The following is a 114,595-nucleotide window of genomic DNA, read 5'->3' on the forward strand; positions in this document are numbered from 1 at the left end:
ATCTTCCGGTCTGGGCAGAGGGCAATGTCTATCTGGCCGGTGCAAAAGCCTGGGAGAAGGAAAAGAATGCCCTCCTTCTTCCGGATGATCATATCGAATGGAGTTTCTCGACGGATCCTTCCAGGCAAGAGGATCGGGATGCCGGGGATGAGACAAGAGTAGTGGGACAGACAATGGATCAGGAAGATCCTGTCTTTTTGGATCCCGTGGATCAGGCTCTTAAGAATTTTCGAATGCAGATCCCGCAGGACTTAAAGGATAAGATCCTGGAATGGTCTAAGGATCAGAATCTCTCCTTGGTCGATACAGAGATGCTTGGTATGGCATTTGAACCGGAAGAGAAATTTGAAGCGCCGGATGGCAGTCCGATCACTTTGGACCAGGATCTCAGGAAGGAAGTCAGGACAGCCCCGATCCTTCCCGGCCCTTTTGCCGATTTTTATGAATCATAGAATCATAGGATCATAGAGAAGAAGGTCTTTCTAACCGCTGATAAAGCGGCATCAAAAGATAAAACTTTCAATTCGATAAAACTTTCAATAAAAAACCGCCTCCCCGTCAGAACGTTGATGGGGAAGCGGTTTTTTAGCTTCGGTCTATATTTTCCGGCTTTTCAAATTTTCTTTTTTCTTATTTTAGCCTTCCACCGGCATCGTGGATGTCCTGAGCCAGCGGAGTTCTTCGCCTTCGAGATAAGGAGAGATCGTCTCCCAAACCCTCTTGTGATAGTCATTCAGCTTGTCAATATCGGACTGGTCCATCTGGGACGGATCAATGGCCTTTAAGTCGATCGGGGCATAGGTCAGAGGCTCGAAACGTAAGAAACGTCCGTATTCATTGGTCTCATCTTCGACGCACTCCAGAATGGTTTCGATCCGGATGCCATAAGCATTCTCGATATAGATGCCAGGCTCGTCCGATGTGATCATGCCGGGTTCGAAAACGGTCGATGCATTTCTCCAGCGGATGCTCTGAGGTCCCTCATGTACATTCAAAATATAGCCTACGCCGTGACCGGTTCCATGATTGAAGTTCTGCCTCTTCTCCCAGAAAGGTGCTCTTGCATAGGTATCCAATGCTATGCCATTCGCTCCATAAGGGAACTTTGCGTAAAGCAGGCGGAGATTGGAAACTGTAACGGTGGTATAATCCCTTATCATTTCCGGTGTCAATTTACCAAGGACAATGGTTCTTGTGACATCGGTCGTACCATTCTGATAGGTTCCGCCGGAATCCACAAGGAGGAAGCCCTCCGGTTTCAGTTCTGCGCAGCTCTCCTTGGTTGGAGCATAGTGGGCCATGGCTGCATTGGCATTGTAAGCGGAAATGGTATCGAAGGAAAGCTCGATATATCCCGGGATCTCGGAACGGAGCTTGTCCAGATGTTCTGCGGCGGAAACTTCCGTGATCTTCTCTTTCCCGATGGTCTTCTGTACCCAATACATGAATTTGCAGAGGGCAACGGAGTCATCGATATAGCATTTTCTGGAATTTTTCAGTTCCACCTCGTTTTTCACTGCCTTCATTGCAGTCGTCGGATTGGCACCGTAGACTAGATTTTCCTTTCCGGCTGCATGGGTACAGGTCTCTTTCAAAGCGAAGGAAGAGGCGTTGGGATCCAGGAAGACTTTGCCATCGAACTTCCACTTGGACAGTTCTTCGAAGAAGTTCTCATAAGGATGCAGGGCAATCTCATGCCGGATGGCATAGGCCCGGAAGTCTTCGGTAATTTCAGAGTCTTGAAGGAAGAGATCGATCGTATCCTGGCCCAGAATCAGATAGGACAGGGCAACCGGATTACAGTGGACATCGTCACCCCGGATATTCAGGAGCCACATGATATCATCAAGCTTTGCCAGGACCCATGCCCGGCAGTCTCTGGCCTTGAGGAAAGTGCGGACCCTGTTTACCTTGTCCTCCATGTCTTCTCCGACAGTCTCGGTCGGTAAAATGTAGACCGAATGCGAAGGCAGAGCAGGCCGGTCGGTCCAGATCTGGTCGACCGGTGCAAAGGATCCATTCAGCCTGGCCTGACAGGCTTCCGCCAGTTTCTTATAATTTTCTCCTTCTGTCACGGTAACAGAGCGGCCGTCGAAAGCCAGAGTCTGTCCCTTGGAAAGATGGTCCGTTAAAAATTCTTCGATGGTAGGGACATCCGGTTCCCCCATCTTCATAAGATGCCATTCGGTCCCCTCCAGCTCGCCGGCTGCAGAAATGAAGAAGCGGCCGTCGGTCCAGAGCCAGGCACCCTCTTTGGAAACAAGAAGATGCACATTATCACTGGTGCATCCGCTCAGATATTCGGTTACTTTAAAGAAATCACTGACATATTCCGATGCATGATAATCCGAAGATGTAGCAAGGAAGTAGTCAATTCCTTCCTTTGCCATTGTCTGTCGAAGGGCAGTCAGCCGATCCTTGATACAAGATTTGTTCTCAGATGACATTACAGTACCTCTTTTCTTTTATTGCATATTGCCTTTTGAGCCATTCGTGGAATGTTTCCTTTTAGCTCTCTTAGCAGTATAGCACAAGATCGCAGGTTCCCGGAAACGCTTCTTGTTTTTCATTTTCCTTAGATCCGGATGGCTTCAGAAGATCCCAAGCTCCCGGAAACTCTTCTCATAATCCGGTCCCTGGCAGAGGCCCTTTTCCGTGATGATGCCCGTGATCAGTTCATGGTCTGTGACATCAAAGGCCGGATTGAAAGAGGTATCCACGGCAGAGGGAACCATAGGGGTCTCATACCACATGGACTTGATCTCTTCGGGATCCCGCATTTCGATCGGGATCTGGTCTCCGTCTTTGGTATTTTGATCGATCGTGGAAGAGGGGGCGCAGACATAGAAGGGAACGCCGTAGTGCTTAGCGAGAATGGCAAGTCCACTGGTTCCGATCTTATTGGCTGCATCGCCGTTTCGGGCGACCCGGTCACAGCCGACAAAAATGATCTTGACCCGGCCGGTCTTTAAGAGGAGAGAGGCCATATTGTCGCACTGGACGGAAGTCGTGATCCCGGCATTGACCAGTTCAAAGGAGGTCAGACGGGCTCCCTGGAGGAGAGGGCGGGTCTCGTCACAGTAGACATGCATATCCTTTCCTTCCCAGCCATGCTCGAGAGCCAGATACATGGGAGCGGTGGCAGTGCCGTATTTGGCAGTTGCCAGAGTACCGGCATTGCAATGGGTCATGATGCCGAGCTCCTGACCGGGAACTTTTAAGTCCTTCAGGAGGCCAAAGCCGATCTCACCGATATTCCGGCTGATGGCGACATCTTCGTCCCGGATGGCCTGGGCTTCCTCTAAGAGAGCCCTCTTTATGGCAATGACGGACTCTTCTCTCATGGAAAGGACTTTTTCTTCCATCCGGTTCAAGGCCCAGAAGAGGTTGACTGCGGTCGGGCGGGAGCTTGCCAGATAGTCCTTGGTCTCTTTGAATTCCTGATAGAAATGGTTGAAGCTATCCTCCGACATGGTTCTTGCAAGGACAGCGATCCCGTAAGCAGCAGCCACACCAATGGCAGGTGCACCACGGACCCGAAGCTTCTTTATGGCTTCCCAGAGATCCTCCTTGTTTTTGATCTGAATTCTCTTAATGGTGGTGGGGAGAAGGGTCTGATCGATGATATCCACTGACTCCTTGTCCGGTCCCCATTTTACAGTAATTACTTTTTCAAAAAAATCATCGAGACTTTTATTCATGTTTTATCCTTACCTTTCACAGAGTCTTTTCTGCCTTCTCCCTGGCGCGAAGGACGGCATCAACGAAGGCAGAACCATTGGCAAAGTTCTCTGCCGAAAGGATCATTTCCTTTCCTGCCAGAATGTTGATCCGCTCTGCCAGAAGCCTTGCCTTCTCATCTTTGATCGATGTCACATCAACGACATTGGCCATACCGACGGTCCGTCGATGGAGTTCGGTACCGGCATAACCTGCCGTATCCCTTAAGATTCCGGCCAGATAATATTCCTTGAAGCCCGGGACTTTCGCCATGGGCTCAGTGACCGCCTGATCATAGGCTTCATTGAATTTTGAAATAAACTGGTCCGTCAGCTCCTCGATGGAGTCCAGACACCAGTCTGAGAAGGCACTGTCACCGGAAGAAAGCCCGTTGTCATAGGCAAAGATCATGTTGGCAATGATATTTCCGACATCGTAGCCGATCGGTGCAAAGGTGCCGAATTCGCAGTCGAAGACTTTCATGGCATCCTCTTTTATGAAGATGGAACCGGTATGGAGGTCGCCGTGCAGGAGAGCCTGGGCATTGGTCATGAAGTTGAATTTGAGTTTGGCTGCCGCCAAATGTAAACCATGGTCTTCATAGAGCTCTTTTTCAACGAAGGTCCGGTTGGGCTCGAAGATATGATTTCTTTCGGCGCCGAGATAGGGTTCCATCAGAACGAGCTTTTCGGTGATGTCACAGAGATCCGGCGTGATAAATTTTCTTGTCAGCTCTTTCTTTTCCCTGTGGTCCATGACAAGGTCCGAAGTATAGAGCAGGGTATTGACCATAAAGGTTGAGATCTGATCTGCGAAAAGAGGAAAAGTCTTATGCTCCAGCATGGCATCCCGCATGACTTGGAAATCGCTGCAGTCTTCCATTCCTGAGGCATGCATGATGGTATCATAGAAATAGATATGGGGCACCATGCCGGGCGCCAGTTTCTCTTCGATTTGAAGGATCTCCGATTCCTGGCGGTTCCGGTCGACCGATGCCGTCATATCCTTGGAGATCCGGGTCTCAAGGCCTGCCTGCTTAATGTAAAGAGAATGCCCCTTTTGATCCTCTACCCGACAGACATGGTTGATATTTCCATGCTCAGCGGGGATCCGGGCGGTCATCGTTTTCGAATCCCAGTCGATCATATTCCCTGTCTTCTCCAGTGTGTAGGCGATGACTGCTTTTTCCGTCCCCTTCGGATCATTCTCATTGATCATTAGAAAATAGTTTGTAAAATCCATCTTGTCCCCCCTCATAAAATCAGCCTCTGGATATCTCCAGAAGTTTGTCATGCAGCTCCTTTTCGATGCCGGAAAGTTCCTGCTCTGCGGCCTGGCGTTTGGCCTTGCCGTCTTTTTGGATGGTCATGATCTCATCCATGGCACTGATCAAGGTCTCATTGGTGTGCTGTAAGGTCTCGATATCGACAATGCCGCGCTCATTTTCCTTGGCCGTCTCAACCGTTACCTGATGCAGTTTATCCGCATTCTTCTTTAAGAGATCGTTTGTCATATCATTGACTTCCCGTTCTGCCCGGGCAGCCTGTGAAGCGTGTTCCATGCCGATGGCGATGACCATCTGATTCTTCCAGAGCGGAATGGTATTGACGATGGTCGACTGGATCTTCTCAGCCATCTGCAGGTCGGAATTCTGGATGAGACGGATCTGCGGTGCCGTCTGCATGGCGATGGTGCGGGTCAGTTCGAGATCATAGAGTTTCTTATCGAAACGCTCGCACTGGGCAGCCAGATCCTTAGCCTTCTGGGCATCTTCAGGCAGGCCGGACTCTTCTGCCTTGGCCTGCAGTTTCGGCAGATCCTCTGCACGGACGATCTCAAGCTTCTTTTTCCCGGCCAGGATGTACATGGTCAGTTCCTTATAGTAATTCAGGTTAAGATCATACATCTTATCCAGGACGGCGGAGTCTTTTAAGAGTTTTTGCTCATGGCCTTCCAACTGTTCCTTGACTGTATCTACATTGCTCTCGACCTTACTGTAACGGGCTTTCAGCTCGTCCAGAGAGTTTTTCTTCTTTTTAAACCAGGCAACGATGCCCTTTTCCTTGTCATCGACATCGAAGTTCTTAAGCTCTGTTACCAGGCCGGCCAACAGATCTCCGACTTCGCCCATGTCCTTGGTCCGGACATCATCGATCGCTTTCTGGGAGAAGTCCGCCAGATTCTTCTGGGTGCTGATGCCGTAGGACATGACGGCAGCCGAATCGGTCAGATTGATCTTCTCGACAAAGGCATCGACCTGGGCCTGTTCTGCGTCGGACAGCTCAGCCTCCTTTTCGAAAGCCTGCGGAACTTCCGGCTTCGGCTGGGCCGGAAGATTATCTTCCTTCTTTTCTTCGCCGAAAGCTAAGGTCGGGTGAAAAGTTTCCTCTTTTAACGTGTCATTCATAACATTCCTCCTCAATCTTTTGTTTACTTCCGCTTCATTTCCGAATCCATCATGCCGTCCTGTTCCATCATATGTTTCATGACACTGATGTCAGAAGAGATATCGATCATGTCCTGCTCGGTCAGTTTGGCCAGGAAACGCTCGAAACCATCGCAGACAGTGTCGATTGCCTGTTCGATTTCAGCCATGGACTGCTTCTTCTGGTCGGATTCCACCGGGCTTCGATAGAAATCCAGGTAAGCATCCAGAAGCTTCTCCGTTGTCGGCAGATAGTAATTCATGATCCGCCGGAGATCCTTGGCCTTGCCGGGATCCTTTTTAATAGAGGCAAATATAGACCGGGTGATATTTTCCAGACGATAAAGCTTATCGGACATCGCTTCGGTATCGGGGATCTCGTCGTTGACAGTACGGATCTTCTTTAAATACTGGTCGCCGTCAAAGAGGATCTTTTCGACATCAGACTGAGGCTTGGCTGTTTGTCCCATGCCTGCAGTAGTGTCTGAAAAGGCTGTCTCGCCGGAGGCCTCTTTTCGTTTTGCTTCCGCCTGCATGGCATTCTGATAGAGCATTCTGGCATGGTCCGTAAGAAGCATGGTGGTGTAGTGGATGTCAAAGGATGCCTGGGGAAGCATGTTGAATTTCTTCATGTCGATCAGATTCTGCAGGGTTTCCTGGGGATTCTCGTTGACCTTTTGGGCCAGGTCCTGAATCCGGAAATATTCCCGGCTGCCCAGGATATTTCCATAACGGAAGTAACTGTCGACCAGATTGTCATAGCGCTTTCCTTCTTCCCTCAGCCTATGGAAGCGGCTGAAGATGTAGAGGTTGAAAACGAGAAAGCAGATGGAAACCAGACTTGCCGCAATACGGTTACCCAGAATAAAGCCGATCAGCGAAAGTCCGAAGCAAAAGGAGAAAAATCCGAAAAAAACTTCCCCGAGGATACCGGCGATCCTCCTTCGGCTTCCGAAATTGTAGCTGACTGGACGAACGGTAAAATAGGAGAAGGTCCCTTTGGGTGTCTGCCCGTAGGTGAAACCATCCGGTGCCGTATAGGAGGAAGGATTTGCATTGGAATTTCCATCTGAATGATAGGTATGGGAATCATCCCATGATTTCCGGGAGAATTTTCCGGATAATCCCCTTTCTCCGCCATAGATTGCTTTATTGATCTGATCGGACAGGGATTCCGCCAGGCCGGAATAATTTCCTTCCTGAACGGCCCGGTTCACCGCATCCAGCATATCCTGACCGGCAGAAAAGAGATAGCCGCCGATATCCTGCCCGCTGTTATTGTGGTAATGCCTATCGTTAGAAGCCATAATTTTCTTCTCCCTATCCCGTAACAAAATTTAAAAAAATTATATCATATTTCGAGGTCTATATTTCTGAAAAAATGAATAGGCAATAATTAGAAAGTGGGGTATAATGATGGAAACTTTCACAAGTAGACGTGCGAAAGTAACAGTTTCGATCGAAATGATGATATAGTGGTGTATGGCTTATCGTTCGTAGAATTTGGAGGGAAATATGGGTACAGAAAGAATTTCAGGCACAACGGGACTGCTTTGCGTGATCGGATCTCCGGTTGGCCATTCCTTGTCACCGGTTATGTATAATTACGCTTTTGACCGCTTGGGACTGGATTATGTCTATGTCGCCTTCGACATCAAGGAAGACCAGGTCCCGGATGCCCTGCAGGCCATGCGGACCTTCCATATGCGTGGCATGAATGTTACTATGCCGGATAAGATTGCCGCAGCCAGAGGCTGCGACGAACTTTCGAAGGCAGCAGAGATCATTGGCGCTGCCAATACCATTGTCAATGAAAATGGAAAACTGATCGGCCATATGACAGACGGCATCGGATTTAATAACAATCTTCGTGATCACGGGGTAGAAGTGAAGGGGAAGAAGATCACCATTGTCGGCGGTGGCGGAGCTGCAACGGCGATTGAGGTTCAGTCTGCTTTGGATGGGGCAAAGGCGATTTCCATCTTCAATATTAAGGATAAATTCTTCCCGCGGATCGAAGAGACCGCAAGGAAGATTATGGATGCAGTGCCCGATTGCCAAGTGAAAGTTATGGATCTGGCAGATGAGCTTGCTTTCAAAAAGGAAATTCTGGAAAGCGATATTCTGATCAATGCAACGATTCTTGGCATGAAACCTATGGATGACAAGTCTGTTGTAAGGGACATGTCCGTATTCCACGAAGGCCTTGTGGTTGCAGATACGGTATATAATCCTCTGGAAACCAAGCTGTTACGGGATGCCAAGGCACATGGCTGTAAAGTGGTCAATGGCAGAGGCATGCTGCTCTGGCAGGGCGAGGCAGCCTTCCGCCTCTACACCGGTCAGGAAATGCCGGTAGAGGAACTGAAACAACTCTATTTCAAGGAAGAGTAGATGATCTGATCACAGGAAAAAAACACCTTCCCTTGCCGGGAAAGGGATTGCCCCGACAGACACAAAAAACACCTTTCCTTGCCGGGAAAGGAATTGCCCCGGCAGAGAAGGTGCTTTTGTTATGCAAGAGATTTCCCGGCAGATTTATGATCGGCTGGGCAGGTGCCGGCAGGCCGAATCATTATGGCGCTGAAACTGCCGGAAGAAAGGTTTGACCGAAAGAAAGGTTTTATCAGAAGAAAAAGAGGGAAACTATGAATACTGTTCAGGTAAGAAATGTTGTCATTGGCGAAGGTCTTCCTAAGATCATTGTTCCAATCGTCGGAAAGACAAAGGAGGATATCATAAAGGCTGCAGAGTCTTTCTCCGAATATCGTTACGACATTGTTGAGTGGCGTGTGGACTGGTTTGACGGTGTTTTCAATTTTGCTGAAGTGGAAGATACCGCCAAGTCCCTTCGCGATACGCTGGGGGATGACAAGCCGATCCTTTTCACCTTCCGGACCTCAAAAGAGGGTGGTGAGAAGGCAATCGAGCCGGAGGCCTATGTTGAGCTGAATAAAAGAATTGCAATGACCGGCCTTGTAGATCTCGTGGATGTGGAAGCCTTTACCGGAGATTCCTATGTCCTGGATATCATCGAAACCGCTCATAAATGTGGTGTCAAAGTTGTTGCTTCCAATCACGACTTCGATAAGACACCGGCAAAGGAAGATCTGATCTATCGTCTGCGGAAAATGCAGGATCTGGGCGCAGATATCCCGAAGATCGCTGTGATGCCGAAGAATAAGAAGGATGTTCTGACTCTTTTGGAAGCAACGGAAGCGATGGCAAATGATTATGCCGATCGTCCCATCATCACCATGTCCATGGCAGGTACCGGTCTGATCTCCCGCCTCTCGGGTGAGGTCTTCGGATCTGCGGCTACATTCGGTGCAGTCGGCGCTGTCTCTGCTCCGGGACAGATGAATGTAAAGGATCTGGATATCATCCTGAATCTGATTCATAATGCCAGCTGATAAAACAATGTGCCTGACCGGTTGGATGGAGCGAGTTGGCTGCATTCAACCGGTCTTTTTCCGTGATAGTGCACAAAACAATACCTGGATTTATCAGCATGATTCACAAGATTTAAAAAATGCATTGACAATCAAAGTCTCAGATGTTATACCAAAATCATGCAAGCGGTTGCACTGTTTAAAACCGCTAATGCAAATTCAAAATATATGGAAATCGGATATTATTGAAAAATGTTAGCAGGAGCTGCTAACATTAATATTTTAAAAAATATGCAAACGGTTGCATGAAAGGGAAGTATGGGAGCAACAATAAAGGATGTCGCAAAATTGGCTGGAGTTTCTCCATCAACAGTTTCAAGAGTTCTGAATAATAAAAGAGTAATCTCTCCGGAAACAAGTGAACGTATTCACCAGGCAATGAAGGAATTGAATTATGTACCAAATGATTTGGCCAGAAGCTTTGCTAAGGCCAGTTCACATGTTATTGGGCTGGCGGTAGATACAACAAAACCAGAGGCATATTCAAACCGATTCTTCAACAAGACCGTATTTGCTTTAGAAACAGTAGCTCAACAAAAAGACTTCAGTCTGATGATAGTATCGGCAACGAAGCCGAAAAAAAAGAGCGAATCTATCCTGCGGTTGATTAATGGAAAAAAACTGGATGGAATTGTACTACCAGCAGATTTGGCTAGTAAGCCTTTATTGGCAGATTTAGAAAAACTGGAATTCCCTGTTGTTATTGTTGGCAAGAATGATGAAATGGATACATCCAGCTGGGTTGATATTAATAACATCCAGGCAGGACGGATTGCTGCCGAACACTTGCTTTCAAAAGAGTATGAGAACTTCCTGTTTTTGATGCGCTCAATAGATCCTCTGTTTGAAAAAGAGAGAGTGAAGGGTTTTGTTCAGACATTGGAAGAACAAGCTGTTAGTGAGGACAGATATCAAGTTGTTCAGAATATTGTAGATCAACAATCAGTTGAAAAGGCGATACTTGATCATTTTAACGAGGGAAATGGCAGTCTTTCAGTGCTTTGCAGTAATGATAGAATCGCGGTATCTGCTATTGAAACAGCCAGAAAACATGGGATCAAGATACCTGAACAACTTGGAATCCTTTGTTTTGACAACACAGATGTTACAGAATTGATGAATCCTTCGATTAGTTGTATCAATGTAGATACTTACGCACAGGGACTTCAGGCGGCAGAAATTCTGATTCAGCAAATCAATCAAAAGGATCATAACAGTCGTCAGGTCTTGATTTCGACCGATGTGATTGAGAGGGATTCTACTGCAAAAGGGAAGGAAATACAATGAACAAGGCGTCTATTGAATTTCGACCGATCAGGGATTTTGTCTATCCAAATTCCAGAACTGATTTGACGATTCTTATTAATGCAGGAACGAGGGATGTTAAGCATATTTTCCTCGAATACTGGACGAGAAATGACCTGGATAGAGCACATATGCAAAAAAAAGAAATGGATCGGGTCTATTCGGATGGATTGCATGACCAGTTTCGAACTCGTATCCACTTGGATCCCATAGCAGCATATGTCAGATACCGATTTGAAATTCATTTTTCGGATGAGACAGTAACGTGGCTGTCTTCCAATGGTTTTGAGAGCGAAGACAACCCACCCGATCAATCATTTTATGAGTTCTTGTGGCCTAATCCATCCGATTGTTTGGATATATCTGATAATAATCAATCGATGATTTTTTACCAAATCTTTCCGGACAGGTTCCGAAAGTCGGATGCTTCTCTTCGAAAACCGGAAAAACTTGATACATGGGGAAACCTGCCAACACGTCTGAATTATATGGGAGGGGATCTGCCAGGTATTATTGAAAAACTTTCGTATGTAAAAGAGCTTGGCGTTAATTGTATCTATATTAATCCTATTTTTGAAGGGGTATCGAACCATAAATACGACACTACAGACTATTACAAGATTGACCCGGCTTTTGGCAGGAATGCGGACTTAAAGTTACTTGTTAACAAGGCGCATGAGTTGGGAATTCGCGTCATATTGGATGGAGTGTTTAATCATAGTGGAACGCAGTGGAAACCATTTCAGAATGTATTGAAATTTGGAAATCATTCAAAGTACAAAGATTGGTTTTTTATCCATAGATACCCGGTTACTATCGATGAACAGTCGTATGACTGTGTCGGTCATTACAAATGGATGCCTAAAATAAATCTGGCGAATCCTGAGACTCAAGATTATTTCATTGATGTTGGTAAGTATTGGATCAAGGAGTATTCAATAGATGGATGGCGGCTGGATGTAGCTGATGAGATACCGACTCAGTTTTGGGAACGCTTTTCATTTGAAATAAAAAAGGAGTTTCCTGATGCTTTCCTATTAGGTGAGACCTGGGGAGATGCACACCAGTTGATTTGTGGAAACCGATTAGACAGTGCAATGAATTATGTGTTCAGAGACGCAGTGGTTGACTGGCTTGCAAAGGGAAAGATTTCTGCGGAAGAATTTAACAATCGTATCAATCATATGATGATGCTGTATCCGTTTGAAAAAATGTCCCAAATGTATAATTTACTGGATAGTCACGATACACCAAGGTTCCTGTTTGAGTGCGGAGGAGACGTCAGAAAACTGAAACTGGCAGTTGCATTGCAAATGTTATTTGTCGGATGTCCGGCGGTTTACTATGGTGACGAAATCGGAATGACAGGTGATAATGATCCCTTATGCCGAGGATGTATGGTTTGGAATCATGATGAACAGAATCAGGATCTTTTGTCATGGTATCAGAAATTTATAGAAGTTCGGAAATCCTATATAGAGTTGGAGCGGGGTGATTATAGAACGCTATTTGCGGATAAAGATTCCATCGGCTTTTACAGGATTTATAAGGACAGAAGTATTTTAGTGGTAATTAATGGAGGTGAAGAAAAGAAAAAATTACCAGTTGATTTAGACAAATGGGAACAGGTCTTATTGGAAAATGCAGATCAATCATCAGGCGAAATGCCAGAGAACAATATTGAACTGCAAGCTTATTCCATCGGTGTATGGAGAATGAAGGAAGGGGTGCAGTATGAATTTTAAAAGAGTATTTGGTGTTGCATTATCAGCAACGATGCTGGTTACCATGCTAGGAGGCTGTGGGTCAGCAGCCGGGAAGAAAGCTGGAAAATCCAGTCAGAGCACCATTACATTCTGGCACAATTATAGTGCCGAATCTAAGGAAAGCAAGGTGTTAAAGGAAAAACTGATTCCGGAATTTGAAAAGGAACATCCTGAGTATAAGGTAAAGGCAGTTTCCTATAGTTGGGAGGACCTTCATAATAAGATCTTGATTGGAGCGAATTCAAAAAAACTTCCGGATGTGGCACGACTTGATATTGCATGGGTTCCTGAGTTTCAGAAGATGAATATTCTGGTGCCGTTGAATAAAGAAATGTCAGACTTCCAGGAAGTAAGTGATTCTCTTCTGTCGAACTCTATGAACACTGCAAAAATCGGGGACGATTACTACGCAATTGGTCTCAATACGAATTCAAAGATTCTGTTTTATAACAAAGAAGTCTTTGACAAAGCTGGTTTAGAGGAACCAAAGACTCTGGATGAGATGTATGAGGATGCAGCAAAATTGTCAGGAAAAGATTCGAACGGACAACAGGTTTGGGGATTGGATGAGCCTGCTTTGGCCGGTTGGAATACGCTTCCTTATATTTGGAGTTATGGTGGAAAAATCACAGATGAAAATTATACAAAAGCATCTGGTTATCTGAATAGTGCGGAAACCGTTCAGGCTGTGCAAAAACTGGCTGATCTCTATAAAAATAAGAGCTTTACGGGATTCAATAGTGGTGATATTCCAATGACCGATGGCTTTGGCACAGGAAGATATGCAATGATTGTGGAAGGCCCCTGGAAAATTGCAGAAATGAAGGGAGCATATCCGGACTTTAAATATGGTACATGTGCATTGCCTGCAGGAAATGGTGGATCGGTATCGGTCCTTGGCGGTGAAGACATTGGAATGTTCCAAAATGGTAATAAAAAGGGCGCTTGGGAATTTATGAAGTTTATGACCAGTAAGGATGCCGAGGTAGCTATGGCAGAATGTGGTCAGATTCCTGCGAATAAGGAAGCGCTTGATACAGATACTGTAAAAAATTCTGATTTTGCACCATTCTTACAAGCTATTGAAACAGCAGGGGTTCGACCGGCTGTTGCTAAATGGACCGAAATTGATAACCAGATGACTACGGCAATGACCTCTATTATAAAGGACGGAGCTGATGCACAGAAGACGTTGGATGAATTGGCGCCCAAGGTCGATAAGCTTTTACAGGAATAAAAAATTAGTTATTAGCAATGGGAGAGATAACATTCCATATCTCTCCCATCATAGGGGATCAGCATGCGTATTAATGTAAAACACAGCAAAAAACAGGTCGCGGCTCTTTTGATACCGGGATTAATCGTTTTCTTACTGTTCACAATCTATCCCATAGTAAAGCTGTTTTTTATGAGCTTTTTTCAATGGGGATTTGATGCGGTAGGCAGCCATCCATTTTGCGGATTAAAAAACTATCATGCTGTGCTACAGGATCATACTTTTATCATTTCACTTGAGAACACATTGATATATACCGTTTTTACAGTTCCCGGCCAAATGATACTTGGCCTTTTGGTTGCAGTTTTAGTGAATTCCATCTCCAAGTTTAGTGTTGTCTTTCGAGTTCTTTTCTATACTCCGGTGATTACCTCATGGGTGATCGTTTCCCTGGTATTTCGTTATATTTTCAATACAGAAGGATTGTTAAACTATTTCCTTTTTAATATTGTTCATATTACCAGCCATAATATTGCATGGCTTGATAGTAGGGCAGGTGCAATGGCGGTAATGATCATTCTTGGTATCTGGAAGGGTATCGGATGGAATATGGTTATTTTTCTTGCAGCACTGCAGAGTATATCGAAAGAACAGTATGAATCTGCTGAAATGGATGGAGCAGGTCCCTTGGCAAAATTCGTTTATATTACTCTACCTGAAATTCGATCAACCATAATGTTTGCTTTGATCGTACTGACGATTGGAGGATTTAATACTTTTACACCTGTAAAAATGATTACGGGTGGCAAACCAATGCATCAAACGGAAATGGTTTTGACCTGGATGTATTACAAAGCGTTTGGAACGGGTGAATACGGTTATGCGTCAGCATTATCATTTATCATCGCTATGATATTGGTATTGTTAGCAATCATTCAATTTAAGGCTATGAAAGGGAAAAACCAAGGATAGGTGATGGGCATGACAAAGAGACAAATTAGAACAATAATAATTTACATTCTTTTGATTATTGGAGCAATTCTCTCAGTGATGCCAATGATCTACATGATTGGTATAGCCCTAAAACCCAATGGTGCACTGTACGAATTCCCGCCTCATTTTTTTCCAAAGCTTCGACAATTGACTTTGGAGAATTTTCAGAATGTGTTAAGTGAACCGAAATTTGTTCGAAATTTCTGGAACAGTGTTATTGTTGCAATTCTTACTGTGGTTATTGCCGCATTTATTGCTTCTGCACTTGCATTTTGTCTGGCAAGATTTTCCTTTCGCGGTAGGAAAATTCTGATTGGACTTGTTATTGGAACAATGATCATCCCGGGAACTACCATGATCATTACGCAATTCCAACTTGCAAATTATCTTCATCTTACCAATTCGGACTTGGGACTTGTCCCGTTTTATGTTGCCTGGGTCATGCCGTTTTCGACTTTTATGATCATGAACTATATTGAAAATATTCCGATTGATTATGACGAGGCCGTTTACGTTGAGGGGGGAAATGTTTTCACCGTATTTTTCAAGGTCATCGTACCATTAGCAAAACCTGCAATTGCATCGGTAAGCATCTTTAATTTCCTCACAGCGTGGGATGAATTCCAGTGGGCATTAACGGTAATCGATACGGATGAAAAGAGAACAATGCCCATAGCAATTGCCGGATTCTTTGGAGAGCATCAATTCACAGAGTGGGGAAGTGTATTTGCCCTATCAATCATTAGCCTCATTCCCGTGTTCGCAATATTTATCACTCTTCAAAAATACTTTGTGTCCGGACTTCAGGCTGGAGGCTTGAAGGGATAGTTTTCATCATAATCCCCTCTGATTGAAGGGACAGTTTTTATCATAATACCCTCTTAATGACAGATGGCTTGGATCGATATGGTCTAAGCCATCTGTCTTTATTCATTGACTTTTACACATAAAAGCAATAAAGCATTGCGGTTAATAAAGCTATCATTTATAATAAATAGCAACTTACTTATCGATAAGCTGAAAGAACAATTGAAAGTGGCAGGAAGGGATGCTTTCTGATTGTGGTAAGGACCAGGGAAAGGTTGTAATGATGGAAGAAGAAAAGAACCAGGAAAATCAGGAGAGTCAAAAGAATCAACTGGAAGAGACACGAGATAAGGTCCGTGATGTGGATACTCGTTTGATCAATGCTCTGGCAGATCGGATGAAATTGATCCAGGACATCATTGCTTATAAAAAGAAAACAGGAATCCCGATTCTGCAGCCGGAACAGGAAGCCAAGCAGACAAGGGAGCTTCAGGAGCAGTTAAGGGATAATCCATTTGAGGAAGAAATACTGGATGTCTTTAAGTACATTATGAAAAACTCCCGTCGGGTTCAGGCAAAAGCACTTTTTGATTATAATGTCTTTCTCATCGGCTTTATGGGTGCCGGTAAATCCACTATTGCGAAGGAATTGGAAAGAAAGCTGGAAATGCAGCGGATCGAGATGGACGAGCTGATCGAGAAGAAACAGGGAATGACAATTTCCGAGATCTTTTCAGAGTATGGAGAAATCTATTTCCGAAACCTGGAATCCAATTGCCTGATCGAACTCCAGAAGATCAAACAGGCAATTGTCTCCTGTGGCGGAGGCATTGTCCTTCGACCGGATAATGCAGACCACATGAAGAAGAATGGCAGAATTGTTCTATTAACGGCAGAGCCGATGACCATTCTGGACCGGGTCAAGGATTCTACTTCCAGGCCCATTCTCAATAATCATATGAATGTCGATTATATTAAAGATCTGATGGATCAGAGGCGGGAGAAATATCTGGCTGTAGCGGATGTTGTTGTGGCTACCGATCATAAGTCGACGGATGAGATCTGTGACGAGATCATTGCCAAGCTGATTGCCTTTGACCGGGAGCAGGAGGAAAAAAAGGAAGTCAGTCCGGCTTGAAAAAAGAAATTATTTTCTGTATCGCCAGATCCATATGCTTAGGGTTGGAGAAGGGGTGATCAGCTCCCTCTACTTCGATGAGTTCAATGACATTGTCTTCTGAGAATTTCCTGGTGACCTCGATTGGAACCATCTCATCCTTTGTTCCATGGATCATCAGGATAGAGTCGGCATTGTCCAGATAATCCTGCTTACTTACATCATCGGTCTGCATTTCTTCCAGAAACTCATTGCTGATCTTCATCTTCCGGTCAAAGCCCTGAAGGATTTCTTTCCCCTTATGGAGTTTGTTCCAGTCATCTTCGGTAAGATTCTTGGTCAGGGCATCATACATCTTGATGGCAGGGCAGCGGAGACCGATGCGATGGAAGGGATTGCCTTTTTTTGCCAGATAATCAAGAGTAATGAAGGCGCCAAAACTGGAGGAGTAATTGTAGATCTCCTCTGCAGCCATATCTTTTTTCACATATTGGATGACCAGATCTAGATATTCCAGGCATTCTGACAGGAGCAGTTTCTTCCTTGCATCCTGCCCGTGGCAAGGCCAGTCGAAGGTTACGACAGCGAAGGTCTTATATTTCCCGATCAGACGCTCTGCGAAAGTGCTGATCGCATGATTCTCTTTATTGCCACCAAAGCCGTAGGTTGCGATTACGATCTGCCTGGCTTGGTGGAGGTCTTTGCCAAAATAGGCTCTGCAGCGGATGCTATAGCCGTTTTCGTTGATATCAAAATTTTTATTCTGCATGGGAGATCCTTTCTGCCCGTTTCAAGTTTTCTCTTACTCACATTTTTCGATTATATCAAAAGTCGAGGAGGAAGGCGCAGGATTTTTGCATCGAAAGCCGGGCAATGAACGGTTCGAGACGTTCTCATGGACAGATGCCTGAGGCTTGATTCTGAGACTGGATGTTGAGGCTAGATGTTGAGACTTGCATCTGAGCTTTCATTCTGAGTCGAGATGTTGGGCCTTGTTTCGGTGCTTTAATTCTGAGTCTGGATGTTGAGCCTTGCATCAGTGCTTTATTGCGAGATTCGATATATGCATTTTTTTGATTTGATGCGTGTTTTTGGCTCAGAAAGAGCCGACTTTATGGCAAAAAATTCGATATATGAAATCTTTAGGATTTCATGCTATAAAAATGCCTGGAAAACACGCATGATTTTCAAAAGATTTTGTATATCGAATAATCAGGCCCAGGACAAGCAAGAAAGTTCCAGGAAACACGCATGATTTTCAAAAGATTTTGTATATCGAATAATCAGGTCAAGGACAAGCCAGAATCCTTTCCCAAGCGCATGCAAATATCATAATCGGATTCAGTTCTTGAAATTACGATAGTGGCAGGATCCTCGTTAGGGGAATTTATCGTAACACAAGTCTTTTTGCAAAATAACGATAGTTGCTGAACCATTCAATGGGGCATTTATCATATCACAAATCATCTTTCAGAAATACGATAGGGAAAACAAGAATGCCCTATCGTATTTTTGAAACTTAGTTCCTATTACGATAAATTGATCCCTTCAGAGCCCTTGCACTATCTTAATTTTGAAAAATGACTCCTATTACGATTATTGACTTTGCCGGAAATCATTTTGCAATTTCCAAGGATTTCCTCGAAAAAGATCTGGGCGAGTCAGCGGCATAGAATGTTATAATAGATTTGCTTAAGAATACCCAAAGCCACCAGGACTTCGAAAGTCACCAGGAATTCAAAAGCCACTAGTAATTCAAAAGCCAATATCATGTCAAAAGGGGGTTCAATCAACATGAAGGAATTATTGTACGGAGCTGCTTATTATCCTGAGTATGAACCGGAATACCGGACAGATCAGGATCTTTCTATGATGAAGGCGGCCGGGATGAATGTGATCCGCATTGCAGAAAGTACCTGGTCGACCTGGGAGCCGAGAGAGGGCATTTATGATTTTTCAATCCTGGAAAATACCTTGGAAGAAGCCGATAAGCACGAAATGCAGGTCATTGTCGGAACACCGACTTATGCGGTTCCGGCTTGGCTTGTAAAGAAGGACCCGGATGTCCTTGCAACAACGATTGAGGGGCGAGGACTCTATGGACGTCGGCAGATCATGGATATCATGAATCCGACTTATCGCAAGGCAGCAGAGGATCTGATCCGCCACATGATGCCGGTGGTCGAGAAATATGACTGTGTGATCGGTTTTCAATTGGATAATGAGACAAAGCATTATGGGACAGCCGGCGCCAATGTACAGAAACTTTTCGTGGAACATCTGAAGGAAAAATTCGGCACGGTCGAGGCCATGAATCAGGCTTTTGGCCTGGCTTACTGGAGCAATTCCATCGGCAGCTGGGACGATATGCCGGATGTCCGGGGAACCATCAATGGTTCTCTCGCCTGTGAGTTTGAGCGTTTTCAGAGAAAACTGGCTTCTGATTTTCTCCTCTGGCAGAGAGCAATTATTGACGAGTACAGGAAACCACATCAATTTGTGACCCACAATCTGGACTTCGAATGGAAACAGGATGCCAAAGCCCCCGGCGGTCATTCCTGGGGCGTACAGCCGGGGATCAACCATCTGGAAGCTTCGGAGGCACTGACCATCGCAGGCGTTGATATTTATCATCCCACTCAGGATGATCTGACCGGTATGGAGATCGCTTTTGGAGGCGACAGCACGAGGTCACTGAAAAATGCGCCCTATATTTGTCTGGAGACCGAGGCACAGGCTTTCCGCTATTGGACGCCATTCCCCGGTCAACTCAAGCTTCAGGCCATGTCCCATCTGGCCAGCGGGGCCAAAGGAGTCGAGTACTGGCATTGGCACAGCATTCATAACAGTTTTGAGACCTATTGGAAGGGCGTCCTCTCCCACGACATGCAGGAGAACCGGATCTATCGGGAATGCGCAGAGATCGGTTCGGCTATGAAACGGCTTTCGCCATATCTTACAGGCGTCCACAAGGAAAATCAGGTTGCTCTCCTGGTCGACAATGACAGCCTGACAGCTCTGAAATATTTCCCGATCGGGGATGCGCCGGATCAGCCCGGGGCCGAGACCCTTTCCTACAATGATCTTGTCATGGCTTATTATCAGGCCCTCTATGAGCAGAACATTGAATGTGATGTCCTGGATGTCCACGCCCTGCCGGGAAATATAGACCATTACCGGGTTCTTGTGACCCCGGCCCTCTACTGTGCCAGCGACGAGACCATCCGGCTCTTGAGAAACTTTGTCGATCAGGGAGGCTGCCTGGTTTCTTCCTTTAAGTCCTTCTTTACAGATGAGAATGTGAAGGTTCGGGCTGATTTCCAGCCTTATGGTATGACCGATGTCTTCGGCTTATATTATCAGGAATTCACCCGGCCCGGCAGTACACGTCTGAAGGGACTTCCGGTCACCATCTGGCAGGAACTTCTGATCCCTGAGGACAGTGACAGAGTCAAAGCAGTCTATTACGATCATCCTTATTGGGGAAAGTACGCCGGCATCGTTCGAAAGCACTTTGGCAAGGGATATGGTTATTACATCGGCTGCAACTGTGATCAGGATATCCTGGAAGAGACTCTCTTAAATGCCTGTGAGAAGGCCGGCGTAGACCTGATCCCGGATATCGATGCCCGCCATGAGGAGGAAGAGACCCTGGATTTCCCTCTGATCCTTCGCACTGTGCAAAACGACCGGGGCCAGAAGATCCATTTCCTCATGAACTACAGCCAGAGAACCTTCAAAGTGAGATGCCCCTATATAAAAGCCAGGAACCTTTTGGATGATAGAACCTATGAGAAGAATGCACCGATTGACCTTTGTGACTGGGATGTGATGGTTCTTCTGGAGGAATAGCAAGGGGGTGACCCTTTGATCACCAGCTGGTGGAGGAAGAGCAGAGAAATTTGACACTTTGACTATCAGCTGGTGGAGGAATAGCAAGGGGGTGACCCTTTGATCATCAGCTGGCAGAGCCTGCTTTTTTCCTGTATTCCCGTCCGGTGATGAGGAAATATAGACCAATGACCATGCTTCCGGTCAGGATCCAGGAAATGGGATAGATGACAGCAACCTGGCTGAAACTGGTGAATTTTCCGAATCTGGCATGGATATAAATGATCCTTAAGATACAGCTTCCGAATAAGGTCAGAAGGGCAGGGGTCAGCGAGTGGCCGATGCCCCGGAGGCTGGAGCCTGTGATCTCATAGGTGGCGGTCAGAGGCTCTAAAACCGTGATGAATGTCATGCGGATCACAGCAAAACGGATGACTTTCGGATCGCTTGAGAAAATATGGAGGAGCGGATAGCGGAAGAGGAAGAAAGTCGTTGCCACGAGAGCACAGGAAATGACGGCAGTTGCCATGGCAATTCTAGTTGTCTTCCGGCAGCGGTCATATCTCCCTTTTGCATAATTCTGGCTGATGAAGGTCATGGCAGCCTGGGAGAATCCGTTCACCATGAAATAACTGATATATTCAAAATTTAATGCGGCCGCATTGCCTGCAACACAGGCGGAACCGAAACTGTTGATTGCCGCCTGGATGACAACGTTGGAAATTGAGAAGATCATGCCCTGAAGGCCTGCGGGACCGCCGATCCAGAGGATCCGTTTTAGATAGGCCGGCCGGAGAGTCAAATGGTGCAGGTCAAGATGAAGCATGCCTTCCTCCCGGGTCAGAGCATGAACAATCAGAAAGGCGCTGAGACCGTTGCTGATGGTCGTTGCAATGGCAACCCCATCGGCGTTCCGGTGCAGGACGATGACGAAAAAGAGGTTTAAGAAGACATTCAGAATTCCGGAACAGGTCAGATAGAAGAGAGGCCGACGGGTATCTCCGATGGAACGGAGAATGGAGCTTCCAAAATCGTAGATCATGAGAAAGGGCATACCGAGAAAATAGATGCGAAGATAGGTGACAGCCATTTGGATAATGTCGGAAGGGGTTCCAAGAAGCTGTAAGACCGGCTTTGCAATCAACTGCCCCAGACAGAGCACGATAAGACCGGAAATCAATGCGACGGAAAAAGAAGTATGCAGTGCCTTATTGACTTCGTCCCGGGCTTCCTTTCCGATAAAATGCGCGAGCATGACATTGGAGCCGATGGAGAGGCCGCTAAAGAAGGTGACCAGGACATTGATGACCGGTGCGTTGGCTCCTACGGCTGCCATAGCCTGACTGGAAGCAAAATTCCCTACGACCGCTGTATCCGAAGCATTGAATAACTGCTGCAGAATGCTGGATAGACAGATGGGAATGGCAATCAGGCAGAGCTTTTTTACAATACCGCCATGCAGCATGTCGATTTCGCGTTTTCCGGGTTTGTTTCTGCCTTCTTTTAAGGGCTTGTTTACGATTTCTTTCATTGTTTTGCTTTCGTTTTCTTTCATATTTATTTCATTTTTTCCGGCTGGACTCTCTTTCAATGACATCAAAGGCCAGCTGGATCTCCCGAATGACCTTGGGACCGCCAGCATTGATTTCATCCAAGAGGAGTTCCGAGGCTCTCTCGCCTGCCTCTTCATAATAGAAATGAACGGTTGTAAGAGATGGTGTAATGGCCCTGGAAATCGAGCTGTCACCGAAACCCGTGACCTGGACCTGGTCCGGAATGGAAATGCCCTGTTCGTGGAGGTATCGGACTGCGCCGGAAGCAATCGTATCGGTCGCACAGAGAAGGGTATCGATCGAAGGGTCCTTCTTTAACAGATGTTCTGCTGCAAGATATCCGGCATCCATCCGGAAGGCAGATTCCTCGATATGGTCAGGATCTACAGACAGGCCATGTTCCTTCAAGCCGTCAAGAAGGCCGGCTTTACGATTATGACCGACGGCGATGTCCCGTTCGGTAACGGTGATCAGGCCGGGATTCTTTGCGGTCTTTCCGATCAAACGGCCGAGAGACAGGGCAGCATGATAATCATCGGAATAGATGCAGGTGTATCCATCCAATCTCTGTGTGAGAACGATCACAGGTGTTGAGATCTCCTGCAGGACCTTTTTATGCTCCTCAGTAAAGATGGTACCGAAGAGGATCATGCCGTCCACCCGGTTCTGGCTCAGGGTTTTTAAGTAGCGGATCTCCTCTAATTCCTGATTTTCGGTCACAGCCAGGAGCATCTGGTAGTCGTTTTTCTTTAAAGACCTGGAGATACCGGATACCATACGGCTGATGGAATCGGAGTTGATCTTCGGGATGATGACACCGATCAGCCTGGTCCGGTTGGCCCGAAGAAGCTTGGCAGAGGCAGAAGGTGTGTAACCGGTCTCATCAATCACATGGCGGATCCGCTCTTTTTTCTCTTCACTTACATATCCGTCATTTAAATACCGGGAGACAGTAGCCCTGGAAACGCCGGCCATTTTGGCGATTTCATTAATTGTCATAGTCAATTCCTCCAAAAATGAAGACTCATTTTCGTGAGTTTTGTTCTATTTACGAAAGAAGTCTCAGATAATATAATTGCATTATAAAACATGAGAACGATTTCACAAAAGCCCTAGATGAAAGTTCTCACAGCAACCAGTAATAAGGAGGGATATATGGATTACAGAAAAGCGGCTGAGGAAGCCTTGCGGGATATCGGCGGCAAGGAAAATATCGTATCCGCAGCACATTGCGCAACGAGACTTCGGCTTGTCATTGCCGACAATTCCAAAGTCAACAAGAAGAAACTTGAAAACGATGAGGGGGTAAAGGGTGTTTTCGAGGCATCCGGCCAGCTCCAGATCATTTACGGAACAGGAATCGTAAATCAGGTCTTCGACGAATTCATAGCGCTTTCGGGCGTAGAAGCCGGTACCAAGGATGATGTCAAGGCAGCAGCTGCCGAGAAGCAGAACTGGTTCTTACGTGCGATCAAGACCTTGGGCGATATTTTCATCCCGATCATTCCGGCCATCGTCGCATCCGGACTCTTAAACGGTCTCCTGGGCGGCCTGTCCAGTGCCATTCCGTCTCTCTCGAATTCGGATACCTTCCAGCTGATCAATCTCTTTGCAGGTGCAGCACTTTCCATGCTGCCGATTCTGATTGCGATTTCAGCTGCGAAGAAATTCGGCGGAAATGTATACCTCGCCGCAGTTATCGGCTTCGTTATGATCCATCCCAGTCTCATCAATGCCTGGTCGGTTGCCGGCATGGATCCTTCCAAGATCGGCCACTTGGGTGTCTGGTTCGGCCTCTATAAGATTGACCAGGTCGGCTATCAGGGCCATGTCATTCCGGTCATCATTTCCATCCTTCTTATGAGTAAACTGGAAAAGTGGCTTCATAAGCATGTACCGGCGATGCTGGATCTCTTTGTTACCCCTCTGGTCACTGTCCTTGTTACCGGTTATCTGACTATGACCATCATCGGACCGGTCTTCGCCGTTGTAGAGGGCTGGGTCGTAAACGGAGCCCAGGCTCTGATCCGTCTTCCTTTCGGTGTCGGCGGAATTCTGATCGGCGGTCTCTATGCCATCACGGTTGTTGCCGGTCTCCATCATATGTATAACATGATCGAGGCTCAGATGGTTTCTCTGAATCCTCCGATGAATACCTGGATGCCGATCGCGACCGCAGCAAATGTAGCCCAAGGTGCTGCAGCCCTGGCTGTCGCTGTTAAGACCAAGGATAAGAAGATAAAGTCCATGGCAGCCCCCGCTTCCATGTCCGCTTTCCTTGGAATCACAGAGCCGGCGATTTTCGGTGTTAACGTTCGTTTCATGAAGCCTTTCATTGCAGGTCTGATCGGTGGTGCAGCCGGTGGATTCGTTGCTGCCATCACAGGAACCTATGCAACGGCTTATGGTATTACCGGTCTCTTTGGCTTTTTGATCACAACGAAGACGATCGTGACTTACGCTCTGACCATGCTGGTTGCCTTTGTTGTAGCCTTTGCTGTTTCCTTTGTCATCTATCAGGATGAGAAGGAAGAAGAGCCGGAAGTGGAAGAAGAGGAAAAGGAAGTTAAGGCCCTGATTGATGACAAGGAAGTTCTTGCTCCTCTTGCCGGAAAGGTCGTGCCTCTTCGTGAAGTTCCGGATGAAACCTTTGCCAGTGGTGTTCTTGGCAAGGGATGTGCAATTGAACCCATTGAGGGTAAGGTTTATGCACCGGTTGATGGTGTGATCTCTGTCGCATATGAAACAAAGCATGCCATCGGTATTACCGGTGATAACGGCGCAGAATTACTGATCCATGTCGGTTTAAATACGGTCGAACTGAACGGTGAGCATTTCACAAGCCATATCACGGAAGGTCAAAGGGTGAAGAAGGGAGATCTTCTTCTGGAATTTGATCTGGAGGCCATCCGTCAGAACTATAAGACGGTCACACCGATCCTGATTTCCAATCCGGATGATTTCTCAGAAATCCTGGTGGAAGATGTCGCAGATGTGAAAGCCGGCGATAAGCTTTTAGCCGTAATCCGATAAGGAGCCGTCAGGAGAACTGCCTGATGGGATAAGCTCCTGGCCGTGATCCGATAAGATGTCGTCAGGAGAACTGTCTGATGGGATAAGCTCCTGGTCGTAATCCGATAAGGAGTCGTCAGGAGAGCCATATGAAGTAAATCGACAAAGATAAAGATAAAGAAAAATGGCAGCAGCATTTGCTGCCATTTTTTAACACGAGAGGAGATTAGAATGGATAAAGGAAAAGGTTACCGTCCGCATTTTCACATCCAGCCTCCGAAAGGTTGGCTGAACGATCCCAATGGTTCTGTCTGTTATCAGGGGCTCTATCATATCTTTTTCCAATATGCGCCGGACAGTCCGCTGGGAAGCGGCAGAAAATGCTGGGGCCATTATACATCCGAGGATCTGGTTCATTTTACTTTTGAAGGCATTTCCCTTTATCCGGATCATCCCATGGACAAGGACGGGGTCTATTCCGGAACTGCCTGGATCGGTGAGGACGGTCTGGAATTGTATTATACGGGAAATGTAAAGCATCCCGGAAATTATGATTATATTAATGAGGGCCGTGGCCATAACGTACTCCGCGTAAAAACGAAAGATGGATTTTCCCTCTCCGAAAAAGAGCTTCTTTTGGAAAATAAGGACTATCCCTCAGATCTGTCCTGCCATGTCAGAGATCCGAAGATCTTCTTTGAAAATGGACGATACCACATGCTTTTAGGTGCCAGAAGCAGGGATTCCCATGGCGGTCTTCTTCTTATGAAATCTGAGGACCGGGATCATTGGGAGATCGAGCGGGAATTTTTCCCGGATGATTTCGGCTTTATGCTGGAGTGCCCGGATTATTTTGAAATAGATGGTCAGAGAGTGGTAGCTTTCTGCCCTCAGGGAGTGGAAAGCCGGGACTGGCATTTTCAGAATATCTACAATTCGGGCTATATTTTCCTGTCGGAAGACTTATCTGCAGGAAGGGATGAGAAGCTTTTGGGGGAGGAAGCGAAGGGAGAGAAGATCCTTTTTCATGACGACGGTAATGAAAATCTTCGGAGGGAGATCCGGAAAGAGTATTTCCGGGAATGGGATCTTGGTTTTGATTTCTATGCCCCGCAGACTTTCGCCACACCCGATGGCCGGCGGATCCTGATCGGCTGGGCCGGTGTGCCGGATGTGCCTTATGGGAATCATCCCTCCATCGAGGAGGGCTGGCAGCATACGATGACTCTGCCGAGGGAACTCAGCCTTCGAAACGGAAGATTGTATTCACAGCCGGTGAGGGAACTCGCTCGGGCCCGCGGAAGGAAACTTTCCTGGGATAAGGATCACAAGTTTTTGGATTCGACTTGCCTGGATATTATGATCTCTGCCAAGATGGATGCGAAGCTTTCGAGGAAGGAAATGATTTCTGACAAGATGGATGCGAAGCCTCCGAGGGAGGAAATTCTTTCTGGTGATGACCGGGGAAGGAGCGTGGGAGTATCTTCCGAATCTTCTGATAGAATGGAAAATGCAGGCCCTGCTCTCCATCTTAAGATCAACGATGATTTCTGCTTTGAAGTAGATGGCGAGACCGGTATGGCAAGTCTTCGCTTTCTGAATGACACCGGCGATGGCAGAGATGTGAGAAAGGGCCGTCTTACGGCTTCGAATGGCTTCGAGAATCTTCGCCTTGTCATGGATCGCTGCATGATCGAGCTTTATTTAAATGACGGAGAACTTGTCTTCACCAGTCGTTTCTATCCGAAAGACTTGGAGGGAGTTTCCCTTTCTTTGGAAGAAGATTATGATGTAGAATGTTATGAGATCGAGGATACGATCCATATTTCGGAGTGAGGAGGAATCAATATGAAACGTTTATATGCGATTGGCGAAGCTCTGATTGATATGACGCCGACGGAGACCGGCTGTGGAATTTCGGAAGTCAACTCTTTCAGCCCTCATGTGGGCGGTGCACCTGCCAATGTTCTGGGAGCTTATCGGAAACTGGGCGGTGAGGCCAGCCTGATCACCCAGGTCGGCGATGATCCTTTTGGCGATAAGATCGTAAATCTTCTGGAGGAGTATGGGATCGATCACTCCAAGGTGCTTCGGACAGAAGAAGCAAATACATCTTTGGCTTTTGTCGCTTTAAAAGAAGACGGCGGACGAGAGTTCAGCTTCTATCGGAAACCCGGAGCCGATATGCTCTACGATCCGGCCAATATCGGCGAAGACTGGTTCGATGACGGCTTTGGTCTACATTTCTGCTCGGTGGATCTGGGCGACTTCCCGATGCGGGAGGCGACGCGAAGGGCCATTCTGATCGCGAAGCAGAAGGGACTTCTGATCTCCTTTGATCCCAATCTCCGCTTCAACTTGTGGAAAAGTTCCGAAGATCTCCATGAAGCCGTACTTTCTTTCCTGACTTATGCGGATCTCGTGAAGATCTCGGATGAGGAACTGTCCTTTATCACCGGCAAGGAAGATGTCCCGGCTGCCATGGGCTGGCTTTTTGAAAGATATAGTGACCTGAAATTAATTGTCTATACCGAGGGAAAGAATGGCCAGCGGGCTTTTACCCGAAAGGTCAAGGCAAGGGATACATATACCGAAAGTCATGCTGTTGATACGACCGGCGCAGGCGATGCTTTTATCGGCTCTTTCCTTTATCAGTTGAGTGAGCATTGCCTTACAGCTGGGGAGCTTTCGGAGCTTTCCGAAGAGACTTTGAATGCTATGCTGCATTTTTCGGGCCGTTATGCCGGAAAGAGTGTGACAAGAGCCGGGGCTATCCCCAGTTATCCGACAGCGGAGGAGATGCAGGAGTAAAAAATGCTGCTTTGATTCGTTGGGAGGAAGATGTGAGATCCATGACAGGAGTGAAGTCTGTGAGGAGACAGTTTTGTGGAATTGAGGGGCACCGTTATCTTCGAACGGATGACAGGAAATGTTATGAGAGAGTTTTGTGAAATTGAGGGGCACCGTTATCTTCGCATGGATATCAGGAAAGAGGAAGAAGGCCTGACCATTCACTGGATTCTTCGCTCCAGTCTTAACCTGTCAGAACGGATCATTCGGCGGATCAAGAGAAGACCAATGGGCGTGCTTCTGGATGGGGATTATGCCTTCGTGACCGAACGGGTCCGGACCGGACAGATCCTTTCCATCCGATTGACCGATCCTGGAGAATATGACCGGGGCGGGGAGTCGGTCTGGATGAAACCACAGGCAGGGATGCCGCCTCTAGAGATCCTCTATGAAGACTCTGATCTGATTTTCCTGAATAAAAAGGATCATGTGGTCTGTCATCCTTCTCCGGGGCATTATGCAGATACGCTGGCTAATCAGGTGGCAGATCATTTGGGACTGGACCGGGGCAGGATCTATCCGGTTGGGAGACTGGATCGGGATACCTCTGGTATTGTTTTGTTTGCTAAGAATTCCGATGCAGCAGGGATCATGACTTTGGAGCGGACCCGGGGCGACTATCAGAAGACCTATCGAGCCTGGGCTGATGGCCTGATATCGGAGGACACCTTTACGATCGATCGGCCGCTTCGGAGGAAAGCAGGGTCCCTTATGCTCCGGGAAGTCGGAGAAGACGGGCAGACGGCAGTTACCCATTGCAAGGTCATAAAGAGGGATCCGCTTGGCAAGCGGACCCTTCTTTCCATTACGATTGACCAGGGACGGACTCATCAGATCCGGGTTCATCTGGCTTCGATTGGGCATCCGATTCTGGGGGATCCCCTTTATCATCCACAGGGGGATGTCCCTTATCATCCACATGGGGATTTCCATTATCATCCGGATGAGCTGGGAGAGGAGAAGGGACAAGAGGAATTTCGCTTGGGCCCGGGAAGTGAGAAAAAACCGGAGGATCCACGGATCATAAACCTACCCCTTCAGCTTCAGGCCTATCAGGCCTCCTGGTTGTCTCCTTATTTGATGGAAGAAATGACACTGACTCTTTCAGATCGGCAGAATCCAAGTTTTCTTACTTGAAATCCTGCTTAATTTCTTGCTTTGAATGAAGTGGAAGCAGAACATGCAGATTCTGGGAATAGTGTGGATTCTGGGAATAATGTGGATCCTGCTCCCACACCAGCTGAATATTCGATATATGAGATCTTTTTAAAATCATGCGTGTTTTATGGTTGAATGAGGCGGGTTTTGTAGCTGAATATTCGATATATGAGATCTTTTTAAAATCATGCGTACTTTTAGGATGGAAAACACGCATGATTTCAAAAAGATTTTGTATATCGAATTTTACAGTCTAAAATCGGCTATTTTCCAGTTGAAAACACGCATGATTTCAAAAAGATTCTGTATATCGAATTTTACGGCCTAGAACCAGCCTAGAATCGGCTATTTCCAGTTGGCCCTTTCCAAATGAAACCACAATTTCCAGATGAAACCCCACATGATTTTTATGCTTTGCATCTGACATTAGAAAAAAGCAAAATTAAATCGCCGATCCTTATGCCGGCTTCTTTGTCGATCAAATCGACGATCACATCGCCGATCCTTAGGCCGGCTTCTTCTTCGAGATCAAGAAGAGCATGAAAAAGATACAGGCAAATCCGACCAGATCCCAGAAACCGAAGGGAGAATGGAAAACCAAGGCGGAAACCAAAGCAGCGGTCACTGGTTCGGAAAAGCCGTAAAGGATGCCACGATTTGGTCCGATCAGGCTGACACCTTTGATATAAGAAGTGAAAGCCAGGATATTCCCTACGATGACTACAAATACAATTCCAAAGAGACCAACCATACTTGGTCGGTATTGGATCTTGAAGCCACCGGTAAGAAGGCCGATAATAATGCCGCCGGCCAGAAAGGACCAGGCCTGGAGGACGGTGACAGGATAACGTTTTGTGAGGAATGGCGCAGCCAGATTATAAACGCAGACAAAGGCTGCGCAGAGGACTCCGGTCACGATTGCAATGGGCGGAAAAGCCAGTTCCTGCAGATTACCGTGGGTGATGATCAGAAGGACCCCGACAAAAGCCAGGCCAATGCTTGCAACTTCGACAAGCATTGGCCGCTTTTTATTGATGAAACAGGTCAGGACCAGGATCATGACGGGCGATAAGTCCTGCATGATCGTGGCAAGGCCGGCAGATGAATATTGAATGGTCATGAAATAGGTAAGCTGACAGAAGGACACACCCAGAATTCCATAGATGGTCAGGAGAAGAAGTGTCCGCTTGTGCTTTACGATATCGAAAAGAAGTCTTTTCTCACGAATCAGACAATAGATAAAAAGGATGAGTCCTGCGAGAAAAAGGCGGATGGGGGTCAGCCAGCGGGCGTCCATACCCTCTCTTGTGAAAAGGAATTGGCCCATGGAGCCGGACAACCCCCAGCAGATCCCGCCAAAGGTCGTAAGAAACGCACCCTTCGATTTCTGTGACATCAGATTTTCTTGATCCTCTCCAAAGCAGCCAGGGTATTCTCATAGGAACCAAAGGCAGTCAGGCGGAAATAACCTTCTCCGCTCGGACCGAAGCCTGCACCCGGTGTGCCGACAACATGAGCCTTATCCAGGAGATAATCGAAGAAATCCCAGGAAGTCATGTTTTCCGGAGTCTTCAGCCAGATATAGGGTGCATTGATGCCACCGTAGACCTCAAAGCCTGCGTCAGCTAGGCCTGCTTTGATGGTATGGGCATTTCGCATATAATAAGCCACTTCTTCCTTGACCTGTTTCTGTCCTTCATCGGAGTAGACGGCCTCGCCGGCTCTCTGAACAATATAGGGCGCACCGTTGAATTTCGTTCCATGTCTTCTGGCCCACATATCGTGAAGGCTGGCACCATTGGATACCAGGTCTTTGGGAACTACGGTAAAGCCGAGACGAACACCGGTGAAGCCTGCATTCTTGGAGAAAGAGCGGATCTCAATGGCACAGGTTCTGGCTCCTTCACACTCATAGATGGAGTGGGGCACATCATCCTCAGTGATATAGGACTCGTATGCGGCATCGTAGATGATCAGAGCCCCCTCCCGGTTGGCATAATCCACCCAGTCCTGGAGCTGTTTCTTATTCAAGGTTGTTCCGGTCGGGTTATTGGGATTGCAGAGATAGATGATATCCATTTTCCGTTTCGGAAATTCCGGAACGAAGCCATTTTCTCTGACACAAGGCATGTAGACGACATCCGACCATTTGCCGCTGGCCTCGTCATAAGTTCCGCAACGGCCTGCCATGACATTGGAATCAATGTAGACCGGATAGACAGGATCGGTCACAGCGATAATATTATCCACGCTGAAGAGTTCCTGAATATTTCCGGAATCGGATTTAGCACCGTCAGAAATGAAGATCTCATCGGAATAAACCTCTGCTTTCAGGGGCTTGTAGACCTTCTCCACCAGGATATCCCGTAAGAAGGGATAGCCGAGATCCGGAGAATATCCGTGGAAGGTCTCGGCATGACCCATTTCATCTACCGATTTATGAAGCGCTTCAATAACCTTTGGAACCAGAGGCTGGGTGACATCGCCGATACCGAGCCGGATCAGATCGGCATCGGGATTGGCTTCCTTATAGGCAGCTACCTTTTTGGCAATGGTGCTGAAGAGATAGTTACCGGGGAGCTTCTGGTAGTTGGTATTGATTTTATACATCGTTTTCCTCCTTCAATTTTTCAGACATCAGATGGTAATTATTCGGATATCAGGTGGCAATGATTCAGATATCAGATGGCAATCATTCAGATATCAGATGGCTATCATTCGGATATCAGATGGCAATGATTCAAATATCAGATGGTAATATTACCGGAAAAGACCGTCGTAGCCGGGCCTTCCATATAGATGGTATCTTCTTTTTCATCCCAGGTATTCTGGAGATGGCCGCCCAAAAGTTCGATGTCGCAGGTTCTGTCTGCCAAGCCGTTTTTCACGGCAGCGGCCAGGATGGCACAGGAACCGGTTCCGCAGGCCAGAGTCTCGCCGGAACCTCTTTCCCAGACCCGCATACGAAGATGTGTCCGATCCAGGACATTCACGAACTCGGTATTTACGCCTTCCGGGAAGATGGGATTTTTTTCAAAATGTGGACCGATCTTTTCCAGATCCAGATCCCGGACATCTTCTTTACAGAAGATGACAAAGTGGGGATTGCCCATGGAAACCGCTGTGCCGAAATATTCTTTTCCAAGTACGGTCAGTGGCTGATTTACCATTTGCGGACCGTCAAATGTTACCGGTACCAGCTTGGACTCGAAAACAGGAGCGCCCATATTGACGCGGACTTTTTCAATTTTTCCATCCGGCCCCGGTGTCATGACAAGCGTCTTAATTCCAGCCAGAGTCTCGACTGTGATTGTCGTTTTCTTTGTCATACCATGGTCATAGACATATTTACCGACGCAGCGGATGCCATTTCCACACATCTTACCGCGGGAACCGTCAGCGTTATACATGATCATCTGGAAATCTGCAACGCTACTCCCGGCAATCAGGATCAGTCCGTCCGAACCGATGCCAAAATGGCGGTCACTGACAAAGCGGGCTGTTCCCTCCGGATCCGGGATCATATTCTTCGTGACGTCGACATAGACATAGTCATTGCCGCAGCCATGCATTTTTGTAAATTCCATAGAGGATTCCTCCTTTTTTCAGTTATAATACTTTTCTCACCGGCATACCAGCTAGATCTTGCATATAACCGGCGAAAAGCCAGGACAATCATAGCGGCTTTTTGTGATAAATCCGGCGAAAGCCCAGGCCCATCACAGCAGTTTCTTGTGATAAGCTAGCGAAAAGCCAGGATCATCTGGGCCGTCTCAACCAGGCTCCGTCCCATATCCATAGAGTTCTTCTGCAGATAGCGGAAAGCCTCCGGCTCTGACATATGGTTTCTCTCCATAATAAGGATTTTGGCCTCGTCCAGAAGCTTCTGGTCTTCGGCAGATCGGGGCTTGGGTTTCTTGTTTCTCTTTTCTTTTTTCTTTTCCTGACGATAGACATATTCCAGCCCGCCCAGCATCATATCGACGGTCTCGATGAGATCCGTGGAATGAATCGGCGCAGACAGGGCCATGACATCCTCTTCCTTACGATCTGCTATGTGCCTTGGGGAATCCAGAAGCAGCATTTCGTAGAAGGAAGACATGCGATGAAGGACATGGACATAATCGGTATCCTTCATTCGAACCGGACAGAGCAGAAGCCCGGTATTATCTTCGGACATCTCCCGGAGGGCTTCACTGCCGCCGGAGACGATCCGGACATCCTCGAAGCCATGTCGAAGGAGAAGCGTACGAATCTTTTCAGATGTCGTTTCGTTTGGAAAAGCCAATAGGATAAAACTCAATATGGCTCTCCTTCTTCCATCAGATCCGGCCTAAGTATTCCCGGATCTCCCAGTCGGTAACTTCTTTTGCATAGGAATCCCATTCCGCTTTCTTTTCGGAAATGTAGACCGATGCGTAGTTATCACCATAAAGCTGTCGGAAGAAATCGTCTTCAGAAAAGGCTTTTATAGCGTCAATCAGAGTTTCAGGCAGAGCCTGACCCTGGCAGTCCGGCTTAGGCAGAGGAAGTTTCTTTTCGATTCCTTCCAGTCCTGCTGCCAGGAGATATGCAATATTTAAATATGGATTGGTTGCTCCATCCGGCAGTTCCCATTCGATGACCGTCCGGTCATTTTCATTTTTTGATACCGTAACCAGTGCCCGGTAATCGGAAGGAGACCAGTAGATCCCTTTCGGATCATGGAAACGGGAGATGGAACGCTTATAGGAATTTACAATGGGATTGGCAATGGCACAGGCGCCACGCATATGAGCGAGCAGTCCTGCAATAAAATGCTTTCCGTCTTCGCTTAAGCCATAAGCATCGTTCGGATCCGTAAACCAGTCTTTGGTCAGGTCCTGACAGGATGCATTCAATGCCATGGCAGAACCGGGCAGATCCGCCCGGGGCTTAGGCATGAAGGTCGCATAGAAACCATGACGGACGGCAATGGTCCGGACGGTATTCCTTAAGGTCAGGATCCGGTCCGCCATCCGAATGCCGGTCGCCTTCTGGAAAGACACCGCATGTTGAGCAGGAGCATCTTCGTGATGAGAAGATTCCATTTCAAATCCCAGATTCTCCAGAGCGAAAATGATATCCCGGCGGGCATTTTCTCCGGAGTCCAGAGGCGCCATATCCAGATAATAGGCATGCTCCGTTGTCTGATTGGTCGGAAGACCGTTTTCATCGGTATCAAAGAGGAAGAATTCGCATTCCGGGTTCAATTCAATGTAGAGCCCCTTTTCTTCTGCACGCTTCAACTGCTGACGGAGGATGGTTCTGGGACTTTCCGGTAAGAGATTTCCCTCCCGATCCGTAAGGTCACATAAGAAACGGGCGACTTTGCCGTTCTGCGGTCTCCAGGGCAGAATAGCGAAGGTATCCAGATCCGGCATCAGATAGATGTTCCGATAGCCTAAGGCCTTGGCACCCCGGATATGAAAACCGTCAATGGAACAGCTGCCGTCCAATGCCTTTTTGATCTGGGCTCCGGTCACGGCAATATTCCGAAGGACACCGAAAAAGTCTGCAAACTGCAAGCGTATGAACTTGACGTCCTCTTCATCGATCATGTGTAAGATGTCTTCTTTTGTGTAATAACTCATGACAGCCTCCTGTTACTGATTTCCCTTGGGAGCTTTTTCCTTTTTCTTTTCCTGTTTTCGTTTCGATATCAGGCGTTTCAGCCCTCAAGGCCTACTGATTCTGGTAGTCCACAGCTGCCTGCACCAGACCGCGGAAGAGGGGGTGGGCCTTATTGGGTCTGGATTTAAATTCCGGATGGGCCTGGGTCCCGATATAAAAAGGATGATCCTGGATCTCAACCATCTCCACGATCCTTTCATCCGGAGAGAGGCCGACGGTCTTAAGACCCTTCTGATTCATGATGGCCCTGTAATCATTATTGAACTCATATCTGTGACGATGACGTTCGGAGATCTCTCTTGAGCCGTAGAGCTTCATGGAGAGGGAATTACTGTCCAGTATGCAGGGATATGCGCCCAGACGCATGGTTCCGCCAAGGTCTGTGACATCTTTCTGCGATGCCATAAGGTCAATGACCGGATGCAGGGTGTCAGGAGCAAATTCCGTGGAGTTTGCATCATGATATCCCAGAACATCTCTGGCAAAGGCAACGACTGCCATCTGCATGCCCAGACAGATACCGAGATAAGGAATCTTCTTTTCTCTGGCATAACTTGCAGCGATGATCATGCCTTCGGTGCCACGATTTCCGAAACCGCCCGGAACCAGAATGCCGGAAACACCCTTTAAGAGCTTGTCAGCACCTTCTTTTTCCACCTCTTCGGAATCCACCCAGCGGATCTTGACCTTGGTCTGGGTAGCAATGCCGCCATGGGCCAGGGCTTCTACGACCGAGAGATAAGCGTCATGCAGTGTGATGTATTTACCTACAATAGCGATCTCGGTTTCCTGCTTGGGATGGTGTTCTCGGTCGACCATCTCTTCCCATTCTTTTAATCCGGTCGGCTCCGGATTCGGGAGATTCAGGCATTCCAGGACAGCGCCGGCCAGGTTTTCCTTTTCCATAAGAAGAGGAACACTGTAGAGTGACGGAGCATCCAGGTTCTGAATTACATGGTCGCTTTGGACATTACAGAAGAGAGCGATCTTATCCTTCATGGACTGAGGCAGAGGATATTCGGTCCGGCAGACCAGGATGTCCGGCTGGATACCGATCTCCAGACACTTCTTAACGGACATCTGCGTCGGCTTGGTCTTCATTTCCTGGGAGACGCGGAGATAGGGGATGAGAGTGACATGGATCATGATGGCATTCTCCCGTCCGATATCGTGCTGGAACTGGCGGATGGCTTCGAGGAAAGGCTGGCTCTCGATATCACCGACAGTACCGCCGACTTCGATGATGGCGATCCGATCTTCCTTGGGGTCATCGCTGCGGTAGAAGCGGGACTTGATTTCATTTGTGATATGAGGAATGACCTGAACGGTGCCTCCGCCGTAGTCTCCGTGTCTTTCTTTATTCAGAACGGACCAGTAAATCTTGCCGGAGGTGACATTGGCATTGTGATCAAGGGATTCGTCGATGAAACGCTCATAGTGGCCCAGATCCAGGTCAGTTTCGGTTCCGTCATCCGTGACATAGACCTCGCCATGCTGGATGGGATTCATGGTACCCGGGTCTACATTGATATAGGGATCGAATTTCTGCATGGTGACACGATATCCCCGGGCCTTTAAGAGGCGTCCCAGAGAGGCTGCCGTGATGCCCTTGCCGAGGCCGGAGACAACGCCGCCTGTTACGAATACGTACTTGATCATTTTTCTTCCTTTCTTTTACAAAACATTTTCAAAAGAAAATGCCGTCAGCGAAAAGGGGTAAAAACCCCTGCTACGCTGACGACAATGCCAACTCTTGTCTTTCGATCTTAAGTTCGTCCTGTCTGTCAGCTCACGCGTTAGGACGGACAGTAGTCTTCGATTGATAAACATATAGATAAATATACACCGGAATCGCCCCTGTGTAAATTATGAAAATGAAATGAAAAAAACCATTGACAAGGCCGGGGTGATTGAACTACAATTCCCACAACAAAGCAAAGGCGCTTTGGATACGCATACCGTGTCCAAGGCGCCTTTTTTGTATTTCATTCAGAACAAAACAACAAAGTACAGGCTGCTGGGAATCGCAGCAGGAAGCTTAAGGAAGGAGCAGGTTATGGAACAGATCAATGTCCCGGAGATCTATGGAAGCATGGTCTTCAATGATAAGGTCATGAAGGAACGTCTTCCCAAGGATGTTTATAAGGCAGTAAGGAAAACGATCGATAATGGAACGACTTTGGAACTGACCGTTGCCAATACGGTTGCCGCCACCATGAAGGAATGGGCTATCGAGCGGGGCGCCACCCACTTCACCCACTGGTTCCAGCCCATGACCGGTCTTACCGCAGAGAAGCACGACAGCTTCATCAATCCTGACGATAAGGGCAATATCATTATGAATTTCTCCGGCAAGGAACTGGTCAAGGGCGAGCCGGATGCCTCCAGTTTCCCTTCCGGCGGTATTCGCGCTACTTTTGAAGCCCGCGGCTATACTGCATGGGATCCTTCTTCTCCTGCCTTTGTAAAAGACGGATCGCTCTATATTCCGACAGCCTTCTGCTCTTACACCGGCGAATCGCTGGATAAGAAGACTCCGCTGCTTCGCTCCATGGACGCTCTGAATCATGAGGCTGTGCATATGCTTCATTTTCTTGGAAAAGAAGATGTAAAGCATGTCGATACGACGATCGGCTCCGAGCAGGAATATTTCCTGATCGACAAGGATATGTACCTGTCCCGTAAGGATCTGGTTCTGACCGGACGGACTCTTTTCGGAGCACCGGCTCCCAAGGGTCAGGAGATGGAGGATCATTACTTCGGCGTTCTGAAACCGAGAGTCTCCGAATTCATGCATGACCTGGATCAGGAACTCTGGAAGCTGGGCGTCCCTGCAAAGACCAAGCATAACGAAGTTGCACCGGCTCAGCATGAGCTGGCTCCGGTCTTTGAAATGAGTAATATTGCGGTAGATCACAACCAGCTGACCATGGAGATCATGAAGAAGGTTGCAGATCGTCATAACATGGCCTGCCTCCTTCACGAGAAGCCATTCGACGGCGTCAATGGTTCCGGTAAGCATGTCAACTGGTCCATGGGTACCGATACCGGGGAAAACCTTCTGGAACCGGGCACGACACCTGCAGAGAATACACAGTTTCTGGTATTCCTGGTCGCTGTTATTGCGGCTGTAGATAAATACGCTGATCTCATGCGTGCCAGTGTTGCGACCGCAGGAAACGATCACCGTCTGGGCGCCAATGAAGCACCTCCCGCTGTTGTATCGATCTTCGTCGGCGATGAACTGGCCCAGATTCTGGATGCCATTGAAAAGGGCAAGACCCCTGAGGATGCCAAGCACACCCTGATGGACATCGGAGCCAAAGTCCTTCCGACTCTGACCAAGGACACGACCGATCGTAACCGGACTTCACCTTTTGCCTTCACCGGCAATAAGTTCGAATTCCGTATGCCGGGCTCTTCTGTTTCCGTCGCAGATCCCGCCATTATCTTAAATACTGCAGTTGCAGATTCTCTCCGCGAGATCCGCAAGTCTCTTGAGGGTACGCCCAGGGAAGAGCTGGAGACTGCTATCATGGCCCATCTGCAGGCACTTCTGAAAGAGCATCACAAGATTCTCTTCAACGGAAACGGTTATGCAGAAGACTGGGTAGAGAAGGCCGAGGCAAGAGGCCTCTATAACCTGAAGAGTGTGCCGGATGCTATGCCTGCCTTTATTGCAGAGAAAAATGTAGACCTCTTTGAGAGATTCCATATTTATAACGCATCTGAGATCCAGGCTCGTTATGAGATCAATCTGGAGAACTATGCTAAGGCCATCCACATCGAGTCTCTGACCATGCAGGATATGGTAAAGAAAGACGTAAGACCGGCCCTTGTTTCTTATAGTTCGGATCTTACAGAGGAGGCTCTGGCCAAGAAAGAGCTTTCGGAAGATATCGACACCGAGATGGAGACAGATCTCGTCAAGGAACTTTCCGAGGATGCCAAAGGGATCCGGACCGGCTTAAAGAAGCTTGCCGCTGATACCAGGACAGCAGAGGAAGAAGAGGACAGCCTGAAGAAGGCCAGGTTCTATCATGATGTGATCCTTCAGGATATGGCGGACATTCGTTCCTGCATTGATGCGGCAGAGGCTGAGATCCCTTCTGATTACTTGAATTATCCGACTTATGAAGAGATGATGTTTTCTCTGAGATGAGGAGGATCTTATGTGTTCAATTTTAGTATGGACCAATCCCAAAGCGGATCCGTCCCGTTTTAAAGAGGCGCTTTTTACAACCACTTCCAGAGGCCCGGACGACAGCCGGGTCCTCTCGAATGAGGCCGGACTTATGGGCTTTAACCGTCTGGCTATCATGGGCCTTACGGCAAGCGGCATGCAGCCCTTTACCCTGGATCAGGATATGCTGGTCTGCAATGGCGAGATCTATGGTTTCCGTCCTTTGAAGGATAAGCTGGAGGGAGAAGGTTATCGTTTTGTATCGGAATCGGATTGCGAGATCCTGCTTCCCCTTTATCGGGAACTGGGATGCGATATGTTCCGGGAACTGGATGCAGAGTTTGCTCTGGTCCTCTATGATGCATCGACCCATTCTTATGTGGCTGCCCGGGATCCGATCGGGATCCGGCCACTCTATTATGGATATGACAGCGACGGCTGTATTGTCTTTGCTTCGGAACCCAAGGAGCTGGTCGATCTTTGTCAGGGCGAGATCATGCCTTTTCCTCCGGGATCCTATTATAAGGACGGCGCCTTTGTGACCTACTATGATCCGGCAGAAGTCCGCCGGGTGTCTTACGATGATATGGAGACCATTTCCAGAAATATCCATGATCGACTGGTGTCCGGGGTGAAGAAGAGAATGGATGCGGATGCACCCCTTGGCTTCCTCCTGTCCGGAGGACTGGATTCTTCTCTGGTCTGCGGTATTTCGGCCAGACTGACCAAGAAACCCTTGGAGACCTTTGCCATCGGCATGGATATCGACGCGATCGACCTGAAGTATGCGAGAGAGGTTGCAGATTATATCGGATCCAACCATCACGAAGTCATTATCAGCCGCCAGGATGTCCTGGATGCCCTGGAGCCTGTCATTAAGGCTTTGGGGACCTATGATATCACGACGATCAGGGCTTCGATCGGTATGTATCTCTGCTGTAAGTGGATCCATGAGAATACCGATGTCCGGGTCCTTTTGACAGGCGAGATCTCGGATGAGCTCTTCGGATATAAGTATACGGATTTTGCGCCGAGTGCCGAGGAGTTTCAGAAGGAAGCCGTAAAGCGGATCCGGGAACTTCATATGTATGATGTCCTTCGGGCAGACCGCTGTATCAGTGTAAACTCCCTGGAAGCCCGGGTTCCTTTCGGCGATCTGGCTTTCGTTCGTTATGTCATGTCGATCGATCCCGAGAAGAAACGGAATCACTATCATAAGGGAAAATATCTCCTGCGTCATGCTTTTGAAGAGGATCATCTGATTCCGGAAGATATTCTCATGCGGGAGAAGGCCGCCTTTTCCGATGCGGTCGGTCATTCTCTGAAGGATGATCTTTCCGATTATGCGGAATCTTTCTATACGGATGAAGAATATGAAGCAAAGCGGATGAAGTATGATCATGCTCGTCCTTTCACCAAGGAATCCCTTCTCTATCGGGAGATTTTCGAGAAATACTATCCGGGACAGTCGGCCATGGTCAAGGATTTCTGGATGCCCAACCGGACCTGGGAAGGCTTGAAGGATGTCAATGATCCGTCTGCCAGAGTCCTTTCGAACTATGGGGACAGCGGGAAGTAAAAGAGAGAAGGCCTTAATTTTATTAGCTGCAAAGTATAATTACTTTAATTTATTTTGCATTTGATTTTGATACGTTAATTTAATAAAGTTTTGTTTGACAGATGGTCCCAGGGGATGTAAACTCTTATCCAATACAAGAGGTACAGACAAAGGCGTCTGCCGACCGGTCTCCGAGAGGAGGTCTGTCGGTAGGCGCCTTTTTTTACAGAAAGGACGAGTCATGAATCAGAATCCTTCTCTTCTCTACAATGACAGAGAACATGATGCCTGCGGTATCGGAGCTGTTGTCAATATCGACGGCCGGGTGGAACACCGGACGGTCGATGACGCACTCCATATCGTAGAACGGCTGGAACATCGTGCCGGAAAAGACGCCAGCGGCAAGGTTGGCGACGGTGTCGGAATCCTCCTCCAGATCTCCCACAAGTTCTTTTCGAAGATCATGAAGGAACGTGGCATTGACCTTGGGCATGCCAGGGATTATGGCATTGGCATGTTTTTCTTCCCTCAGGATCGGATGAAGCGTCAGATGATGCAGAGAATGTTCCAGGTCATTGCCGAGAAGAACGGTATGGAATTCCTGGGCTGGAGGGATGTACCTACGAATCCGGGCATTCTCGGCCAGGTTGCCATTGACAGCATGCCCTACATTTGCCAGGGCTTCGTCAGGAGACCGGAAGACATCGAGAGGGACATCGCTTTCGACCGGAAACTCTATGTCACCCGGCGTGAGTTCGAGCAGAGCGCGGACGGGACCTATGTCTGCTCCCTTTCTTCCCGGACCATTGTCTATAAGGGAATGTTTCTGGTCGGCCAGCTCCGCCTCTTCTATCCGGACTTAGATGACGAGGACTATGAGAGTGCGATCGCCATCGTTCACTCCCGTTTCTCGACCAATACGACGCCCAGCTGGGAGAAGGCCCATCCTTACCGCCTGATCGCCCATAACGGTGAGATCAATACCATCCGAGGAAATATAGACCGTATGCTGGCGCGGGAAGAGACCATGGAGTCGCCGGTCCTCGAAGATGAGATGGATAAGATCTGCCCGGTGGTCAACCGGAACGGATCCGATTCCGCTATGCTGGATAATACCCTGGAATTCCTCTATATGAATGGTATGGACCTGCCTCTGGCTGTGATGTCCACCATTCCGGAGCCTTGGAAGAAGAATGATTTCATGCCCCAGGAGAGGAAGGACTTTTATCATTATTATGCAACCATGATGGAGCCCTGGGACGGACCGGCAGCCATCCTCTTCTCGGATGGCGATATTGTCGGCGCTTCTCTGGACCGGAACGGCCTTCGTCCTTCCCGCTACTATGTGACGGATGACAAGCGACTGATCCTGGCGTCCGAAGTTGGTGTCCTGGATATTCCGGCTGAGCATATCGTCGAGAAGTCCCGCCTCATGCCGGGCCGGATCCTTCTCATTGATACCAAGAAGAAGCGGATGATCCCGGATGAAGAGGTCAAGGCTTATTATTCCGGCAAGAAGCCTTACGGCGAGTGGCTGGATATGAACCTTCTGCATCTTGAGAATCTGAAGATCCCCAATAAGAAAATTCCGACCTATGACCAGTCCATGCGGGACCGTCTCTATAAAGTCTTCGGCTATACCTATGAGGAAGTAAATGACGAGATTCTGACCATGGCAAAGACCGGCGTCGAGCCGACCATGTCCATGGGTCATGATGTACCTCTGGCTGTTCTCTCTGAGAAGCATCAGCCGCTCTTCAATTACTTTAAGCAGCTTTTTGCTCAGGTGACCAACCCTCCGATCGACTCTCTTCGTGAGAAGATCGTTACGGACACGACGGTCTACATTGGATCCGACGGTAATCTCCTTCAGGAGAAGGGACAGAATTGCAGAGTCTTAGAGGTCAATAACCCCATCCTGTCCGGTGTTGATATCATGAAGATCCGCTCTCTGGATCAGCCGGGCTTTAAGACCACGACGCTGCCGATCGTCTACTATAAGAATACTTCTCTGGAGAGGGCGCTGGATCAGCTCAATGTATCGGTTGACCGGGCTTTCGAGCGGGGATATAACATCATTATTCTTTCGGACCGTGCGATCGATGAGAACCATGTACCGATTCCGTCTCTTCTGGCGGTTTCTTCCGTCGAGCAGCATCTGGTTGCGACCAAGAAGAGGACCCAGGTATCTCTGATCCTGGAAAGCGGAGAGCCGAGAGATGTCCACCAGTTTGCCTGCCTCTTAGGCTTCGGAGCCCGGGCGATTTATCCTTATCTGGCTCAGGAATGCATTTCCGAACTCATTGATCTCGGCATCCTGGATAAGGATTATCATACGGCCATTGAAGACTATAATATGGCAATCTTAAAGGGCATCGTAAAGACGGCGGCCAAGATGGGAATTTCGACTCTTCAGTCCTATCAGTCGGCAAGGATCTTCGAGGCCATCGGTCTCTCGAAAGAAATTATTGACAAGTACTTTACCGGAACGGTCAGCCGGGTCGGCGGTATCGGACTCGATGACATTGCAGCTTCTGTCACCTATCGCCATAACCATGCCTTTGATCCCATGGGTCTGTCCGAGGATACGACCCTGGATTCGGTCGGCTTCCACAGACTTCGCTCCGGTGCAGGCGCAGAAGATCATATGTATCGTCCGGAAACCATTGTGACTCTTCAGCAGGCTGTCCGGAAGAGAGATTATAAGGTATTCAAGGATTACTCCAGCCTGGTGGATGATGATAAGCCGCATACGCTCAGGGGGCTTATGGCTTTCCATCCGGTTCAGAAGCCGGTTCCGATCGAAGAGGTCGAGCCCATTGAATCCATCGTCAAGCGTTTCCAGGTTGCCGCCATGTCCTATGGAGCCATTTCTCCGGAAGCCCATGAGACACTGGCTCTGGCAATGAACACATTGGGCGGCCGGTCCAATACCGGTGAGGGCGGTGAGGACTCCGCTCGTTTCGGGACCAAGACCAATTCCAGGATCAAGCAGGTCGCATCCGGACGTTTCGGTGTGACCGAGGCTTATCTGGTGTCCGGCGATGAGATCCAGATCAAGATGGCTCAGGGTGCAAAGCCCGGCGAAGGCGGGAACCTGCCCGGAAGAAAGGTCAATCTGGATGTCGCCAAGGCCAGGTTCTCAACGCCCGGCGTTTCTCTGGTATCTCCTCCGCCTCATCATGATATCTATTCCATTGAGGATCTGGCGGAATTGATCTATGACTTAAAGAATGCTAATCCCAAGGCGCGGATCTCCGTTAAGCTGGTTTCCGAAGCCGGCGTCGGAACCATCGCCTGTGGTGTTGCCAAGGCAGGCGCTCAGGTGATCCTGATCTCCGGTTATGACGGAGGCACCGGCGCGGCTCCCTATTCCTCCATCCATCATGCCGGACTTCCCTGGGAACTCGGTGTGGCAGAGGCCCAGCAGGCTCTGATGGAGAATGGCTTGAGAGATCGTGTGGTTCTGGAAACCGACTCCAAGCTTATGACCGGCCGGGATGTGGCGATTGCAGCTTTGCTTGGTGCCGAAGAATTCGGTTTCGCTACTGCTCCCCTGGTGACCCTGGGCTGCTCTATGATGCGGGTCTGCTCCAAGGATACCTGCCCTCAGGGTATTGCAACGCAGAATCCGGAACTTCGGAAGCGCTTCCAGGGAAAGCCCGAGCATGTCATTAACTATATGTGCTTTGTGGCACAGGAACTTCGGGAGATCATGGCAATGCTGGGCTTTCGGACCGTATCGGAAATGGTTGGAAGGACGGATTGCCTGAGAACCAAGGATCATCAGATCACAAAGCGGGCCGAAACGGTACAGCTTTCCGGCATTCTGGATCAGACCTACGCCGGGAAAGAAGAATCGCATTTCAATCCGGATAAGGTCTACGATTTTCATTTGGAAAAGACCGTTGATGAGAGCCAGATCCTGCCGGCCATGAAGGAAAGCCTGGAAAAGGGCGAAAAGAAGGAGATCTCGATCACGGTCAAGGGGACCGACCGGACCGTCGGAACCATTTTTGGTTCGGAAGTCACCCGCCGCTTCGGAGAGCAGGAAGTCAAAGACGATACCTTTACGATCCACTGCACCGGCGCAGGCGGCCAGTCCTTCGGCGCCTTCCTGCCACATGGCGTGACCTTGACCTTAAAGGGTGATGCCAATGACGGTGTCGGTAAGGGCCTGTCCGGTGGTAAGATCGTTATCACACCGCCGGATCATGCAGGATTTGACCCTTCGAAGAATATTATTGTCGGAAATGTAGCCCTCTATGGAGCAACCAGCGGAACCGCTTATTTCAACGGTGTTGCGGGTGAAAGGTTTTTGGTTCGAAATTCCGGTGCGACTGCGGTTGCAGAAGGATGCGGCGATCATGGCCTGGAATATATGACCGGAGGACGGGCTGTCATCCTCGGCCCGACCGGAAAGAATCTGGCAGCCGGAATGTCCGGCGGTATCGCCTATGTCCTGGATATGAATCATGATGTCTATCGAAAGCTGAATAAGGATATGGTCTTCATGACGGAGGTCACGGAGAAGTATGACGTGGCAGAACTTCGGAATATTATCAGCGACTATATCAAGGCAACCGGTTCGACCCTGGCACAGAAGATCATGGATGAGTTTGAGGAGTATCTCCCTTACTTTAAGAAGATCGTTCCGAACGATTATCATAAGATGGTTGTCTCAATCTCCCATTTTGAGGAGCAGGGCATTTCTCATGAGAATGCAGTTAAGGAAGCCTTTGCAGCCATGCAGGCGCAAGGGTGAAGACTTGATAAAAACTTCGGAAGAGAAAAAGAAAAAAGCTTAGAATACAGGAGGGCGTATGGGCAAGCCAACGGGTTTTCTGGAATACAGAAGAGAGGCAAATACAGATATTCCGCCGAAACAGCGGATCGAAAATTATGAATATTTCCACGAGGCAATCAGTGAAGAAGACAGGAGAGAGCAGGGCGCACGCTGCATGAATTGCGGCGTTCCCCTCTGCCAGTCAGCAATGAAACTTCATGGCATGGTGACCGGATGTCCGCTTCACAATCTGATTCCGGAGTGGAATGATGGGATCTATCAGGGACAGCCGGCATATGCCTACTCCCGTTTGCAGAAGACGAACAGCTTTCCGGAATTTACCGGCCGTGTCTGCCCGGCTCTCTGTGAGAAAGCCTGCACGGAAGGGGAACATGGAGATCCGGTCACTATTCGTGACAACGAGCTCTATATTATAGAAACGGCATTTGAAAAGGGCTACCTCAAACCCCGGATCCCGGAGGTTCGTTCTGATAAGAAGATCGCTGTCGTTGGTGCCGGTCCTGCGGGTCTTGCAGCAGCGGACCGCCTCAACCGGAGAGGCCACAATGTCACGGTTTTTGAGCGGGAAGACCGGGTCGGCGGCCTTCTGATGTATGGCATTCCTAATATGAAGCTTCCAAAAGATGTGATCGAGCGCCGGAGGAAGCTGATGGAAGAAGAGGGTGTGACTTTCCGGACCGGAGTCAACGTCGGATCGGACATGAAGGCAAAAGATCTCTTAAAGGAATTTGATGCGGTCATTTTGGCTTGCGGTGCCAAGAAAGCAAGAAGTCTTCCTGCGGCAGATCCGGAGAAAATCGGCGGAGTCTACTATGCAGTTGATTTTCTGACCCAGGCAACCCGGGATCTGCTGGAAGGAAAGGTGACCGGAGGCCGGGCCAATGCCGGCCAATGTAAACCAGGCAAAGATGCCGGAAAGAAGTTTGCCTATGGTAAGAATGTAATTATCGTAGGCGGCGGTGATACGGGAAATGACTGCCTTGCAACTGCCATCCGCCAGGGGGCCAAGAGTGTGCTCCAACTGGAAATGATGCCGGAGCCGCCGGTTGAAAGAACGAGCGACAATCCCTGGCCGGAGTGGCCCAAGACCTTGAAAACGGACTATGGCCAGGAAGAAGCCATTTCCCTCTTCGGCAAGGATCCGAGAGTCTATGAGACGACCGTGAAGTCCGTCGAGACCAGGAAAAATGGCGATCTGAAATCCGTTACTACAGTAAAGGTGAAGTTTGAAAACAGAAAGATGGTGGAAGTCGAGGGTACGGAGAAGACCTATCCCTGCGACCTGCTTTTAATTGCAGCTGGCTTTGTCGGCGCAGAAGATCTGGCACCCAGGGACTTCGGCATCAAGCTTACCGCCAGAAATGTTGTAGAGACGGAAGAGGGAAAGTATGCAACAAATGTCCCCGGCGTCTTTACGGCAGGTGACATGCACCGGGGCCAGTCTCTGGTCGTCTGGGGTATTGTCGAAGGCCGCCAGTGCGCCAAGGAAGTCGATGAATATCTGATGGGCTATAGCGGGCTGGCGTGAAAATCTTGCCTTGGGGGCGATTTATCGTAATACAGAGGGAATTCTAAAATTACGATAGCTGGTGTCTTGGAGATGGGGCGATTTATCGTAATACAGAGTGAATTTTAAAATTACGATAGTAATGCCCTCGGAAACTTCCTGATTTATCGTAATACAGGCTGACATCAAGAAATCCGATAGTGAATTCAAGCTTTCACTATCGGATTTTTCTATTTTGCTTTGTATTACGATAATTGCCTCGGGGCGGTCATCTCACCGTCATTTCCCGGATGAAGAGTATTAGTTTTTATATTTTTCCGATATGCACCAGGGGTTTGACAATAGACGGCACGAAAACAGTTATAGAATTGTGTTGTATTGGTGAATTGCAGATAGGTCATGATCTCTGCAATGGGGAGGTCTGTGGAAGCCAGGAGATCGGCTGCCTTCTTCATACAGATTGATATACCGAAGTTGGAAAGGTTTGTTCCGGAATATTTTTTCATGATGGTATTTAAATAATTGCCTGAGTAATGAAGTGTCTTTTCGAGTTCTGCACGTGAAATTCGGCCATTGGTTTCCTCCATGAGGCGACAGATATGGCAGTAAAGCAGATAGTCAGGTGCTGATTTTACTTGAATCTTAGACATATGAAAATGTGAATTATCCCCAATATATGCCATTAATTGCAATAAAAGACCTTCCAGGATCAATGTACTTCCAGGGAATGGATGTTGAATGATATTCATAAAATTCAGACAAAGCGGATCGAGCACTTCCATCCAATTATCATTGGTCATAGTAGGCATGAAGTCCAAGTATTCTTTTCCATTTGTTTTATGGCTATTTTCTATCATAAAGCTAAGAAGAGGATTCTTTCCGGGAAGTTCTTCCTTTGGAGAAAAACAATTCTGTTCTGCTTCCGAAAGCTGCTGTACTAAGGCTTTGGAAAGACCAATAAAAAGAATCTTGGCTGGACTGTAAAACATCTCCTTATGGGAAATGTTTCGATTCATAAGACAGCAACTGCCTTTTCGAAAAGTAAATTCAGAGTGTTCGATTTCCTGATGAACTTCTCCATCCAGTACAATCAGAAGTTCATAAAAATCATGATGATGGGGAGAGCGCCCGTTAAATGTTCGAATTTCCTGTTCACTTCGGAAGAAATGGGTGAACAGATGAGAAGGAGATGCCAGTAAAAAATTCACAAAGATATTTCCGTTTGATCCTATGAGACAAGTTTCCTGTGTAAATTGCACGGGCGAGAGAATCTCAATATAGTTTTCGCTCTCTTTGCCGGCTACATGTGTCCGGATGATCTGCTCTATCAGATAACGATTGTTTTTTTCTTCAGACATAGATATTTCCTTCACGAATATGATAAGAATTCATGACCTTGTATTTCCGTTTCTGTCATTGTTACACAATTCAAAGATTTATACAATGTACACAATTCATTACATCATATTTCCTGATTCATTGGAATTATGACGAAGCTTGTAGAAAGGGGTAATTAAAAGAGGTGGATGAAATGGAAGGAAATGAAGAAAAAAAGTATTTAAAATGGTATCAGAAGTTGGCATATGGTTCCGGAGATCTGGCATCAAATGCAAGTTATGGGCTGGTTTCCAGTTTTGTTCTCTTGTATCTATCCAATACGATGGGCATGAACACAGGAATCATCGGCACATTGATGCTAATTTCCAAGGTGTTGGATGGAATCACGGATATGATATTTGGAAATCTTATTGACCGGACCCATTCTAAACTCGGAAAGGCAAGACCTTGGATGTTATATGCACAGATTGGTGTGTCGCTTTGCCTTGTGCTCCTATTTTCTGTTCCAGCTGGCTGGGCACCTGCCGCACAGTATGCATATTTCTTCGCTTTTTACACATCATTGAATGCTATTTTTTACACAGCTAACGGTATTGCATATTCTGCTTTGTCTGCATTGATTACGCGTAATAAAAATGAAAGAGTGCAGCTTGGTTCTATTCGGTTTATGTTTGCTGTTGCTACAAATATTGTAATGGGTTTTTTGGTACCTACAGCAGTGAAGTCTTTTGGAGGTGGTGCATCAGGATGGCAGAAGGTCGCCCTGATCTGTGCAATCATTGGCCTTGTAGTGAATACTTTCAGCTGTCTGGGCGTACATGAAATACCGGAAGAGGAAAATCCTGAAGCAAGAGAAGAAACTTCGAAGAATGAAAAGCATAACTTCCTGAAATCAGCAAAGCTGTTACTGACCAACAAGTATTTTCTTGGGATTCTCGTGATCTACATTGTCAATTATTTCATGGCAAATCTGACAACAGGATCTGCAGTCTTCTTTATGAAATATATCCTTGGCAAGGAATCTTTACTTGGCCTCTTCTCTATGATGAAGATGTTCCCGGTTATTATCGCACTTGTGATCACACCGATCCTGGTATCTAAACTTGGGAGCATGCAGAAGGTTGACTTCTGGGGATATCTGATTAGTGATCTCTTCGGCATTTTATTGATTGCTGCTTCTAGTCGTAAAAATATTACACTTATGCTGATCTTTATGTTTATCAAAGGTGTCTTTGCAGGGCCTCTGACCGGAACACTCAATGCACTTATCGCAGAAATCAGTGGGTATACCTATCGTACGAAAGGCGAACACATTGAAGGAATGATGTTCTCCTGCTCCTCCGTGGGTGTTAAAGTTGGCGGTGGACTTGGAACAGCTGCAGTCGGCTGGTTGATGAATGCTGCAGGATTTGCCGGAAAAGCAACAGTTCAGACGGAATCTGCTTTGCATATGATCTTTAATCTCTATATTACCTTCCCGGTAATTCTCGGTATTGTAATTACGATTCTTCTTGCCTTCATGAGAGTAGAAAAAGCAAATCAGAAGATTGACAGGGAGAGACAGGCAAGATGAAGAAAACAGAGCTACTTACTGATTGGAAATTTGAAAAAGACGATGGAAAGTCTGCGTTCCGATCCTTTGCAGGAGGAGATCATTCAATTCCGGTTACCATTCCTTATGATGCCATGATACGGGAAAAACGCGATCCGAAATGCCCATCAGGTGCAGAAAGCGGCTTCTATCCTGGTGGAAAGTATATTTATTCCAGATATTTTACAGCCGATTATCCTCATGTCCAGATTCATTTTGATGGAGTCTATGGCAGAACGAGAGTGTATTGTAATGATCTTCTGATGGCAGAACATCGCTATGGTTATGATGGTTTTGATGTGGATGTGAGTGCTTGCCTTAGAAAGGAGAATATTCTTCGGGTTGAGGTTGACAATAGTCTGCAACCGGATAGCAGATGGTATACAGGAAGTGGTATTTACCGAAATGTTTACCTTCTAACAGGAGGGAATGTTTATATTGAAAATAGTGAAGTTAAGGTAAAAGTGCAAAGCCTTTCTTCAGAGATAGCTTTGCTTTCATTTCGTATACCTATCACCGTTCAAAGCCCAAGAGACTATTCTTGTGAAATAGATATAGTAAAAGAAGGCCAAACAGTCAGCCATTTTGTCCAGAAAATAGATTCGCCAGATTCGGGAAAGGAAGTTTTATCCATGATAGTTCCGGTAGAACATCCTGTGTTGTGGGATCCGGAACATCCATTTCTCTATACGATAAGAATTGCTCTTCCTGGATTGGACGAAGTAAGTTTTCCCTTCGGAATTCGTACAGTATCCATTGACCCGGTTCGTGGTTTTGTTTTAAATGGACATCAGATCAAACTCCGGGGAGCATGTATTCATCACGATAACGGTATCATTGGAGCGGAGACTTTTTACGAAGCTGAATTCTATCGTTGTCGACGTCTTAAAGAGGCGGGATTTAATGCTATTCGCTCGGCACACCATCCAATGAGTGAAGAAATGCTTCTCGCCTGTGACCGACTTGGGATGCTGGTTATGGATGAACTTTGCGATGTCTGGACCAGACATAAAAATCCATTTGATGTGGCAGATGTGTTTCTATCTGAATCAGATCTGTGGATCCGTCATATGGTGGAGAAGGATTATAACCATCCATGTGTTGTTTTATACAGTGTAGGAAATGAAATCGGGGAAGCCGGGACAGTGCAGGGAGAACGAATCTGCCGTCATTTATGTGAAAAGTTTCGAGAATTAGATGATACACGCTTTACCACAAATGCTCTCAATGGGCTAAATTGTGCAGGTTATCGGCTGAAAAAGATTCTTTCAGATGTTTCTGAACATTTTGAGAATAGCGATAGGAATAGTGGGCAGGAAAACAGTATTAGTGCGATGAATCAATTCATGAGCCTGATGTCTGGAGAAAAGGGAAAGTTTTTTGCTACGCATCCACTGGTGACTGAGGCATTGCAGCTTTGTGAGCAGAGTACAGATGTGGTTGGCTTGAATTATCTGTCGGATCGGTATGAACTAGAACAAAGTATCAATCCGACAAAGGCTGTACTTGGCACAGAAACTTACCCGGGACAAATCGAGAGCCTTTGGAAGACGGTAATGCGTTGTCCACATGTGATTGGTGATTTCACATGGGCGGGTTATGACTATATCGGAGAAGCTGGAGTAGGAATATATCATTATGATGGAACAGAGAACTTTAGCAGTGTATATCCGGAACGATTGGCTTACATAGGAGATATTGATTTAATTGGAAGCAGGCGGCCGATTAGTTATTATCGCGAAATTGTATATGGTTTACGAAGGGAGCCTTATATTACGGTAGGAAATATGGACCATTCGGGAGAACAGCCATCGATGACTGCCTGGATGTGGCGCGATTGTGAATCAGACTGGACGTGGCCATCCAAAGAAGGAAAATTAGCAGAAGTAGATGTTTACAGCGCCTCAAGCGAGGTAGAACTTTTGCTGAATGGAAATTCTCTGGGAAGAAAGCCTTGTGGCAAAGATAATCATTTTCTTGCTTCTTATAAGATTCCATATGAACCAGGGACGCTGACAGCAATTTCCTATGAAGAAAGCTCAGAAACCGGGCGCTTTTGTATTATTACGGCTGGAAGACCGGCGGCATTGAAAATGGAAAAAGTGACAGTGAATGAGAAGCATCTGGTGCTGATCAAGGTATCGGTTGTGGATGAAGCCGGTACGATCAACCGTCATTCTGATCTCATATTGAATGCAGTGGTCACAGGGGCAAAGATAGAGGCTTTTGGAAGTGGTGCCCCTTCTGGAGAAGAAGCATACTGTACAAGTAGTTCAACAACATTTCATGGACAGGCACTATTGGCAGTTCGCCTGAATCAGGAAAAAGCAAGTGTAAGGATTACATCGGCAGGTTTACCGGATGCTAGGATGGAGATAAATGTATGAAAAACAAAAAAATTCGAAGAAATGTGGTTTTGCTTATAGCATTATTGCTATTAATCACAAATACACCAATCTCAACGTCTGCGCAGACGGTGACTTCCGAAGCAGCTCGCGGAACGCCTGATCATGATCTTTTGAAAGAAGCTGTAGAATTTCCTCCTGATTCAGTGTAATATTGAGTTGAGCCATAGTTTTCATCCTTTCTTAAGTGTTGTGTGGTAACTTCATTTTAACTGAAAGGTGGAGCCTTGGCTCTTTTTTTATTTAGTTTTCGAATTTACACCATTATATGGGCTGTATCGAAGTTTCAAAATTACGATAGCTGGTGTCTTGGAGATGGGGCGATTTATCGTAATATTGAGGGAATTTTAAAATTACGATAGCAGTGCCCTTGGAAACTTCCTGATTTATCGTAATACAAGCTGAAATCAAGAAATCCGATAGTGAATTCAAGCTTTCACTATCGGATTTTTCTATTTTGCTTTGTATTACGATAATTGCCTCGGATCTGGTCGTTTGGACTATCGTAAATTTGGAAAGTAATTTGTATTACGTTAATTGCTTCGGGGCGGTCATCTCACCGTCATTTCCCGGATGACGTTGGTAGTTCCGCTGACGCCCAGAGGAACACCGGCCGTTACAATGACAATATCCCCGGCCTGAACCAGTCTCTCTTCCTTGGCCCGTCTGATGGCAACCTGGAAGAGCTCGTTCTCATCATCTTGCTTTTCAATCAAAACCGGTGTGACACCCCAGTTCATGTTCAGCTGACGCCAAACCTGTTCCTCGGTACAGCCTGCAATGATCGGGCTTAAAGGACGATACTTGGCAACCATTCTTGCGGTACGACCGCTCATGGTGACAGTCAGGATTGCAGCAGCACTCAGATCTCCAGCCATGAGGCAGGCAGAATGAGAAACCGCATCGGTGACGGTCTGGTGCTCACTTCTCTCATAGCGGTGCTGACGGTTGAGATAGTTGATATCCTGCTCGGTCCGCCGGGCAATCCGGTCCATAGCCCGGACAGCCTCTACCGGATAGTCGCCCATGGCGGATTCGCCGGAAAGCATGATGGCAGAAGTCCCGTCATAAACCGCATTAGCAACATCAGTAACCTCGGCTCTGGTTGGCCGCGGATGATGGATCATGGAATCCAGCATCTGGGTAGCAGTGATAACGACTTTGCCCTTCATATAAGTCTTCTTAATAATCATTTTCTGGAGGGAAGGTACCTCCTCCATAGGAATCTCAACACCCATATCGCCGCGGGCTACCATGATGCCGTCTGCCGCATCAATGATAGAGTCGATATTGTTGATTCCCTGGTTGTTCTCGATCTTAGCGATGATCTTGATATTCTGTCCGCCGTGCTCGCTCAGGACCTGTCGAATATCATTGATGTCATTTGCGGTTCTGGTGAAGGAAGCCGAAATGAAATCAAAGCCCTGTTCACAGCCGAAGACGAGATCGGACCGATCCTTGGGGGAAATATAAGGCATACTGAGGTCTACATTTGGAACATTAACGCCCTTTTTATCGGAGACATGACCGCCATTTAAAACGGTACAATTGATGTCATCGCCAACAACACTGTCAATGACAAGCTCAATCAGTCCGTCATCGATCAGGATATGGTCATCGGCCTTGACGTCGCGCGGCAGTTCCTTGTAGGAAATGGAAACAATGGAAGAAGTACCCTCGACTTCGCGGGCGGTCAGAGTGAATTTCTGACCCTCTTCCAAATCCACAGCGCCATCTTTGAAGGTCTTCAGACGAATTTCCGGTCCCTTGGTATCGAGCATGGCTGCAATCGGTGCGCCGAGACGCTCTCTGACCTTCTTCAGCCGGTTCAGACGGCCTTCCTGCTCCTCATGATCTCCATGGGAGAAGTTGAAACGGGCAATATTCATGCCGGATTTGATCAGCTCTTCCATTTTCTCCTCGGAATCGGAAGCAGGTCCCAGTGTACAGATAATCTTTGTTTTACGACGATAATTGTTTTTCATCTGATTCTCCTTTAAAGTTTACTTTCCAATCATAGTTCCATTCTGGCCGCCGAAAGCAGAGCCATTCGGATCCAGTTTTGTGATCAATACCTTACGGATCGCGGAATCTCCAATGAAGTCAATGGCGGCTTCCATCTTCGGAAGCATGGTGCCCTCTTCAAACTGACCCTCTTCGATATAGCGTTTCAGGTCGGATACGGAAATATAGTCCAAAGGCTTCTCATCGGTTTTCCCGAAATTCAGGCAGACTTTGCCGACGCCGGTGAGGATGACCAGAAGATCTGCATCCACCTCACGAGCCAGAAGTCCGGCTGCAGTATCCTTCTCGACAACAGCCGATGCGCCTTTTAACTGATTTTCCTGCTCCAGGACCGGAATTCCGCCACCGCCTGCCGCAATGACAATCTGGTCTGCATTCATTAAGGCACGGATGGCATCGATCTCTACGATGGAGATCGGCTTCGGCGTTGCAACAATTCTCTGCCAGCCGGTCTTCGTTTCCACTACATGATTGCCACGTTTGTCTTCTTCTTTGGCTTCTTCTTTGGACATGGTGCCGCCGATGACCTTGGACGGACGATAGAAGGCTTCATCATAAGGATCTACGGTCACCTGGGTAAGAACTGTCGCGACGGTCTTATAGATGCCACGGGAAATGAGCTCCGCCCGGATGGCATTCTGCAGGTCGTAACCGATATAACCCTGGCTCATAGCGGAGCAGACACTCATCGGGGTACGTGTAAAGGAAGGATCTTTCCGGTGCAGTTCTGTCATAGCAGCATGGATCATGCCGACCTGAGGTCCGTTGGAATGGGTGATCACAACTTCATAATCCTGCTGAATGTATTCTGCCACAGCCTTGGCTGTTCGTTTCGTTGCCTCTTTCTGCTCGGGAAGCGTCGTTCCCAGCGCATCATGTCCGAGAGCAATCACAATTTTCTTCTTCATTCTGCCTTTTGCCTCCTTTGTAAGATCCGTCCCAAAAAGTCCATGATTTTCTTTATTGTATCACAGGAAAGGCGGAAAGAGAAAGAAAGGGCGGGTGAAAAAAAGAATTTTTTCACCCGCCCTAAAATGGATTTCGATTGCTAAAGATCAATAGCCGAAGAAGTCGAAGAAACTGTTTCCGCGGCTGTTAGAGTTTCCAGAGCTTCCGGAGTTTCCGGAGTTTCCGGAGCTTCCGGAATTTCCGGAGCTTGTGCTGTCGGCTTTTCTTAAATAGGTAATTTCAACCTTCTCTCCGGCCTTCTTTTCAGACAGAATATTCTTTAATTCTTGTGTCGTGGAAACGGACTTATCACCGATCTTTGTGATGATATCTCCGGCTTCCATACCAGCCTTATCGGCTGCACCATCCTTTATGATCTGAGACACCAGAATGCCTGCCGGTACCTGATATTGCGAAGACTGATCACTGGTAATATCCATGCAGTAGATCTGAAGGTTCTTTTCGCTGCCCAGAGTTACCGTTGCCGTCTTTTCTGAGTAACCATAGTTCTTCGTATCGCTTTTACTTGCGCTGTCTGTGATACTTTCGCCCTTCATCAGCTTATCAATGATCGTAGAAGCAGAGCTGATCGGGATCGCATAACCCATGCCTTCTACTTCCGTATCGGAATATTTGGCGGATACGATACCAATGACTTCGCCCTTCATATTGAGCATTGCACCGCCGGAGTTACCGGGGTTAACAGCTGCATCGGTCTGAATCAGCTTGTTTTTAATGGTGTTGCCGCTCTCATCCTGCAGGCTGACTTCTCGATTCAAGGCGCTGATGACACCGGTCGTTACGGACTGGCCATACCCTAAGGCATTACCGATGACAATTGCAGACTCACCAACGGTCAGATCATCCGAAGATCCAAGGGTGGCAATCTTGATATTGTTCCGGGTAGAAGACGGGATATCACTTAATTTAACCTTGATGACAGCTAGATCCGAACTTTCCGCAGTACCCTGTACCTCACCGGAAACGGCCTGATTATCGTTGAAAGTAATGGTAAGAGACTGGGTGTTGCTGACAACATGGTTGTTGGTTGCAATGTAGAGATAATCATTGTCTTCGCTGATAATGATTCCGGATCCGGCTGATTCAACCTGTTTCTGCTGGTTCATGCCGAAGAAGCTCTGGTAATCCTGAATGGAAATATTGGTAACCTGAACGATGGAAGGCATTACATTTGAAACAATATCGGAAACATCTGTGACTGTTGTAGCAGAAGAGGTGGAGGTGGACTGGATCTTGCCCTTATTCGTCGTAAGGGTTGCTGTCGTGTCCGCCTTATCCCCTGTCGCTCTCCGGGTCAGATAGTTGGTTCCGCCGAAGGTAAAAGATGCAACGACACCGAAAACAAGACCCAGGGCAATTGCCATACCGAATTTCCGGCCGGTCGGATGCTTGACTGGCTTATTCTTCCGAGCCTGTCTTGCAGCGGCCCGGCGGGCTTTCCGATTCATCTTCCTGGCCTTTTTGTACTCGGCTTTACTCTGATATTGTCCGAAAGGCGCTCCATTATTTCCATTGTTATAGCCATAGGAATTCTCGCCGGCATTCTGGTTAGCATTTTGAGTGTTTGTGTTCTGCCAAGTCTGGTCAGAAGACTGGCTGTTTGTATTCTGCCAAGACTGGTCAGATGACTGCTGCCAGGACGATTGTTCCCCGGCCTGGTCTGCCTGATTCCAGTTATTGTTGGCATTGCCATTTCCGGTACTTCCGGCATTCATGCTGCTGTCGCCGAAACCATCACTGTAATTTGCATTGGTGCCATTGGTTCCCTGGTCTGATGTTTCGTCAAATCCGTGCTCATATAAACTCATATTGGACTTCCTTTCTGATATATCGCTATATCTTGTTTTTTATCCCCGGAACTCTGATGCTTCAGGGCTTTTCTCAACTTCTGAAAATGAGTATAGTCGACAGCTGTGATAAAAGTGTGAAGAAGTTTTAGCTTTTTTGTGAAAGCTTTTTGGTAAATGGTAAATCACTTGAAATTATAGTTAGATAATGCTAACATTCAAACAGGAAGACAAAATTCATGATCAAAATACGTAAGAGCACCGTTAAGGAGGTTTCCTATGTTAGCAAATATAATTCTCATAGCCATCATTTCTGTATGTTTTGTACTTGCATTAAGTGAGATCATCCGGGATAAAAAAATGGGCATTCCTTCCTGCGGGGGTGCCTGTGGAGGATCTTGCTCTGAGGCTTGTCGGGCAGCACATGGAGGCAGGACCGTAAACGGTCAGAAGATCAAAAGAAGTGACCTTAGAAAAATCCGGAAGCGAATCGAGGCAAGATCCATTGACAAAGCCAATGGAACCGCCTAAAATACTAATCTAAAGGCGACGATGAAGAGGAGTACTTCCGTAACGATTCTAATAAGAGAGGACACTCACCGGCTGAGAGGTGTCTGTTTACGAACGGAGGGAAGGTAGCTTCGGAGCCGGATCTCTGAGAAAACGGTCTTGGCAAGCCAAACCGGAATAGGAAATCCCGCCTCGTCCCCGTAAGGGATAAGATGAGCAGCAGAACAGGTGGTACCGCGAGTACATTGATAATATTCGCCCTGTGTCCTAAGACCCGTGCGGTCAAGGCACAGGGTTTTTTGTTACATCACAAAAGGAGTCAACACATGTCAAAGGAATTAGAGAAAACCTACGATCCCAAACAGATCGAAGATCGCCTCTATCAGAAGTGGGAAGCCAATGGCTATTTCCACGCAGAGGTAGATCCGAAGAAGAAACCCTTCACTATTATGATGCCGCCTCCCAATATCACAGGCCAGCTTCATATGGGTCATGCCTTGGATAATACCATGCAGGATATCCTGGCACGTTACAAGAGAATGGAGGGTTATAATGTCCTCTGGCAGCCGGGTACCGACCATGCTTCCATCGCGACCGAGGTCAAAGTCATCAAGGCTTTGAAGGAACAGGGCATCGATAAGCATGATCTGGGCCGGGAAGGCTTCCTGGAGAAATGCTGGGACTGGCGGAAAGAGTATGGCGGCCGGATCATTAAACAGCTGAAGAAAATGGGCTCTTCTGCAGACTGGCAGAGAGAGCGGTTCACCATGGATGAAGGCTGTTCCAAGGCGGTAAAGCAGGTCTTCATTAATATGTATAAGAAGGGATGGATCTATAAGGGCCATAGGATCGTCAACTGGTGTCCGGTCTGTAAGACTTCCATTTCTGATGCCGAGGTGGAATATAAGGAGCAGGCCAGTCATTTCTGGCATATTAAATATCCTCTGATCGAGGATGACGGAAGCGTTTCGAAGACCCGTTTCCTGGAATTTGCAACGACACGTCCGGAGACCATGCTGGGTGATACGGCACTTGCAGTGAATCCCGAGGATCCCCGTTATAAGGATCTGATCGGAAAGAAGGCCATGCTTCCCATCGTGAACCGCCCGATTCCCATTGTCGGAGATGAACATGCCGATATGGAAGAAGGAACCGGTGTTGTAAAGATCACACCGGCCCATGATCCGAACGACTTCGAAGTCGGAAAGCGTCATGATCTCCCTATCATCAATATTTTAAATGATGATGCGACCATCAATGAGAATGGCGGAAAATATCAGGGCATGGATCGTTATGAGGCCCGGAAAGCCATTGTAAAGGAACTGGACGAGATGGGCCTTCTGGTTTCCATCGAGGATCTGACGCATAATGTAGGAACTCATGACCGCTGTGGTACAACAGTCGAACCTATGGTCAAGGACCAGTGGTTTGTCAACATGTCGGAGCTTATCAAGCCGGCCATCGAAGGAGTCCGGAATGGAGACATTCAGCTTCTTCCCAAGCGGATGGAGAAGACTTACTTCAACTGGACGGACAATATCCGTGACTGGTGTATTTCCCGTCAGCTTTGGTGGGGCCACAGGATCCCGGCATATTACTGCGATGACTGCGGAGAAACGGTCGTGGCAGAGGAGATGCCCAAGGTCTGCCCCAAGTGCGGCGGCAGCCATTTCCATCAGGATCCGGATACATTGGACACCTGGTTCTCCTCTGCACTCTGGCCTTTCTCGACCCTGGGCTGGCCGGACCATACACCGGAGCTTGATTATTTCTATCCCAATGATGTCCTGGTTACCGGTTATGACATCATCTTCTTCTGGGTCATCCGGATGATCTTCTCCGGCTATGAAAACATGGGCAAGGCGCCTTTCCATACGGTCCTTTTCCATGGCCTGGTCCGCGATGATCAGGGACGGAAAATGAGTAAGTCGCTGGGTAACGGTATCGATCCTCTGGAAGTCATTGATAAATACGGCGCGGACGCCCTTCGTTTGACCTTGATCACAGGAAACGCACCCGGAAATGACATGCGCTTCTACTGGGAACGTGTTGAAAATTCCAGAAACTTCGCCAATAAGGTCTGGAACGCTTCCCGCTTTATCCTTATGAACCTGGATACGGCAGAGGGCGGCCTCCATGAGCCTGAGGATTCGGAATTCGAGACCAGCGACAAGTGGATCCTCTCCCGCGTCAATGACGTTGCCCGCGAAGTGACTGAGAACATGGATAAGTTCGAGCTCGGCATCGCCGTACAGAAGGTCTATGATTTCATCTGGGATGAGTTCTGCGACTGGTACATCGAGTTTGTAAAGCCAAGAATCTGGATGACCGAGGAGAAAGCAGCCTCCGAGGGTCTGTCAGAGGAAGAGAAGGAAAAGGCCAGATCCTCCCGCAATGCGGCCCTCTGGACCCTGTCTTCGGTACTTACGGATGCCTTGAAACTTCTGCATCCTTACATGCCATTTATCACCGAAGAGATCTTCTGTACCCTCCATCCTGAGGAAGAATCAATCATGATTTCCTCCTGGCCGAAATATAGACCAGACCGGAAGAATGGAGAGGCAGAAGAAGCCATGTCTCGTCTCATGGATCTCATCAAGGCCCTTCGAAATGTGCGTACCGAAATGAATGTTCCGCCAAGCCGTAAGGCCGAGGTCTATATTGTCTCCGAAAAGGAAGAGGCAAGATCTGTTTTCCGGGATCTGGTGCCGACCTATCAGACGATGGCAATGGCGAGTGCAATCCATGTACAGGCCGATCAGGCGGGAATCGCTGAGGATGCGGTCTCTGTTGTCATCCCGGATGCGACAGCCTTCATGCCTTTGTCGGATCTCGTCGATTTCGAGAAAGAGAAGGCAAGGCTGGAGAAGGAAGAGAAGAGACTGCAGGGCGAGCTGAAGCGGTCTCATGGTATGCTGAGTAATGAACGCTTCCTTTCCAAGGCTCCGGAAGCCAAGGTGCAGGAAGAAAAGGAAAAACTTGCGAAATACGAGAAGATGCTTTCGGATGTCGAGAAGAGACTTTCGGAATTGAAGGGGTGAGATCACATTATTCAAGAAAAGGAGAAAACGCGGATGATTGACTTCGATAAAGAGTTGACGAAATACCAGCCGAAAACGGAGGTGTCCGCTGCAGAGGATGCCATTCATAAGACAGAGCTGACAGATCTTATTGATATCCTGAAAGAACGTCGTGAACAAGGCAAAAACAAGGATCTTACGAAGAGGAATCGAAGCTGATGACAGAGACATGTTATTACTGCGGCCAGGAACTCATGGGAAACGAGAGAAACTGCCCCCGCTGCGGAGCAGATCTCGGGATCTATCGGGAGATCCTGGCAATTTCCAATCAATTATATAATGAAGGTCTGGAGAAGGCTAAGGCCCATGATTTGTCCGGCGCGATCTCGAGTCTGAAAGAATCGCTTTCTTATAATAAATATGAGACCGATGCCCGAAATCTTCTGGGCCTCTGTCTCTATGAAAGAGGCGATGTTGTCCTTGCGATCTCCGAATGGGTCATTTCGAAGAACCTCCAGAAGGAGGATAATCTGGCGGATGACTATCTGAGAGACATTCAGAGCCGTGGTGAGATCAGCCGTTTGAATTCAGGTGTTGTGAAATATAACCAGGCGCTGAAATACTGCCAGGAGGGAGCCTTGGATCTGGCCAGACTCCAGCTTCGCCGGGTCATTTCCGACAATCCGGAGATCATGGATGCGAGTCTCCTTCTGGCTCTGATCCTGATCCATAATGAAGATTATGAAGAAGCGGATGCCGTCTTAAAGGAATTAGAGAAGAGAGACAGCCGAAATCCTCGGATCCAGGCCTATCGAAATGAAATCAAAAGAGAGCTTTCGGATGGTGCAGAGAAACGAAAGAAAAAGAAGAGAAAAGAAGCCGGGATCAGAGGCGGGTCCGGCATCATGGCCTTTTTCGGCAATTTGGCGGACAGCCGCTGGTCGGCTCTTATGAATATCGCCGTCGGCTTTGTGATCGGTCTCTTAGTCTGTGCCTTCCTGATTGTCCCTTCTATCCGTCAGCAGGTGAAAAACGATGCATCGAAGACCCTGGTGACCGCTAATGAGAAGGCAACTAAGAGCAGCTCTTCGATCAGTCAGCTTCAAAAGCAGGTATCAGATCTTCAGGCAGAGCTCGAGAAATACACCGGAAAAAGCGATGTCGTAACATCTTATGAACAGCTGATCCAGGCCAATAATGCAGTGGCCTCCAATGACCTTGCGACTGCAGGCCAGCTTCTTTCCAGTGTGAACCGGGACCTCTTACAGTCCCAGGGACAGGCGGTCTATGATTCGGTCAATGCCGCAGTCAATGCAAAGACTTTGGAAGATGCTTATAATGCCGGCATCGAAGCTTATAATTCTGAGAAATATCAGGATGCCATCACACAGCTTACAACGGTAACTTCTATGGATGAGAAGTATAAGGACGGAGATGCGCTTTACCGCTTGGGTGAGGCTTATGAGAAGAATCAGAATACCCAGGAAGCAATCAATGCTTACAATCGGATCAATGAGCTCTTCCCGGATTCCAGTTTGTCCAGAAAGGCAGCCAGAAGGGCTCAGAAACTGACACCGGCAGCACAGTAAAAGGAGGATTGCCCGGAATGATCAAACATTCATTCATGGAAGAATCACAGAGCCAGGAAAAAGTACATGAACTGGTGACTTCTATTTTAAAAGACTATCAGAAGGGCCGTGATATCGATAAGATGACGGTCTACAGTCAGCCGGACCAGCGTGCGGTCCGTGAGATCTTAAAGAAATTGCTCCGCATTCTCTATCCGGGCTATTACAGGGACAATGTCTTCAAATCCTATAATCTGGACTCCAATCTGACCGTCTGGATCGAGGATGTGATCTACAATCTGAATAAACAGATCGGTATTGTTCTTCGTTACCAGAAAGAGGGAGAAAATCCGGATGCCTATGTCTGCCAGCCCCTGGTCGAGAAAGAAGCAGCCGAGATCACTATGAAATTCATGAGCCAGATCCCGAAGATCCGGGAGTATCTGGATACGGATCTGGAAGCAACCCTGGAAGGAGATCCCGCAGCCTTGAATAAGGATGAGATCGTCCTTTCTTATCCGGGTCTTCTGGCCATCACGGTCAACCGGATCGCTCATGAGCTCTTCTTACTGGATGTGCCTCTGATCCCCCGTATGATGACCGAGTACGCCCATTCCCGGACCGGAATTGATATCCATCCGGGTGCAACGATCGGCAAGTATTTCTTTATCGATCACGGCACCGGCATTGTTGTCGGCTCTACGACCACGATCGGCGAGCATGTAAAGGTATACCAGGGCGTTACCCTGGGAGCACTCTCCACGAGCGGTGGCCAGAAGCTTCGCGGCCACAAGCGGCATCCGACCATTGAAGACCATGTGACGATTTATTCCGGAGCCTCGATCCTGGGTGGTGAGACCGTGATCGGAGCCAATTCTGTAATCGGATCCAATGCCTTCATTACGAGTTCCATTCCTGCAGGTACCAGAGTCACTATCAAAAACCAGGAATTGCAGTATAAGAAGGGCCAGGGCGGCGGCCAGATCGAGAAGACCGATCTGGACCAGGATGAGACTTGGTTTTATGTGATTTGATAAGATATGATCCCTGCCTTTTGTTTGGCCTGGCCGGCCTTACGAAGGAAGGGATTTTCTACAGTAGTCAAAAGAATTCTTTGGGCATCCATCTGTCTGTTTGGTCTACATTTTGAAAAAATAAAAAATTTTTCAAAAAATATTAGCACTCACTATTGACGAGTGCTAATAAACGTGCTATAACATAGTTGTTCGAAAGGAAGAGGAAAGCTCCACAGGAAGTGCTTGGAGCGGCTGCCCGGAAAACAAGGAAGTTAATTTTAACAGACATTAGATGTTTAAGGAGGTAAGTAATTATGATGTACATGCCTAGTATTTTCGGTGAAGATCTGATGGATGATTTCTTTAATGACAACTGGTTTAGATCACCGGCTTTCACAAACAACAATGGTATGATGAGGACCGATGTAAAGCAGAAGGACGGTAATTATGAGCTCGAGATGGAGCTTCCGGGATTCAAGAAAGACGACGTTCAGCTGTCTCTTGAGAACGGATATCTGAACATCCGCGCAGCTCACAATGACAATAAGGATGAGAAGGATAAGGACGGCAAGATCGTTCGCAAGGAACGTTACACCGGTGCTGTTGAGCGTTCCTTCTACGTAGGTGACAACATCACCGAAGATGATGTTCACGCTAAGTTTGAAGACGGTATGCTTCTTATCACTCTGCCGGATCCGGAGCAGAAGAAACCGATTGAAAACAAGAAGACAATTATGATCGAAGGATAATCTTCTTTGACCTTCCGAGAGAAGCAGCCCGGGCAGGAATTCCTACCCGGGCTGTTCTTACCTAATTTTTTGAAAATCAGAACAGAATCTGACCCGGGTTCTATGATTTGAATTCTCGAAAATCGGGGTTCGAAAATCAGGATTCAAAAATCAGGATTCGTTTCCGATCCTTTCATCTGAATTTTCAAAATCGGGATTCGTCCGGATGATAATATGACCAGAATTTCCGGAACCGGAATTGGTCCGGTTCCTTTCATAGAAATGGCAATAAGCAGCATAGATTAATGTGTGATTCATATGATATGCGTAGAAACGAATTGTACAGGATGCACGCGATCGGAACAGAATTGACTGGCACAGAATTATTTGTACGATTCCTATGACCTGCATATGATTTGGAATAGAATGATTATGATGAATAAAATGAAAAAAAATAATTCCAGCCAAAAGGAGGTGGAGAGATGAATATAGACCGTTTTACAAAGAAGTCCGGTGAAGCCATTCAGGACGCTCAGAAGCTTGCCATGGATTATGGCAACCAGGAGATCAACCAGGAACACCTGCTTCTGGCACTTTTGAATCAGGAGGACGGCCTGATCCCGAAACTGATTCAAAAAATGGAAATTGACCTGACCTATTTTACCAATGATATTACATCCATGGTACAGAACCTGCCCAAGGTGCAGGGGTCCAATGTTCAGGTCTATATCAGCAATGACCTGAATGAAGCCCTGATGCACGGAGAAGATGAAGCCAAGCGAATGGGAGATGAGTATGTCTCGGTCGAGCATCTCTTCCTGTCCATGCTGGCTCATCCGAGCACTTCCATGAAGCAGAAATTCCGTGAATTCGGCATTACAAGAGAGCGCTTTCTAAAGGCTCTGCAGTCGGTTCGGGGAAATCAGAATGTCACAAGTGATAATCCGGAAGAGACCTATGATTCTCTGAAGAAATACGGCGAAGATCTGGTTGAGAAAGCCAGAGACCAGAAGCTGGATCCCATCATCGGACGGGATGAAGAGATCCGGAATGTGATCCGGATTCTATCCCGGAAAACCAAGAATAACCCGGTTCTGATCGGTGAGCCTGGTGTCGGTAAAACCGCAGTCGTTGAGGGCCTGGCCCAGAGAATTGTCTCCGGTGATGTGCCGGACAATCTGAAGGATAAGACCATTTTCTCCCTGGATATGGGTTCCCTGATTGCAGGTGCCAAGTACCGGGGCGAATTTGAGGAACGTCTGAAGGCTGTTCTGAATGAAGTCAAAAAGAGTGAGGGCCGGATCATCCTCTTCATCGATGAACTGCATCTGATTGTCGGTGCCGGCAAGACCGAAGGCTCCATGGATGCCGGAAACCTCTTGAAGCCCATGCTGGCCAGAGGCGAGCTCCATTGTATCGGTGCTACTACTTTGAATGAATACCGGGAATACATTGAGAAGGATGCTGCTTTGGAACGTCGTTTCCAGAGAGTGCTTGTGGATGAGCCATCTGTGAGTGAGACCATCACAATCCTTCGTGGTCTGCGTGAGAATTATCAGACCTATCACGGTGTCCGGATCACGGATAATGCCCTGATTGCGGCAGCCGAGCTTTCCCATCGTTATATTTCCGACCGTTTCCTTCCGGATAAGGCCATTGACTTGATTGATGAGGCTTGCGCCCAGATCAAGACCGAGCAGGAATCCAAGCCGGAAGAGATCGATGATCTGGAGCATAAGAATATCCAGCTGAAATTGGATAAGATGTCTCTGGAGAAGGAGACGGACCAGCTTTCCAAGGAGAGACTGGAGAGTGTCAAGAAAGAGCTTGCGGAAAATGAAGACCGTCTGAAAGTTCTCAATGCGCAATGGGAAAATGAGAAGAATGCCGTCAATCGTCCGGCCAAACTCCGGGATCAGATTGCAGATGTCCATAAGCAGATGGAACTTGCCGAGCGGAAGGGTGATCTGAACCGTCTGGCCGAGCTTCGTTACGGCGAACTGCCTTCTCTGGAGAAAGAACTGGAAGCCGAAGAGAAGAAGGTCCAGAACGATGATCTGAAGCTGGTTCATGACAGCGTGGATTCCGATGAGATCGCAGCCATCGTATCCCGCTGGACCGGTATCCCGGTCAGCAAGCTGAATGAGACCGAGCGGAATAAAACCCTTCATCTGGATGATGAACTCCATAAGAGAGTGGTCGGACAGGACGAAGCGGTAAAGCTTGTCACAGAATCCATCATACGTTCCCGGGCCGGTATCAAGGATCCTTCGAGACCGATTGGTTCCTTCCTCTTCCTGGGACCTACCGGTGTCGGTAAGACGGAGCTCGCCAAATCCCTGGCGGAAGCTCTCTTCGATGATGAGAATAACATGGTCCGGATCGATATGTCGGAGTATATGGAGAAGTATTCTGTCTCCCGTCTGATCGGAGCGCCTCCCGGATATGTGGGATACGATGAAGGCGGCCAGCTGACAGAGGCTGTTCGGAGAAAACCCTATTCCGTTGTCCTCTTTGATGAGGTGGAAAAGGCCCATCCGGATGTCTTCAACATCCTGCTTCAGGTCCTGGATGACGGCCGGATCACCGACTCCCAGGGTCGTACCGTGGACTTTAAGAATACCATTATTATCATGACGTCAAACCTTGGCGCCTCGGAGCTTCTCCAGGGCATAAGCGAGAACGGAGAGATCACGGAAAGCGCAAAGGATGCTGTAAGACAGGAACTTCGGAACCACTTCCGTCCGGAATTTTTGAACCGTCTGGATGAGATCATCATGTTCAAGCCTCTGACCAAGGATAATATCGGTCATATTGTAGATCTCGAGCTTCAGAAATTGAATGAACGTCTGTCGGATCGTCAGATCCGGATAGAGCTCACAGAAGAAGCAAAACAGATGGTGATCGATCGTGGCTACGATCCGGTATATGGCGCACGACCTCTGAAACGATATCTGCAGAAGCATGTTGAGACCATTGCAGCCAGAATTATTCTTGGCGATGATATCGGCATGGGCGACACCATTGAGATATATGTCGAAAATGGAGACCTGAAAGGACGCGTGGTCCTGAGCGGAAATGTAGAGGAGTAAGTGGAAAGGCCCTGCAGACTTTAAAAAGTCTGCAGGGCCTTTTTTTGCACTTTTTTTGAATACTCCTTTGGTGAGTTCTGGCTTATAATCTTGCGTGCTGAAAATGCAAACGATTATAATAGGGCAGTGAGACATCGAAGAATCGTCCGTAAATACTTCTTATGGTCATAGAAGGAGTCTCGTCAATCGCGTTTTTTTATCAGGAAAGGACTGAAAATGGTCTATGGATCTTTTTGATTATATGAGACAAAACGAAGCAGAGAAGGAGTCTCCTCTGGCTTCCCGTATGCGGCCGCAGACATTGGATGAAGTCGTGGGCCAACAGGATATCATCGGAAAAGGCAAGATGCTTTACCGGGCGATTCAGGCTGACAAGCTGACCTCCGTCATTTTCTACGGACCTCCCGGAACAGGGAAAACCACTCTGGCTCAGGTCATTGCCCATACGACAAAGGCAGCTTTTGAGGCCATCAATGCGACGACAGCCGGGAAGAAGGATATGCAGGAGGTCGTGGAAGCGGCCAAAGAGCGTTTCCGGACCCAGGGGAAGAAGACCATCCTTTTTATCGATGAGATCCATCGCTTTAACAAGTCCCAGCAGGATTATCTTTTGCCCTTTGTGGAGGATGGAACCATCACCCTGATCGGGGCGACAACGGAGAATCCCTATTTCGAAGTCAATGGAGCCCTGATCTCCAGGTCCTTGATCTTCGAACTGCACACCCTGTCCGATGAGGAAATAAAGACCTTGATCGAACGAGCCTTACATGACCGGGAGCGTGGCTTAGCAGTTTATCAGCCCGTGATCGATCCCAAGGCGGAGGATTTCCTTGCGGATACCGCAAACGGGGATGCCCGTCGAGCTTTGAATGCCCTGGAACTTGGCGTAATGACAACAGAACCATCAAAAGACGGGAAAATCCACCTGACCCTGGAAGTCATCAGTGAATGCATTCAAAAGCGAGTGGTCCGTTATGACCGGGATGGGGACAATCATTATGATACGATCTCTGCCTTCATCAAATCGATGCGGGGATCGGATCCGGATGCAGCGGTTTATTATCTTGCCCGCATGCTCTATGCAGGAGAAGATGTGAAATTTATCGCCCGTCGGATCATGATCCATGCGGCGGAAGATGTCGGCATGGCAGATCCCATGGCCCTTGTTGTGGCAGAGGCGGCAGCTTCTGCGGTGGAACGTATCGGCATGCCGGAGGCCAGGATCATTCTGGCAGAAGCTGCGGAATATATTGCTACTGCACCAAAGTCCAATTCGACGATCAATGCCATCGATCAGGCCATGTCGGCCGTAAAGAATTCTTATACCGATCCGGTGCCGGCCCACTTAAGGGATTCGCATTACAAGGGGTCGGCAAAGTTGGGTCATGGCTTGGGCTATCTCTATCCTCACGATTTCCCTGAGCATTATGTCAGCCAGCAATATCTGCCGGATTCCATGCTGGGAAGATGTTTTTATGAGCCCGGAGACCTCGGCAAGGAAAAAGAGATCCGGGACCGGCTCAAGCGCTTCCGCGAACGGGACAAGGAAGGAAAATGAGAGGCAAAGCAGGTCAGGAAAGTTAAGGAGAGGACAGGGAATGCACCACATTCAAATGGGCATTGACAAGAGCCCAAAGGACTGGAACCGCATCTGGGAGGACTTGCTGCAAAGCCGATCCTATCGGACCAAGGTCCGGATCTGCCGGACCCAGGAGGAAGTTGATCAGGCGAGGAGATCCAATCTCCCGCTTCTTGGCGTAGAAACGGATGATATACGTTTGACCGATTGCCCTGTGATCTGGCAGCCGGAGGGCCCTGATTTTTCTGATGGCAGGCTGCCTTCTTCTGAGCAAAAGCAAAATAAGAAAGAGAAAGAATCCTCTGAAGATGGGCAGTTCCTTGTTCCTCCCGATGACCTGCTCCTTTTGGCCTATTGCAGACAGTCAGGCATCCCCATGCGGATGGCGGAAAGCCCCCGGCTCATCCTCCGCGAGCTTTGTCCCGAGGATCTTTCGCCTTTGTTTCAAATGTATAGCGAGCCCGGGATGACCACTTTCATCGATCCTTTGCCTTCTTTTGAAGAAGCAGAAAAAGAACTGTCGGTCTATATTTCTCAAGTATATGGGATCTATGGCTATGGCCTCTGGGCTGTGACGGACAGACAGACCGGCGCTTTGATCGGGCGGGCCGGGATCGAAAGCAAGCCCGGACTTTCGGGAGACACCGTGGAACTGGGCTATCAGATCGCTCCGCATCTTTTTCACAGGGGCTATGGCAGGGAAGCGGTCCGCTCGGTTTTGTCTTTCGTAAGAGATCATGTCAATGAGGATCTTTTGGATCTAAAGCATGTGATCGCCAGGGTCCGGCCGGGGAATCTTGCATCGATCAAAATCCTGGAAGGAGAGGGCTTCCTTTATAGCCATACAGAGTCTTGTCAAGCTTTGGTTTTTGAACTAAACTTAATGGATACCAATCAATGAGGAATGTCAAACGTTTTGACAGTCCTATCATCCGACTCCCCAGAGCAAGAAAGGCAGGATTCCTATGGCAGATATCGATACAAAAGTCATAAAACAGGTTAAGTCCAAGTCTGCTCTGGAAAAAGCGGAGAAGGCCAAGGCCAGGCTGGAAGAAGCGGCAGTGAATAGCGAGCCGGACCAGTTGAAGAATCTGAAGATGAAGATCTCCACGGACCATAGGGGGATCATTTCTACAGAGGATTTCGAGGAACCGGAAGAGATCTATCACCGCCTGATCCACCGCGTCCGCATGTACCATCCGAACACAGATATTTCCATGATCGAGAAGGCTTATCACTTCGCTCAGAAGGCCCATGGAGCACAGAAGAGAAAGTCCGGCGAGCCCTATATTATCCATCCCTTAAGTGTCGCTTTGATCCTTTCGGATCTGGAGCTGGATAAGGAGACCATTGTTGCCGGTCTTTTGCACGATGTGGTTGAGGATACGCCGGTCACGATCGAAGATGTAACGAGAGAGTTTTCCTCTGAAGTCGCCCTTCTGGTTGATGGTGTCACAAAACTCGGTCAGCTGGACTATGACAAGGACAAGGTCGAAGTACAGGCAGAAAATCTCCGGAAGATGTTCCTTGCCATGGCAAAGGATATCCGTGTCATTCTGATCAAGCTTGCCGATCGCCTGCATAATATGCGGACCCTTCAGTATATGCGGCCGGAGAAACAGATCGAGAAATCGCGGGAGACCCAGGAGATCTACGCTCCATTGGCTCAGCGCCTCGGCATCAGTAAGATCAAGGTCGAGCTCGATGATCTGTCACTAAAATATCTGGAACCGACCGCCTATCAGGAGCTGGTGCATGAGATCGATCTGCGCTGGTCCGAGCGGGAAGGCTATATCGAGAAGCTGATCGAGGAAGTCAAGGAAGCCGTTTCTGCCGGCGGGATCAGTGCGACCATTGTCGGCCGTGCCAAGCACATCTTCAGTATCTATAAGAAGATGAAGAACCAGCATAAGACGCTGGATCAGATCTACGACCTCTTTGCGGTAAGGATCATTGTCAATGATATTCGGGACTGCTATGCGGCTCTGGGTGTGATCCATGAGAAATACACACCGATCCCGGGGCGTTTCAAGGACTATATCGCAATGCCAAAGCCCAATATGTACCAGTCACTGCATACGACAGTCATCGGACCGGACGGCCAGCCTTTCGAAGTTCAGATCCGGACCTATGAGATGCATCGAACCAGTGAATACGGTATTGCTGCCCACTGGAAATACAAGGAATCCGGCGAGGGCTCGTCCATCAACAGCGAAGAAGCCAAGTTGTCCTGGCTTCGCCAGATTCTGGAATGGCAGCAGGACATGTCCGATAACCGTGAGTTCATGAGCCTTCTGAAAAGCGATCTGAACCTCTTCTCGGATACGGTCTTCTGTTTCACGCCGTCGGGCGACGTCAAGAATCTGCCTAAGGGTTCCACCACCATCGACTTCGCTTATGCGATTCATTCGGCGGTCGGAAACCGTATGGTCGGCGCCAAAGTCAACGGGCGTCTGGTGCCCCTGGATTATGAGATCAAAAACGGTGACCGGATCGAAGTCCTGACTTCGCAGAATTCGAAGGGCCCTTCGACTGACTGGCTCAAAGTCGTCCATTCCACCCAGGCCAAGAACAAAATCAACCAGTGGTTCCGCGCCCAGGAGAAGACGGAGAATATCCAGCATGGCCGGGAACTTCTGATGAATAAGGCCCACGAAAAGAACATTGACTGGAGTAAGCTGGATATCGGTCCCTACCGGGAGGTGGTCCTCCGCCGTTTCGGTTTCCATGACTGGGATGCCCTCCTTGCCACAGTCGGCCACGGAGGCCTGACGGAAAACCGCGTTATTACACGGATGCTGCAGGAGTACGAGAAGGATCATCCTCTGGTTCAGACGGATGAGGATGTCTTACGAAATATAAACCAGACCGAAGGAGATGCATCTTCCGGCGAGGGCGCTGTGCAGAAACCGGCGCCTCCCAGAGAAAGGAAGCATTCGACCAATGGTGTCCGGATCAAGGGCATGCCGGATCTTCCGGTGCATTTCAGTAAGTGCTGTAATCCGGTGCCCGGAGATGAGATCATCGGCTATATCACCAGGGGACGTGGTATCACGATCCACCGGACGGACTGTGTCAATGTCATGAATATTCCGGAGATCGAAAAGACCAGACTCATTGACTGCGAATGGGAAGAAGCGGTTTTGGATAATAAGACCGATGAGACCTTTGATGTTACCCTTCGTGTCTACGCCAACAACAGGACCGGCCTTTTGGTGGATCTCTCCCGGATCTTTACGGAGCAGGATATCGATATTCAATATATCAATACCCGGATCTCCAAGGCCAATGTTGCAACCATTGAATTAAAGTTTGCAATCAAGACCCGGCAGGAACTTTCCCAGATGATTGCCCGGATCCGTCAGGTCGACAGCGTGATCGATATTCAGCGTGCAACGGGGTGATAGAAAGAAGCCATGCAAAAAGAAATAGAGCAAATGATCGTAGGACCGATTCAGACCAATTGTTATATCCTGTCGGATCCGAAGACCAAAGAAGCCATTGTGATCGATCCGGGCGCAGAAGCAGACCGGATTGCGCGGGAAATCCGGAAAAAAGGACTTTCTGTCATAGCCTATCTTTTGACCCATGCCCATTGGGATCACATCGACGGACTTTCGGATCTTAAAAGTGAATTTCCGGCTCCGGTCTATATTTCCGAGAAGGAAAAGGAAACCTTAGAGAACCCGGCAATCAATATGTCCCTGCCACTCGGCGGGCAGAAAAAAACCTATCAGGCGGATATCTTCTTAAAGGATGGGGAGGACGTGACCCTCAAATCCTTCTATTTCCGCTGTATCTCAACGCCCGGACATACGCCGGGCGGCGCCTGCTATTATTTTCCCCAGGAGAAGATCTTATTCTCGGGCGATTCGCTTTTCTGTGGATCGATCGGCCGGACCGACGGGGTCAAGGGCAGTATGGCGGATCTGGTCCGGGCCCTTCGTGAGAAGGTGCTGATTCTGCCGGAGCAGACCCTGGTCCTGCCGGGGCATGGGCCGGAAACGGATATCCGCCAGGAAGAAGCGTCGAATATGTACCTTATGTGATGGGTAAGTTATCACTATGATTGAACTTGTTTTTAACCATGCAGATTTTGAATATGACGTCTATGGCCTGGTTCAGGCCTTTTTTCCGCGCGAAGAATTAGAAACGGTCTACGATGTGCCGGACGATGAGGTGGATCATCTGCCTTACCAGAGCCGGAAACGAAGAATAAGAATTAAAAGAGATACGGAGAAGAAGGACCAGAATACAGGGGAAACTGCGGGGAATAAGAAAGAAACGGAAGTTTCAGAAGATCTTTCCCCTGTGACCAGACTGAAGATCACCTATCAGACAGGAAAAGTGCTTCTGGACTGGATCCCGGCAGAGGGGAAAGCTTTGCAGAAGGGCATACCATATCCTGTGGACTGGCCCTTGGATCCTGCCCATGATGCTTTGGTCCGGCCGGAAATGAAGAATCTGTTGAAACGGGCTGTCTATGACCTCCTGTCGGATCTTACGGGAAGAAGTCTTCCCTGGGGGACTCTGACCGGGATCCGGCCGACCAAGGTACCGCTTCGGATGATCGAAGAGGGGAAGTCGGATGCAGAGATCGAAAACTTCATGAAGGAAGCCTATAAGACTTCGGAGGAGAAGATCCGGATCTCGGAAGAGATCGCTCACCGGGAGCATGAGATCCTGTCATCCATTGATACAGAGCATGGGGTAAGTATATATATCGGAATTCCTTTCTGCCCGACCACCTGCCTTTATTGCAGCTTCCCTTCCTATGCCAGAGCTTCTTTCGAGGGTCAGGTGGATTCTTATCTCGCCGCACTCATAAAAGAAATTCATGCCGTGGCAAATATGATCCGGGAGAAAGGAAAAAGACTCGATACGGTCTATATTGGAGGCGGGACGCCGACCAGCCTGTCTTCTGAGGAGCTGGATCTGCTTCTGTCTGCCATTGACCGGGAACTTCCCATGCCGGTCCGGGAATTTACCGTGGAGGCCGGAAGGCCGGACTCCATTGACCGGGATAAGCTTCGCGTCATGAAGGCACATGGAGTCAGCCGGATCTCCATCAATCCCCAAACCATGCATGACAAGACCCTGAAGCTGATCGGCCGCCATCATACAAGAGCCCAGCTCGTGACGGCTTATCAGATGGCCCGGGAAGAGGGCTTTTCGGATATCAATATGGATCTGATCCTGGGCTTGCCCGGAGAGACGACAGAGGATGTGAAAGAGACACTGGATCAGGTGAAGGCGCTTGGACCGGACAATCTGACCATCCATTCCCTGGCCATCAAGGCCAAGTCCCGCTTGAATAAAGAATGGGAAGCCTATCAGAATTATGCCATGGAGAATTCGGATGCTTTGATGCAGATGGCCATGCAGAGTGCGGCGGATATGGGCCTTTTGCCCTATTATCTCTACCGGCAGAAGCATATGATCGGGAATCTGGAGAATATCGGCTTTGCCAGGCCCGGAAAGGCCGGAATCTATAACATTTTGATCATGGAAGAGAAGGAAACGATCCTTGCCCTGGGCGCCGGTACCGCTTCGAAATATGTTTCAGACAGCGGCCGAAATGTAAAGCGAACCGAAAATGTCCGGGATATCCCGACTTACATTGAACGGATCGATGAAATGATCCGGAGAAAAGAAGAGGCAATGGACCGATTCCTGGTCGGATGAGGTGACAGAAAGATTTTCGATTGTGCAGAATTTAGTACATCACCAGGATTTCATTGTAGTATAATAAATGAAATCAATTCAAACATAGATTGAATTTCATTCACCAGTACACAAACAGAGATCTCCCGATCCTTGCTTAGAACTCATCAGGACAGGCTCTGTGTTTGGATACGTGCAATTGATTAGGAGGAAAGCAATGGAAAAGAAAGAGATTGACTGGGGCAGTTTGGATTTCAATTACCGGGAGACGGATTACAGCTATGTCTCCATGTACAAAGATGGCAAATGGGATGAGGGAAAGCTCACTAAGGATCATACGGTTACCATGAATGAATGTGCCGGTGTCCTTCAGTATTCCCAGTCCTGTTTTGAAGGCCTGAAGGCCTATACGACAGAAGATGGCAAGATCGTCTGCTTCCGTCCGGACTTAAACGCACAGAGGATGCATGACAGCTGCCTTCGTCTGGAAATGCCTCCATTTCCGGTTGACCGTTTTGTAGAAGCCGTGGAAGAAGTGGTCAAGGCCAATGCAGCCTGGGTTCCTCCTTATGGATCCGGTGCTACGCTTTATATCCGCCCTTATATGTTCGGTTATAATCCGGTCATCGGTGTAAAACCTGCAGATGAGTATATGTTCCGGATTCTGGTTACTCCGGTTGGTCCATATTTCAAGGGCGGGATGAAGCCGGTGGAGGTCCGGATCCCGGATTACGACCGTGCAGCTCCTCATGGAACCGGCGGAATCAAGGCAGGATTAAATTATGCCATGTCTCTCTATCCCATCATGGAAGCGCATCGGCAAGGCTTCAATGAGAATATGTATCTCGATCCTGCAACCCGTACCAAGATTGAAGAGACCGGCGGCGCCAATATCATCTTTATCAAGGATCAGGGAAAGACTCTGGTGACACCGAAGTCCGACTCCATTCTTCCTTCCATCACCCGCCGCTCGATCTGCTATCTGGCAGAGAACTATCTGGGCATGAAGGTAGAGCAGAGAGAGATCCTTCTCACGGAAGTGGAAAGCGGCGAATTCGATGAGATGGGACTTTGCGGTACCGCAGCTGTAATCTCCCCGGTCGGCAGGATCAATGACCACGGAAAAGTCATCAACATCAAGTCCGGCATGGAGGAGATGGGACCGACTTTGATGAAGCTCTATGATACCCTGACCGGTGTACAGATGGGACGAATCCAGGCTCCGGAAGGCTGGGTTCACGAGATCAAAGTGGACTGATACAGACGAAGAACCTTTTCCCCTCGGAAGACTGCAATAACGATGCAGTTTTCCGAGGGATTTTTTATGGCGTCTGCCCACTTGCAGAAACAGCCTTTTCTGTCCTATAATAGTAAAGCTTATGTGTTTTAGAACCGATCCGGCAAAACAGTCCGGAACGATGATTTTCAAAGAGTTTCTACTGGAAGGTTTTATATGATCTGTTTCATATGAACCGGCGGAATAGATGGAGTAATTATGGCATCAACATTATCGAAGAAACCCGTCAACGGGATGAAGGAAATCCTGCCGCGGGAGATGGAGATCCGTGACTATGTGACCAATATCATCAAGGAGACCTATCGGAGTTTCGGCTTTACCCCGATTGAGACCCCCTGCATGGAGAATATCGCGAATCTTCAGAGCAATCAGGGCGGTGAGAATGAAAAGCTGATCTTCAAGGTATTGAAGCGGGGCGAGAAGCTCCATGTCGCAGAAGCACAGACGGAGGCGGATATCGTGGATTATGGCATGCGCTATGATCTGACTCTGCCCCTGTCCCGTTTCTATGCCAACAACGCCAATGATCTGCCTTCTCCTTTTAAGGCACTTCAGATTGGAAATGTATGGCGGGCAGACAGACCCCAGCGTGGCCGCTATCGTCAGTTTACCCAGTGTGATATTGACATTCTCGGCGAGCCCAGTAACCTGGCTGAGATCGAGCTGATCCTGGCAACGACGACAACGCTGGGCCGGATCGGTTTCAAAAATTTCGAGATCCGAATCAATGAGCGGAGGATCTTAAAGGCCATGGCAAGCTATGCCGGCTTTCAGGATGCAGATACCGAAGAGGTCTTCATTATCCTTGACAAGATGGATAAGATCGGCCTCGATGGTGTGACGAACGAACTGAAAGAAAAGTTTGCTGCAGAATCTGTCGATAAATATGTGGCCCTCTTCCGGGAATTGCAGGGCGTAAGCTCTGTTCGAGAGGGTTGTGCTATCCTTTCGGATAAGCTTTCCGGTTTTTTGGATCCGGCTGTTGCCACATCTCTTGAGGAAATTGAGACCGCAGTGAATGAGGCCAAGGAGGCGGAGTTTAAACTGGTCTTCGATCCGACTCTGGTCAGAGGAATGGGCTATTATACCGGAACCATTTTCGAGATTGCGATCCCGGAATTCGGCGGAAGCTGCGGTGGCGGCGGACGTTACGATCACATGGTCGGCCGTTTTGCAGGACATGATGTCCCGGCCTGCGGTTTCTCCATCGGCTTCGAGCGGATCATTCTCCTTCTCATGGAGCATGACTTCCAGATTCCCAATCGGCCGACAAAGATCGCTTATCTCGTCGAAAAGAATTATCCGGCAGAGAAGCTGGTAAGTGTCATGCTGAAGGCCAGTGAAGAGCGAAAGAAGGGGAAGACCGTCCTTGTCGTTCGCCGTATGAAGAATGCCAAGTTCCAGAAGGAGCAGCTGGCCAAGGAAGGATATGCAGACATTGAGGAATTCTTCAACCGCTGATTTCCTTTCATTGAGACAGCTTTTTATGGAACTGGTCGAAATTTAGACCGAAACATCGATTATTATTGTTAGAAAAAGACAGAAAAGGAGAAAATATGATGCAGTCGCGTACCCACACCTGTGGCGAGCTTCGGCTCTCGGATGCCGGGAAGTCCGTTCGTCTGGCAGGCTGGCTGGAAAATATGCGTGAAGTCGGCTCGAATCTGGCATTTATTGTCATCCGTGATTTCTATGGAACGACCCAGATCACTGCAGACAGCGAAGAGATGGTGAAGACCTTTAAGGAGATCAACAAGGAATCCACCATTGCCGTAGAGGGAACTGTCCGTGAGAGAAGTTCCAAGAACCCGAAGCAAAAGACCGGTGACATTGAAGTTGTGCCGACCAAGGTCGAGGTCCTCGGTAAGTGCCGTTACAAGGAGCTGCCCTTCGAGATCAACCGGTCCAGAGAGGCAGATGAGTCCATCCGTCTCAAGTATCGCTATCTGGACCTCAGAAATCCGGAATTGAAGAAGAATATCATCCTTCGTTCCCAGGTGATCAAGGCCCTTCGGGATGCCATGACGGACCATGGATTTATGGAGATCACCACCCCGATCCTTACTGCATCTTCTCCGGAAGGAGCGAGAGATTATCTGGTTCCGTCCAGAAAGCACCCGGGCAAGTTCTACGCTCTGCCCCAGGCTCCCCAGCAGTTCAAGCAGCTTCTGATGACAGCAGGCTTCGACCGCTATTTCCAGATCGCTCCCTGTTTCCGGGATGAGGATGCCCGTGGCGACCGTTCACCGGGAGAGTTCTATCAATTGGATATGGAGATGGCATTTGCAAGTCAGGAAGATGTATTTGCCGTTCTGGAAGATGTCCTTCCTCCGGTTTTTGCAAAATTCGGAACCTACGACCGTGCTTCCAGTGCTCCTTTCACCCGGATTCCCTATCTCACGGCTCTGGAGAAGTACGGCTCCGATAAGCCGGACCTCCGCATTGATCTCGAGGCAGTGGATGCAACAGATCTTCTGTCCGGTCTGGGTTTCGGTCCCTTCGATGAAGAGGGTGCTGTGATTAAAGCAGTCAAGGTCAACAATTTCCATGAGAGCCGGAAGTTCATCGACAAGCATGTCGAGGAGGTCGGGGTCCAGGCAGGCTCCAAGCCTTACTGGTTCCGTCTGGATGAAAACGGCGAGATCGTCGGTGGTATCGCCAAGTTTGTAAAAGACAAGAAGGACGAGATCGTCTCCGCACTCGGCCTCGAAAAGGATACCCTGGTTCTTCTGTCCGCAGGCAAGAAGACCCAGGCCCAGAAGACGGCCGGCGTTGTCATAAAGACCTTCGGCGCAGCCGTTCCGGGTCATATGGACAAGGAACAGTATGCCTTCTGCTGGATCGTAGACTTCCCGATGTATGAGATCGGAGAAGAGTCCGGCGAGCTGGAATTCTGCCACAATCCCTTCTCTATGCCCAAAGGCGGCTTAGAGACTCTGGAAAAGGCAGAGCGTGGCGAGATCGATCCCTTGAGCATTATGGCTGACCAGTACGATCTGGTGGTCAACGGCATTGAACTTTCCTCCGGAGCTGTCCGAAATCATGATCCGGAGATCATGGTCAAGGCTTTCGAGATGGTACGTCTCGGCGAAGAGGATGTGAAGAAGAAATTCCCGGCTATGTACAATGCTTTCTGTTACGGAGCACCGCCACATGCAGGCATCGCTCCCGGAATTGACCGTATGGTTATGCTGCTGGCTGGTGAGGATTCGATTCGTGAGATCATTCCTTTCCCCATGAATAAGAATGCCCAGGATGTCATGATGGGAGCACCAGGCTTTGTGACCGAGCAGCAGCTGAATGAGCTTCATATTCAGGTGACAGAGAAGGAAGACGGAGAAAATCCGGAAGCGTAAGTCTATTTCAGAGAAATATAGACCAATGAAATATAGACCAATGATAAGAATGCTTTTTTTTCAATTTGAAGTTTGAAGTCTGAAGTCTGAAGTCTGATTCGCTGATTCGCTGATTCGCTGATTCGAAAAACAAGAAAGACAAAGAAACGGCTATGATCCATGACAAATTCTGCAAGAGTGCAGGATTTGTCGGGATCGCGGCCGCTTTTTCTTTTTTAACTCAGTCGGAGTACAAGCTCCGACTGAGTTAAACGCTCCGCGAGGATGCGCACGGATTCGGACAGGAATTTGTCTGCTGAAGCAGACCCGAATCCGGCGCGCAAGACTCGCGAGCGAGTCTTGACAAATGGGCAAAAGTTTAGCGGCAGTTCGAAAGGGGGGTGAACTGCCGCTGAAAGGGGGTTAAAATATATAAAGGGGAAGTGACTTGGAATACTTAAAGGGGGGATGTATTTCTCAAGTCAACTATATTATAGCATGTTAAAAATATTGGACAATGTGCAATCAAACAAAATATACAAATTTTTCCGCCTAAATTAGTGCACTTTTTCTATAAGCTTTTGAAACTGTTCGAAAATTGCGTCATAAGTGTTCCGAGTCTGGCAGAGACTTGTATGAAAATTGGAAAACAAAAATTGACAAAGAGTTTCGAATATACCAAAATATGGATCGGAATTAAACTTTTGCGAAAGGCTATCTATGATATTATAAATTGGAATACATGGACTGACGGGGGGTATGTTTCCGGACCCGGATCCTTGTATATTTTTGTATAATCGTGCTGCCTGTCTGATCGATAGCCCTTAGCAGCTATGATTTTAGCTTCATTGTTGTTTTAGTTTCTTTCGTATATTTTTCGTATTGCCGCCTTGCGTTATATGATACAATTCATATAGTGTTGTGCTGGATTTGTCTGTGGATTGGGAGTGTATGGAGAATCATAATCTTTTCAATAACATTCTGGATGGCCTTTCTTCTGAAGGAAGCCACAGAAAGGATCTGAGTGAGCTCAGATCCCTTTTATTCGATCTGATTTCCAAACGAGATCATCTGATACAGAAGAATCTTCTGGTGGAAGAAACGGAAGAAGAAATAAGGGACTCTTATGCTCTGCTTTTGGACCGCATTGATCTCTTTCCTCCTTTCCTTAAGGATTCGGATGCGAAAACCAGGAAAAATGCGGCGCTGCTTCTTGCAGAGCTTCTTCAGAAAAACCAGTGCGATCAAAAGGAAACAATCAGCAGGGAACTTTTTTCTGCTTACTCCAAAGAAGAAACCTTATATGTTCGTGCAGCTTATTTAAAGGCTCTTTCGGCTTGTGATTGCAGACCTTATCTTTCCGACCTTCGCGACCGCCTGACATGGATCACAGAAGAGGACTGGAAGGAAGAAGACCGAAAGCATATTCGTGAGGAGAGGAGGGCTCTGGAGTCCATCCTTTCTTTCTATGAAGGCTCCGTGCACAGCTTTCGACAATTTCGTAAGTCTTATGAAATGCTCTTTCTGGCGGAAAAGGCCCTGCGGCCGAACCTGGTCCGGGATCTGGGCGGAAATGCACGAGAGACAGCCAGTGGTGTTCGAGTCCGTCTGTCGGATGAAAGGCTTCTGGAAAAGATTCGTTATTACAAAGAAGCCTGGTTTCTGATCCCGGTCAAGAAAAATTTTGTCCTGACAATGGACAGAATAGGGGAGATCCCGTCTTCCACTGCATTGCTTTCTCTCTTGGATGACTTACTTGTCCTCCGGGGATCTGACGATGGGGAGAAGAGAAGAGATCCATATTCTTTTCGTCTGGAGATTCGAAGCAAGGATCCGGAAGACCAGGTCGAAGGGCGGATCAAAAGGGCAGGATATGAACTTGAGGAGACTTCCCATGGCAGACTTCGGAATCTCCCCGGAAATTATGAGTTCACTCTGATCCTGATTAAGAAAAGGGATGGAAGCTTTGCCCCTTTCTTACGTTTGAATGCGACGGATCGTCCGTTTGATCAGAGATTTTCATATCGTATTCACTCGGAGGCTTCCTCTACTGCTCCGATCAAGGCAGCGGAAGCGGTGGAAATGATTCGACCATATCTTGGAGAGAGGGCACAGATCATAGATCCCTTCTGCGGTGTCGGGACCCTTTTGATTGAGCGGGACAAGGCCCTCTCTGCCAGAGAGATCTATGGCACGGATACTTTTGGCCAGGCCATCCGGGAAGGACGGGAGAATGCCGAAAAGGCAGGAGTTCGAATCAATTTTATTAACCGTGACTTCTTCGATTTCCGACATGATTACCTCTTTGATGAAGTGATCACAGAATGTCCGGATCTTTATGGGAAAACGGCAGAAGAGAAGGATAGCTTCTACCGGAGTTTTTTTGATCAATGTATCCGGATCACGACAGACCGGTCTATATTGTTCCTCTTATCCAAAGAGGAAGGACAGATTCAAAAGCAGATCCGTCTCCATCCGGAATTGAAACTGGTAAGGACCATGGAACTGAGGCGCAGACAGAATATTTACATCATAGAGAAGAGATAAGCTAGATGAGTGGGACAGCAGAGAAAATACGAAATATTTTTTACCTGAAGGGTAACCGGCTCATGGATGACATTGCCAGTGCCTGTCAGGTTTACTATCGGTGCTATGCTTACCAGAATGAAGAATTTCAGAGGGCATATTGTCAGGATGACAAGCTGCCCGAAAAAGAGCAGGAGCTGATTAAAATTTATTTTCCGGAGGATAAGATCAGGGAATTTCTGAATCGTTTCCCTGGCTCCGGCCTGGAAGATGTGCTCCGGGGACAGGCGGAATCGCCGAGATTCCTTTCCGGGCTTGCTGTAAGAGATGGGAAGGGAGAACTGATCTTTGTCGTTGTATTGCTCGGCTTTGACCGGACGGTCCATGATCCTGTTCTCGCCGGGGCCGGAGTCCGACTGACCGACGAGACAGAGATCGAGCAATGTGAGAGACTGCTCCTCTCCTCCTGGGATCTGTGTACATCGGCTATTTCGGAAACCGGGAATATCTCTCAGGAACTTTCCAATGTCAGAGAGGAGAGCGAGAAAACCAGGGCTCTCCTGGAGCAGAATACTTCCCTGAATCAGATGCTGAATCTCATGGAGAGAGAACAGGATTTCCATAAGGCGGCGGATCAGATCATTTTCCTGGCGGCGAAGACTTTGCATCTGTCAGAGGCTGCGCTTTTTCAGGCAGATGAAAACAATATCACTATCGTTTCCGAATATGCCGAAGAATCCGGCATCCGGGATGTGATCAAGAGCTCTTCTTTGTCAGAGTATCCTTTTTTCAACGGAAGAAGCTATACCATTTCTTCGGATTCCATGCTGCCGGACCGCTTTCGGGCATATTTCGAACGCTGCGGGATCAAGGCTGCGATTTTCTATCCGATTACGATCGAGAAGAAGACGGAACTCTATCTGCAGTTTGCATCGAATGAGCCCCATTTCTGGAAACAGGATGAAATTCAATATCTGAATGAAGTACGGCAGGTTTGCCAGACCATTCTGATCCGTAAGATCACGACGCATTCTCTGGCCGGTTCTTATAAGACCTTGAATGCGATTCTGGAACATACCGGCTGTGGCGTAGAGGTTATTGATCCGGCCAGAAACCATGTCCTCTATACCAATAAGGCCTTTCAGCTGGCTCTGGCAAATGAGGATGACAGGAGATTGTTGGAGGGACAGCTCTTCCGCCCTATGGAAGAGACCGGACAGAATTATACCTTCGAAGCTACAAGGAGCCGGAAGTGGTATGATGTCAGTTTGTCTGAGATCCACTGGGTCGACGGGCGAAGAGTCCGTCTGGTAACGATCTATGATGTCACCGGAATGAAGCATTATCAGGAGAGGATCGAGCATCAGATCTATACGGATAGTCTGACCGGCTTGAAGAATCGGAAGTGCTGCGAAAATGACTTTCAAAAGGAACTGGATCGGTCGGCTCTGGAGAACGGAAACGGCGGGGCCTATATTTTCGTTGATCTCGATGATTTCAAGAATATCAATGAGAGCCTGGGCCATAAGGATGGAGATCTCCTTCTGCAGAAAGCGGCAGAGGACCTGGTTCGGACGGTCGGAAGCGAGGCAAGCGTCTATCGGACCGGCGGAGACGAATTTGGCATTATGATCCCGCACAGCAGTCATAGAAGTGTGGAAGATGTCTGTGAGCAGGTTCTGCAGGAATTCAAGAAACCCTGGATTCTTCGAAACAAAAAGTATTACTGCACCTGCAGTATGGGACTTGTCCGCTATCCGAAGGACGGACAGGATCTTGCCACCTTGCTTCGCCATGCAGATGTCGCCCTGCAGAGGGCAAAACAGGAGGGAAAGGGCTGCTGCCGCCCTTATACGGAGGACGGAGCTGGCAACGGCGTCCGCAGACTGGATCTGGAAAAGGCGCTTCGAGAGGCTGTGGACAATGGCTGCAAGGAATTTGAAGTCTATTATCAGCCTCTGGTGGATATTACAAGAGAAGACCATCCCTGCAGCGGAGCAGAGGCTCTGGTTCGCTGGAGATCGAAGGAACTGGGCTTTGTTATGCCGGGAGACTTTATCTCTCTTTCCGAGTATCTGGGTCTGATCGTACCGATTGGAAAGCATGTTCTCTTTGAGGCCTGTCGGACCTGCCGCCATTGGAATGACTTCGGCCATCCGGATTACCGGGTAAATGTAAACCTCTCTATGGTGCAGATCGTCCAGAAGGACATTGTGGATACCATTGAAGAGGCTTTGAAAGAAACTGGCTTGAATCCCGGAAATCTGGTTCTTGAGGTGACGGAGGGCATAGCAATCCATGACTATAAGAATGTGATTGGAGTCTTAGACCGGATCAAAGAGCTTGGGGCAAGGGTTGCCCTGGATGATTTCGGAACAGGTTATTCTTCCTTGAACTGCCTGAGAGAGCTGCCTTTGGACGCAATCAAGATCGATAAGACTTTTATTGATCATATCGGAGAGGATACCTATTCGGATGCCTTTGTTAAGACAGTATCGAATCTTGCAAATGTAAAACAGGCTTCTGTTGTTGTCGAAGGAGTTGAGACAGAAAAGCAGACCCATGCTTTGAAGGGTATGAATGTAAGCTTCATACAGGGCTATTACTATGACAAGCCCATGCCGGTGCAGGACTTCGAAGAGAAGTATCTATGAGAAGTATCTGTGAAGCGAGGTATCGGTGGAGCAAGACACAAGATATTTGCGAAGTACGGTATCGGTGGAGCAAGATATAAGATATTTGTGAAGCAAGGTATTGGTGGAGCAAGATGCAAGATATTTGCGAAGCGAGGTATCGGTGGAGCTAAGGCGGGCAGAAATGAATTGCTTGTGCCTTTAAAAACAGTCATTGTCTTTGACAATGGCTGTTTTTTTCTCGCTTTCGTGGCCAAGGGGTGGATTTTAGATATGAAAATTCGATATATGAAATCTTTTGAAAATCATGCGTGTTTTTTAGGATTATCAGGTGGATTTTAGATATGAAAATTCGATATATAAAATCTTTTGAAAATTATGCGTGTTTTTAGGGCAATTTTATAGCATGAAATTTGAAAGATTTCATATATCGAATTTTAGGGCTGAAAAAGACCATTTTTCCGGCGCGCAATACGCATGATTTCAAAAAGAATTCATATATCGAATTATTGATCATGAAAAGGAACGCTCAGTGCATCTTTGTAGCTGCAGATAGGCAAAACGACAGAACATAGGATCAAGCATCTTAGATCACGCAAAAGAAACAGAACAAAGGAACAGAACAAAAAACAGGACAAAGGATCAGAAATATGATAAATGGTAAAGAAAAAAGCGTATCAACCGATACGCTTCACATTCATGCAGAAGATGGGACTTGAACCCACACGACATTGCTGCCACAGGCACCTGAAGCCTGCGCGTCTGCCAATTCCGCCACTTCTGCAGAGTGCGGAAGATGGGACTTGAACCCACACGACATTGCTGCCACAAGATCCTTAGTCTTGCTCGTCTGCCAATTCCGACACTTCCGCTCTTTGCACGTTTCTGTGCTTTGCTTGTCACTCACTCGCGACCATGTTATAGTAACAAATTCGGATTCCTATGTCAAATACTTTTTTGAAAAAATCGTAAATTTTATGAATCGGAAGATTTTACTTTGTCTTTCGATACATCCGGGGACAGAAGTGAATCCTCATCAATGTTTCTTTTCTCATGCAGATAATGGATGAACTTTTCAAAATAAAGTTTAACAAGGGCACCGCAAGGGACAGCCAGGATCATGCCAAGGAATCCGCCGACTTTACCTCCGATGATCAGAGAGGCAATAACAAGAAGTGGATGAATTTCTATGGCGTTGGACAGGAATTTCGGATTGATGATATTGCCGTCAATGGTCTGAATAATGAAGATCACGATCAAGGAGACAATCAATTTTTCGGCATTCCAGTTTAATAAGCTGACCAGAATGATCGAAGTATAGGCAACAAAGGGTCCGACATAGGGAATCAGGTTGCCGAGTCCGGTCAGAATGCCGATCAGGAGTGAATATGGAAGGCCAATCAGAGAAAGGGCGATGCTGACCACAGAGGCCATGAAGATAGCATCCACAAGCTGGCCACGGATATATCCGGAAAAGACATGGTCTGCATTTTGTAAGAAGGAATGAATGTGTCCCCAGGACTTTTTCGGAAGCATGGCCTTAAAGGCGCTGCCCCAGTAACGCTTCAGGCCTTCCCCGTCCAACTGGAAGTAAATCGCGAAAATGATGGCGAAAAGCAGGCTGGAGAGAGTCGATGGCAGGCTGGTCAGAAAACTGCTGGCACTTTGCGTTAGATTGCCGGCATAATGCAGAATGGTATTTTTCAAGGGTTTGAGATACTGCTCCAATGCATCGGATGAGACATTCAGATTATTCAGGAAGCTGGTCAGATTCTTATAAAGACTGTTGACGGAATCACTAATTCCTGTGATAAAGGTTGCAAAGTTACTGTCCTTGGCTGTGGAGAGGTCGCGGGTCACGGCGGAAACGATGAGAAAAAGCACCAGAGTGATTCCAAGAAGGATCAGGATGCCAGTCAGGGCAACTGCGGCCGGCCTGGACCGGGTGCCTTTTTTCTTGAAGAAAGGAATTTTCTGAAACTGTTTCTCGAAGAAGTTGTCCAGAGGATAGAGGAGATAAGCCAGGGCAAAGCCGAGGATCAGAGGTTTAAAGAGGATATTCATCCAGGACAGACTGGAGGAAATGGCACCACCGATCAGACCGAGATGGCCCAGGATTTCTAAGATGATGTAGGAAATGACGATGGTCCAGACAATATACCAGGAGATCTGGCTGTATTTCCGGTTTTTCATTTTTTGAAATAGTTTCTTCATCAAAATTCTCCTTCAATATACGACAATATAAGACAAGCGGATCGGAATCTGATCCTGCAAAAGGAATGCGCCATCTCCAGTCCCGCAAAAGAAATGCGCTGTATCCGGACCTGCAAAGGCAATGCGCCGTATCTGATCCTGCAAAAGAAATATCAGAAACGATATATGTTTTTGTGATCTACATTTTAGCAAAAAAGACTGCCTTGTGCAGGGAGATTTGCAACTTAAGAGCAGAATCCATAGACAGTTTAAGGGATGGGACTTATACTTAGATTTAACATGAAAGTATGTATTTTGTGAGAGGACTGCTGCTATGAAATACATGAAACAATTCGGTATTATCCTGATCGTGACCTGTGTGGGAGAGTTTCTGCATCATTATCTGCCGCTTCCGATCCCGGGCAGTATCTATGGATTGGTTCTGATGTTGCTTCTCCTCTGTACACATGTGCTGCATATTGAAGACGTGAAGGATACCGCAGAATTTCTGATCGAAATCATGCCGCTTATGTTTATTCCGGCTGCCGTAGGGCTTCTGAAGGCCTGGGGCGACCTGAAGCCGGTAGTGATTCCGATGCTTGTGATCACCCTGTGTTCCACCATTCTTGTTATGGCTGTGACGGGTCTGGTCACCCAGTCTATCATGCGGCTTCGGAAACGACAGACCTCCCCTACCGATACCATCATCAGCGCCGAGGTGGCCAAGGAGCGACATGAGAGAAATATGATTCCTCTGGACCGAAGGATTCGCTTGAAAATCAAGAAACAGGTGATTCGTGACAGGCGCTGGAGGAGAGACCATTTTCAGAAGAAATAGCTTTCGGAAGAAATAGCCTTCGGAAGAAATAGCTTTCGGAAGAAATAGTTTTCGTAAGAAATAGCTTTCGTAAGAGTAAAGCAAGTGGCTTTCTGTTATCGTCGCAGTTTGAAAGGTATCTATTATTATGGAAAATATCAGTGATGTAGTTGCAATATCAGCTACTTTCGGTGTCGTGATCAGTATAATCGGCTATTGGATTGGCGTTCTGATTCGCAATAAAACAGGTCTGTCAATTTGTAATCCGCTTCTCATCTCCATTATATTCGTTATGGCGGTTCTAAGTATTTTCCATATCAACTATGAAGATTACAATAAGAGTGCCAAATACCTGTCCTATCTCCTGACTCCGGCCACGGTCAGCCTGGCCATCCCCCTCTATCTCCACCTGGAGCGGCTGAAACGAAACTGGGTCGGCATTGTTGTTGGCCTTCTTGCTGGGTCTCTGACTTCCATGGGATCCGTCCTTGCTATGTCTGTTCTCTTCAAACTTTCTCATAAGCATTATGTAACATTGCTTCCAAAATCGATCACAACGGCGATCGGCATGGGCGTATCCAGTGAACTTGGCGGTGTAGTGACGATTTCTGTAGCAGTCATTATTGTGACCGGCATTTTCGGAAATGTGATCGCGGTCTCTATTTGTAAGCTCTTTCGAATCACAGACCCGGTTGCAAAGGGACTGGCCATTGGCGCAGCATCCCATGCGATCGGAACCTCCAAGGCAATGGAGATCGGTGACATCGAAGGAGCCATGGCTTCTCTCGCCATTGTTGTGAACGGCCTGATCACGGTGATCGGAGCAAGCTTCTTTGCAATGCTGTATTAGAAATCTCGCTGCTTTTTGTCATATCAATTTTCAAGAGTCCTCTCGCAAAGTTCGAAAGCTTTGCGGGAGCTTTTTTAATGTTGTGAGGAGAAAGGCAGCAGGAAAATCATAAAATCATAGAAGAAAACGCATAGAAGAAAACGCATAGAAGAAAACGCATAGAAGAAAAAACATAAGAGAAAGCCGGACCAGAGCATTTGCCACAGGATGTTGTTACAAGGAAATTTAGGCCAGCCTCTTGACAGATACCCCCATAGGGTATATTATCCAATCATAAGATACCCCACAGGGGTATGAAAGATCCAATTTACACCAATGAACAGGAGAGTGTTTCAATGGAAGTAAATAACAATAAGACGGCGACGATCCCTTCCTGCTGCCGCCACACCAATCGACCGGACGAGACCAAGAAAGCACTTCTGACCCGGCTGAAGAAGGCAGAGGGTCAGATCCGCGGAATCGAGAAGATGGTTGAAAATGACCTCTATTGTCCGGATATTCTGATCCAGGTCTCGGCAGTGACCAGCGCCTTAAACAGTTTCAATAAGGTCCTCCTGCAGGAACACATCAAGGGCTGCGTGACCAGAGATATCAAGGAAGGGAAAGAAGAAACCGTTGATGAACTCTGTAAGGTTCTGCAGAAACTGATGAAGTAATTTTCGGAGAAAGAAACTGCAGAAATGGATGAAGTGATTTTCGGAGAGAGAAACTGCAGAAATGGATGAAGTAATTTCCAGAGAAGGAAACTGCAGAAATGGATGAAATATTATTGGAGATGTAAGATTTGATACAGGAGAAATAAATGAAGCAATATATTGTAAGCGGTATGAGCTGCGCCGCCTGCCAGGCTCATGTGGAGAAGGCAGTTCAGAAATTACCGGATGTCAAGAGCGTGTCGGTATCGCTTCTGACCAACAGTATGGCTGTGGAGGGCCAGGCATCCGATGAAGAAATCATGAAGGCCGTAGAGGATGCCGGCTATGGCGCAAAGCCGAAAGAGGAAGTATTTCGGGAGAATGGCGGTGAGGCATCGAAGGCTGACAACACCGCTTCCATCTCGAAGACCATTGCGGCAGAGGAGGATGCCCTGAAGGATCGGCAGACGCCGAAACTTCTCCGGCGGCTGAAACTTTCGGTCGGATTCCTTGTCATTCTTATGTATTTCACCATGGGACATAACATGCTGGGCTGGCCGGTTTTTCCCTTCCTTGAGCATAACCACATCGGCCTGTCCATCCTCCAGATGCTGATCGCCTTGATCGTTATGTACATCAACCGGGACTTCTTCATTTCCGGTTTCCGTTCCCTGGCCCACAGAGCGCCGAATATGGATGCCTTGGTAGCTCTTGGCTCCTCCGTCTCCTTCGCATGGTCGCTCTACATTTTATTCCGTATGACATGGATGGTGACAAAAGGAGCGGCAAATATAGACCTCATGCCACTTTACCATAATCAGCTCTACTTCGAATCTGCAGCCATGATTCCGGCTCTGATCACGGTTGGAAAGACGCTGGAGTCCTATTCCAAGGGGAGGACAACGGATGCCTTGAAGAACCTGGTCAAGATGGCACCGAAGACTGCGGTCCTGGAACGTGACGGTAAGGAAGTTGAGGTCGGTATCGATGAAGTGAAATGCGGAGATATCTTCATCGTAAAGCCGGGTTCTGCTGTGCCGGTGGACGGCGTCATTGTCGAAGGGCAGAGTGCCATCGACGAATCTGCCCTGACCGGGGAGTCGATTCCGGTCGATAAAGGAGTGGATGACAGGGTCAGCGCTGCAACGATCAACCGGTCCGGCTATTTCAAAGCCAGGGCCACAAGAATCGGCAGGGATACCGCTTTTGCCCAGATCATTCAGATGGTAAGTGATGCAGCAGCAACCAAGGCCCCGATTGCCCGAGTTGCAGACCGGGTATCCTCTGTTTTCGTTCCGACTGTCATGGCCATTGCCCTGATCGTAGGAATCATCTGGCTGATCTTAGGCAAAGGCCCGGCCTTTGCCGTAGAGAAGGCCATCGCCGTTCTCGTTGTCTCCTGTCCTTGTGCTCTGGGTCTTGCAACCCCGGTCGCTATCATGGTCGGAAATGGAGTCGGAGCCAGAAACGGGATCCTCTTTAAGACCAGCGAGGCTTTGGAGAATGCCGGAACACTAAAAACCGTGGCGCTGGATAAAACCGGAACGATGACCATGGGACAGCCGCATGTGACGGACATTATTCCTGCAGAGGGGATCACTGAGACAGAACTTCTGACCATAGCTTTCGCTTTGGAGCAGAAATCCGAACATCCCCTGGCCCGGGCAGTAGTAGAAGTGGCAGAACAGCGCGATATTCCGAAATCTCCGCTTTCTGATTTCAAGGCCCTGTCCGGACATGGTCTGACAGGAGTCCTGGACGGAGAAACACTCTATGGCGGTTCCGGAAGTTTCCTTCAGAGCCTGACTCATGTTCCTGCTTCCTTACAGAAAGAGGCAGATGAACTTTCTTCCCAGGGGAAGACCCCTCTCTTCTTTGCCCGCGGGCAAGAGATCCTGGGACTTATCGCGGTAGCAGACGTTATCAAAGAAGATTCTGCAAGGGCTGTGAAGGAAATGCAGAAGATGGGCATCAAGGTCGTAATGATCACCGGTGATAATGAGAAAACCGCTCATGCGATCGGACGGGAAGCCGGCGTAGATCGTGTCATTGCAGGTGTCCTTCCGGAAGGAAAAGAAGCAGCCATTCGGGACCTCCAGAAGGAAGGCAGAGTGGCTATGGTCGGTGATGGAATCAACGATGCACCGGCTCTCATGCGCTCAGATGTCGGTATCGCGATCGGAGCCGGAACGGATGTCGCAATCGATTCTGCGGATATCGTCCTTATGAATTCCAAACTGACGGATGCCTCTGCTGCCATCCGTCTGTCCCGTGCAACCCTACGGAACATTCATGAAAACCTCTTTTGGGCTTTTGCCTATAATATTATACTGATTCCTGTTGCCGCAGGTCTCTATGCACACTGGGGAGTCAATATGAATCCCATGTGGGGTGCTGCAGCTATGGCTTTGTCCAGTTTCACCGTCTGCATGAATGCCCTTCGGATCAATCTCTTCCATGTCCATAAAGCGGATGAAAGCGGGGATGAGAAAAAAGTGGAACAAACGGAAAAGCCGGAACATAGAGAAACAGATAAGGGAAAAACAGATAAGAGAAAAACAGACAATCAAGAAATAGAAAATAGAAATACGGAAAACAAAGAAAAGGAGAATCGTACCATGACAAAGACCATTAAAGTAAACGGAATGATGTGCCATAACTGTGAGAACCATGTAAAGAAGGCCCTCGAGGCTCTGGACAATGTGTCGAGCGCAAGCGCAGATCATGAGAAGAATATCGCGGTCATCGAAACAACCGGCCCGGTTTCTGAGGATGCCGTCCGCCAGGCCATTATCGATGAGGGTTACGAATTTGGGGGAATGGAGTAAATGATTCGAAGGGCTTTTGACCTCGACAACATCTTATTATAGAATAATGGATGCCATGAAATCGAATTTTCATGGCATCATTTGCTATATAAGAAGACTGCTACAGGGGGGTTGTTGTGATTACAGTTTATCTCGTGGAGGATGAGTCCATAATCCGGCAAGGGATCGTTCGGAGCATTTCCTGGGAAGAGGAAGGCTTCCAGCTTCTGGGGAATGCCGGCGATGGAGAAATGGCTTTGCCAGAGATCCTGGAGAAGAGACCGGATATCCTGATCACGGATATCCGGATGCCTTTTATGGATGGCCTGGAATTGTCAAGGCGTGTGAAGAAAGAACTTCCTCACATAAAGATCCTGATCTTATCCGGTTTTAATGAATTTGATTATGCGAAACAGGCAATCGATCTTGGCGTTACGGAATATCTCCTGAAACCTGTGACGGCCCATCAGCTTCTGGATGCATTGCATAAAGCATCCGATGCGATAAAGGAAGAACAGGCAACCGAGGAGCTGGTACGTCATCTGTCACAACGGATGCAGGATTCCGGTTCCGGGGACAGAGTGCAGAGCGAAGGGACTAAAAGGGGAGAAAAGCAGGAAGACCGAAACGACCAAGGGAGAAGTCCGGCGTCTCTTTCCGGCGAGGAAACCAGGATCGATGTTGGTGAAGTTGATCCGAAAGCTTCCGGACAGTCGATTCTTCTGGATTTCTTTGCCAGCGGAGATGTGAATGGCATTGATTCTTTCATAGACGAATATCTGACTGCACTTGGCAGGAATAATTTGCAGTCACTCTTTTTCCGCCAGTATGTGTGTTCTGACATTTATCTGGCCGGGAATAAGTATTTGTCCAGGATTCATTTCGATAAAGAGCAGAGAGAACAGATCCTGGGGTCTTTAGAAGAGGCAGGAAGGAAGTTTGAGGAAAGTCTGGATTCCGGCAAGGCATACCTGCGGGAGTTCATAAAAAGGATCCTTCAAGGCCGTGATCAGAGCGGCGTTGGCCGTATTTCTCCGCAGATTCTGAAAGCCTGTGCCTATATCCGGGAACATTATTCGGAGGATATCAGCCTGAACCAGGCAGCGCTTGTAGCCGATATGTCAGCCGCACATTTTTCCACTGTCTTTGCAAAAGAGATGGGGCAGGGTTTTAGTGAGTATTTGACGGACCGACGAATGGAAGCAGCCAGGCAGAAATTGTCTGCAACTTCGATGAAAATTACGGATATTGCAGAAGCAGTCGGTTATAAAGACCCGCACTACTTCAGCTCTATCTTTAAAAAGTCAACGCATATGACGCCAAAGGAATACAGAAAGCAGGTCCGGGGCGAGGATGAATAAGACAAAAAGTGCAAGTATTCAAAACCAGATCCTTGTGAATATCTGGGGGATCCTCCTTCCAATGATGATCCTCCTGGCGGTGACTCTGGCCAGTCTCTTCAATTTCTATCGTCAGTATGACAGTATCGTTCAGAATATCACCATGGCAAATGGCTATAATCTGAGTTTCAAGAAAGAGATGGATGAAGTCATGTATCAGATCATTGTCGGATCCATCCATTGGACGGACAATACCGTCCGCGCGGAACTCGGCGACAGCAATCCCTACCGTCAGATCGAGAACATGAGGAATAAGTTCGAGAAGCTGAAGGACCGAAACGAGAATACGGAGATCGAGAGAGATCTGGATTCCACCCTGAGCCTGTTGAAAACACTGGAGAACAGAGTCGCAGATGTTTTGAAAAATGTAGACCAGGGCGGTCATTATGACAGCAATATCAAGATGTTTAACATGGACATCACGATCCTGACAAGCCTGATCCAGAATTCCATCCAGGAATATATTTATAAAGAGGCTTCACAGATAGAGATCCTCCGGCAACAGGTGGCAAGGCATGTTCAGCTTTTCCTTCGGATCATGCTGACCATATTGATTGCCATGGTCTTTCTCAATATCGCCCTCTCCCGTTATATATCAAAAAGAGTCATTCGACCGATCGATGAGATGTGCAAGGCAACCGAAAGCATTGCCAAAGGGAATTTCCTGACGACTCTTCGAACGGATAATGGAAATGAACTGGATGTCCTGGCTAACCGCTTCAACCATATGGGAGGAGAGATCCAACATCTGATCGCCTGTGAAGCCAGGGAGCAGAAAGAGAAGCAGTCCCTGGAACTAAAGCTTCTGACCGCTGAGATCAACCCCCACTTTCTCTATAATACATTGGATACCATTGTCTGGCTGACGGAGGCGGGTGAAAAGGAAGAAGCGGTGCAGATCCTGTCGTATCTGTCGGATTTCTTCCGCGTTTCTCTGTCAAATGGCCTGGATGTCATTCCTGTAGCAGATGAAAAGAAACATATTGAAAGTTATCTGGCTATCCAGCATATGCGTTTTCAGGACATTATGGATTATGAGATCCGGATCGATCCACAGATCGAAAACTTGAAGATTGTAAAAATGACCTTGCAGCCATTGGTTGAAAATGCCATCTATCACGGTATTCGAAATCGGAGAAGCAAGGGCTTTATCCGGGTCACCGGAAGCTCCAGGGATAACGATATGCTTTTTGTCATTCAGGATAATGGAAGGGGCATGGAAAAGGATGAACTGGATGCTTTTCGACAGAAAATTCTGACCGGGGATCCGGAAATCGGACACCACGGACATGGCGGATTCGGCGTCGCAAATGTAGCGGCACGCTTAAAACTCTATTATGGCGAGAATATGAGTTTTACGGTTCGGTCACTTCCGAATCTCGGGACGGAGGTAAGACTTCTTATCCCAAAGGAAATGGATCATCAGGGGCTCTGAGGAGCCCCTTTTTTCTTTTCCCGTGGAAGGAAAATATTATTTCATTTCCATAGGTAGAAGATATTGTAAAAATATTCTACTTTTTCAGAAAAACATTCCACTTTCAGGAAAGGATTTGACAACAGAGAGGGCTTTTTGCGAAAGCCTGGAAAAAATTCACACGAAAATCGAAAGCAATTCTGTATCTGTATTCATACACTTTTCCTATAATTATCATTGTCAAAAGGAATTCATCTAAGTCATAGAAACAGGATACCGGGAGCGGTATCCGACAAAGAAAAAGGGGGTTTTTAGATGAAGAAGAAATGTTTGAGTCTGTTACTTGCAGGTGTCATGGCAATGGGAGTTCTGGCCGGTTGCGGAAGCGCTACAAGCGGTGGAAACAATAAGAAGTCGGATTCCGGTAAGTCAGATGCCAAGAAATCCGGTGGTGAGGTTACTGTCGGATTTGCACAGGTTGGAGCAGAATCTGACTGGCGAACCGCCTGCACGAAGTCGGTCAAGGATACCTTCACTTCGAAAAACGGTTACAAGCTGATCTTCGATGATGCCCAGCAGAAGCAGGAAAATCAGATCACAGCAATTCGTAACTTCATTCAGCAGGATGTTGACTACATTGTTCTGGACCCTGTTACAGAGACCGGATGGGATACCGTATTAAAGGAAGCAAAGGATGCCGGTATTCCTGTCATTGTCGTAGACCGTATGGTTGATGTTTCTGATGACAGCCTCTATACCATGAGGATCGGTTCGGACTTCAAGGCAGAAGGTAATAAAGCCTGTGACTGGCTGAAACAGTATGCAGATGCTCAGGGAGTTGCCCAGAGTGACATCAAGATCGTAGATATTCAGGGAACCATCGGTGCTTCTGCACAGATTGGCCGTACCGAAGGCCTGAATGATGCAGTCAAGGCAAACGGATGGAAACTGGTAGCTCAGCAGACCGGTGAGTTTACTCAGGCAAAAGGTCAGGAAGTTATGGAGTCCATCTTAAAGCAGAACAGTGACTTCAATGTTGTATATTGCGAGAACGATAATGAGGCCTTTGGTGCAATTGATGCACTTGAAGCTGCCGGAAAGAAAGTCGGCACCAACTTAAAGGGCGGCGATGTCATGGTTATGTCCTTCGACTCTACCAAGGCAGGTCTGACCGATGTTAAGGACGGCAAGATCGTTCTGGACACCGAGTGCAATCCTCTGTATGGACCGAAACTGGATGAAATCATTAAGAATCTGCAGGCAGGTAAGAAGGTTGAGAAGTCTCAGTTCATCGACGAGTCCATTTTCGCTCATGACGATACCGTTAAGAGTGTTAAGGCAGCAGGCGAGAGCGGAGATGCCAAGGATTACCAGATCACGGTTGTTACTGACGATGTTGTAAGCAGCAGATCTTACTGATCGATCCGTTTCAAAAAAGATGTAATAAAGAAATATGACTTAGAGTGAAGTTGGATGGCGTGAGGATCTTCGTTGGAAGTAAACCAGCGATCCTCACGCCATTTTCATGAATAGAAAGGAGTTAACATGGATAGGGATGTGGTCCTGGAAATGCGAAATATCACCAAGACTTTCCCAGGCGTTAAGTCACTTTCCAATGTGGATTTTACCTTACGAAAAGGTGAGATCCATGCTCTGATGGGGGAGAACGGCGCAGGGAAATCCACCCTGATCAAGGTCCTGACCGGTGTCTATGACCTGGAAGAAGGAAGCATTGTGATGGATGGTCAGAATATTGTCAATCATAGTCCGGAGGAGGCTCAGAAAAACGGGATCTCAACGGTATATCAGGAAGTCAATCTCTGCCCCAATCTGACGGTGAAAGAAAACCTCTTTATCGGCAGGGAACCGAGAAAGGGCAGATTGATCGACTGGAAAGAGGTGAAGAAACGTTCTGCGGACCTTCTCAGAGAACTGGAGATTGACGCAGATCCGGATCAGATGCTGGGAGACTGCTCCCTTGCCGTTCAACAGATGATAGCGATCGCAAGAGCAGTCGATATGCAGTGTAAAGTTCTGATACTGGATGAGCCGACATCCTCCTTGGATGATGAGGAAGTGGAGAAGCTTTTCCGTCTCATGCGGATGTTAAGAGACAAGGAAGTCGGTATCATTTTCGTAACTCATTTCCTGGAACAGGTCTATGCAGTCTGCGACCGAATTACCGTTTTACGAAATGGCGAACTGGTAGGTGAATATAAGGCATCCGAACTTCCCCGTGTGCAGCTGGTTGCAAAAATGCTTGGGAAAAATCTGGATGACCTGGCAGATATTAAGAGTGGTCATGAAGGCCATGTTGATACGGAAGGACCGGCTGTCATTGAGGCGGATGACCTGGGTCACAGCGGAACCATTCATCCTTTCGATTTAACCATTCATAAAGGAGAAGTCATCGGTCTTACAGGCCTCCTCGGTTCCGGCCGGTCGGAGATGGTTCGCTGCATCTATGGTGCGGACAAGGCAGACCAGGGCAAGCTGAAAGTAGATGGCAAGGAGGTTAAGATCAATAAACCGCTGGATGCTATGCATCTTGGCATGGCTTATCTCCCGGAGGATCGGAAGAAGGATGGCATCATCGACGAGCTGTCGGTCCGGGAAAATATTATCATTGCACTTCAGGCCAAGAAGGGAATGTTCCATCTTATGAGCCGGAAGGAAATGGAAGATGCAGCAGATAAATTCATTGATCTTTTAGATATCAAGACAGCAGACCGGGAGACACCGATCAAGAGCCTGTCCGGAGGCAATCAGCAGAAGGTCATTATTGCCCGCTGGCTCCTGACCAATCCGGAATATCTGATTTTGGATGAGCCTACACGAGGCATAGATATCGGAACCAAGACGGAAATCCAGAAACTGGTTCTGGATCTGGCAGATCAGGGAAAGGCAGTCACCTTTATCTCCTCTGAGATCGAGGAAATGCTTCGTACCTGCTCCCGTATGGAAGTATTAAGAGATGGCTATAAAGTCGGTGAGCTTTCCGGAGATCAGCTGAATCAGGCTGAAATCATGAAGACCATCGCAGGCGGAGAGGAAGGTGACAACAAATGACAAAGAAATCCACTTGGAATCGCCTGGTGCATACGCCACTCTTTATGCCTGTCGTATGCTTGATTGCGGTTCTTCTAATCAATCTGATTCAAACTCCGACTTTCTTTAAGGTATCGATCAATAATGGAGTTCTATATGGATACATTATTGATATCATCAACCGAGGCTCCGAACTGGTTATTCTGGCAGTCGGAATGACTTTGGTAACAGCAGCTTCCGGTGGACAGGATATTTCTGTTGGTGCGATCATGGCAGTTGCCGCAGCCATTTGCTGTCAGCTTTTGTCCGGAGGAAAAGTTTCCACTAATACTCTGGCTATGCCGATTGTACTTGCTGCATTGATCGGAATCCTTGTTGCAGGCCTTTGTGGTGCTTTTAATGGCCTCCTGGTTGCAAAGTTCAAGATTCAGCCAATGGTTGCAACCCTGATTCTCTTTACAGCCGGCCGTGGTATCGCCCAGCTCGTTACCAAGGGACAGATCACCTATGTTCGTGTGCCCTCTTATAAGGTACTTGGCGCTTATATCGGTAAATGTCCTGTGCCGACCCCGGTTTTTGTGGCAATTCTTACCGTGATCGTCATGCAGCTGATCTTGAAGAAGACGGCTCTCGGTCTCTATATCGAGAGTGTCGGTATCAATGGTTCTGCTTCACGTCTGGTTGGTTTAAATTCCACCTTCCTTAAGTTTATTTCTTATGTCATTTGCGGACTGCTTGCCGGAATAGCCGGAATCGTTGCTTCTTCCAGGATCTATTCCGCCGATGCCAATAATATCGGTCTGAATATGGAAATGGATGCTATTCTGGCTGTTGCACTTGGCGGTAACAATCTTGGCGGTGGAAAGTTCAATATGATGGGATCCATTATTGGCGCTTATACCATACAGGCTCTGACGACATCTCTGTATGCGATGAATGTATCGGCAGACCAGCTGCCGGTTTACAAGGCAATCGTTGTTGTCGTGATCGTTGTAATTCAGAGCCCTGTCTTCCGAAAGAAGATTGCCGGACATACCAAGAGAAAGGCGGTGGCATAAATGGCTAAGAAACCGAAACTTTCAAAGACAAGCTTTCTCCTCATGATCACCATCATCATGTTTGCCGTGATGTATATTGCAGGAATGATCATCTTTAACAGCAGGGGATTTGCAAGACCTCAGATGTTTTTCAATCTCTTTATCTCCAATGCCGGACTGATCGTCATAGCCTGCGGGCTGACCATTGTTATGATCACCGGAGGCATTGATATTTCCGTCGGATCGGTGACCGCATTGGTCTGCATGAGTTCTGCGGATATCATGCAGAACAAAGGAATGAGCGCATATGCTGCCCTGATCCTGTCCCTGGTGATCGGCCTGCTTTTCGGACTGGTCCAGGGCTATCTGGTAACCTATTTGAAGATCCAGCCATTCATTATCACATTGGCCGGTATGTTCTTCGGCCGAGGCCTTACGGCTGTCATTTCAACCGATATGATCGCCATTAAGAATAAGACTTTTCTGGCCTGGGCCAATGAAAAGATGTATATTCCCATCGGTTATACCAACCGACATGGTGTAACGATCAACAGCTATATCTATCCGACCGTTGTCGTTGCCCTTGTCGTCGTGGTCCTCATTTCGATTATGCTTCGCTTTACCAAGTTCGGCCGCAACCTCTATGCGATCGGAGGCAATGAACAGAGTGCCATTATGATGGGATTAAATGTAAACCGGACCAAAATGAAGGCCTATGTCCTGGACGGATTCCTCGCCGGTCTCGGAGGTTTCCTCTTCTGCCTGAATTCCTGTGCAGGATTTGTAGAACAGGCCAAAGGTCTTGAAATGGATGCGATCTCTGCTGCGGTTATCGGCGGAACATTGCTTTCCGGTGGTGTCGGTACTGTTGTCGGTACCCTCTTTGGCGTCTTGATCAAGGGAACCATCGCATCTTTGATTACAACACAGGGAACCCTGTCCAGCTGGTGGGTTCGTATCGTACTCTCCATCATGCTTTGCTTCTTCATTGTGCTGCAGGCTCTGATCGGAGGTGTCAGCCTGAAGAAGACGGTAGAAAAGAAGATCAAGAAAGCTGCTGCGCTCAGCTGATGCTGGTTTAGACAAATAAGGGATCGTATCAATAACTGAATTATAAGTACATGTGCATTTCGTAACCCTCCTTGAAATGTACATGTACTTTTCATTACAAAAAAGTATACAAAAACAAGCAGATAGAATTGATAAATACGCACAAATAAAATAATTGTATATTGACAGATATACAACCCAGGTTTACATTATCAAGTGAAAAAATGATACAAGAGAGGAGATCGAAGCTGGAACAAGCGGTCCGTTTTGTATCACAAAAAGGGGTTCACTCTGGAAAAGAGTAGAAAGGGAAAACATGAAAAAACTGTATTTTATTCCGGGAAGCCAGGATCTCTATGGAGAAGAATGTTTAAAGCAGGTACATGCAGATTGTCAGGAAATGGTAGATTTCTTCAATGAGAAGCTGGGAGATGTCGTTCGCTTTGAACTTCTTCCGACCGTTGAGACCTCCGAGATCTGTGTAGAAGATATGAAGAAGGTTATGGTGGATGATGACTGTATCGGTGTTGTTACCTGGATGCATACATTTTCCCCTGCCAAGATGTGGATCAAGGGTTTACAGATCTTAAGAAAGCCCCTCCTGCACCTGCATACGCAGGCAAATGAGAAACTTCCTTACGACACCATCGATATGGATTTCATGAACCTGAATCAGGCCGCTCACGGAGATCGTGAGTATGGTTACATTTTGGCTCGTATGAATATCGCTCATCAGGTCGTTGCCGGATTCTACCAGCATGAGGACTTCCTGGCTAAAGTCAGACAGTTCTGTGATGTAGCAAAGGCTATTGACTGGTCCCACAATATGCGGGTCGCAACTTTTGGAAATAACATGCGTGATGTTGCAGTGACCGATGGTAACCGTCTTGAGGCTGAGATCCATTATGGCTGGGAGATCAAGTACTGGGGCATTGGAGAGATCGTAGAGAAAGCAAAGGAAGTTACCGATGCTGAAGTCGATCAGAAGATGGCTGAGTATACAGAGAAATATACCATGGCAACTGACCGGATCGACGTTGTCAGAGAGCAGGCTCGTTATGAGGTCGCTTTTGAGAAGTTCTTAAGTGAGAATCACTGCAAAGCCTTCACGGATACTTTCCAGGATCTCCATGGCATGAACCAGCTGCCCGGAATCGCAGCACAGAATATGATGGCCAAGGGCGTCGGATTCGGACCGGAGGGTGACTATAAGATTGCAGCCTTTTCCGCGATCCTTCAGAAGATGTCAGAAGGCAGAAAGGGAGCAACCGGATTCATGGAAGATTATACCTATGATCTGACCCCCGGTAAGGAAGTCGAACTTGCTTCTCATATGCTCGAGGTTCCGGCACAGCTGGCAAAATCAAAGCCCGAAATCCAGGTACATCCGCTTGGGATCGGCGGTAAGAGCGATCCGGCAAGACTGGTCTTCGATTGTGTCGAGGGTGACGGTATCCAGGTAACTCTGGTTGATATGGGAGATCATTTCCGCATTATCTGCGCTGATGTTGAACTGATCCGGGAACCTCATCCGATGCCGAATCTTCCGGTTGCACATATCATGTATCGTCATAAGCCGAATTTCGAGATCGGTACTGCAGCATGGTGCTATGCCGGCGGTGCTCATCACTCCGTCATCTCCACAGCTTTGAACCGGTCCGATATTGCAATGTTTGCAAAGCTTACGGGAACCGAGCTTATCACCATCGGCGATGATACAACAGAAGCAGACCTCCAGAAATTTTACATGAAGTGATGAAAGCAGTGTCCCCCGATATCAATAACAAATTAGACTTGAAAAGCAGGCAATCTATGTCAGAGAAGAAACCCCGTTATCTTGAGGTTGTGAATTATATCTATTCCGAGCTGGAAAAAGGAAACCTGAAAGAGGGGGACCGCTTGCCATCGGAGAAGGAACTATGTGACCGCTTCGGCTTAAGCCGCCAGACCATTCGACATGCGACCGGACTTCTGGAGGAGAGAGGGCTTATTACCCGGGTGCGGGGCAGCGGCAGTTATATCGAAGAGACGGCTTCCTCTGAGGACCGTCCTCGCTATATGAATATTGCTGTGATGATGACCTATCTGGATAATTATATCTTCCCTCCGGTGGTACGTGGAATTTCCGATGTATTAAGCCGGTCAGGCTATTCCATGCAGTTGAATTTTACGAATAAATGCGTGGAGAGAGAAGAAAACATCTTGCAGAACCTGCTTTCCAATCAGAATATTGATGCTTTGATCGCTGAGCCCTCCCAGGGCGCTTTGCCTAATCCGAACCGGGAGCTCTTTCTAGAGCTGAAGGAAAGACGGATACCGGTCCTTTTCATCAATGCCTACTACCCGGATCTCGATTTCCCATGTGTTCGGCTGGATGATGAATGGATCGCCTGTCAGGCAGTTCATCTCCTTGTCCAAAAAGGACATGAGAAAATCGCCGGGATCTTCCACTGTGAGGATTCACAGGGTACGCTTCGATATCTCGGTTATCGGCGGGGTCTTCAGGAATGTGGCATCCGGTTGAATAGCGACCGGGTCATCTGGCTGGACACGAAAGGGGTTCAGGATATCGAGGAATTAACAGCTTATATTCGAAAGCGGATCGGTGACTGCACGGCTGTCTTTACCTATAACGATGAGGTGGCCAGCCGGCTGATTGCGGGTTGTGAAAAGGCCGGTCTGCATTTACCCGAAGATTTGTCTATCATCAGTGTGGACGATGCGAAGATGGACGCCGAGAGCCGTCCGTCCGTAACGACTTTCCCTCATCCAAAGGAGGTTCTTGGCAAGACGGCAGCGGAAAATATCCTTCATATGATCGATAATCCGGCATTTGACGGAAACCGGCTCTTCCGGCCGGAGGTCATTCTGCGGGATTCGGTCCTGGACCGAACGAATGAAGAATAAAAGGATCCGTCCTGCCTAACATTCGATGCAAATTGTGACATCAAAACATGATAGAAAGAAGGAAATATGCTGGAAGAACTGAAAGAACAAGTCTGGAAAGCCAATCTCGACCTGCCAAAGCATGGCCTCGTAACTTTTACCTGGGGCAATGTGAGCGGGATCGATCGGGATCAGGGGCTTTTCGTTATTAAGCCGAGCGGGGTTCCTTATGAGGAGCTGAAGCCGGAAGATATGGTCGTTATGGACCTGGAAGGCAATAAGATCGAGGGAGATCTGAATCCTTCCTCCGACACACCGACCCATCTTGTCTTGTACAATCGTTTTAAGGAGATCGGCGGTATCGTACATACCCATTCGACATTTGCAACGTCCTGGGCGCAGGCAGGAAGAGATATCCCTTGCTACGGGACGACGCATGCAGATTATTTCTATGGCCCCATCCCCTGCGTTCGGAATCTGACCAAGGCAGAGATCGATGAAGCCTATGAGAAGAATACAGGTGTTTTGATCGCAGATCATTTCGAAAAGGAGAAGAAGGATCCGGATGCCGTTCCGGCTGTTCTTTGCAAGAATCATGGCGTTTTTGCCTGGGGAAAGAATGCCGATAAGGCGGTTTATAACGCTGTTGTTGTGGAAGAAGTGGCCAAGATGGCTGCCCTGACCGAGCTGATCCAGCCCCACGTTTCTCCGGCTCCGCAGGAACTCCAGGATAAGCATTATTTCCGGAAGCATGGTGCCAATGCCTACTATGGACAAGGAAAGGAGGACTAAGGTGAGCGCAAGAGAAGACATTCTAAATGCCCAAACGACCCTGGGAATCGAGTTCGGCTCTACCAATATCAAGGCAGTTCTGATCGACCTTCAGGGCAAGGTCCTGGCCAAGGGTTCCCATCACTGGGAAAACCATCTGACCGATGGGATCTGGACTTACCCTTATGAAGAAATCGAGGCAGGCCTCAGGGACTGCTATAAGAATCTGAGAGAAAATGTAGAGCGAAGCTATGATCTGGATCTGACAAGGGTCGGTGCCATCGGCATCAGTGCCATGATGCATGGGATCATTGCCCTGGATCAGAATGGAAAGCCTCTGTCGGCTTTTCAAACCTGGCGGAATTCCAATACCCAGGAAGCAGCGGATATCCTGACAGATCGTTTTTCCTTCAATATCCCTCTCCGTTGGACCATTGCCCATCTCTATCAATTTATGCTGGAAAAAGAGGCTTTTCTGAAGGATCTTGATTTTGCAACCACTTTGGATAGTTACATCCACTTCCGACTGACCGGGGAGAAGGTAACCGGAATCGGCGATGCTTCCGGAATTTTCCCGATCGATTCGGATGCTTTGGATTATGACCAGAGAATGGTGGATTCTTTTGATGAGCTGACAAAGGATTTCGGATATCCCTGGAAACTTCGGGATGTCCTGCCCAAGGTTTTGACAGCCGGCCAGAAGGCAGGCACTTTGACCAAAGAGGGTGCCGCCCTTCTGGATGAATCCGGAAAACTGGAAGTCGGCATTCCCCTCTGTCCTCCGGAGGGGGATGCGGGAACCGGTATGACAGCGACCAATGCGGTAGCTCCGAGAACCGGAAATGTATCTGCGGGAACTTCCACTTTCGCTATGATCGTCACGGAGAAACCTCTGTCCCGTGTCCATCGCGAGATCGATATGGTAACGACACCGGACGGAAAGCCTTGTGCCATGTCCCATGCCAATAATGGCACAAGCGATATCAATGCCTGGCATGATTTATTCAAAGAATTTGCAGAGCTCATGGGCGTGGATCTCAATGGCGTCAATCTCTATGATGTCCTTTATAAGAGATCTCTGGAAGGGGATCCGGACTGCGGAGGCCTTCTGAACTATGGTTATTATTCCGGCGAAGGGGTTACCAAACTGAATGAAGGCAGACCTCTCTATGTCCGTATGCCGAACAGTAAATTAAATCTGGCAAACTTTATGCGGGCACAGCTGTATACTTCTCTCGGCGCTGTGAAACTCGGCATGGATATCCTACAGAAGGAAGAACATGTGAAGATCGACCGGATCACCGGCCACGGCGGACTCTTTACGACACCCGGCTGCGTGCAGAAATATCTGGCGGCCGCCATTCATACTCCGGTCACTGTCATGTCGACTGCAACAGAGGGTGGTCCCTGGGGCATGGCTCTTCTGGCAGCTTATTTACTGGAAGGCGGTCAGGACAAGGAAACTTTGCCGGATTATCTGAACCGGAAGATCTTCGACAAGATGGAAGGCACAACGCTTGCTCCGGATCCTGAGACAGAAGAGGGGTATGAGATTTTCATCCGTCATTATAAGGATGGCCTGGCAGTAGAAAAATCTGCCATTACATCAGTCAACTGGTAAATATATCACTGGTAAATATTTTAAGGAAAGAGGTAGGGATATGAAGTTTTTTATTGATACTGCAAATGTAGAGGAAATTCGTGAAGCAAATGATATGGGCGTTATCGCCGGTGTTACTACAAATCCGTCTCTGATTGCCAAAGAAGGCCGTGATTATACGACTGTCTTAAAGGAGATCACAGAAATCGTTGATGGACCGATCTCCGGTGAAGTCAAGGCAACAACGGTCGATGCAGAAGGCATGATCAAAGAAGGCAGAGAGATTGCAGCTCTTCATAAGAATATGGTTGTTAAGATTCCTATGACTGCGGAAGGATTGAAAGCCATCAAGGTGTTAAGCAGCGAAGGCATCCATACCAACTGCACCCTCATCTTCACAGCAAACCAGGCCCTTCTGGCAGCTCGTGCCGGTGCGGACTATGTTTCTCCCTTCCTGGGACGTCTGGATGATATCTCGACACCGGGCATTGATCTGGTAGAAGAGATCGCTCAGATCTTCCAGAACTATCCGGACATCCATACAGAGATCATTGCCGCTTCTGTCAGAAATCCTCTGCATGTGACTCAGTGTGCACTGGCAGGCGCTGATATTGCAACCGTTCCTTATAAGGTTATCATGCAGATGCTTCATCATCCTCTGACTGATGAGGGTATTGTGAAGTTCCAGAAGGATTATCAGGCTGTTTTCGGAGACTGAGGATTGCCGATGACAAGCCGGGCAGAATAGTATAAGATAAAGATGTTAAACCGGTGAGACAGTAGGCGAGCCGGCAGGCTGGTGGATATTCAGAAAGGATACGTGTAATGACGAATCAGGAACTGAAGAAGATTGCGAATCAGGTCCGCAAAGACATCGTTTCTTCGCTTCATTCAGCGAAAAGCGGACATCCGGGCGGGTCTCTGGGCGCTGCAGATATTTTCACTTATCTGTATTTTGAAGAAATGAAGATCGATCCAAAGAATCCCAAGGACCCCAAGCGTGACCGCTTCGTTTTGAGTAAGGGACATACAGCGCCGGGGCTCTATTCGGTATTGGCAGAGCGGGGGTATTTCCCGAGAGAGGATCTCTTGACCCTTCGCCATACCGGATCTTATCTCCAGGGACATCCCAATATGAATGAGACACCGGGCGTAGATATGTCCACCGGATCTCTTGGCCAGGGTGTATCTGCAGCAGTCGGTATGGCTCTTGCCGGGAAACTACGAAAAGAGGACTACAGGGTCTATACCCTTCTCGGTGATGGTGAGATTGAGGAAGGCCAGGTTTGGGAAGCAGCTATGTTTGCTGGAAACCATGCATTGGATAACCTGGTTGTAATCGTGGATAACAACAATCTCCAGATCGACGGAACCATCGAGGAAGTCAATTCTCCTTATCCCATCGATGAGAAGTTCAAGGCCTTCAAGTTCCATGTCATTAATGTCTCGGATGGAAATGATTTTGATGAACTCCGGGCAGCTTTCAAGGAAGCCCGTGAAGTAAAGGGACAGCCGGTTGCCATTATCGCAAAGACCGTAAAGGGCAAGGGCGTTTCCTTCATGGAGAACCAGGTCGGCTGGCACGGCAAGGCACCCAATGATGAAGAATATAAGATCGCAATGGCAGATCTCTCAAAGGAGGCATAAGACATGGCAGAGCTTAAGAAAATCGCAACACGTGAAAGCTATGGCAATGCCCTGGTAGAACTCGGGAAAGAGCATGATGATCTGATCGTACTTGATGCCGATCTGGCCGGCGCAACCAAAACCGGAATTTTCAAAAAGGCATTTCCGGATCGTCATATCGACTGTGGTATTGCAGAGGCGGATATGATGGGCATCGCAGCCGGACTGTCTACAGCAGGAATGGTTCCTTTTGCAAGCTCTTTTGCCATGTTTGCAGCAGGCCGTGCTTATGAGCAGGTTCGGAATTCCATCGGATATCCTCATTTAAATGTGAAGATCGGTGCAACCCATGCCGGTATTTCTGTCGGTGAAGATGGTGCTTCTCATCAGTGCTGTGAAGATATCGCTCTGATGCGGGTGATTCCTGGAATGACGGTCATTGTTCCTTCGGATGATATTGAAGCAAAGGCTGCAGTCAAGGCTGCTTATGAGATGCAGGGCCCGGTCTATCTCCGTTTCGGACGTCTGGCAGTACCTGTCATCAATGACAGACCGGATTATCATTTTGAAATCGGAAAGGGTATTCTTCTTCGTGAGGGATCTGACCTTACCATTGTAGCAACAGGCCTTGAAGTAGGGTATGCACTGGAGGCCGCTGACCGTCTGGCAGAGGATGGCATTCATGCGGAGGTCATCAATATTCATACCATTAAGCCTTTGGATGAGGATCTGATCATTGCTTCTGCCAAGAAGACCGGAAAGGTCGTTACCGTTGAGGAACACTCGATTATCGGCGGCCTTGGCAGTGCGGTATCGGATGTCCTTTCTGAAAAACTTCCGACTCCGGTTCATAAGATCGGTGTTCGTGATACCTTCGGTGAATCCGGTCCTGCCCTGGAACTTCTGAAGAAGTACAAGCTGGATGGCGAGGGCATTTACCACGAGATCCACGACTGGTTAGGCTGAGATTGTCTGGAAAGATGTGTATTTCGGCTGAGATTGTCTGGAAAGATGTGCGGTTGGATAGATTGAGATTGTCTGGAAGGATGTGCACTTCGGCTGAGATTGTCTGGGGCTGAGTGTGCCAGGTAATATCGTAAAATAGGTAGTTTTTTAAAATTCCGATAGTGATTTCCTGATTTCACTATCGGAATTTTTGGATTCTCTTCGTATGACGATAAAAGGGACGAAAAACAGCTGATTTTGGACTCTTCACTATCGTATTTTTTAAAATTGTTTGTTGTTATGATAAATTCTGCGAAGTGCCGAATCATGGGAAACTCCGTTTTTTTCACCAGTAACTCCAAAAAGATGTCGAGTATCAAAACCACAAACCCGTAAATCCACAGACCACCCACAAATCCACAGACCCACAAACCCACAAATCCACAGACCACAAGCCCACAAAGCCACAAACCCACAAATTCACAGACCCACAAACCCACAAATCACCCACAAAGCCATAATGAAGTACAGATCGCCTTTCGCAATCATTGCACCAATCCATTGCACCTTTGTTTCAGCCATGTAATATTAATGCAACAGAAATCACATCTATGAAATACTTAATAGGAATCTTTATCAATAGTAACAGTTTTCTTTTCGGATCTAACAAGTCCTTGTGCAACATCCTGTCTTGCCCTGTGTTAGAATAATATTCATGAAAGTTTAATTGTTTGGCGTAGAGGAACGACGCTTTATTTGAGGAGTATTTCGATGAAGAAACTGGGATGGAAACGGACACTGATATTACTTGTCATCATTCTGCTTGTTATTTTATGTGGTCTTGTTGTTGTTCTTCGTCAGAGAAAAGTAGTGAACGGACATACCTTAAAGGGTGCAATCTTTTCCAATGACGATAAGATCGCAAAGGCTTATTTAAGTCAGGAATATCAGGCAAGCCATACATTTACGGATAAAGAACTGAATGACAAGTTTGTGCAGACGAGCGCAAAAGTGACCGGCAGAACGAGTGGAATCTTAGGACCGGTGAATATTGAAGTCAAGGTGACGAATCAGGTGGATAGGGATGCCCTGAAGACTTATCTGGATCAGTGGAACAATGAGCATACGGCAAGCACGAATGCAGCGATAAATTACGATGATGCTTCCGGTAAGTATGTGATCGCTAAGGAAAAACAGGGCGATACGGTAGATAGCGAGGCCCTTTTAAAGGATGCTGCATCTGGTAAGACCGGAATCAGGCTCTCCGATTATTATGTAAAGCCGGAATATACAGAAAAGGGCTTAAAGCAGGCTTGTGATAAATTGAATGAGCTTTTGGCATGGCATGTTACTTATACGGATGGCAAGAAGGCAACGATCACGAAAGACGATATTACGGTTTTGCCGGACGGAAGCTATCAGATCGCTGATCTCACCAAGCCCTTTAAGAAACTCATGGCAGAGATCAATGAAGATTACCAGACCGTTGGAAAAGGTTTCCCGGTTCTTCTGCACGATGGCAGTATGCAGACCGTGACTGGCGGCGACTGGGGTACCTATGTCGATAAGGAAGATGAGATCAAGTATCTCCAGGATGCTGTATCTTCCGGTAAGTCCGAGGACAACCGGCAGCCTCAAATGGCAGGTAAAGTCAATGATATGAGTAAATACGACTCGGATCTTATTATCGAAGTGAGCATCGCCCAGCAGCATCTCTGGGCTTATGATAAGAAGGGAAATATCAAGATCGATTATGATGTTGTTACCGGACAGAAGGGTGTCAGTGAGACGCCGACCGGTGTCTATTATTGCCTGATGAAAAAGGCAGACCACACTATGAATGGATCCACTGCGTCCGGGAAAACCTACTCCGTAGATTGCAGCCGCTTCATGTGGATCACAAATTCCGGTGTTGGCATTCACGATGCTGTCTGGAGAAAGTCATTTGGCGGCAATATCTATCTCACAGACGGTTCGGATGGCTGTGTAAATAGTCCTTTGGATAAGGTAATTCAGCTCTATGATATGGTGAAAGCAGGAAAGACCATGATCATTATTCACTGAGACTCTTTTCCGTTGAAATATAGACCATGGATCGAAAGAGACTTATGGACTTAAAGCAGACCATGGATTGAAATAGGCTCATGGACTTTCAGCAGACCATGGAATAGTATATTAAAAACCCCGGGCATGTGATAGGTACCTCTTTACCGGACAAACCAGTAAGGAGGGTACATATCACATGCCTGGGGTTTATTTACAAAAGAAAGACTTATTGAATGGCAATGATATTCTGTCCGCTGATCAAGAATGCCAGGATTACAAAGATACCCAGGGCAATCCGATACCAGCCGAAGACTTTGAAGTCATGCTTCTTGATATAGCTCATCAGAAAACGGATGATGAAAATGGAGACCAGGAAAGCAACGATGCATCCGGTCAGAAGGATGGCTGTCTGATATCCGGTCAGGACATTTCCGGCATGGAAGAATTTGACGATCTTCAGAAGACTGGCACCGGCCATGACCGGGATCGCCAGAACGAAAGTGAAGTCTGCGGCGGTCTTCCTGGAAACACCGATCATAATGCCGCCGAGGATGGTAGAACCGGAACGGGAAGTTCCCGGCAGGCAGGCTGCAACCAACTGGAAGAGGCCGATAATAAAGGCATCCTTATAGCTCAGTTCGCTGAGACGGTTTACATTTGCCCGCATATCATGCTTCTCTCTCTGATTCTCTACCAGAAGAAAGGCAATGCCGACAAGGATCAGCATGATGGATACGACCAGAGCATTGTAGAGATGATTGTCCAGCCAGTCATCCAGCAAGACACCTACGATACCGGCCGGAATGCAGGCTACGATGGTCTTCCCCCAGAGACTCAGGGTGTGGCGCTTCCACATGAGCTTTCCGGTCTTTTTCGATCTGCCCAGGGGCCAGATGGTTTTCCAGTACATGAAAATGACGGCCAGGATGGCACCGAACTGGATGACGACAAGAAACATCTGCCAGAAGGCGTTGCCCTGCTTGATCTTTATGATCTGATCCAGAAGGATCATGTGGCCGGTCGAGCTGACAGGCAGCCATTCGGTGATTCCTTCTACGATACCGTAGAGGATCGCTTTTAAAATATCCATAATTGACGATATCCTTTCTTTTATGAACTATTTTATCCTGACTTCTATTTCTTCGAATTCGGATGATAGAAAGAATCCGGAGGAATGAAATCGGAAAAAGTATACCATAAGCGGGGCGCGAGAACCACTCATAGTTGACGGAGAGTTTTTAGTGAAATTCTTGCATATTAACTGTTTCAGCAGGTCGATCTCATTATTATAATCTGCGGATTGTTGCATGCTGTTCTTTTATCTCCTGATTTGATCAGCTACTTTGAACATAATAACTTGTTCTAATAAGATGATTTTAGAATTTAATCATCTTTATTGTGTCATACCGTGAATTTGGTGTAAATTTACTTTAGTAAGATTTGAACGTTAATAACAATTTATTATTACTGGAAAATCAGTACATACATTAATGGTATTTGACGGATGGGGGATACAGTGCGTTATTTAAATTTTGACTTTACTAATTGGACAGATATTGCGGGGACCGCGTTTCATGAATAAAAAAAGCTTTCTTGTATTAATTTTTCTATCCATTAGTATACTGATCGTGCTTACTGTAAGAGGATGTTTATTTCAGGAGAATCATCAGGGCATGGGGCAACTTTATAGTGGGGATGATTATTCTCATTGGTTTCATCTAAGGGGCATTGTACTAGAAAAAACATCAAATACTCTTTTGGTAAGGCTAATGGATGAGAAAGAAAGTACCTTGTTTTTTGATAAGACCGAAGTCTCCTTGGATTGTACCAAGTGCGAGACCGAAGTAAAAAATGTTTCGAAGGGAGATATTATTCAATTCTACTTCTTTAAGCAACATGCAGGTAATGGAATAGTAAAAGTTGAAAAGGTTATTGGAGAAAAGGAAGAAGAATGACGGGAAAGTATGTGTCTCCTTACGTCATAAAACCTGTTCTGCCGGCCCCTTCATATTTACTTTTTGGGGTAAAAACTGTAACCGGAGGAATCGGCAATTTGCACTTTTTATAGAACTATCTTTCCTATTCGATATGGTCGTGGTATCATTTGAATTTAAGCAGGCACAGTTTCAAAATACAGCCTGCTGCAGGAAAAGATTACTGAGTGACTGTGATTGTGAGAGGAAAGAAAATGAAAAAGGTTGTGAAGTTCGGAGGCAGTTCCCTGGCCGATGCCAAGCAGTTTGAAAAGGCAGGCCAGATTATCAGGAGTGACGAATCCAGAGTATATGTGATTCCCAGCGCTCCCGGCAAACGTTTCAGCGGGGACACCAAAGTTACGGATATGCTGATCGAGGCCTATCGGCTGGCCGTTTCGGGCGGTGATCTCCACCAGCAGCTTCTGAATATCAAAGCCCGTTACAATGAGATCATAGAAGGGCTGCAGATGGACTTTAGCCTGGACGATGAGTTCGATGTGATCGAGAAGACTTTGAAAGAAGAACCGACGCTCGACTATGCTGCCAGTCGTGGAGAATATCTGAATGGCCGCGTCATGGCAAAATATCTGGGTTATGAATTTATTGACCCATTTGATACGATTTTCTTCAACGAAGAGGGAAATCTCAATTCCTATAAGACGGAAAAAGTCTTAGGCCAGCGCCTGGCTGAGACACCGAGGGCGGTAATTCCCGGTTTCTACGGCAAGGGAAAGGACGGAAAGATCCGGACCTTCTCCAGAGGCGGCTCCGATGTGACCGGATCCATTGTTGCCGGCGCCTGCGGTGCGGATGTCTATGAAAACTGGACGGATGTCTCCGGATTTCTGGTTGCAGATCCCAGGATCATCGATCAGCCGAAGAGCATTGACACGATCACCTATCGGGAACTTCGTGAGCTTTCTTATATGGGTGCATCCGTCCTCCATGAAGATGCCATTTTCCCGGTTCGTTCCAAGGGCATCCCGATCAATATCAGAAATACAAACCGTCCGGACGATTCCGGCACATGGATCGTGGAATCCACCGCTCGTAAGCCGGAATACATGATCACCGGAATTGCCGGAAAGAAGGGATTCTGTGCGGTTGATATTACAAAGGCTCTGATGAACTCCGAGGTCGGATTCGGCAGGAAGGTTCTCCAGGCATTTGAGGATCATGGGATCAATTTCGAGCATATGCCATCCGGTATTGATACGATGACCATTGTGGTTCATGAAGATGAGTTCCTGGACAAGGAGCAGCAGGTCGTATCCGAGATCCATCGTCTGACCCATCCGGATTCGATTGAGATTCAGCCGGATTTGGCCTTAATCGCAGTTGTTGGCCGTGGAATGAAATCCGCCTATGGTGTGTCAGGAAGGATCTTCTCTGCCCTGGCCCATGCCAGAGTCAATGTACGAATGATCGATCAGGGCTCTTCCGAACTCAATATCATTATCGGAGTGGATGAGAGGGACTTTGAGAAGGCAATCAAGGCAATCTATGATATTTTCGTAACGACGCAGCTGTGATTGGCAAGGCCAAAGATGAGATTGCCCGTAACGAGAAAGCTGTGATTGGCAAGGCCGGAGATGAGATTACTTGTAACGAGAAAGCTGTGATTGGCCAGGCCAGAGATGAGATTGCTCGTAACGAGAAAGCTGTGACAAGAGATGCGTTATTTCAGCCCGGCGTATTTCTCAACATAGATCTCATGCTCGCGGATCCGGGTGGCAAGACTTGCTGCCTTGGGTCCTAATCCGGCTTTTTCTAAGAGACCGGCCTGGCAGCCCTTGTTAAGAACCATGACCATGGCCTCGGCTTCCGAGCGGTCCTTGCCATAGCATACGGCGCCGATGATCCCTCTGTGGCTGGCTGCATTTACCATACCGTCTTTTCCATAGCATTCGGCGCCGACTCCCTGCAGAAGGACAGCGTTACTGATGACAGGAAGTGTGGAAGTCAGGGCAGAGCAGATCTCATCCTCACTAGTATTGGCGGGAAGGCAATGGACAAGCGGTCCCACCATCATCCCAAGGTCGTCGACATACACGGTCAGGTCATCGCCAAAGGAGGCATATTTTGAAATATAGGGCGCCTTTGTGAAGAGATAGCATCCATCAGAATGTTTGCCAAAATCACTTGTGTATTTCCAAAGCTTTTCATTTTCACACAGGCCGTCTGGCTGTGATTCCAGGGAAGCCCTGGCTCCTTCTCTTGTTTCCAGTCCTTTTTCATCCGGTCCATTTTCATAATGAAGGATCTCATCTGTAATTACAGATGAGATTTTTTTCATATATTCTTTCTTGCATTCTTTTTCCAATTGATGAGCAAGTCGAAGAGCATCTTCATAATCTCTGCCCAGACATACGGTTCCATGATTTCGCATGAGGACAACATGACTTTGACATCTCTTCAGGGCCTGGTCTACATTTGCCGCCAGGCTATCGGAACCGAAAATTGCATATTCGGCAGTCGGAACCACGGAGAGGGCCTGCCCTGGGAAAGACAAATCCTGGCCGAGTGTGGACAGGGCAGTGGCATAGTCCTGGTGGGTGTGGATGACAAAATCCGTATCGGGGCGGTCCTGGTAGCAGACTGCGTGGACTTTCATTTCGCTGGAGGGCTTCAGCGGACCCGCATAGGAGCAGTCATCGATCCGGACTTCGACCAGGTCTTCGGGCTGCAGGGTCTCGTAGGAACGGCCGCTTGGTGTAATAAGAAATGATGTGTCAGAGATCCGGGCACTGATATTGCCCCAGGTACGGGCAATCAGACCGGTGCGTACAAGCTCGCGGCCGGCACGGAGAATCAGTTGTTGGGCGGTTTTCTTGTTGATGGACATAGGCACTCCTTTTGTCTTGATTTTCAGAATTTTGGGATTGCTTAGAGCTGGCTTGATTGGATCAGACTTCGAATGGAATCCACAGGAGTATTATACCCCAATTTTTGATCGAAATAGGGAGGACATTTTGAGAATGATTCACTATGATGATATCGCTGATTTAAAATTGTGATCCGGATTCAGCCTGGTTATTCGATATACAAAAACTTTTGAATTTCATGCGTGTTTCCGGGAGTTTTCTTGCCTGTTTTCGGCCTGATTATTCGATATACAAAATCTTTTGAATTTCATGCGTGTTTTCTGTGTGATTTTATAGCATGATTTTCAATAGATTTTGTATATCGAATATTTGGGCTCTCAAAGGGTATGTTTTGACCTGGGGAGGCGCATGGTTTCGAAAAGATTCTGTATATCGAATATTTTCAGGTGGTCGTTGAAATCGGGCCTGCTTCAAAATCGTTTGCTGGGCTTGCGACGCTAACAGTGGACATGACGCAAAAATCAAAAAACAAAATCAAAAAACAAAAATCAAAAATCTGATATGTAATGACCTTTGTCAAGAGGCAACTTAACAAGAATCACCACAAACTTATTCTTTTGTAACCGAAGGCATCATGAAAGAGCTTTAGGGTATCAGTTCCCGGCATTGGCCAC

The 114,595-nt window shown here is 47.7% G+C and carries 80 protein-coding genes and 2 tRNA genes (1 of these 82 running past the window's edge); 59 read left to right on the forward strand and 23 right to left on the reverse strand.

Annotated features, from left to right (window positions below):
- Positions 1 to 452: the 3' portion of a right-handed parallel beta-helix repeat-containing protein gene (locus ACKX2L_RS05450; RefSeq protein WP_497552776.1), read on the forward strand. It extends 1,729 nt beyond the left edge of the window; only the last 452 of its 2,181 coding nucleotides appear in the window; its start codon lies off the left edge, out of view; the stop codon is at positions 450 to 452.
- A 183-nt stretch (positions 453 to 635) separates the two neighbouring features.
- On the opposite strand, the gene ACKX2L_RS05455 is transcribed toward ACKX2L_RS05450, so the two are convergent.
- The 5 genes from ACKX2L_RS05455 to ACKX2L_RS05475 all read right to left on the reverse strand — a co-directional run bounded on the left by ACKX2L_RS05455 (position 636) and on the right by ACKX2L_RS05475 (position 7,452).
- A complete protein-coding gene (locus tag ACKX2L_RS05455) occupies positions 636 to 2,447 on the reverse strand; it encodes an aminopeptidase P family protein (RefSeq protein ID WP_497552777.1) in 1,812 nt (603 codons plus the stop codon).
- Between the two features lie 144 nt (positions 2,448 to 2,591).
- The gene (gene mtnA, locus ACKX2L_RS05460) at positions 2,592 to 3,701 is read right to left on the reverse strand and encodes an S-methyl-5-thioribose-1-phosphate isomerase (RefSeq protein WP_497552778.1); all 1,110 of its coding nucleotides are present in this window, start codon (positions 3,699 to 3,701) and stop codon (positions 2,592 to 2,594) included.
- 16 nt (positions 3,702 to 3,717) lie between these two features.
- On the reverse strand, positions 3,718 to 4,938 hold the full coding sequence (mtnK, locus tag ACKX2L_RS05465) for an S-methyl-5-thioribose kinase (protein ID WP_497552837.1): 1,221 nt from the start codon (positions 4,936 to 4,938) through the stop codon (positions 3,718 to 3,720).
- 43 nt (positions 4,939 to 4,981) lie between these two features.
- Complete coding sequence (locus tag ACKX2L_RS05470; RefSeq protein ID WP_497552779.1) at positions 4,982 to 6,127, reverse strand: toxic anion resistance protein; 1,146 nt, start codon at positions 6,125 to 6,127, stop codon at positions 4,982 to 4,984.
- Positions 6,128 to 6,150: 23 nt separating this feature from the next.
- Positions 6,151 to 7,452, reverse strand: coding sequence for a 5-bromo-4-chloroindolyl phosphate hydrolysis family protein (locus ACKX2L_RS05475; protein ID WP_497552780.1), 1,302 nt, complete (start codon positions 7,450 to 7,452; stop codon positions 6,151 to 6,153).
- Between the two features lie 208 nt (positions 7,453 to 7,660).
- On the opposite strand from ACKX2L_RS05475, the gene aroE reads away from it, so the two are divergent.
- The 8 genes from aroE to ACKX2L_RS05515 all read left to right on the forward strand — a co-directional run bounded on the left by aroE (position 7,661) and on the right by ACKX2L_RS05515 (position 16,822).
- Complete coding sequence (gene aroE, locus ACKX2L_RS05480; protein WP_497552781.1) at positions 7,661 to 8,539, forward strand: shikimate dehydrogenase; 879 nt, start codon at positions 7,661 to 7,663, stop codon at positions 8,537 to 8,539.
- Between the two features lie 254 nt (positions 8,540 to 8,793).
- On the forward strand, positions 8,794 to 9,558 hold the full coding sequence (aroD, locus tag ACKX2L_RS05485) for a type I 3-dehydroquinate dehydratase (protein ID WP_497552782.1): 765 nt from the start codon (positions 8,794 to 8,796) through the stop codon (positions 9,556 to 9,558).
- A 297-nt stretch (positions 9,559 to 9,855) separates the two neighbouring features.
- Positions 9,856 to 10,884: a LacI family DNA-binding transcriptional regulator gene (locus ACKX2L_RS05490; protein ID WP_497552783.1), complete on the forward strand. Its 1,029-nt coding sequence runs from the start codon at positions 9,856 to 9,858 to the stop codon at positions 10,882 to 10,884.
- On the forward strand, positions 10,881 to 12,647 hold the full coding sequence (locus ACKX2L_RS05495) for a glycoside hydrolase family 13 protein (protein ID WP_497552784.1): 1,767 nt from the start codon (positions 10,881 to 10,883) through the stop codon (positions 12,645 to 12,647). Before ACKX2L_RS05490 ends, ACKX2L_RS05495 begins: the two co-directional genes overlap by 4 nt.
- A gap of 43 nt (positions 12,648 to 12,690) precedes the next feature.
- A complete protein-coding gene (locus tag ACKX2L_RS05500; RefSeq protein ID WP_497552838.1) occupies positions 12,691 to 13,905 on the forward strand; it encodes an extracellular solute-binding protein in 1,215 nt (404 codons plus the stop codon).
- Positions 13,906 to 13,968: 63 nt separating this feature from the next.
- The gene (locus ACKX2L_RS05505; RefSeq protein WP_497552785.1) at positions 13,969 to 14,856 is read left to right on the forward strand and encodes a carbohydrate ABC transporter permease; all 888 of its coding nucleotides are present in this window, start codon (positions 13,969 to 13,971) and stop codon (positions 14,854 to 14,856) included.
- A 9-nt stretch (positions 14,857 to 14,865) separates the two neighbouring features.
- Positions 14,866 to 15,705, forward strand: coding sequence for a carbohydrate ABC transporter permease (locus tag ACKX2L_RS05510; RefSeq protein WP_497552786.1), 840 nt, complete (start codon positions 14,866 to 14,868; stop codon positions 15,703 to 15,705).
- A gap of 262 nt (positions 15,706 to 15,967) precedes the next feature.
- Positions 15,968 to 16,822, forward strand: coding sequence for a shikimate kinase (locus ACKX2L_RS05515; RefSeq protein ID WP_497552839.1), 855 nt, complete (start codon positions 15,968 to 15,970; stop codon positions 16,820 to 16,822).
- Here ACKX2L_RS05515 and ACKX2L_RS05520 read toward each other — a convergent pair.
- On the reverse strand, positions 16,809 to 17,570 hold the full coding sequence (locus ACKX2L_RS05520; protein ID WP_497552787.1) for an alpha/beta hydrolase: 762 nt from the start codon (positions 17,568 to 17,570) through the stop codon (positions 16,809 to 16,811). The genes ACKX2L_RS05515 and ACKX2L_RS05520 overlap by 14 nt on opposite strands.
- Positions 17,571 to 18,595: 1,025 nt before the next feature.
- Between ACKX2L_RS05520 and ACKX2L_RS05525 the strand changes: the two genes are divergently transcribed.
- Positions 18,596 to 20,653, forward strand: a complete 2,058-nt coding sequence (locus tag ACKX2L_RS05525; protein WP_497552788.1) for a beta-galactosidase — start codon at positions 18,596 to 18,598, stop codon at positions 20,651 to 20,653.
- 106 nt (positions 20,654 to 20,759) lie between these two features.
- On the opposite strand, the gene ACKX2L_RS05530 is transcribed toward ACKX2L_RS05525, so the two are convergent.
- Positions 20,760 to 22,163 carry an MATE family efflux transporter gene (locus ACKX2L_RS05530; protein ID WP_497552789.1) on the reverse strand — a complete coding sequence of 468 codons (1,404 nt, stop codon included), beginning with the start codon at positions 22,161 to 22,163 and terminating at the stop codon, positions 20,760 to 20,762.
- 31 nt (positions 22,164 to 22,194) lie between these two features.
- Positions 22,195 to 23,199 carry a LacI family DNA-binding transcriptional regulator gene (locus ACKX2L_RS05535; protein WP_497552790.1) on the reverse strand — a complete coding sequence of 335 codons (1,005 nt, stop codon included), beginning with the start codon at positions 23,197 to 23,199 and terminating at the stop codon, positions 22,195 to 22,197.
- 141 nt (positions 23,200 to 23,340) lie between these two features.
- On the opposite strand from ACKX2L_RS05535, the gene ACKX2L_RS05540 reads away from it, so the two are divergent.
- From ACKX2L_RS05540 to ACKX2L_RS05555, 4 genes are all read left to right on the forward strand, one after another.
- The gene (locus ACKX2L_RS05540; protein WP_497552791.1) at positions 23,341 to 25,218 is read left to right on the forward strand and encodes a PTS sucrose transporter subunit IIABC; all 1,878 of its coding nucleotides are present in this window, start codon (positions 23,341 to 23,343) and stop codon (positions 25,216 to 25,218) included.
- A gap of 210 nt (positions 25,219 to 25,428) precedes the next feature.
- The gene (locus ACKX2L_RS05545) at positions 25,429 to 27,033 is read left to right on the forward strand and encodes a glycoside hydrolase family 32 protein (protein WP_497552792.1); all 1,605 of its coding nucleotides are present in this window, start codon (positions 25,429 to 25,431) and stop codon (positions 27,031 to 27,033) included.
- 12 nt (positions 27,034 to 27,045) lie between these two features.
- The gene (locus tag ACKX2L_RS05550) at positions 27,046 to 28,008 is read left to right on the forward strand and encodes a carbohydrate kinase family protein (RefSeq protein ID WP_497552793.1); all 963 of its coding nucleotides are present in this window, start codon (positions 27,046 to 27,048) and stop codon (positions 28,006 to 28,008) included.
- A gap of 75 nt (positions 28,009 to 28,083) precedes the next feature.
- On the forward strand, positions 28,084 to 29,184 hold the full coding sequence (locus ACKX2L_RS05555) for an RluA family pseudouridine synthase (RefSeq protein WP_497552794.1): 1,101 nt from the start codon (positions 28,084 to 28,086) through the stop codon (positions 29,182 to 29,184).
- 526 nt (positions 29,185 to 29,710) lie between these two features.
- Here the strand turns inward: ACKX2L_RS05555 and ACKX2L_RS05560 are convergent.
- The 6 genes from ACKX2L_RS05560 to pyrG all read right to left on the reverse strand — a co-directional run bounded on the left by ACKX2L_RS05560 (position 29,711) and on the right by pyrG (position 36,516).
- Positions 29,711 to 30,601: a DMT family transporter gene (locus ACKX2L_RS05560; RefSeq protein WP_497552795.1), complete on the reverse strand. Its 891-nt coding sequence runs from the start codon at positions 30,599 to 30,601 to the stop codon at positions 29,711 to 29,713.
- Positions 30,601 to 31,815, reverse strand: a complete 1,215-nt coding sequence (locus tag ACKX2L_RS05565) for an LL-diaminopimelate aminotransferase (protein ID WP_497552796.1) — start codon at positions 31,813 to 31,815, stop codon at positions 30,601 to 30,603. The genes ACKX2L_RS05560 and ACKX2L_RS05565 overlap by 1 nt, the downstream gene beginning before the upstream one ends.
- 137 nt (positions 31,816 to 31,952) lie before the next feature.
- Complete coding sequence (gene dapF / locus ACKX2L_RS05570) at positions 31,953 to 32,792, reverse strand: diaminopimelate epimerase (protein WP_497552797.1); 840 nt, start codon at positions 32,790 to 32,792, stop codon at positions 31,953 to 31,955.
- Between the two features lie 155 nt (positions 32,793 to 32,947).
- Positions 32,948 to 33,508 carry an ANTAR domain-containing response regulator gene (locus ACKX2L_RS05575; RefSeq protein ID WP_497552798.1) on the reverse strand — a complete coding sequence of 187 codons (561 nt, stop codon included), beginning with the start codon at positions 33,506 to 33,508 and terminating at the stop codon, positions 32,948 to 32,950.
- Positions 33,509 to 33,527: 19 nt separating this feature from the next.
- Entirely contained in the window at positions 33,528 to 34,817 is a 1,290-nt protein-coding gene (locus ACKX2L_RS05580) for a glutamine synthetase family protein (protein ID WP_497552799.1), read from the reverse strand.
- A gap of 91 nt (positions 34,818 to 34,908) precedes the next feature.
- Positions 34,909 to 36,516, reverse strand: coding sequence for a CTP synthase (gene pyrG / locus ACKX2L_RS05585; protein ID WP_497552102.1), 1,608 nt, complete (start codon positions 36,514 to 36,516; stop codon positions 34,909 to 34,911).
- A gap of 397 nt (positions 36,517 to 36,913) precedes the next feature.
- Here pyrG and ACKX2L_RS05590 point away from each other — a divergent pair, with 397 nt between their 5' ends.
- From ACKX2L_RS05590 to ACKX2L_RS05605, 4 genes are all read left to right on the forward strand, one after another.
- Positions 36,914 to 39,019 carry a glutamine synthetase III family protein gene (locus ACKX2L_RS05590; protein WP_497552840.1) on the forward strand — a complete coding sequence of 702 codons (2,106 nt, stop codon included), beginning with the start codon at positions 36,914 to 36,916 and terminating at the stop codon, positions 39,017 to 39,019.
- Positions 39,020 to 39,029: 10 nt separating this feature from the next.
- The gene (asnB, locus tag ACKX2L_RS05595) at positions 39,030 to 40,619 is read left to right on the forward strand and encodes an asparagine synthase B (RefSeq protein ID WP_497552800.1); all 1,590 of its coding nucleotides are present in this window, start codon (positions 39,030 to 39,032) and stop codon (positions 40,617 to 40,619) included.
- Positions 40,620 to 40,839: 220 nt separating this feature from the next.
- Positions 40,840 to 45,363, forward strand: coding sequence for a glutamate synthase large subunit (gene gltB, locus ACKX2L_RS05600; protein ID WP_497552801.1), 4,524 nt, complete (start codon positions 40,840 to 40,842; stop codon positions 45,361 to 45,363).
- Positions 45,364 to 45,421: 58 nt separating this feature from the next.
- Positions 45,422 to 46,933: a glutamate synthase subunit beta gene (locus ACKX2L_RS05605; protein ID WP_497552802.1), complete on the forward strand. Its 1,512-nt coding sequence runs from the start codon at positions 45,422 to 45,424 to the stop codon at positions 46,931 to 46,933.
- Between the two features lie 224 nt (positions 46,934 to 47,157).
- On the opposite strand, the gene ACKX2L_RS05610 is transcribed toward ACKX2L_RS05605, so the two are convergent.
- Positions 47,158 to 48,270 (reverse strand): helix-turn-helix domain-containing protein, encoded by a 1,113-nt coding sequence (locus ACKX2L_RS05610; RefSeq protein ID WP_497552803.1) that lies wholly within the window; start codon positions 48,268 to 48,270, stop codon positions 47,158 to 47,160.
- Between the two features lie 173 nt (positions 48,271 to 48,443).
- Between ACKX2L_RS05610 and ACKX2L_RS05615 the strand changes: the two genes are divergently transcribed.
- From ACKX2L_RS05615 to ACKX2L_RS05625, 3 genes are read left to right on the forward strand one after another with little or no spacing between them, the layout of a single operon-like run.
- Positions 48,444 to 49,823, forward strand: coding sequence for an MFS transporter (locus tag ACKX2L_RS05615; protein ID WP_497552804.1), 1,380 nt, complete (start codon positions 48,444 to 48,446; stop codon positions 49,821 to 49,823).
- Entirely contained in the window at positions 49,820 to 52,228 is a 2,409-nt protein-coding gene (locus tag ACKX2L_RS05620) for a glycoside hydrolase family 2 TIM barrel-domain containing protein (RefSeq protein ID WP_497552805.1), read from the forward strand. Before ACKX2L_RS05615 ends, ACKX2L_RS05620 begins: the two co-directional genes overlap by 4 nt.
- Positions 52,225 to 52,398, forward strand: a complete 174-nt coding sequence (locus ACKX2L_RS05625) for a hypothetical protein (RefSeq protein ID WP_497552842.1) — start codon at positions 52,225 to 52,227, stop codon at positions 52,396 to 52,398. Before ACKX2L_RS05620 ends, ACKX2L_RS05625 begins: the two co-directional genes overlap by 4 nt.
- A gap of 399 nt (positions 52,399 to 52,797) precedes the next feature.
- Here ACKX2L_RS05625 and pyk read toward each other — a convergent pair whose 3' ends face one another.
- The 3 genes from pyk to ACKX2L_RS05640 form a co-directional block, all read right to left on the reverse strand.
- Positions 52,798 to 54,231 (reverse strand): pyruvate kinase, encoded by a 1,434-nt coding sequence (pyk, locus tag ACKX2L_RS05630; RefSeq protein WP_497552806.1) that lies wholly within the window; start codon positions 54,229 to 54,231, stop codon positions 52,798 to 52,800.
- A gap of 18 nt (positions 54,232 to 54,249) precedes the next feature.
- Positions 54,250 to 55,179, reverse strand: coding sequence for a carbamate kinase (gene arcC / locus ACKX2L_RS05635; RefSeq protein WP_497552807.1), 930 nt, complete (start codon positions 55,177 to 55,179; stop codon positions 54,250 to 54,252).
- A 147-nt stretch (positions 55,180 to 55,326) separates the two neighbouring features.
- Positions 55,327 to 57,048 (reverse strand): S1C family serine protease, encoded by a 1,722-nt coding sequence (locus ACKX2L_RS05640; protein ID WP_497552808.1) that lies wholly within the window; start codon positions 57,046 to 57,048, stop codon positions 55,327 to 55,329.
- A 258-nt stretch (positions 57,049 to 57,306) separates the two neighbouring features.
- Here ACKX2L_RS05640 and ACKX2L_RS05645 point away from each other — a divergent pair, with 258 nt between their 5' ends.
- The 18 genes from ACKX2L_RS05645 to ACKX2L_RS05730 all read left to right on the forward strand — a co-directional run bounded on the left by ACKX2L_RS05645 (position 57,307) and on the right by ACKX2L_RS05730 (position 84,337).
- On the forward strand, positions 57,307 to 57,558 hold the full coding sequence (locus ACKX2L_RS05645; protein WP_497552809.1) for a FeoB-associated Cys-rich membrane protein: 252 nt from the start codon (positions 57,307 to 57,309) through the stop codon (positions 57,556 to 57,558).
- Positions 57,559 to 57,863: 305 nt separating this feature from the next.
- Positions 57,864 to 60,578, forward strand: a complete 2,715-nt coding sequence (locus ACKX2L_RS05650) for a valine--tRNA ligase (protein WP_497552810.1) — start codon at positions 57,864 to 57,866, stop codon at positions 60,576 to 60,578.
- A gap of 33 nt (positions 60,579 to 60,611) precedes the next feature.
- Positions 60,612 to 60,776, forward strand: a complete 165-nt coding sequence (locus ACKX2L_RS05655) for a hypothetical protein (RefSeq protein ID WP_497551876.1) — start codon at positions 60,612 to 60,614, stop codon at positions 60,774 to 60,776.
- On the forward strand, positions 60,776 to 62,146 hold the full coding sequence (locus tag ACKX2L_RS05660; RefSeq protein WP_497552811.1) for a tetratricopeptide repeat protein: 1,371 nt from the start codon (positions 60,776 to 60,778) through the stop codon (positions 62,144 to 62,146). The genes ACKX2L_RS05655 and ACKX2L_RS05660 overlap by 1 nt, the downstream gene beginning before the upstream one ends.
- 17 nt (positions 62,147 to 62,163) lie before the next feature.
- A complete protein-coding gene (gene epsC / locus ACKX2L_RS05665; protein ID WP_497551874.1) occupies positions 62,164 to 63,159 on the forward strand; it encodes a serine O-acetyltransferase EpsC in 996 nt (331 codons plus the stop codon).
- Positions 63,160 to 63,455: 296 nt separating this feature from the next.
- Positions 63,456 to 63,890, forward strand: a complete 435-nt coding sequence (locus ACKX2L_RS05670) for an Hsp20/alpha crystallin family protein (RefSeq protein ID WP_497552812.1) — start codon at positions 63,456 to 63,458, stop codon at positions 63,888 to 63,890.
- A 461-nt stretch (positions 63,891 to 64,351) separates the two neighbouring features.
- Positions 64,352 to 66,961 carry an ATP-dependent chaperone ClpB gene (gene clpB, locus ACKX2L_RS05675; RefSeq protein ID WP_497552813.1) on the forward strand — a complete coding sequence of 870 codons (2,610 nt, stop codon included), beginning with the start codon at positions 64,352 to 64,354 and terminating at the stop codon, positions 66,959 to 66,961.
- A 223-nt stretch (positions 66,962 to 67,184) separates the two neighbouring features.
- Entirely contained in the window at positions 67,185 to 68,519 is a 1,335-nt protein-coding gene (locus ACKX2L_RS05680; protein ID WP_497551871.1) for a replication-associated recombination protein A, read from the forward strand.
- A 40-nt stretch (positions 68,520 to 68,559) separates the two neighbouring features.
- A complete protein-coding gene (locus tag ACKX2L_RS05685; protein ID WP_497552814.1) occupies positions 68,560 to 69,441 on the forward strand; it encodes a GNAT family N-acetyltransferase in 882 nt (293 codons plus the stop codon).
- 196 nt (positions 69,442 to 69,637) lie between these two features.
- Positions 69,638 to 71,944 (forward strand): RelA/SpoT family protein, encoded by a 2,307-nt coding sequence (locus tag ACKX2L_RS05690; protein ID WP_497551882.1) that lies wholly within the window; start codon positions 69,638 to 69,640, stop codon positions 71,942 to 71,944.
- A gap of 12 nt (positions 71,945 to 71,956) precedes the next feature.
- The gene (locus ACKX2L_RS05695; protein WP_497551869.1) at positions 71,957 to 72,589 is read left to right on the forward strand and encodes an MBL fold metallo-hydrolase; all 633 of its coding nucleotides are present in this window, start codon (positions 71,957 to 71,959) and stop codon (positions 72,587 to 72,589) included.
- A gap of 16 nt (positions 72,590 to 72,605) precedes the next feature.
- Entirely contained in the window at positions 72,606 to 74,225 is a 1,620-nt protein-coding gene (gene hemZ / locus ACKX2L_RS05700; protein WP_497552815.1) for a coproporphyrinogen dehydrogenase HemZ, read from the forward strand.
- Between the two features lie 196 nt (positions 74,226 to 74,421).
- Entirely contained in the window at positions 74,422 to 75,462 is a 1,041-nt protein-coding gene (locus ACKX2L_RS05705; RefSeq protein ID WP_497551867.1) for a branched-chain amino acid aminotransferase, read from the forward strand.
- A 237-nt stretch (positions 75,463 to 75,699) separates the two neighbouring features.
- Positions 75,700 to 76,962: a histidine--tRNA ligase gene (gene hisS, locus ACKX2L_RS05710; RefSeq protein WP_497552816.1), complete on the forward strand. Its 1,263-nt coding sequence runs from the start codon at positions 75,700 to 75,702 to the stop codon at positions 76,960 to 76,962.
- Between the two features lie 95 nt (positions 76,963 to 77,057).
- Positions 77,058 to 78,857: an aspartate--tRNA ligase gene (aspS, locus tag ACKX2L_RS05715; protein WP_497552817.1), complete on the forward strand. Its 1,800-nt coding sequence runs from the start codon at positions 77,058 to 77,060 to the stop codon at positions 78,855 to 78,857.
- Positions 78,858 to 79,787: 930 nt separating this feature from the next.
- Positions 79,788 to 81,383 (forward strand): TRM11 family SAM-dependent methyltransferase, encoded by a 1,596-nt coding sequence (locus ACKX2L_RS05720; protein ID WP_497551864.1) that lies wholly within the window; start codon positions 79,788 to 79,790, stop codon positions 81,381 to 81,383.
- A 5-nt stretch (positions 81,384 to 81,388) separates the two neighbouring features.
- Positions 81,389 to 84,016 carry a sensor domain-containing phosphodiesterase gene (locus tag ACKX2L_RS05725; RefSeq protein ID WP_497552818.1) on the forward strand — a complete coding sequence of 876 codons (2,628 nt, stop codon included), beginning with the start codon at positions 81,389 to 81,391 and terminating at the stop codon, positions 84,014 to 84,016.
- Positions 84,017 to 84,025: 9 nt separating this feature from the next.
- The gene (locus tag ACKX2L_RS05730; protein ID WP_497552819.1) at positions 84,026 to 84,337 is read left to right on the forward strand and encodes a hypothetical protein; all 312 of its coding nucleotides are present in this window, start codon (positions 84,026 to 84,028) and stop codon (positions 84,335 to 84,337) included.
- A gap of 358 nt (positions 84,338 to 84,695) precedes the next feature.
- Here ACKX2L_RS05730 and ACKX2L_RS05735 read toward each other — a convergent pair.
- The 3 genes from ACKX2L_RS05735 to ACKX2L_RS05745 form a co-directional block, all read right to left on the reverse strand.
- Positions 84,696 to 84,779 (reverse strand) — tRNA-Leu (locus tag ACKX2L_RS05735).
- Positions 84,780 to 84,783: 4 nt separating this feature from the next.
- Positions 84,784 to 84,867 (reverse strand) — tRNA-Leu (locus ACKX2L_RS05740).
- A 103-nt stretch (positions 84,868 to 84,970) separates the two neighbouring features.
- The gene (locus ACKX2L_RS05745; RefSeq protein WP_497552820.1) at positions 84,971 to 86,209 is read right to left on the reverse strand and encodes an AI-2E family transporter; all 1,239 of its coding nucleotides are present in this window, start codon (positions 86,207 to 86,209) and stop codon (positions 84,971 to 84,973) included.
- 313 nt (positions 86,210 to 86,522) lie between these two features.
- Between ACKX2L_RS05745 and ACKX2L_RS05750 the strand changes: the two genes are divergently transcribed.
- From ACKX2L_RS05750 to ACKX2L_RS05835, 18 genes are all read left to right on the forward strand, one after another.
- Positions 86,523 to 87,026 carry a CidA/LrgA family protein gene (locus tag ACKX2L_RS05750; RefSeq protein WP_497551860.1) on the forward strand — a complete coding sequence of 168 codons (504 nt, stop codon included), beginning with the start codon at positions 86,523 to 86,525 and terminating at the stop codon, positions 87,024 to 87,026.
- A 136-nt stretch (positions 87,027 to 87,162) separates the two neighbouring features.
- Positions 87,163 to 87,855, forward strand: a complete 693-nt coding sequence (locus ACKX2L_RS05755) for an LrgB family protein (RefSeq protein ID WP_497551881.1) — start codon at positions 87,163 to 87,165, stop codon at positions 87,853 to 87,855.
- A gap of 335 nt (positions 87,856 to 88,190) precedes the next feature.
- Positions 88,191 to 88,511 carry a metal-sensing transcriptional repressor gene (locus ACKX2L_RS05760; protein WP_497551859.1) on the forward strand — a complete coding sequence of 107 codons (321 nt, stop codon included), beginning with the start codon at positions 88,191 to 88,193 and terminating at the stop codon, positions 88,509 to 88,511.
- A gap of 146 nt (positions 88,512 to 88,657) precedes the next feature.
- Complete coding sequence (locus ACKX2L_RS05765; RefSeq protein WP_497552821.1) at positions 88,658 to 91,318, forward strand: heavy metal translocating P-type ATPase; 2,661 nt, start codon at positions 88,658 to 88,660, stop codon at positions 91,316 to 91,318.
- Between the two features lie 116 nt (positions 91,319 to 91,434).
- Positions 91,435 to 92,658: a response regulator gene (locus tag ACKX2L_RS05770; RefSeq protein ID WP_497552822.1), complete on the forward strand. Its 1,224-nt coding sequence runs from the start codon at positions 91,435 to 91,437 to the stop codon at positions 92,656 to 92,658.
- The gene (locus ACKX2L_RS05775; RefSeq protein ID WP_497552823.1) at positions 92,651 to 94,132 is read left to right on the forward strand and encodes a sensor histidine kinase; all 1,482 of its coding nucleotides are present in this window, start codon (positions 92,651 to 92,653) and stop codon (positions 94,130 to 94,132) included. The genes ACKX2L_RS05770 and ACKX2L_RS05775 overlap by 8 nt, the downstream gene beginning before the upstream one ends.
- Before the next feature lie 294 nt (positions 94,133 to 94,426).
- Positions 94,427 to 95,530 carry an ABC transporter substrate-binding protein gene (locus ACKX2L_RS05780; RefSeq protein ID WP_497552824.1) on the forward strand — a complete coding sequence of 368 codons (1,104 nt, stop codon included), beginning with the start codon at positions 94,427 to 94,429 and terminating at the stop codon, positions 95,528 to 95,530.
- Positions 95,531 to 95,656: 126 nt separating this feature from the next.
- Positions 95,657 to 97,180 carry a sugar ABC transporter ATP-binding protein gene (locus ACKX2L_RS05785; RefSeq protein ID WP_497552825.1) on the forward strand — a complete coding sequence of 508 codons (1,524 nt, stop codon included), beginning with the start codon at positions 95,657 to 95,659 and terminating at the stop codon, positions 97,178 to 97,180.
- Positions 97,177 to 98,217, forward strand: coding sequence for an ABC transporter permease (locus ACKX2L_RS05790; protein WP_497551853.1), 1,041 nt, complete (start codon positions 97,177 to 97,179; stop codon positions 98,215 to 98,217). The genes ACKX2L_RS05785 and ACKX2L_RS05790 overlap by 4 nt, the downstream gene beginning before the upstream one ends.
- Positions 98,218 to 99,267 carry an ABC transporter permease subunit gene (locus tag ACKX2L_RS05795; protein ID WP_497552826.1) on the forward strand — a complete coding sequence of 350 codons (1,050 nt, stop codon included), beginning with the start codon at positions 98,218 to 98,220 and terminating at the stop codon, positions 99,265 to 99,267.
- Between the two features lie 295 nt (positions 99,268 to 99,562).
- Positions 99,563 to 101,002, forward strand: coding sequence for an L-arabinose isomerase (gene araA, locus ACKX2L_RS05800; protein WP_497552827.1), 1,440 nt, complete (start codon positions 99,563 to 99,565; stop codon positions 101,000 to 101,002).
- Between the two features lie 56 nt (positions 101,003 to 101,058).
- Complete coding sequence (locus tag ACKX2L_RS05805; RefSeq protein ID WP_497552828.1) at positions 101,059 to 102,153, forward strand: GntR family transcriptional regulator; 1,095 nt, start codon at positions 101,059 to 101,061, stop codon at positions 102,151 to 102,153.
- A gap of 66 nt (positions 102,154 to 102,219) precedes the next feature.
- Positions 102,220 to 102,924, forward strand: coding sequence for an L-ribulose-5-phosphate 4-epimerase (locus ACKX2L_RS05810; protein ID WP_497552829.1), 705 nt, complete (start codon positions 102,220 to 102,222; stop codon positions 102,922 to 102,924).
- Position 102,925: 1 nt separating this feature from the next.
- Entirely contained in the window at positions 102,926 to 104,524 is a 1,599-nt protein-coding gene (locus ACKX2L_RS05815; RefSeq protein WP_497552830.1) for a xylulokinase, read from the forward strand.
- Positions 104,525 to 104,564: 40 nt separating this feature from the next.
- Complete coding sequence (gene fsa / locus ACKX2L_RS05820; protein WP_497551847.1) at positions 104,565 to 105,221, forward strand: fructose-6-phosphate aldolase; 657 nt, start codon at positions 104,565 to 104,567, stop codon at positions 105,219 to 105,221.
- Positions 105,222 to 105,319: 98 nt separating this feature from the next.
- Positions 105,320 to 106,150: a transketolase gene (locus tag ACKX2L_RS05825; RefSeq protein WP_497552841.1), complete on the forward strand. Its 831-nt coding sequence runs from the start codon at positions 105,320 to 105,322 to the stop codon at positions 106,148 to 106,150.
- A 3-nt stretch (positions 106,151 to 106,153) separates the two neighbouring features.
- Positions 106,154 to 107,095 (forward strand): transketolase family protein, encoded by a 942-nt coding sequence (locus ACKX2L_RS05830; RefSeq protein ID WP_497552831.1) that lies wholly within the window; start codon positions 106,154 to 106,156, stop codon positions 107,093 to 107,095.
- Positions 107,096 to 107,845: 750 nt separating this feature from the next.
- On the forward strand, positions 107,846 to 109,138 hold the full coding sequence (locus ACKX2L_RS05835) for a L,D-transpeptidase (protein ID WP_497552832.1): 1,293 nt from the start codon (positions 107,846 to 107,848) through the stop codon (positions 109,136 to 109,138).
- Positions 109,139 to 109,346: 208 nt separating this feature from the next.
- On the opposite strand, the gene ACKX2L_RS05840 is transcribed toward ACKX2L_RS05835, so the two are convergent.
- The gene (locus ACKX2L_RS05840) at positions 109,347 to 110,210 is read right to left on the reverse strand and encodes an undecaprenyl-diphosphate phosphatase (protein ID WP_497552833.1); all 864 of its coding nucleotides are present in this window, start codon (positions 110,208 to 110,210) and stop codon (positions 109,347 to 109,349) included.
- Between the two features lie 583 nt (positions 110,211 to 110,793).
- Between ACKX2L_RS05840 and ACKX2L_RS05845 the strand changes: the two genes are divergently transcribed.
- Both ACKX2L_RS05845 and ACKX2L_RS05850 read left to right on the forward strand, forming a co-directional pair.
- On the forward strand, positions 110,794 to 111,075 hold the full coding sequence (locus ACKX2L_RS05845) for a hypothetical protein (RefSeq protein ID WP_497552834.1): 282 nt from the start codon (positions 110,794 to 110,796) through the stop codon (positions 111,073 to 111,075).
- Positions 111,076 to 111,308: 233 nt separating this feature from the next.
- Positions 111,309 to 112,628: an aspartate kinase gene (locus ACKX2L_RS05850; protein ID WP_497551843.1), complete on the forward strand. Its 1,320-nt coding sequence runs from the start codon at positions 111,309 to 111,311 to the stop codon at positions 112,626 to 112,628.
- A 146-nt stretch (positions 112,629 to 112,774) separates the two neighbouring features.
- Here the strand turns inward: ACKX2L_RS05850 and ACKX2L_RS05855 are convergent, their stop codons facing one another.
- Positions 112,775 to 113,941: a class II aldolase/adducin family protein gene (locus ACKX2L_RS05855; protein ID WP_497552835.1), complete on the reverse strand. Its 1,167-nt coding sequence runs from the start codon at positions 113,939 to 113,941 to the stop codon at positions 112,775 to 112,777.
- Between the last annotated feature and the right edge of the window lie 654 nt (positions 113,942 to 114,595).

Source organism: Porcibacter vitabionis, assembly GCF_046263795.1.
GTDB lineage: Bacteria > Bacillota > Clostridia > Lachnospirales > Lachnospiraceae > Lachnocurva.

What these genes read in the sequence shown, in the direction of transcription:
- ACKX2L_RS05455 (WP_497552777.1), bottom strand. Translation starts at nt 2,447, where the DNA reads ATGTCATCTGAGAACAAATCTTGTATCAAGGATCGGCTGACTGCCCTT.
- mtnA (WP_497552778.1), bottom strand. Translation starts at nt 3,701, where the DNA reads ATGAATAAAAGTCTCGATGATTTTTTTGAAAAAGTAATTACTGTAAAA.
- mtnK (WP_497552837.1), bottom strand. Translation starts at nt 4,938, where the DNA reads ATGATCAATGAGAATGATCCGAAGGGGACGGAAAAAGCAGTCATCGCC.
- ACKX2L_RS05470 (WP_497552779.1), bottom strand. Translation starts at nt 6,127, where the DNA reads ATGAATGACACGTTAAAAGAGGAAACTTTTCACCCGACCTTAGCTTTC.
- ACKX2L_RS05475 (WP_497552780.1), bottom strand. Translation starts at nt 7,452, where the DNA reads ATGGCTTCTAACGATAGGCATTACCACAATAACAGCGGGCAGGATATC.
- aroE (WP_497552781.1), top strand. Translation starts at nt 7,661, where the DNA reads ATGGGTACAGAAAGAATTTCAGGCACAACGGGACTGCTTTGCGTGATC.
- aroD (WP_497552782.1), top strand. Translation starts at nt 8,794, where the DNA reads ATGAATACTGTTCAGGTAAGAAATGTTGTCATTGGCGAAGGTCTTCCT.
- ACKX2L_RS05490 (WP_497552783.1), top strand. Translation starts at nt 9,856, where the DNA reads ATGGGAGCAACAATAAAGGATGTCGCAAAATTGGCTGGAGTTTCTCCA.
- ACKX2L_RS05495 (WP_497552784.1), top strand. Translation starts at nt 10,881, where the DNA reads ATGAACAAGGCGTCTATTGAATTTCGACCGATCAGGGATTTTGTCTAT.
- ACKX2L_RS05500 (WP_497552838.1), top strand. Translation starts at nt 12,691, where the DNA reads ATGCTAGGAGGCTGTGGGTCAGCAGCCGGGAAGAAAGCTGGAAAATCC.
- ACKX2L_RS05505 (WP_497552785.1), top strand. Translation starts at nt 13,969, where the DNA reads ATGCGTATTAATGTAAAACACAGCAAAAAACAGGTCGCGGCTCTTTTG.
- ACKX2L_RS05510 (WP_497552786.1), top strand. Translation starts at nt 14,866, where the DNA reads ATGACAAAGAGACAAATTAGAACAATAATAATTTACATTCTTTTGATT.
- ACKX2L_RS05515 (WP_497552839.1), top strand. Translation starts at nt 15,968, where the DNA reads ATGGAAGAAGAAAAGAACCAGGAAAATCAGGAGAGTCAAAAGAATCAA.
- ACKX2L_RS05520 (WP_497552787.1), bottom strand. Translation starts at nt 17,570, where the DNA reads ATGCAGAATAAAAATTTTGATATCAACGAAAACGGCTATAGCATCCGC.
- ACKX2L_RS05525 (WP_497552788.1), top strand. Translation starts at nt 18,596, where the DNA reads ATGAAGGAATTATTGTACGGAGCTGCTTATTATCCTGAGTATGAACCG.
- ACKX2L_RS05530 (WP_497552789.1), bottom strand. Translation starts at nt 22,163, where the DNA reads ATGAAAGAAATCGTAAACAAGCCCTTAAAAGAAGGCAGAAACAAACCC.
- ACKX2L_RS05540 (WP_497552791.1), top strand. Translation starts at nt 23,341, where the DNA reads ATGGATTACAGAAAAGCGGCTGAGGAAGCCTTGCGGGATATCGGCGGC.
- ACKX2L_RS05545 (WP_497552792.1), top strand. Translation starts at nt 25,429, where the DNA reads ATGGATAAAGGAAAAGGTTACCGTCCGCATTTTCACATCCAGCCTCCG.
- ACKX2L_RS05550 (WP_497552793.1), top strand. Translation starts at nt 27,046, where the DNA reads ATGAAACGTTTATATGCGATTGGCGAAGCTCTGATTGATATGACGCCG.
- ACKX2L_RS05560 (WP_497552795.1), bottom strand. Translation starts at nt 30,601, where the DNA reads ATGTCACAGAAATCGAAGGGTGCGTTTCTTACGACCTTTGGCGGGATC.
- ACKX2L_RS05565 (WP_497552796.1), bottom strand. Translation starts at nt 31,815, where the DNA reads ATGTATAAAATCAATACCAACTACCAGAAGCTCCCCGGTAACTATCTC.
- dapF (WP_497552797.1), bottom strand. Translation starts at nt 32,792, where the DNA reads ATGGAATTTACAAAAATGCATGGCTGCGGCAATGACTATGTCTATGTC.
- ACKX2L_RS05580 (WP_497552799.1), bottom strand. Translation starts at nt 34,817, where the DNA reads ATGAGTTATTACACAAAAGAAGACATCTTACACATGATCGATGAAGAG.
- pyrG (WP_497552102.1), bottom strand. Translation starts at nt 36,516, where the DNA reads ATGATCAAGTACGTATTCGTAACAGGCGGCGTTGTCTCCGGCCTCGGC.
- ACKX2L_RS05590 (WP_497552840.1), top strand. Translation starts at nt 36,914, where the DNA reads ATGGAACAGATCAATGTCCCGGAGATCTATGGAAGCATGGTCTTCAAT.
- asnB (WP_497552800.1), top strand. Translation starts at nt 39,030, where the DNA reads ATGTGTTCAATTTTAGTATGGACCAATCCCAAAGCGGATCCGTCCCGT.
- gltB (WP_497552801.1), top strand. Translation starts at nt 40,840, where the DNA reads ATGAATCAGAATCCTTCTCTTCTCTACAATGACAGAGAACATGATGCC.
- ACKX2L_RS05605 (WP_497552802.1), top strand. Translation starts at nt 45,422, where the DNA reads ATGGGCAAGCCAACGGGTTTTCTGGAATACAGAAGAGAGGCAAATACA.
- ACKX2L_RS05610 (WP_497552803.1), bottom strand. Translation starts at nt 48,270, where the DNA reads ATGTCTGAAGAAAAAAACAATCGTTATCTGATAGAGCAGATCATCCGG.
- ACKX2L_RS05615 (WP_497552804.1), top strand. Translation starts at nt 48,444, where the DNA reads ATGGAAGGAAATGAAGAAAAAAAGTATTTAAAATGGTATCAGAAGTTG.
- ACKX2L_RS05620 (WP_497552805.1), top strand. Translation starts at nt 49,820, where the DNA reads ATGAAGAAAACAGAGCTACTTACTGATTGGAAATTTGAAAAAGACGAT.
- ACKX2L_RS05625 (WP_497552842.1), top strand. Translation starts at nt 52,225, where the DNA reads ATGAAAAACAAAAAAATTCGAAGAAATGTGGTTTTGCTTATAGCATTA.
- pyk (WP_497552806.1), bottom strand. Translation starts at nt 54,231, where the DNA reads ATGAAAAACAATTATCGTCGTAAAACAAAGATTATCTGTACACTGGGA.
- arcC (WP_497552807.1), bottom strand. Translation starts at nt 55,179, where the DNA reads ATGAAGAAGAAAATTGTGATTGCTCTCGGACATGATGCGCTGGGAACG.
- ACKX2L_RS05640 (WP_497552808.1), bottom strand. Translation starts at nt 57,048, where the DNA reads ATGAGTTTATATGAGCACGGATTTGACGAAACATCAGACCAGGGAACC.
- ACKX2L_RS05645 (WP_497552809.1), top strand. Translation starts at nt 57,307, where the DNA reads ATGTTAGCAAATATAATTCTCATAGCCATCATTTCTGTATGTTTTGTA.
- ACKX2L_RS05650 (WP_497552810.1), top strand. Translation starts at nt 57,864, where the DNA reads ATGTCAAAGGAATTAGAGAAAACCTACGATCCCAAACAGATCGAAGAT.
- ACKX2L_RS05655 (WP_497551876.1), top strand. Translation starts at nt 60,612, where the DNA reads ATGATTGACTTCGATAAAGAGTTGACGAAATACCAGCCGAAAACGGAG.
- ACKX2L_RS05660 (WP_497552811.1), top strand. Translation starts at nt 60,776, where the DNA reads ATGACAGAGACATGTTATTACTGCGGCCAGGAACTCATGGGAAACGAG.
- epsC (WP_497551874.1), top strand. Translation starts at nt 62,164, where the DNA reads ATGATCAAACATTCATTCATGGAAGAATCACAGAGCCAGGAAAAAGTA.
- ACKX2L_RS05670 (WP_497552812.1), top strand. Translation starts at nt 63,456, where the DNA reads ATGATGTACATGCCTAGTATTTTCGGTGAAGATCTGATGGATGATTTC.
- clpB (WP_497552813.1), top strand. Translation starts at nt 64,352, where the DNA reads ATGAATATAGACCGTTTTACAAAGAAGTCCGGTGAAGCCATTCAGGAC.
- ACKX2L_RS05680 (WP_497551871.1), top strand. Translation starts at nt 67,185, where the DNA reads ATGGATCTTTTTGATTATATGAGACAAAACGAAGCAGAGAAGGAGTCT.
- ACKX2L_RS05685 (WP_497552814.1), top strand. Translation starts at nt 68,560, where the DNA reads ATGCACCACATTCAAATGGGCATTGACAAGAGCCCAAAGGACTGGAAC.
- ACKX2L_RS05690 (WP_497551882.1), top strand. Translation starts at nt 69,638, where the DNA reads ATGAAGATCTCCACGGACCATAGGGGGATCATTTCTACAGAGGATTTC.
- ACKX2L_RS05695 (WP_497551869.1), top strand. Translation starts at nt 71,957, where the DNA reads ATGCAAAAAGAAATAGAGCAAATGATCGTAGGACCGATTCAGACCAAT.
- hemZ (WP_497552815.1), top strand. Translation starts at nt 72,606, where the DNA reads ATGATTGAACTTGTTTTTAACCATGCAGATTTTGAATATGACGTCTAT.
- ACKX2L_RS05705 (WP_497551867.1), top strand. Translation starts at nt 74,422, where the DNA reads ATGGAAAAGAAAGAGATTGACTGGGGCAGTTTGGATTTCAATTACCGG.
- hisS (WP_497552816.1), top strand. Translation starts at nt 75,700, where the DNA reads ATGGCATCAACATTATCGAAGAAACCCGTCAACGGGATGAAGGAAATC.
- aspS (WP_497552817.1), top strand. Translation starts at nt 77,058, where the DNA reads ATGATGCAGTCGCGTACCCACACCTGTGGCGAGCTTCGGCTCTCGGAT.
- ACKX2L_RS05720 (WP_497551864.1), top strand. Translation starts at nt 79,788, where the DNA reads ATGGAGAATCATAATCTTTTCAATAACATTCTGGATGGCCTTTCTTCT.
- ACKX2L_RS05725 (WP_497552818.1), top strand. Translation starts at nt 81,389, where the DNA reads ATGAGTGGGACAGCAGAGAAAATACGAAATATTTTTTACCTGAAGGGT.
- ACKX2L_RS05745 (WP_497552820.1), bottom strand. Translation starts at nt 86,209, where the DNA reads ATGAAGAAACTATTTCAAAAAATGAAAAACCGGAAATACAGCCAGATC.
- ACKX2L_RS05750 (WP_497551860.1), top strand. Translation starts at nt 86,523, where the DNA reads ATGAAATACATGAAACAATTCGGTATTATCCTGATCGTGACCTGTGTG.
- ACKX2L_RS05760 (WP_497551859.1), top strand. Translation starts at nt 88,191, where the DNA reads ATGGAAGTAAATAACAATAAGACGGCGACGATCCCTTCCTGCTGCCGC.
- ACKX2L_RS05765 (WP_497552821.1), top strand. Translation starts at nt 88,658, where the DNA reads ATGAAGCAATATATTGTAAGCGGTATGAGCTGCGCCGCCTGCCAGGCT.
- ACKX2L_RS05775 (WP_497552823.1), top strand. Translation starts at nt 92,651, where the DNA reads ATGAATAAGACAAAAAGTGCAAGTATTCAAAACCAGATCCTTGTGAAT.
- ACKX2L_RS05780 (WP_497552824.1), top strand. Translation starts at nt 94,427, where the DNA reads ATGAAGAAGAAATGTTTGAGTCTGTTACTTGCAGGTGTCATGGCAATG.
- ACKX2L_RS05785 (WP_497552825.1), top strand. Translation starts at nt 95,657, where the DNA reads ATGGATAGGGATGTGGTCCTGGAAATGCGAAATATCACCAAGACTTTC.
- ACKX2L_RS05790 (WP_497551853.1), top strand. Translation starts at nt 97,177, where the DNA reads ATGACAAAGAAATCCACTTGGAATCGCCTGGTGCATACGCCACTCTTT.
- ACKX2L_RS05795 (WP_497552826.1), top strand. Translation starts at nt 98,218, where the DNA reads ATGGCTAAGAAACCGAAACTTTCAAAGACAAGCTTTCTCCTCATGATC.
- araA (WP_497552827.1), top strand. Translation starts at nt 99,563, where the DNA reads ATGAAAAAACTGTATTTTATTCCGGGAAGCCAGGATCTCTATGGAGAA.
- ACKX2L_RS05805 (WP_497552828.1), top strand. Translation starts at nt 101,059, where the DNA reads ATGTCAGAGAAGAAACCCCGTTATCTTGAGGTTGTGAATTATATCTAT.
- ACKX2L_RS05810 (WP_497552829.1), top strand. Translation starts at nt 102,220, where the DNA reads ATGCTGGAAGAACTGAAAGAACAAGTCTGGAAAGCCAATCTCGACCTG.
- fsa (WP_497551847.1), top strand. Translation starts at nt 104,565, where the DNA reads ATGAAGTTTTTTATTGATACTGCAAATGTAGAGGAAATTCGTGAAGCA.
- ACKX2L_RS05830 (WP_497552831.1), top strand. Translation starts at nt 106,154, where the DNA reads ATGGCAGAGCTTAAGAAAATCGCAACACGTGAAAGCTATGGCAATGCC.
- ACKX2L_RS05835 (WP_497552832.1), top strand. Translation starts at nt 107,846, where the DNA reads ATGAAGAAACTGGGATGGAAACGGACACTGATATTACTTGTCATCATT.
- ACKX2L_RS05840 (WP_497552833.1), bottom strand. Translation starts at nt 110,210, where the DNA reads ATGGATATTTTAAAAGCGATCCTCTACGGTATCGTAGAAGGAATCACC.
- ACKX2L_RS05845 (WP_497552834.1), top strand. Translation starts at nt 110,794, where the DNA reads ATGGGGCAACTTTATAGTGGGGATGATTATTCTCATTGGTTTCATCTA.
- ACKX2L_RS05850 (WP_497551843.1), top strand. Translation starts at nt 111,309, where the DNA reads ATGAAAAAGGTTGTGAAGTTCGGAGGCAGTTCCCTGGCCGATGCCAAG.
- ACKX2L_RS05855 (WP_497552835.1), bottom strand. Translation starts at nt 113,941, where the DNA reads ATGTCCATCAACAAGAAAACCGCCCAACAACTGATTCTCCGTGCCGGC.